This window comes from Maribacter sp. IgM3_T14_3 (assembly GCF_049603095.1).
Classification (GTDB): domain Bacteria; phylum Bacteroidota; class Bacteroidia; order Flavobacteriales; family Flavobacteriaceae; genus Maribacter.
The window spans coordinates 1,872,059-1,987,401 of sequence record NZ_CP187138.1; the positions used below are offsets into that span (position 1 = coordinate 1,872,059).

The following is a 115,343-nucleotide window of genomic DNA, read 5'->3' on the forward strand; positions in this document are numbered from 1 at the left end:
GGTGCTCGATGTAGACCTATTATTGCAAGAGGCTGTTGAGCGTGTAATTAGTAAAGCAGGTGAAGATCCTGAGTTTACAAAAATACTTTTAGATTTTGCCTTAGAAAAAATTGAAGATGATAGAAGTTGGGATATCGCTTTCGACCTTCTTAAAATCGGTAAACTTATTTTCGATGAAAATAATGCCGAACATTTAAAGCACCTAAAAGATATAGAATTAGGCGATTTCTTAAAATTACAAAATCATCTTAAAAAACAAACGACAAGTTTAGAAAAAGAAATCATTGAACTTGCTACCACTGCTCTTAATGTGATGACAGCAACCGGATTGGATTTTAAAGATTTCCCAAGGGAAACTCTACCAAATCATTTCAAAAAAATTGTAGCAGGTACCTTTGTACCAACCCAGATATACAATAATAAACTAGAGGAAAATTTAATTGATGGCAAGATTTTAAAGGCGACTATAAAAGATGCTCCCGCAGATCTAGCCCCTCAACTTCTCCATTATTATCAAGGTATAAAAAAACTTATTTATAGAAGAGGACTGTTCGCCAATATCAATAGAAACATTATCCCCTTTGCGCTATTGAATGCGATTCAAAAAGAGCTGAAGATTATTCAAGAAGAGAAAGACCAATTGTCTATTTCTGAATTCAACACATTAATTGCAAAAGAGATCAAAGATCAACCTGCACCTTTTATTTATGAGCGTTTGGGCGAAAAGTATCGTCATTATTTTATTGATGAATTTCAAGATACTTCGCAAATGCAATGGGAAAACCTTATACCGCTCATTGGTAGTGCCATGGAAGGTGAAGATGAGCTTGGCAACACAGGTTCTCTATTTTTGGTTGGTGATCCCAAACAAGCTATCTATAGATGGCGCGGCGGTAAGGCCGAACAATTTCTTGAACTGGCAACACATCAAACGCACCCGTTTACCATACCTTCCGAACTGGTTACCCTACCTAGAAACTATAGAAGTTACGCCGAGGTCATCAACTTCAACAACAACTTCTTTCAGAGTATAAGTCCGTTTTTAGAGAACGACATTTATCAAGAATTTTTTAAACTGGGCAACACTCAAGAAACTAACCAGAAAATTGGTGGCTATGTCAATATATCTTTCTTAGAAGAAGATACCGACGATGAATATGCGGCAAACACATTGGCAACGATTGAAAATTGCTTAGCGCAAGGGTATTCATATAGTGATATCTGCATAATTATTAGAAAAAAGAAACACGGATTACTACTTGCAGATTTTTTAATGCAGCATAAAATTCCTGTGGTTTCTTCAGATTCACTTTTACTTAGTGAGAGCGACAAAACCATTTTCTTGGTTCAGCTTATTCGATATATGGTTCAGCCTGCAGAATTAGAGATTCAATATGAAATTTTGAATTTTCTGTCGGAGGGTAAAGCTGACAAACACGCCTATATCTATGAAAACTTGGGCAAACTTGATCTACACCTTTTAGAAACTTATGGTTTTGATGCTTCTAAACTTAGGCAAACCTCCGTATTTGATGGCTTGGCCTATGCCATTAAAACCTTCGACCTTATCCCAACTTCAGATGCTCATTTATCTGCTTTTATGGATTTGGTTTTTGATGTAGAGCAAAAATACGGCTCAGACATGCAGTCGTTTCTGGATTATTGGGACAAAAAAGGAAATTCGGCGAGTATAAGTACTCCAGAGAATATTGAGTCGGTGCAGATTATGACCATTCACAAATCTAAAGGTCTGGAGTTTCCTGTGGTTATTTTCCCCTATGCGAATTCAAACGTGTTCGAAGAGATCGATCCAAAATTATGGCTTCCGGTAAATAAAAATGAATTCCTTGGCTTTTCCGAAGTACTTATCAATAAAAAACAAGAGGTTCAAGAATATGGTGAAATAGAATCGCTACTCTATGACATTGACCACCAAAAGCTACAGTTAGATGCATTTAACCTGTTATATGTAGTTCTTACAAGAGCGGTAAATGCACTATTTATTATCAGTGCCAATAATCTGGATAAGAAAGGCGACCATAACCCCAATTACTATTCGGGACTCTTTATTCACTTTTTAAAAAGTATCGGTGCATATCAACAAGATAAACTGTCGTACGACTTTGGTAATTTTGCAATAAATGAATCAAAAAACCATACGAGTACCGATCAATTGACGATACCTTATATATATACCAACAAAAATAGACCCGACTTTAAAATACTTGCTTTGGCAGGTACCCTTTGGGACGAAGGTTTAGATGTGGCTATTAATCAAGGTAACGTTATACATTATATATTAGGTGCTATCTACACAACTAAAGATTTAGACAGAGCTGTACAGATGGCATTACAAAAGGGATTAATTAAAGAGCAGGAAGTAACCACTATTAAGGATATTGTAAAAAAAGTAATCTTTCATAAAGATTTGAGCCAATTTTACCAAAACGATGTTGAAGTACTGAACGAACGCGACCTATTAATAGCAGACGGTAGCGTGCAAAGACCAGATAGGGTGGTACTTAAAAACCAACATGCTACGATCATAGATTATAAAACCGGTGAGCGAAACCCTAAATACCACCATCAAGTAAATACCTATGCCCAAAGTTTTTCGAATATGGGCTACATTATAGACCACAAAATCATTGTGTATATTAACACTGAAATAGAACTAGATTATATATAAAGGAATATGTACGGAAAAATTAAAGAACATTTACAGCAAGAAATTGAGAGTATTAAAAATGACGGACTCTTTAAAGAAGAACGGATTATTGTTTCTCCGCAAGATGCTGTTATTAAAATCAACACCGGGCAAGAGGTTATCAATTTTTGCGCGAATAACTATTTAGGGCTATCATCTCACCCCGATGTTATACAAGCAGCAAAAGATGCTATGGATACGCATGGTTTTGGTATGTCTTCTGTTCGCTTCATTTGTGGAACCCAAGATATTCATAAGACATTAGAAGCAAAGATCGCTCATTTCTACGGTACTGAAGACACCATATTATATGCTGCGGCCTTTGATGCCAATGGCGGAGTGTTCGAACCTTTGTTGAATGCAGAAGATGCCATAATTTCAGATTCATTAAATCATGCCTCTATTATTGATGGTGTGCGCCTATGTAAAGCAATGCGCTACCGTTATGCCAATAGCGACATGCAAGATTTAGAAGCGCAACTTATAAAAGCGAACGAAGACGGTGCACGCTTTAAAATTATAGTAACCGACGGTGTTTTCTCTATGGATGGTATAGTAGCACCTTTAGATAAAATATGTGACTTAGCCGATAAGTACGATGCTTTGGTTATGATCGATGAATGCCACGCCACCGGATTTATAGGTGCTAAAGGAATAGGAACATTAGAGGAAAAAGGGGTAATGGGCAGGATCGACATTATTACAGGTACCTTAGGTAAAGCATTAGGTGGCGCCATGGGTGGTTATACTACAGGTAAAAAAGAAATTATCACCTTACTAAGACAACGCTCTAGACCTTATTTGTTTTCTAATTCATTGGCACCTGCTATTGTTGGCGCATCTATAAAGGTATTTGACATGCTAGAGAACGATACCTCTCTGCGAGATAAATTGCAAGAAAATACTGAATATTTCAAAAAAGGCATCAAAGCAGCGGGTTTTGACATCGTTGAAGGGGACTCTGCAATTGTACCAGTAATGCTATATGATGCAAAATTATCACAGGATATGGCAAATAAGTTACTGGAAAGAGGAATTTATGTCATCGGATTCTTCTATCCTGTAGTACCTAAAGGTAAGGCACGTATACGCGTGCAACTGTCCGCAGCGCATACGATTGAGCATTTAGATAGTGCCATAAAAGCCTTCACTGAAGTGGGCAAAGAACTTAAAATCGTTTAAATGCAGTATTTAATCTATTAAATGCGCTAAAAAAAATAGGAAATTGATTTTGTTAATAATATTTAACAAGTTACATTTGCAGCTAATAAACACTTAAACTTAAAATTTAATACATGAAACATCTTAGCAAATTATTGGCAGTTGCCCTACTTGTAGTAGGTATCAACAGCATACAAGCGCAAGACGAGAATAACCCTTGGCAAGTGCAATTTGGGGTTAATGCCATTGACGTATATCCTACTTCGGATGTAAGTTCTTTCGGTAACGAATTCTTTAATGTGAACGATCACTGGAACATTTTACCTTCTATTTCTTATGTAGGAGTATCTAAATCAATCGGAGATGGTTTCTCTGTTGGTGCTAGAGGTTCTTTAAACAAGATTAGCAAAATAGGAGATACTAGCGTTGACGATCTTTCTCACTATGCTATTGATGGTACAATTAAATATGATTTAATTAAAAAACAAACCGTACTTGATCCTTTCGTAGAGATTGGTGGTGGTTATACTTGGGTTGATGAAATCGGTGCAGGTACAGTTAATGGTGGTCTTGGTTTAAACATTTGGTTTACTGAAAACTTAGGTCTTACATTACAATCTACTTACAAGCATGCTTTCGAAGATTACGGTGTTACTCATTTCCAACACTTAGCTGGTATTTCAGTTAAATTTGGTGGTACTGACACTGATGGTGATGGTATATATGATAAAGATGATGCTTGTCCAGAAGTTGCTGGTCTTGAAGCATTCAACGGTTGTCCGGATTCTGACGGCGATGGTATCGAAGACAGCAAAGATGCTTGTCCTAACGAAGCTGGTTCTAAAGAAATGAACGGATGTCCTGATGCTGACGGTGACGGTGTTGCCGATAAAGATGATGCTTGTCCAAACGAAGCTGGTCTTCCTGCTTTAGCTGGTTGTCCTGATGCTGATGGCGATGGTGTTGCTGATAAAGATGACGCTTGTCCTTCTGAAGCTGGTCCTGCTGAAAACAAAGGTTGTCCTTGGGCTGATAAAGACGGTGACGGTGTACTTGACAAAGATGATCAATGTCCAGATGTTGCTGGCACTGTAGCTAACGCTGGTTGTCCTGAAGTAACTGAAGAAGTTCAAAAGCAATTGAATGATTACGCTAGAACTATCTTATTTGATACTGGTAAATCTTCTATCAAAGCTGAGTCTACTTCTGTAATGGTTGACATTATCACAATCCTTAAAGAATACCCTAACGCTAAGTTTACTGTTGAAGGTCATACTGACAGCGTAGGTAGCGAAAAATTAAACCAAAGTCTTTCTGAGTCAAGAGCTCTTTCTGTAAAAGAATTCTTAGTTGACAAAGGAATCGAAGAGTTTAGATTATCTGCAGTTGGTTATGGTGAGTCTAAGCCTATGGCTACTAACAATACTAGAGCTGGTAGAACTCAAAACAGAAGGGTAGAAATCAACTTAGTAAAATAAGTTTATAAAAACCTAAGTGTTTTAATAACTAAAAGCTCCGCATTATTGCGGAGCTTTTTTATTTTTACACAATGCAGAGCTTTATACAAGATGTAGTACTAGACGTTTTAAAAAATAACCCAGATACTGGTAAAGTAGTATTTATTCTACCCAGTAAAAGAGCGGGTGTATTTCTTAAAAAAATACTTTCACAATCACTAACACAAACCGTACTTGCACCTGAAATCTATAGTATAGAAGATTTCATTGAAAAGGTTTCTAACCTTGTAACCGCAAATACTACCACACAATTATTTGAACTCTATAATGCCTATTTAAAAGTCGGCGATTATGAAAAGGAATCTTTCGATTCTTTTTTAAAATGGGGACAAATACTATTACAAGATTTTAATGAAGTAGACCGTTACTTAGTTGACGCTTCTACCCTATACCAAAACGTTGCCGCCATACAAGAAGTCAACCATTGGTCATTAAATCCTGATAATTCTGAAATGATTGAAAACTACCTTCACTTCTGGAGGTATTTAGAAGACATCTACCATCAATTCAATGGTAGGTTACTAGAACAGGGACTCGGTCATCAGGGACTCATTTACAAAACATCGGTATCGGAATTACCTAACTATCTAAATTCAACCAACAAAAAACATATATTTCTTGGCTTTAATGCCTTGAATACTGCAGAGAGTATTCTAATACAGACTATTCTTGAAAAAACAGATTCATCAATCTACTGGGACATTGACCCCTACTTTTTGCAAGACAACATTCATGACGCCGGTTACTTTATAAGAAACTATCAAAGCACATGGAACGTTTTAAAGGGAAAACCTCTTGTTGGACTCACCAATTACTACAATACCGAAAAACATATTGAAATTATAGGGGTGCCTAAAAACATCTCTCAAGTAAATTATGTAGGCGATTTATTATACAAAATTCAGAATGACTCACCAGATGCGCTACGCAATGCAGCGATTATACTTGGTAATGAAGAATTATTAAATCCGTTATTAAATTCTATTCCCGATAATATACCTGCTACGAATATTACAATGGGTCAAAAACTAGCCTCTACAACACTAGCGAGCTTTTTCACCAACCTTATAGAGTTTCACCAACAAAAGACAGAAAAAGGATGGTTCTACAAGCACTTACTTAATCTTTTGACACATTCGTATGCCGTACTATTATTTGATGCAAATCAAGTCTCTACAGAGCTTTTAATATCAAAAATTAAAACAAATAACTGGTCATACATCACTAATGCACAAATACGTGAACTATTACCAGATAATGGTACCATCACATTACTTTTCGAAGATGTAAAAAATAATCCGAATCGGCTTATTGATAATTTTTTAGCGCTGATTCAGTCGATTCGGGTTATTGAGGTTGTCAAGCAGAATTCTTTATTATTAGAACAGCTATACAAGTTTTTCACCCTATTTAATCAACTGAAAGATTTATGTACCAGTTTTACCTACATCAATAATCTTAAAAGTTTAAAACATCTGTTTTCACAGCTATTAAGCTCAGAAACTTTAGATTTTCAGGGGAATCCTATTGAAGGTATTCAGATTATGGGAATGCTAGAAAGTCGCTTGTTAGATTTTGAAACCATCATTATCACCTCTGTCAACGAAGGTGTTTTGCCATCGGGTAAGTCTAACAATTCATTTATTCCGTACGACCTAAAAATCAAAAACGGATTACCGACCTACAAAGAGAAAGATGCTGTTTATACGTATCACTTCTATCGTTTATTACAACGTGCCAAAAATGTATATATATTGTACAATACCGAACCAGATGCATTGGAAGGCGGAGAACGAAGTCGATTGATTACACAGTTACTGACCGATGACAATAGAACCGATATCAAATCTTTTATTGCCACGCCTACTATACAACCTATTACAAAAACAATCGAACAGGTTGAAAAAACCCCTTCGCTAGTAACTCTTATTCAAGACAAAGCGAGAAAAGGTTTTTCACCTAGTTCACTCAGTAATTACATTAGAAACCCTATCGATTTCTACAAGCAAAATTTATTAAATATCAACGAGGTATTACAAGTAGAAGAAACCTTGGCACCCAATACTTTCGGTACCATTGTTCATGATAGTTTAGAGGGATTGTATACCCCTTTAATTGGTAAACCTCTTACGGCAGATTTACTAAATGGAATTCGAAAAGGAATACCTACCATTGTAGCTCAGAATTTTGAAAAAACTTTCAAAGACGGAAACATCAGTTCTGGTAAAAACTATATTTCTTTTCATGTAATTCTTAAATACATACAAACGTTTATAGATGTAGAGGTTAAAGAACTTGCCGACCATAGTATTACCATTATCGCTTTAGAACAATCGCTCTCGGTACCTTTAGAAGTTGCCGGATTAGATTTTCCCATCATCTTAAAAGGAAAATTAGACCGTGTAGATGAATATGACGGAATTACCCGTATTATAGATTATAAAACCGGGAAAGTAGAACGCCGTAATGTAGAGATTGTAGAATGGGATATTTTAACAGAAGAGTATCAGTTCAGTAAAGCCTTTCAATTGCTTTGTTACGGATTAATGTTTTCTAAAACCCATCCCGCAGAAAACCTATCTATTCAAGCAGGTATCATTTCGCTAAAGAATTTTGCAGCAGGCACGTTGCTATTCGCACAAAAAGAATCTGCCCGAGCAACCACAAAAAACCACATTATAACGAATGAGGTCATTTCTGACTTCGAGCAGATACTTGGTCAGTTAATTACAGAAATATGTAATGCTGACATTCCGTTTACCGAAAAAGAAGTCTAAAATTACTTCTTATCTGGTCTTGTAGGCCTTACCTCAATTTTACTAGGTAAGGTTCTTTCGTTCATTTTCAATAAGTCTAACACCAACTCACCGATATCTTCTGGTTGAATTTTCCATTTATCGGCATCACTCGTGGCGGTATGACCAAAATTTGTAGCCACAGAACCTGGCATGATCGTAGATACTTTTATATCATACTTACGTAAATCTAACATTGCCGCCTGTGTAAAACCTACTACTCCGAATTTAGAGGCATTATACCCTGCCCCGTTTGCGAAGAAGTTGGTACCAGCCAAACTAGCCAAGGTAATGTAATACCCTTTTGACTTCTTTAAAGCTTCTACAGATGCTTTTAGTGAATGAAAAGCCCCGTTTAAGTTGGTATCTATCATTTGATGCCACTCTTCATCTGTCATCTCATCGATAGGTGCAAAATTACCTACTCCGGCATTTGCCAAGACTACATCTACTTGACCCCATTTCTCCAGTATTTTTGCAACGGCAGCTTTTTCATCTGCCATTTTGCCGACATTAGAGACAATACCTAAAACAGCATCATTATTTAATTCTTTTAGCGCCTGGTCAACACTACTCTGTGATCTACCGCTAATAGCCACTCTCATACCCTGCCCTAGCAGTGTTTGTGCTACAGCGAAACCAATACCTTTTGTGCCTCCTGTTATATAGGCTACTTTATTTTTTAAATCTTTCATCGTTCCATTTTTAATAATATCACAAGTTAGCAATTCTCTAAATTTTTTGTTGTCCTATTAGATTAAGAATTAACGGTTATCATTGATTATATTTAACATCAACTTAATACTCAACCATGAACAAAATAATCGTTTGGTCAATTACCGTAGCACTTGCAGGTTTTTTATTCGGATTTGATACCGTAGTAATTTCAGGAGCAAACGAACCTATTAAACAACTTTGGAACACTTCGCCGCTATTTCATGGTACTTTTATTATGAGTATGGCACTTTGGGGTACTGTATTCGGTTCTCTGTTTGGTGGTATACCTACCAAAAACCTAGGTCGTAAAAAGACCTTACTTTGGGTCGGTATTCTATTTTTGGTTTCTGCCGTAGGTTCTGCATTGGCGCAAGATCCGTATTCATTCTCTGCATTTCGTTTTATTGGTGGTGTCGGCGTAGGTATTTCAACTGTTGCCGCCCCTATTTATATTTCTGAGATTACCTCAAAAGAAAATCGTGGTAAACTGGTAGGGCTTTATCAATTTTGGTTGGTATTCGGTATTTTAATCGCCTTTGTCTCTAACTGGCTGTTAAAAGGTTTTGACGGAATAAATGATTGGCGTTGGATGTTGGGCGTAGAAGCCATACCGGCATTAATATATACAGTCATGGTTTTGACCGTACCGGAAAGCCCAAGATGGTTGGCTCTTCATAAAAAGGATGATGACGCTGCCTTGAAAATACTAGAGATCATACACCCAGAAGAAAAGGCTGCACAGCAATTGGCAGAAATAAAAACGGACCTTAAGCATTCTACCAAAAGTGAACGTCTTTTTCAAAAGAAGTATTCGAAAGTGCTTTATCTCGCCTTTTTTATTGCCTTTTTCAATCAACTATCTGGTATTAACTTTGTACTATACTATGCTCCTGAAATATTAGAACAGGCGGGCTTGGGTGGTAAAGAATCGCTATTTAATTCCATAGCCATCGGTGCCGTAAACCTTGTATTTACTTTTATCGGTATACGGTTGTTAGATAAATTAGGAAGACGACAATTGATCATCATTGGATCTATTGGCTATATTATTAGTTTGATTATGGTGGGACTCTGTTTTCAGATGGATTTAGGCTCAACCCTAACCCTTACCTTCATTTGTACATTTGTTGCCTCTCATGCTATTGGGCAAGGTGCCGTAATTTGGGTATTTATCTCAGAAATATTCCCCAACAGTGTTCGTGCCTACGGACAATCTTGGGGTGTTAGTATACATTGGGTATTTGCAGCGATCATTACATTGATTACTCCGTTTTTCTTAGACAGCGCACAAGGTATTTTGAAAGATCAAGTGTGGTATATCTACTATTTCTTCTGTGCTATGATGGTATTGCAGCTTATTTGGGCAATTACCAAAATGCCGGAAACCAAAGGGGTTTCTTTAGAGGAATTAAGCAAGGAGTTGGTGAAGGAGTAAAGAATTATAACCCATTATTACAGTAAAAAGACAGACAACTATTGTTATAGCTTGACTGTCTTTTTCTTGATACTTTTTCAATAAAAATTATTATAATTATTTGTTTTCAAAAACCGTTTCATAATGGTTTACCGATGGAAAAGGTTCGTAATAGTCGTGTAATAATTCTTTCCATTTTATGTAACCTTTAGATTTTCGAAAGCCTATTTCATGACTTTCTACATCTATCCAATCTACTAATAATATGTATTGCCCATCATTCTCAATACATTTACGCAAGGTATGTGAACAATATCCATCAATTGCCTGAATGTATTCACTAGCGAGTGCAAAATCTGCTTCAAACTTACCTTGTAAATTTGGCTTAACATGTAGTATGGCGACTTCAAGTATCATACTTCTTCTAATACTGATGTTCCTTTTGATTTGTCGCCCGATGTCCATCGCCAAGTTTCATAGAGTCTTATTTTTCCATTTTCCATAATTTCGGGTTTTGAAACACAAATACCTGTCATTAATTCACCCTGTATATTGACCTGATGATATCGCATTTCAATGGTACCATCTAAAGCTACCAAACCGATTAAATGACCTTCTACTATTTGTCCGCCACTGTATGTAGAAGTTAAAACAGTTTCTTTTTGTTTGTATTTAAATAACGTCTCCGCAGATGTTTCTCCGTTAACAGAATTAGATACTGGTCTAAATGTTTTATTGTTATAATTCATGGTGAATGTAGTATCAAATTGATGTGTACTTCTTTTCTAATGTAGTATTCATGAGTTGAGGTTTTACTTCTTTTATCTATTCTGTACTATTTTTTCAGGTGCTGTAAAATGAACGTTTAGATTATGGTCATCAATGTTGGTAAAAGAAAAAAAAGCTCATTGTAGTTTTATTCAAATACCTTCAATTTTACCAAAAACATCACCTGGGGTCAAGGCTATTTTCTTTTCACAGATCCAGATAATTTTGCCATCATAGTAACTTTCAAATTCCATGGTAACGGCTTCGTTTCCAATTGCACATAATACATCACCCGATTTTACCCTATCACCGACTTTTACATACCACTTTTCTAAAACCAGAGGCATCTGATTTCCCAAATCTGGAGATATACACACACTTATTTCTCCTTTCTTTAGCTCTGGAGCGACAAAAGCATTAGATTTTAGGTCTTCTTTGTTCATTTCTTCAATAGACCTAAAATGAGGATTAGCTTTAAGATCCTCCCTATACTGGGCGCTTTTCTTATTATACTCAAAAAGCTTAGCTAAATATGCTTCTATTATTTTTATCAAATTGTATATGGTTTACTATTAAGATGAATTTATTTAAGCTAGTTCTTCAGACACAACCTCAACAGTATCACCATTGGCATTTGTTGCCCATATTTGTAATGTGTCATAACCATTTCGTTTTACACTCTCAAATTCTACTTTAGTGCCGTCAATGAGTTCTAAAAACCCATGCTCATCCACATCTTCCCTAAACTCATCTTCATAATCAATACCATTATACGTGCTTATGGTAATTTCAAAAACTTCATTGCCATTACTGCCTTTATACAGATTTTCTACTGGTCTATTGATAATTTGTTCATGCGTAAAAGTATCGCAAAACATAGAGTTGTACCCGTGTTTACAACCATCAAACAACAGTATTTCTTCACCTGAAACTACATCAACTGCATATACTAAAGCAGGTGCAAAATCTGTCTCAACAATAAGATTGCTATAATCCTCATGAAGCGCTCCGTAGAATTTAATTTTGAATTTTCTGTTCACTGTGGCAGTCCTTAGTTCTCTGCGCCATTCATGTGAATGCAAGTCTTTAGGATTGTCAATATGTTCAGTAAAGCCTTTAAGAAATATTGGTCCTAATATTCCGTTGTCCGTGTTTAAGATATCGGACTTATTATTCCCTTTTTTAAACAAATCGAAAATTCCCATTATTTAATTTTTATCTGTATGACTACAGAAGTAAGGGGTATTGCAAAAACACCTTCATCATTTAACAAGAAAATAATATCCTTAGTCTTGCCAATTAACTTACCCTGCTTTATTTCATTATCAATCATAGTAATAGTAATATCTCTTTGATTGGTTATTTTTTTCTTCGTGTATTTTCCATAAAAACCCGCAGATAAAAACAAGTAAATTATAAAGCTTATTGCTATAACAGTAATTCTGTATTCTTTAAACCACTTCTTTTTATCACGACCTAAATTCATTTTTGAATATGATTCAGGCCATTTTTTAAGCCATACATAATCTAGGTAGAAAAGTATAGAAATAAACAATGTAGATGCCGCTGCAAAAAGGATAATATAAAAATCAGAAAAAGGTGCAATCAAAAAGTCAAAGACATCTGCATAATCAAATATATTAATACCGAATTCAGCATACTTTTTATAGTTGAAAATCATACCTATACCAACTGCCAACAGATAACACACTGTAAGTACAGTTTGTATTTCTTTTATAATTAGTTCATATGTATCTTTTATTAAGCCTTCTTTCATTTTCTAAAAATAAGGATTAAGGTTGAGTGAAGTACTTTGACTTGATACATATAATAAAAAAAGCTCAAAGAATCTAATTTTAGCAGGTATGAGCCTATAATATTAGTGTCTCAGATTAAGGAAGAATTTGTTTGTTTTTTATCTTAGTACTTTGTTGTGCGTTCGTTTTTATTTTTCGGTCAATTTCATCCAATTCCTCAATCGTGTGAAATCCGTCATCTCCTTTTTTCGTTAATTTCGTTTTTATTTTTCCAGCAGACCAAAATATAAAATCCAATTTTTTCATTTCGGACAACTTATTGTCTTTAAAAATTTGGTCAAAAAGGCCAATTGTTTCTGGTAAAAGAATTTGATTAATTATTTGCTCGTAGCCATTTTGAATTTTGTCAAGTTGGTCTAAATACTTATCCAATTTAATTTCAAATTCCGATTGATATGGTCTTGACATAGAAAACATTTTCGCAACTTCGCTATCGTAAATCGGCATTATGTCGTCAATTGTATTAAACATCTTTGTTACAAATGAAAACTGCACTGTGTTTTGTCCTTTTCTGTTTGGAAGCGAGTAAAGTCTGCGTAATACTTTTTCAAAGTCAAACTGTTTTTCGTTCCGATTTTGTTCTAATATTTTAAAATACTCTTTTTTAAATTCAGGTGTAAGTCCAGCGTTGTCAATTCGGTAAAAACTCCTAAAAACAAATTGGAATAGATAATTTTCATTAACATTCGATTTCTTAAATTCGATTTTTAGAAAATTATAAACATCGACACTTTCTTGGTCGATATTCTGAATAATTTCAGTCGAATTGTTTTCAATCCAGTCAGTTATTTCTCTTATTTTTTTCATTAAGTTTTCCTAGATTTTGACTTTTAATACGATTTTTTTTAAATTATGTCCAACGACTGAGCTATGAACAGCACGGGAGCAAACTAGCGTTTGCTTTCCGCCACGCACGTAGCGAAATCTTTTGGTTTTGTTTTTTCTTTTTTGTGTCAAAGCGAAATCCCAAAGAATTCGCGACCTCATAAAAACACGCAAACCTTAGCGTTTAAGCCCTAAGCCCGTATTGTTTATAGGTTTATTGTAAGTAGTATTTTATGCGACTAGAAGGTCTTTATTAGCTCTAGTATCTCTTTCTGACCATAAAATATAACTTGCGTTCTTTGATTTTAAAGCATCAAGGAATTCATTTTTAACACGCTTCTCTGAATCATTTATAACAGCAATTGCGCGTACATCTTTTTTTGTCGATTTCTCTCGAACAGGTTTAATATCTTCCCAAGAGAATAGAAAAGTGGATAGTTTCTGTTTGTTGACTGTATTAAATGATTTAATTACGATTTCTTTACTTTTTTGAGCTATTTGAAAATCAAAATTAAATTCTAATCCAGTTGCACCTTTTGAGATGAAATCAGGAGTATATATAATATCTTGGGAGTCAAGATAATTTCTAACGTCTTCTTTGAAAATAGAGGCAACGTTATTTTTCGATAATACGTAAAGGTCATTTACTTCTATTATAGCTTGCAAAAAATTATGTTTGGATTGAGAAAAATTCTCGAAATTTGTTTCTACAATAATTTCATTGTTTACACAAGTTAAACCATAGCTTAGAAGAATAGAGTCTAATAAATCCCTTCTCTTTTTTGAACCTTGGATATGAAGACCTTGTAACTCTAAATTAGCCATTGTTTCTCCATTATCACTCAAAGTTAATTGGTCCCCTTGCTTTCTAGCATATATCTCTATTGAGTCATTAAAAGCCCCCAAAAAAGGAGTGTTAATTACGAACCAATCGGTCGTAGAACCTTGCTGGATAAAAGTTTTTTCTCTTAACCACTTATAATAATCATCTACGTATGTGTTAACCCAATTCACAATATTGCTTGTTGAACGTTAATTAGAGATTTAAGATTTATTAACCTTGCGAAATTAGTTATTAAATCAGACAAGTCTGAAGCATCATTTATTTCTTTGATAGGAAAATCAGTATCCACTAAAGGAATCGCCCAAGCTAGAGGTTTGTAACCCTCCACAAATACGTGCATATGATGGTCCTCTGGTTCAAACCATTTGCCAGCATAAGGTTTTAGATACTCTGGAAGAGTATCCATAATTCCTGTTGGATTCTGATGAGTTCCTTTAAAATCTATTCGCAGAAGGTTAACAAAAGTGTTGCTTTCTAAATGATGAATAGAGGTTTTAAGTATAATTTTTTGGTTAGAAGTCATTTCCACCCAAAAGTTTCTTTCAGAGTCTTGATGCGAGACTAATTCCAGCCGATTCTTTTTGTTTTTTAAGTCAATTATCTGATGAGGGTCAGCTAAGACTTTTTCCAGTTTCATTAAATAATCTGCTTCTTGGTTGGTCAATTTTTTATTTTTTTAATATTACTTACAACGTCTTAGCTAAGCGTAGTGCGGAGGCAAGTAAACTTTTCGTTTCCGTCTGAGCACGAAGCTAAAGCTTATTGTTTTGCTTTTTCTTTTTTTGTTCCAAAGCTAAATCCATAAGATTTAGCGACTTTATAAATATACACAGACCTTTCGGTTTTGCTTTAAAGTCTGCATTACGTTTAGGTTTTGTTGTAAAAAGTGTTTTTTTGTGCTGCTGACGTTCTAATTACGTAACAAAAGCTTTTCTTACTAACTATCATTCGGATAGTGGCAAGCTAGCGTAATGATTGAATGCAACTCTCCACAAATCGGAAAGCCTTTTTTCTTGCCGATTGCGTTTGAGTAAGATGTCGAACTGCGTGCTGTTTAAAATTCCAGCTAACTACTGATTCTCTGAATATATTTAGCCGGCGATCATTATATTTTTAAATACTTCTTTTACAATTAAGAATATTATTTTTTAAAAGCCTTTACTATTTCAGGATAGATAGAAAACAACCCTATAAGTCCAGCTGAAGTAAAAGCGATAGAAGCATATAACGGTTTATCTGTACTAATAAAATATATACCCATAATAACAATTACTAGAGCAATTAACCATGCTCTTTTTTTACTAGTGCTAATCTTTGTTTTCATTTTTTACATTTTTTACAACGTTCTGGCGTCGAGTAGACAAGGGGAATTTCACCCCAAGCCTCTCACAGAACCGTACGTGATAGTCTCCCATCATACGGCTCTTCTGACTTGATACACAAAGATAGCTCATCCTCTTTCAAGTTGGCAGGTTGTGTATTAAACCAGCTCATCCCTTTGCTCCATTTCCATTACAGAAACTTCATCACTACTACGAATGAGTCCGCCACTACATATACTTTTGGTATTCTACCTCTAGGTTGTGCCTATTGTGTATTTCCCTTAGCACGTATATGCAGCTTCCCAAGTTCCATAACTAAGCCCGAATAAAGTTCTTGCCACCTGAATGACGCCAGCCCCACAGAAAATAAATAGGTTACCCCTGTGATTAATGTTCTTTCAAACACTAGTTTTAACTCCGTATCATACTTCGTAGCTTTTGACTGGATGTACCTACTTCTCGACACCTCTTCAGTGGTTCACTTTCGTTCAACTCCTTTATTCATACCTGCCAACCTCGTGGGTTGGATTCTCCTAAACGCTCAGTACCAAGGCTGTTAACCAAAGCACCTTTAGGTGGTTTAGAGCCATCGCCTATACAACGACTCTGATGGATCTACCATCATCTTAATTACAGCATGCAGCACAGTTTATTACCATGACTGCTTCTTGGCACACTAAGAAACGTAGGGCAGGTGATTAGCACTTTCGTTTCGGTTTATTACTTAGCTAAATATAAATATTTTGCTTTTATCTTTTCTACTATAAATGCCAAATTTAAAAATTTGGCGGTCTTCGGAAATATAGACAAACCTTTCGATTAAGTACTTACTAGCTATGTTTTATACACCGTGTTGAACTAATCCTCGTGCCTCGGAAGCTTTTAGTTTGATTATAAAAATACATTATCTTAATGAGTTCATTAAAATCTTAGCATGATGTATTTAAAAAAAGTCAAAGACGATTTTAGAGGTCGCCTTATCAGAAGTCCCCAGATTTAAAGAACTAGCCCTTACTTTAGAAAAGAGTTTTGCCATTAATGGTAAAGCTATCAGTACACTGCGCAACTACCTGCGCTGTCTTGCACACCTGGCCATTTATTACAAATGTAGTCCAGAGGCCCTTAATGAGGAGCAAATAAACGACTATCTCTACCATTGCCAGAACCTGCACAAGACCCCTTCGGAGAGCTTTTTTAAACATACCATCTATGGGCTTCGTGCTGCCTATAAGGTTATGGGGATGGATAAAAAACGCATCAGACTTCCACAGATAAAAAGACAGAAAGACCTTCCTTTGGTACTTAACAAAAAAGAGGTTCGTGAATTATTAAAGGCTCCCAAATACTTAAAACATCGTTTGATATTAGCGATGCTCTACGGCTGTGGTCTGCGCAGCTATGAACTCTGTAATCTCTTACAAGCAGATATAGATTTTGATAGAAAGACTGTGTTTGTGAAAAAACAAAAAGGAAAGGTAGACCGTTATCTTCCCTTGAGTCCCCACCTTGCCCGTGGCCTGAAAACGTATTTCAGGACAGAAAACCCCGTAAAATATGTTTTCAATAGTCAGGTTACCAAAGACGGGGAGGCAGGCCCTCTTACCACAAGGGGCATCCAATGGGTTATCAAGGAATGCCGCTCTAAAGTAAACACCCAAAAGAAATTTACCGCACATACCCTTCGCCATTCCTATGCGACCCACTTACTGGAAGATGGGATGAATATCATGAGTCTAAAGGAACTGCTAGGCCACGCTCATATTGAAACTACCATTGTGTATTTACAGGTGTCCAATATGGGTAGCTCTATGAAGTTTAGTCCACTAGATACTTTATTTACACCCTAGTGCATCCTACATATAAGGTGGCAGATGTGCTGAATTTAGAAGTAGACCATCTGCAGGATATTACTCATAATAGTTGGAACGCGCGAGGGCTGCACGCCATACGTAAATGTCGTACTAAAGCCCTTGGCGGACATTTAGACTGGTGTATGGAGTGTAACAAGCTGCATTTACAATTTAATTCTTGTCGCAACAGGCATTGTCCTACCTGCCAAGGTCATAAGCAGCAAGAGTGGATAGCAGCCAGATCGCAAGAGCTTCTTGCTGTGCCCTATTTTCATGTAGTCTTCACATTACCAGACAGTCTTAATCCTGTGGCACTGCGCAACCCTCAGGTATTGTATAAGATTTTGTTTGATACCGTTTGGGAAACACTCACTGCCTTTGGGAACAATCCCAAGCATCTGGGCGCAAAATTGGGTATGATAGCTGTCTTGCACACCTGGGGACAGAATTTACAATTGCACCCACATTTACATTGCATAGTACCCAAGGGAGGGGTCTCAAAAGCTGGGTTTTGGAAAAAGGGAAAAGGGAAGGATAATTTTCTGTTTTCGGTAAAAGCAATAAGCAAAAAATACCGAGGACTTTTTGTGGCAAAATTACGCAAGGCATTACCAGAATTACCGCAATCCTTATATGATACACTATTCAAAAACGAGTGGGTGGTCTATGCCAAGCCTCCTTTTGGAAGGCCGGAACATGTCATTGAATATTTGGGTAGGTACACGCATAAAATAGCGATTAGCAACCACCGAATATTGAATATCAATAATGAAAAAAGCGAAGTAACTTTTAGCTTAAAAGACTATCGTAAAGGTGGCCAAAAAACAACAATGACCCTCACGAACAAGGAATTTATACGGCGTTTTCAACTCCATATACTCCCTAAAGGATTTACCCGAATACGCCATTATGGGTTTTTGAGTAGTAGTTGGAAAAAGGAGAAACTAACGCTCTTACAACTGCAAGTAGCGGATAAGGATTTATTACATATTGAAACACTTGTAAGACCAGAGAAATCGCTGCACAGGATTTGCCCTAGCTGTAAAAAAGGGGAATTAATCACCCTTTTAACCTTTGATAGCCGTGGCCCACCACAGGATTACCAAAAGACCATAAAACGTAAACTATTGAAATTCAATGTGTAAGAATGGTGCTGAAAAGTGCCCTAGCATACTACTGCCCAAAACGAAGGAAAAACAGGTAAAACCACGCAAATACTCAAAAGGAGTATGGGTTTTACAGCAAAAATTTCTTCATTATGTGGTTTTCTGCAAAAAAGAAAACTGTAGCACCATATAACAATGACCTGCTTCCTTGCCAAGGTCTAGACAAACTTCACGAATTACCCCTTATTTACAATCCCCGGATCAGTCAACAAGTCATATAGCGCTAGCCTATCGGCGCGCCATATGCTTAGTTATTGCCAACAGTTATTTTCTCAACGCTTTTTCAATTCGGTCTTTTGCGTTTAATGGACTTAAATTTAATTTTATCATTTCCGTCGCTATTAATTCCGCTGTAATTCCGCTTCTGTAAATATCTCCAGTTTTTGTTTTTTTATAAAGTTCCAATTGCTCAATATTGTTCTTTAAATCCGAGAAAATTTGTTCGGCAAATTCAGAACTAATTTCATATTCAGTTTTTAACCCGGTCAAAAAGGATTCCGTATAGTAAGTAAATCCGAATTTGTCATTTAAAAACTGAATTTCAAATGGAATTGCAGAAAGCGAGTCAAGAGTATATGATTTAGCCTCATTTATGAATTTAAGTTTGCCTTTCTCAATTTTTTTAAATCCGATTATTTTATAACGATTGGCTGGAATTGGGTTTGTCGTTAGTGGAATTGAATCAATTCTTTCTATCGCAAGGATTTCTTTCTGACCAACTATTTTGTTTTTTAAAATCTTGAATCTTTTTCGGTATTTGGTGGAACATTTGAAATTCGGATTACATTTAAATTCGAAGATTGTATCGTTACTTTTTTTAATTCCAAAAAGTTCATTTCCATTCACAAAATAATATTTGTTGTCAAGCAAGTTTTGAGAGAAAACAGAGTTGCAAATAAATACCAATATTGTTGTTAGTAGGATGTTTTTCATAATTGTTGGCAACGGGAGTTTGCGCAGCAACTCCATTTCGAATAAAAATAAATGATTTGTTTTGATTTATAGGACCCTAAGCGAAGGTTTTATAGCCGGTTCTTTTGTGGTAAACTAAATTTCCAAGAAAAGGAAAGTCGCCCAAAATGGCTGAAATGGCTCCGAATAGGGCAAAAAATATGTCGACAAGCCTTTTGAGCCTGTCCTTCAACACTTTTGGGTCAAGAATGGACACAAGTCTGCTAAGGTTGTAGCATATCATGATCAGGTTTACCTCGGAGAGCACGTTCTGTTTTCCTTTCATCAATGTATGGGTGAAGCCCCATTGTCTTTTGATGGTCCCGAACTGGTGCTCGGTGATCTGTTGCCTGAGCCTATAATATTCCGGATTTTCCTCCACTCTTTTCTGGTTTTCCTCCAAGGCCTCCTGATAAATGGAGCGCTCTATGAAGCGTCCGTTCTTGTTCGTGGTACAAAGGTGCCTTACGGGGCAGACCTTGCAGGCCTGTCGGTTCTTGTAATGCTTGACCTTGTGGCCCGCCTTATTGTAAACGGTTCCATTGGTCACCAATATCTGTCCGTCGGGACAGGTATAGGTATCCATTTCCCTGTCGTATTTAAAATCGACCATGGGATAAAGGCCGTTGTGTTGGGAAGAATGCTCCTTTGGGGATGAGTAAGTTGTTATCCCGTTCTTGGTGCAGATGTCCAGGTGTTTGCCCGTGGTGTACCCTTTATCGGTAAGTGTCCTCATTTTTTCCACGCCCAAAAGTTGCTTTGCATCGAGTGCCATGGGCGAAAGTGCGTGTGTATCGTTTACGGTGCCCGTGTCGTTGTTGACGAAGAGTTTGTATTTTGCATCACACCCTGCCTGCACGTTATAGCCCACATTGATTATGTTGCGGTGCAGTACTACCGATCTGGCATCGGGATCGGTAAGGCTGATCTGTCGTTCCCCACTGGTGCGCAGCTCTTCCCCGATGTTGCGGTATCTTTCCTTCTTCGATTCCTGGTAGGCAATTTTGTCCTGTATTTTTTCGGTATCCGAATCTCCGTCCTCGGCATCAAGTTGTTGTTGGTATTCCAGTATCTTGTTGTCTATGTACTCGATATGGCGGTCGATCTTGTTCTGGTTGAAGTTGTTCTTCAGGGCGTTCTGGGCCCTTATCTTGAAGGAGTCGATGGCAATGGTCTCGCCTTCGATTAGTTCCCAATCCTTGAGCAGCACCACAAAATACCTGAATGCCCCTTTGAAGGCTTTTGGGTTACGCTTTCTGAAATAGGCTATTTTCCTTGCGGACGGCCTTAGTCCCTTCAGGAGCCATATGACCTCGAGGTTTACCTTGCAGGCATGTTCCAATTGGCGGGAGGAGCGCAGTTTGTTCTTGTAGCCGTAGAGATAGAGTTTGAGCATGTCCGAGGAACGATATGGTGGCCTGCCCTCGTTGTTCAGCACGTCCCTGAACCCCAGGTCGCCCATTGGGAGGATATCCACGAACATATCGACGATCCTTGCCCACGAATCGGGACCCAGGCAGGATTCGAAATCCATCATTACGAGTTGGTCCCTGTCAAAACCTGTTATAAAATCCATACCATTAAGATAATCAATATCAATACGTTATGGTATTGGCCGTGCTAAAGGAAATCAACAAAGTTATTAAGAAAGGGTAGGTTTTTGCGCAGTCTGACGGCTGGGCTCGTATGTTTGGTTCTAAGTTTGAAGATAATATATTCTGAATGATAAATTAGTTTAAAGGAAGGGTGATTTCGTGGTTGGGCTAGATACTAAATAGAGATATCGTCGCTTAGGTTTACGCTCTTCCTGAACTGATTTATTAAAGCATTATTTTAGATAATCAATAATAAGCTTAACTAGAAGGGATAATGGCTTTTGGGCTAGATACACTTTAGGGTGATATCGTTTTTTAGAGAGACCTCCCTTCTATAATTTTCTTGGAATCTGAACAGTACCTAGGTCCTTTGGATAGAGATCGAATCAAGTGCGAGCAAAGATGATAAAGAGAATTACAGCTTAAAAACCGAAGAAATGGAAAAGTATTTAAAACAGAGTCTTGGCATCGATGTTTCAAAATTGAACTTGTCATTATCACTAGGTTCCCTAAATGAAAATTTAGTTAAGGAATTCGAGTCCCATCCCGATGTATCCAATGATATAATGGGTTATAAGGTACTCTTGAAATGGCTGAAGGCATCTGTCGATCCCGATGTGGAATTGTTGGTGGTGATGGAAGCCACGGGCGTTTACCATCAAGGTATTGCGCATTTTCTGTACGAGCAGGGCTATAGCGTTTGTGTAATGCAATCCGGTCGTGTAAAGCGCTATGCGCAGAGTTTGGACCAACGTTCCAAAACGGATGCACTCGACAGTAGAATGCTAAGTATGTTAGGTCTGGAAAGGAACATTCGACTATGGCACCCGCCCAGTGAGGAGTTGCAGGAGCTAAAAGGACTGAGCAGGGAACGTAGTTCATTGTTGAACGATAGAACGATGGAGACCAATCGACAAGGAGCTATCGCATCGAGCGTTCATAGTAATGCAAGGGCATTGAAAAGGCACAAGATCAGATTAAAGCTTCTAAACACGCAGATAGCGGCTGTCGAAGAAGATATGCGACTTCTGATCTCTAAAAATGAAGTATTGAAAAGGAAGCTGGATTATTTGATAAGTATACCTGGTATATCGTTTATATCGGCGGCTACGGTGATCGCAGAAACGTTGGGCTTCGAATCTATAGTCAATGCCAAGCAATTGGCGAGCTACGCCGGTTATGATGTGGTATTGAGGGAATCGGGAAACTTCAAGGGAAAGACCAGGATCAGTAAAAAAGGGAACAGCCATATAAGGGCGGTACTGCACATGCCCTCGATGACCTGTGTACGCTGTAACCCAACTTTGAAACAGTTCTACAATAGACTGAAGCCGAACAAGGCAAAGCCGTTGGTGGCACTTGTAGCGGTGCAGAGAAAACTATTGATCTTAATGTACACCTTATGGAAGAACGAAGAAAATTATGATGCTAAATTTGAAATAAAAAAGCAGCAAAAGCATGAAGCTCTTGCTGCGCGGGATAACAGTTTGATAAATCAACCTGTTTCCTAAATTATTAAAGAAAAAACTTGTTTTTCAACACAGTACCTAAGCGTAGTGCGGAGGCAAGGAGACTTTTCGTTTCCGTCAGCGCACGAAGCTAAAGCTTATTGTTTAGTTTTATTTTTTTTGTTCAAAGCTAAATCCATAAGATTTAGCGACATTATAAATATACACAGACCTTTCGGTTTTGCCTTAAAGTCCGCATTACGTTTAGGTTGTGTTAGCAAATGTTTTTTAGGTGTTGAATTATTGAAGAGTTTATTTTGTTACTATATTTTTTATTTTTCTTATGATTAACATATACTTTTCCGTTATTCATTATTCCCCACATCAGAATCCGATTAATTCCTCGAGCTAACGAATCGCAAAATCCTATCTTTTTTTTATTTTTATATAGGCTCACTACAAGGTCGATTTTTCAACTGGTGTTACCTTTTGGGTAAACTCGGTCAACATTCTGATTGAAGTACTATCATTCTTGCCTTTAGGTTGAGTTTGATGTGATAATTCCAGTGGTACTGCATCTTATGCAAGTCCGATCGAGATATTTTAGAATTTATACAGTACTTCTTTTGAGCCATTTTTATAAACCTAAATAATTTTGGTATGAACAAAAAAATGGAACTGGACATCATCAATCTTCACTGTGCTGGAATTGATGTGGGAAGTAGAAGTCACTTTGTCGCCATTGGACAAGACCTCAGTGATGTAAAAGAATTTGGAGTGTATGCAGAAGACCTTCAGGACATCTGTAATTGGCTTTTAGGGAATGGCATCAACTCTGTTGCTATGGAATCTACTGGAAGTTACTGGCAGAACTTATATGCTGAACTCGCTAAAAATGGATTTGACATTATTCTTGCCAATGGAAAATTTACTAAAAATGCCAAAGGCAAAAAAACTGACGTAAAAGATGCACGATGGATACAAAAACTACACGCTCTTGGACTATTGAGTAGTAGCTTTTTACCAGATGAAACTACGGAAATCCTAAGAACCTATTGCAGACAAAGAACAAACTGGTTACAATTAGCTGCCGAAGCTTCCAACAAAATGCAGAAGTACCTAAAACTACTTAATATGCGTTTAGACGTAGTAGTAAAGGATGTATGTGGGCTTACCGGGCTGAAAATTATTGAAGACATCTGCAAAGGAAATTTAGACCCAAATTCTTTAGCGAAACACAGGCACTATAATTGTCGAAAATCAGAAGAAGAAATTGCCAAGGCTCTAAAAGGCAATAACAGACAGGACTTTCTTTTTGGACTCAAACAAGAATTTGAAAGCTACCAATTTTATCAAAAGAAAATAGCAGATTGTGATAAACAAATTGACAGGTTCCTTAAAAAACAAATCAATCTTGACCCGATTAAAAAAAAACTAAAAACCAAAGCAAAACCTTATAAGCGCATAAATAAAAATGCCCCAAAAATTGAGTTAAACCAATTGGCTTTTCAATATTTTGGAGGCATAGACCTAATGCAAATAGAAGGTCTAAGCCACGCAACAGTACTCACTATAATTAGCGAAATTGGTTCTGAAGGATTTAATAAATTCCCTACTGCAAAACATTTCACCTCTTGGATGCGACTTGCACCGAATAATAAAATATCTGGAGGAAAAGTATTAAGTCATCGCACACCAAAAGGAAGTAATCGAATAAAAACAGCACTCAGGCAAGCTGCAAATGCAATCGGAAATCTAAAAGACACTCATTTATCCAATTTCTTTAGAAAAATCGCTTTCAAAAAAGGAAGACAAGTAGCCGTGAGTGCAACCGCTAGAAAACTGGCTGTTATCATTTGGAATATGGTCACAAAAAAACAAGCCTATCAACCACCTACTGACTATTTATTCCTAGATCAAAAAAGAAAAATGGGACTCGTCAAAAGAATTAAAAAACAAATCAATAAATTTGACATAAAACCAGAAGATCTCGATTTTTCAACATCCTGATTTTCAATAACTAAATTTGACGTTAGTCGAGATTAACAATACAAAATTCAAGTCATCCTTGTTAGAATAGTTAAGAACTATATCGTTGTTATCATTTATCGCTTTGTGAAGAAGTATTGGCTTAAACTTTTTGTATGAACCTTTTTCAACATTTAATTCTTTTTTTAGCTCAAATAAGTTCGGATTAATTGATGTCTTAAAATCTCCCAGCTTATGGTAAGATGAAAGGTCTATTTTGTCAATGTTTTTTGTTAAAGAATTTTCTTGTTTATGTGTTTTAATTTGATGAAAAATAAATGAAACAGCTCCTATTAACAACATTAAAAACCAATAGTTTGGGAAAATTCTACGGTCAGAGAGGAACAAAATAATTACGAATATTATTAGCCCATAAAGTATAGAGAGTAAATATTTTTTGTTTGTAAAAAAAGTAAATATCATTGTCGAAGCGAACATAAATCCGACAGCGATAATTTCTACAGTATTCCTTGTTACGTTAATCTCATATCGTAGTTCACTTAAAATAATTTTAGTAATAAATATTATTATAGAAAATACTACAAAGTCACGTATTATTAAACCAATTTTATTCATTTGTCTTTTTCTAAAGTAATTGTAAACCTACCAATTGTAGCAAAATCCTGTAGTAAAAGCATTTTGTTATTTGTTAAATTCAGAATAATAAATTCTTTAGGATTATTACTTAAAGTTAATTTATTGATTTCAGGTTTTAGTTCCCAATTCGCATTGGTTATTTTTCCCGTTCTTTTTGACAGAATCTCTAAGGTATTATCTACTTTAAAGGTATATTTATTGAGCATTTCGTCTGCTTTTTTTATTTCTAATAGAGATGAATTTGGTTTACTAGACTCGTAATTGGTAATAGTCCATGTCCCTTGTAAATTGTCCTTACTAATTTCCGTTCTACAGCTAGAGAGTATTATTAAAAAAATAAAAACTAAGTATTTGTTCTTCATAATTTATTGATGGTTTTAAATATTTGCTAACGATTTAGCTATGAACAGTATGGGAGTAAACTAGCGATTACTTCCAGCCACACACATAGCAAAATCTTTTTGTTTTGTTTTTTCTTTTCCAGTGTTAAAGCAAAATCTAAAAATTTTGCGGACTTTATAAAAATACACAAACCTTTCGATTAAGCCTGAATCCCATATTGTTTATAGCATCGATGAAAAAGCAGCAAGTCGAGTATCTTTAAAGTTCTCTAAAACAATAAGATATGAACACTCAACAAACTGCTTGCCCGAAGTTATACATTGGTATCGATATTCACAAACGAAGTTGGAAAGTACATTGTGCAACAGATCTGTTCGCCGGTAAGTCTTTCAGTATGTCGCCCGACCCAAAGCAATTACATAGTTATGTTTCAAAACATTTCAAGAAGTATGAAGTTACCGTAGCTTATGAAGCTGGTTGTTGCGGTTACCACGCTCATCGTTGTTTTGAGGGTTACGGTTGGCGAAGTCTGGTAGTCAATACAGCAGACATTCATAGAAAGGGCAAAGAGAAACATACCAAGACCGATAAGATAGATGCGCAGTTGATAGCGAGAGAGTTGAAGGATAACCGATTGCAGAGTATCATAGTGCCGGACAGGAAACGTGAAGAACTTCGTAGTCTGTTCAGACGCAGAAATGACCTTGTAAAGGATTTCAGAAGGGTCAAGAGCTATATAAAGATGCAATTGTTGTATTTCGGAATCAGGGAACCTGAAGAGTTCGACAATGACCATTGGAGCCATAAGTACAGAAATTGGTTGGATGATATCATTTTCGAGTACCCAACGGCGAAGGCCACATTAGAGAGTAGAATGCGTTTCTTCCGTTTTGTGGACCAAGAGCTTCGCGATGTGTCCACACAGCTAAGAAGGTACTGTAAAGTGAATTATAAGAAGGATTATCTATTACTGAGAAGTATACCTGGTATCGGAGGTATCGTGGCCTGTGGCATATTATGTGAACTGGGGGATTTAAGACGTTTCAACAACATTAAACATTTGGCAGGTTACGTAGGTCTGGCACCAAGTATGTATCAAAGCGGAAACAGTCAAAGGACAATGGGAATGACCCCACGTGCAAACCGCTTATTGAGAAGTTATTTTGTAGAGGCATCTTGGCAAGCGATACGTGCAGACCCCGTAATGCAGGCCTACTATCGTAAACATCAAGGCAAGAACGTAAAAAGTATCATTGTCAAAGTAGCTAGAAAGCTACTAAGTAGAACCTTGGCGGTAATTAAAACAGAAGTTCCATATACCATTGGGGTCATTGTGGATGAGCCGGTCAAAGTGAACCACGTGCGCCGGATGAAAGTGAGCATAGCAAACTAAGTGCTCAAAATCGATTCCATTGTGGTTAAATTTACTGTTTATTTTTTAGTTTTTTACGCATTGATTCTCCTTTGATATTGATTCTGTGAGCTGTGTGTACCAGTCTATCTAATATCGCATCCGCAATAGTCTGTTCACCTATAATTTCATGCCATGCCTCTACGGGTAGCTGAGAAGCTATTATAGTTGACTTTTTTCCATGTCTGTCTTCTATGATTTCCATAAAGGAGTGTCTATTGATGTTGTCCAAGCCTTTTAAGCCAAAGTCGTCAAGTATGAGCAGGTCTTGCTTTTCTAGTCTGTTTATTTGCTTTACATAAGATCCATCTGCTTTTGATGTTTTGAGCATGGTAAATAGTTTGGTGGTATTGAAGTACATGACCTTATATCCCAAGGAACAAGCTTGGTGGCCTATGGCAGAAGCCATATAACTTTTACCTGCACCAGTACTTCCTGTTATGAGTATGTTTTCTTTCTGCTTTATAAAGTCGCAACTGGCAAAACGGTTTATCTGGTTTTTGTCGATATTACGATCCAGGCCATAATCAATATTCTCCATAACAGCACTATACCTAAAACGAGCGGTTTTAGTCAAGCGTTCTATCTTTCTGTTCTGCCTATCATCCCATTCAGACTGCATTAGATAAGCGATTAGCTCATCATTGGTGTAATCGATGCTCTGTGGTGATAAACTGGTATCAAAGGCTCTGAGCATTCCATGTAGCATTAATTGTTTCATCTGCTCTAACGTTTGTGTATTCATATTTGTGGTTTTAATGTTTCTGTTCTATTTGTAATAATGACCTCCCCTGATGTTGTCATGATCGGGCATGTCGATTTCTTGTTCGATGTTCTCATCTAAAGCGTCCCATCCGTTTTTGAGAATGCGTTCGATGATATTGTAGTTATACGCACCATAGTCCATAGCTCTTTTACAGGCGTTGTCCAATCGAACATTGCCGACTTTTTTCGTTAAGTGAAGTACACCCAAACATGATTTATAGGATTGCTCGGGGTGTTGTTTTTTGTCTAGTATTTTGATGATGTACTCCTTGCAATTTGTTCCGATATGGCCTGCCCATGTAATGAACTTCTCCGAACTCCATTCACTTATAAACTGATGATGCGAAGGCATATGTTCCTTGATGGTCGTATAGGCGTATTTCTTCCTTTCCCTCGGGTGCGCCGCCAAGCGTTCGAGTTTATAGAATATTTCCACTAAGCTATCAGAGTAGATGATTTTAATGCGTTTTCCTATATGTTGGTAGGGCACGCTATAGTAATGTTTATCCTTACTGAAATAGATGTGGCTATTCTTATGTATGGTTCCCTTGGCATAGGATTTGATTTCATACCTTTTCAAGGGCAAAGGCTTTAATTCTTGCTTTTCCACTTCCTTGAACAAGGAATACCGAGAATACTCCCTTCCTCTGAAAGACATCTTGTTATGGCTATCCAAGAGCTCTAGTATGGCCTTGTTGATATTGGGGATACTATGGAATGTTTGATGCCGTAACGGGGCAAATACCCGCGTATAAATGATACGCACGGCATTCTCAACAATAGCTTTATCTCTTGGTTTATATGCTCTGGTTGGTAGTACCGCTGTTTCATAGTACTCAGCAAAGTCGGCAAAGGTATCGTTGACCTTTGGTTCATAACGACTACTCTTGGTAACTGCTGCCCTAAGATTATCGGGTACCAGCGCAGCGGGAACACCACCATAGAACCAAAGTGCATTTTCTATGCTACGTATAAAATCTTCTTTCTTTTGGCTCGCACTAGCTTCAACATAAGTATATTGGCTACTACCAAGTACACATACGAATACTTCCAAGTTTTGCAACTCGCCCGTATCACGGTCTACAATGGTAAGTTTTTTGCCTGTATAATCAATAAATAGTTTATCTCCTGCTTTATGGGTAAGGTGCATCACGGGAGATACTTCTTTGGTCCATTCGTTGTACCAATACTTAAATTGTGATACCTTAAAACCATCGGGATGTTTTACATAGTATTCCTCCCAAAGCAACTGCCTGGTCACACCTGTTTTACGTAACTCCTTATCAAAATAAGGAAAGTATTTCTCAAGGGTCAACAACTGCTGGCTCTTAGGCTTTTGGTCCGATTTGAAGAGCTTATCCAGCTCTTCTAAAGTCATCGCCGATACTTCATAACCGGTAAGCTGATACCGCTTAAAAAAAGAAATATACTTGGTAATGGTATTGCGCGATAGTCCTAGTCTTGAGCTTATCTGACGTTTGCTTACGCCAGCGCTGTAGAGCTTAAAAATCTGTTTTACTTTTCGCATATCTATTTGTTTATTGGCCATCGTCTTTTTAACAAAAAAAGACCTTTGACTTTTTACAAATAGAATCGACTTTTTTAGTGGTTCACTTTCATCCGGCGAAGGTGGCTCACTTTGACCCGGCAAGGGTGGTTCACTTTAATCCGGCGAGAGTGGTATACTATGACCGATTTTTGCATTTTGAAGATAAAGATTTAAAAATCTCGATGCCCTATGGATATTCTGGCTTAATGCTTTTAGAGTCCAAATATTTTGATAAGCAAGTCAATAATGAACGTAATGATTTTGATATTTTTCCTGTAAAAACTGATTTAGTTTCAACTATATCTTGGGAAATGATTAATAATGAGCTGAAAAAAGTAATAAGTAAAATTGTTTCAAAAGGGATTCCAGAGACTAAAAAAATCAATAGAAAAAAGATTAAAGAAATACAAGAAGAGCGTCCTTACTTAGTAAATTATATAGATCCTCAGGATATTGAAATGGCAGGGTATCTTGATAAAAGACAAATAATTGATAAAGCCAAAAAGAAGTTTGATGTAGCTAAGGAAAAAGTCTTAAATAATAGTAACAAGGAAAATTTTACAGATAAGGAATTGAATGATGCAATACAGCTAGCCCAAAACGAACTTGTTTCATATATAAATGACAGAGTAATTATTATAGAGAAACTTAAAAAGTTAGTCAATAAGAGTGAGCAAGTAGAATCTATTATTCACAACTTGTTTATGACTAAATATACCAAGGATGATTATTACAGTATTGGTAAAAATAACTTATGGTTATTAGATGATAGATTTACAACTTACAGTTATGCTGCTAGTGACAAACGCATTCAGGAAGTTCTAACCGATATTAATGAATCATACCAAGATGTCGACATTGTCAATGATAAACCAGACCTTTCATTATTTTTCTCTCATAACCCTAATAATCCAGAGAGACTTAAATCAGTAATTCTTGAAATAAAACCTTTTGATTTTAAATCAAAATCAGATAGAAAAAAATACCACGGAATCACTCAACTTATTGACTATGTAAAAGCATTTAAAGATAAGGAGAAAATTCAAGAAGTATCAGGATACTTAATCACTGATATAGACGAAAAGCTGGCGGACAGATTACTTGGAGACGATTATACACCATTATTTTCAACTGAATCGCCAATTTATCATAGGCACTATGACAAATTGGGTATATCAATATTTGTTATAAGTGCAAAAACATTGATTTATGATGCGGAAGCTCGTAATAAAGTTTTCTTAGACATCATTAGGAAGCAAAATCGCCTTACCAATTTATTAGAAAATTAAAATAAAGACTTAGTTTCAATGATATCGAAAGAGGTAATAGAGCAGTTCAAAACTAACATTAGATTTAAAGAAATTTGCATAAGTCAACTGTCTAGATATTACGAATGGGATTTTGACCAAATAAATGAATTTAAGGACATCATAAACTATGAAGATATGATGTTTATGAAAAATGACAAAGTAGTTTGGTCACTAGAACTCATAGAAAGCTTAAAGGATAAAATGGATTGGGGAAGTTTATGGAAAACAAGTGGATTAGAATTGAACCTTGCATTTTTTAAGCAATATGAAAATTATATGGATTTTACATTTATTCATCATCACAAAAATATAGATTGGTCAAACCAACTTTTAGACACTTATAAAGATAAATGGGATTGGAAAGGACTAAGCCACAAATCTATTGTTACTAGCCCAAGGAATCTAGATAAATATGGTCATTTGTTGGATTGGGATAGATTTTCGGCTAATAATCATCTGACATTGGATGAAGTTATAATTGATCAATATTTAATTAAATGGAACTGGAATAAATTAAGTGCTAACAAAAACCTTAAACTTGAACAAAAAGGAATTAAAAAATATAAAGATCACCTATGTTTTAAAGGTTTAAGCCGAAATGAATCTATGATGCCATTTATTTTAGCTTATCCAAATGATTATGAATGGAATTGGCATTATTTTGTGCAAAATAAAGCTATTGTATTTGGGGATAAATTGATTGAGTTTTTAACTAAAAAATTTATATCAGACCACCCAGCATTCAAAAGACAGTCACAAGACTGGCAAGTAAATACGGCAAAAGGAAGACTTGTATGGGCTGTAATAAGTAACTTTTATTTTGATAGAGAAATTTGGCTTTCAAAATCCTATTGTAGAAATCCTCCTTGGCAACAACTTATCCAAAGAAAACCAGAAATATTGACAATTCAGGAAATTGAAGATCACATAAATTTGGAAGATTTTGACAAAGCCCTTCCCTATAGATTAGTTCAAAAATTATCCAAGGAATACATTAAAAATAACACAAAAAACTTATTAAAATTTAGATGGAGTATTTTTAGATATGGGCTAATAGATAAAGAGTTTGTTGAACAAAATGCGATTGATAAAGATTGGTTTCAACTTGCTTTTAATGAATCATTCGATTGGGATATAGACTTTTTAAGACTTAACCTAGATAAGTTTGAATCAAATTATGGTCTTAGTCAAAACAAGCGGTTATTTGATTTAATATTTAGTGAAGCAACAAAAGAAGATATATATTCATTATTAAGAACATATTAAATTTAAATTTTATCTCTATGCTTAAACCACCTCACAATATTTTGGACAAAACAATAGGAGACAATTATTCAACCCTTCGAATACGATATTAATGACAGGCAACTCTTTACAGATCGCACCTTCTGTAAAGAGTTACTCAAATAACAATATGGATATATTACATATTCATGGATACGGTCATGATTTAGTACACCTTGTCGGCAAGCTTATGATTATTTTTTAGTAACTATTATTTAGTTACAAAAAATTTGTATATTTGAACATGAGTAAAATCGAAAAATTGATTTTAAAGTTCAAGAGTGACCCAAAAGATTTGACTTGGGAAGAACTAATAAAGATCTTAGCGCATTTTGGTTTTACTGAAAACACCAAAAAAGGTAAAACCGGGGGTTCTCGTGTAAAGTTTATAAACGACAATAAGGACATCGTTAATTTGCATAGACCACACCCAGGGAATATTATTAAGCCTTATTTAATAAAACAAATCATTAATAAATTAAAGTCATGGCAGATTATTTAAAACACAAAAATTATTTTGGTTCTGTTGAATTTAGTGCTGAGGATGCTGTTTTATACGGCAAAATTATTGGGATTAATGACTTGGTAACTTTTGAGGCCAATTCAGTTGAAGAACTACAACAAGCCTTTATCGATTCTGTCGATGATTATTTAGAAACATGTATGGAGGTTGGAAAAGAACCGAACAAGTTTTTTAAAGGAGCATTTAATGTTCGAACCTCACGAAGCGTTCACAGGTATTTGGCAGTCATAGCGGAAAAGAAACAAATGAAGCTCAATGAAGTTGTTAATAAAGCTTTTGATTTTTTAATTAAAAATGAAGATGAAGTTCTCAACTAAACTTTAGATTATTGATATTTAAGGACAAAATCGTAAAGTTCAAATAAAGGATTGTATTTACGCGCTACCTAAAATCCCATCGAACATGAATTAATATGAGATGTATAATGAACCGATAAAACACCCTTAATTTGTCCAAAAAAAAATCCACATTACTAGTTTTATTACTAATTCCGCTTCTATTCTTTGGGCAGAAAAAGGATTTTATCGAGGGCATACTTCTTGATTTGAAAACGAAGGAACCTGTCGTATTTGCCACTATCAAACTGCGAGATAACGCCAAGGGTGTAATTTCAAACCTTAATGGGGGATTTAAAATCCCAAAAGAATATCAAACACAAGGGAATTACCTGGAGATTTCAAGCATGGGTTATGAAACTAAGGTCATTGAAACAGCATTACTGAAAGTTGATAGCACTAATATTATTAATATGAGACCTGCGACTTTCCAGTTGAATGAAGTAGTCCTGAAGTCGGGAAGTTTAAAACGTCTAACAGCAAAACAAATTATTAGAAAGGCACTTGATAGAATACCTGAAAATTATCCAATAGATTCTTTTAGTCTAATTGGATATTATCGCGATTACCAAATACAAAAAAATAAATACCTGAATTTTAATGAAGCAATCGTTCAAATTTATGATAAAGGCTTTCAAAGCGATCATTTCAAAGAAACAGAATATAGCTTACTTTCTTATGTGAAAAACGATGACTTCAAGATTGATTCTTTTGCGGCCAAACCATACGATTACATGACGAAAGACAAATTTGTACCCAATGTTTTATTGTTAAGTAGGTACCGTGGAAACGAATTGGTAAATTTATGCATACATAATGCGATAAGAAACTACGATAAACAAGGATATTCATTTATAGGAGTGTTCAATAAGGACTTTATTGGTGCACACCGATTCTCTTCTGTAGAAAACACTTATTATGACGGCGAGCCTGTGTATAAAATAGGGATTAAAAAAAAGTTAAATCCTTTTACTGTAAAGGGTGATATTTATATTGACAAAGATGATTACGCCATTCGTAAGTTAGTCTATTCCCTTTATGGAAAACGTCCTAAGAACAGTCTATATCCAGTTGATTTGGTAGGCACGAAAGACAACAATGAATTGCTTTATGAGGTTTTAGTAGAATATTCAAAAGTCAATGGCCGAATGTATCTTAATTATATTTCATTACATAATAAATTCGTTCTTAGACGTCATCCTGTGTTTAAAATTGAGAATTTATTATTAAACATTGAAGAAGGTATTATAGAAGTTGAGTTAAATTCCGAAGGCGCCAATTATGAAGAGTTAGAGCTTGCTGATTTTGAATTGAAATTTAATGGCCAAGATTTACAAATTGAAAAACTGGTTGATGCCTTTGACAATAAGATAATTTTAAAGCTTAGTTCTGGCAAAGCTCAAATATCATTGAGAAAAAATTTATTTTCAACAGTTAGTGACCCGAAACAACTAAGATTTTTGCTTCGAATTCAAAATTTGCGAGATGAGTATGGTAATACACTCGAAGAACCGAACTATGAAAATTTACATCAATTCAGAGAGTTCTTTACTCAAACAACTATAACACAACCGAATATTAATTCTATTGAAAAAGACTTAATGCAAAAAAGAAAGCCTTTAAATCATGTCGACCAGCCAATTAGTAAATTGAGTAATATGAACGAATACTGGATGAATACACCCTTACAGATAATACGAGAATAACTAAGGTTTTTTAGTCTCAAAGAAGTTCGAATAAACGATGGGTTAGGACACTATGTCGCAATTCGTAAAGTATAAATTAAGGATTCTTAAAACGTGTTGTATTTAAGCAGGAACCAGGTTATAAAAACAAAAAAGGGCTTGGATCTCTCCAAGCCCTTACTCAAGTAGGTATGTTCGTGTTATATGTTTTAGTTCAAAGCTTCTTGGGTAGAAACTTGAGCTTGTGTATGTAATGCTATTTCAGTATTTTGTATGTTGCTATTTTCTATATTATAGTAACTTAATACAGCTATAACGAAACTTGTAAAATATAGTAAACTCTTAGTCTTAGGGTTCATAACAATTTGTGTTTTTATTCTCTAACAAATGTACAAGTGAAAGGCACGAGAAAAACCCACTTGTTGTCAAGTGAGGCTTTTATGATGTCAAAATGATGAAAAGTGTTGAATAGCGTTTTTGTTCATCGGAGTTATATACTTTTTATCGATAGTGCTGTTTTTGTGCTAGTTTTAAAGGGTTGTTAATTCATATTATAAATAAGAAATATCAGATTTGAAAATAGTACATTTAACAGACGAGTAAGGACGCCTTGTCGTAATTTTTAAAGTTCAAATAAAGGATGAAAAAATTGACTATTATAAGGTTTTTGACTATTTCAACAGTTCTATACTTTGTTTTGAACATAATTGTGTATTATCGATGGGAGTATCGAAATAACAAAATTGAAAAGGAATTATTACAAAAATATGATACCAACGGTGACGGTTCATTTTCGATGGAAGAATCTAATCCAGAACTTAATGAGAGCCAAAGAGAATTAAGTAGGGATACCGCTAGGGGACTTGCCCCATTTACACTGATTCCAATATCACTTATATTTGGTCTTATTGTAACGCTGATTTATAATTTTTTGGCAAAAAGTAAAAAAACACTAATGTATTAAAGTTCAAATAAAGGATAGAGAAACGAAACTAATTTACCAATGGAGGAAAATAAGCTAACGGACTTAAGTATAGAGGAATTGCATAAGAAAAGAAAGAACTTACAAGGGGCTATCTTTGTTTTTATCCCCATAATCATCGGGCTTTTATATTTCCAAATACGAAATTATTTAAATGATAATGAGATTGACTGGGCAATGCTAACAATTGTGATATGTACCTTAGGAGGTCCTGTGACTCTTTACCCAGAATTAAAGAAAATAAAGGATGAAATTGCGAATCGTTCCAAGTAAAAGTTCAATAAAACGATAGCTTATTACCTCTAATTAAAGCAAAAACTCACTTCTACAATAATCAATAATTTTTATAAATTTTAGTTCCGTAAAAAGTGAATTACCGGAACTACTAAAAAGAACGACAAATGGAACTGGAAATCAATCTACTTTCATTTCATTCCGTTAGTTCCCTGAATCTGCCGTTTTATAGGACAGTTGTAATTCTAAAAATTAATTTAATTTTACTGATATATTTTTATCAGGTCATTAAATGCAAATTACACCGTCTCCATTTTTATCCAATCACATCAAGCACTATCTTGTTTTGGACATAGAATCTGATATACAGAAAAACTTTAGGCACTTCTCAAATGGTCATAACGGAATTGTTTTCACAATTAAAAAAACAAACTTCAAGGTTTCAAGTACTAATTCCATATTACCTAATAATTATGTTTTTGGGCAAATTTTAAAAAATCAAGATTTTATAATCGAAGGTGATTTGTCCATTGTAATTGTGTTGTTCCAACCTTTTGGGCTCTATAGGTTTACTAGGATACCTTCAAATCAACTCCGGGGCAAAATTGTGGATGCAAGTCTAATTTTCGACAACGAGGTATTTGAATTGAACGAAAGGTTAAGAAGTGAATGCACCATAGATGCAATTGTAGAAAATTTGAATTTATTTTTTTTGAATAGGTTAAATAAGAATGAGGACTCTTTAGCGCCATTTCTTCAAAATACAGTCCAACATGTGCTAATTAAAAAAGGTATAGTGTCAGTAAAGCAACTTAGCCTCTACGCTTGCACAAGCGAAAGAAACTTACAAAGAACTTTTGCTGTTCAAATAGGGATTTCTCCAAAAAAATTTATTCAAATCGTTAAACTTCATTCCTTCTTGGGGCTTATGAGCAGAAAATCAAGCCCCGACCTTTTAACAGGAATCAGTCTTCAGGCAGGCTTCTACGATCAAGCTCATCTAATCAGGGAATTCAAAGAACTTACGGGTCTAACACCATCGGCTTATAAGAACACTGTACCTCTTGCCGTAAATCTCATTACATTTTAATAAATATTTTGTCGGGTTTATACAATTCTTGTTTTTGCCTACACGATATTTTTGTTTATAAATTATATTTTATATGGAGGAAATAAATATCGCTGTCGCACAGTTTCAGCCAAAAGATGGTGACAAAACATATAATCTTTCCGTAATCCGTAAACTAACCGAAAGGGCTAAGGCAAAAGGTGCGGACGTAATTAGTTTTCATGAGATGTCGATTACTGCTTATACATTCACAAAGGATTTAGGCCTTGAAGAGATTATTGGTTTAGCAGAGGAAATACCCAAAGGAAAGAGCACTCAAGAATTGATTAGTATTTCCCAAGAATTCGATATTCCGATTTTAGCCGGTCTTGTGGAAAAGGAGAACGGTAAAATTTTCAACACCTATATCTGCGTTACTAAGGACGGCATAGTAACAAAATATAGAAAACTTCATCCTTTCATAAGCAGACATATGTCCGCAGGACAAGAATATTGCGTTTTTGAACTGCTTGGTTGGAAATGCGGAATCCTTATTTGTTACGATAACAATGTAATCGAAAACGTTAGGGCCACAAGTATTCTAGGTGCGGAACTTATTTTTGCACCTCATGTAACCGGATGCACTCCTTCGGCAATGCCGGGCAGGGGTTATGTAGAAGATAGATTCTGGCAAAACCGACAAACGGACCCCGTTTCCTTGAGGTTGGAATTCGACGGCCCAAAAGGTAGGCGTTGGCTTATGCGCTGGCTTCCTGCCAGAGCCTATGACAATGGGGTCTACTATGCTTTTACCAACCCCATAGGCTATGATGGAGAACATCTTAAAAATGGTAATTCAATGATTATCGATCCTTATGGAGAAATTTTGTCTGAAATAAGGTCTTTTGAGGATAACATAACCATTTCAAAAATCACAAAAGAAAAAATACAGCTATCAGGCGGCTGGAGATACAAAAATGCCAGGAAGCCCGAACTTTATAAGACGATAATCGGAGCAGAACATAAATCGAATACGACACCAGTCTGGATGCAAAAGAAGGTTTAAATTTGTCGACCAATAATCTTTGTTCCGTAAAAAGAACATTTTATGAAACTCTCATATTCGATACTTATCTTTATATTGAAAATATGAAAGTTTAAATAAAGGATGATTAACTAATGAAAATCTATATAACACCAAATACAGTCGGAAGGTATGGAGGATCATTAAATGATAATCTAAGGTATTTAGATAGATTTATTCAATCTGAATTAGATTTAGCTGGATCTCAATCTTCATTCGAAGAATTATGGTTAAGACTAAGCTACCCTCCAATGTATATTTTGCCAGGAATAGTAGGAATGGAAGTTTACTTTAAAAAACATCACGACAGAACTAATTCTATAATTATAACTTGTTAACTTACAGTATTTTAAGGATGCTTTTACAAATGATTAACCGAACTCGAAACTCGATCAAAAATAGCACATTTAGAAGTAAATCTAAGCAATTATTCAATACCAAAAATCACTAATTCATATAATCTTGCCATGTAATCAAAACGTATTTTTCTTTTCCGTTGTCGTTCTTAGTCAAAAACCCATACTCGCATACAAACAGATATACATCTCCTTTTTTGTTCTTCCAATAGTGTGTAAAAAATATTCTACAAAAACATAAACTGCCTTTAAAACAAAACTAATCTGTTGATTCCGCACTTACAATAACCCATTTTTTTAAACTTTCATCAATTTCAGACGAAAGTTCTAGAGTTAGCGAACGAGACATATAAATACCGGCCGCAGAACTTACACTCCCTGCTGCAAGGCAAAGGTTAGCATTTTCCTCTGGATTGAACTCTCCGTTTTCAGCATTGTAAACGAACTTCTGATTAGGCGATTCTGTATCACTTTCAACAAGGCTTAAACTCGCACCTTCAAGAACACCTTCCGACATTTCTACGCAGAAACCAATAAATTCTACTGAGCAAATTTGAAGGGTTTCTTCATTGTATGTAAACTGAACATCACCACCACTTGGTTTACAAGAATGGGTATGCAGTACTTCATTAAATCCATTGCCTCGAGTGTCAATACACCATCCAAGTTGGTCTTGTTCATCTAAATTATCCTCAAGATGAATTAGTGGTGTTGGAGTTTGAATAATTGGGGCTACCGATTCCGTATCCTCAGATTCCATTATGGTAATAGGCTCCTCTTCTTGACTAGAACCACAGCTTGAGATAAAAGTTAGAATAATTACTGCGAACAAACGCATCTCTATTTTAAGGTAAATATTGATTGCTTTTACCTTTTGTATAATTTCTTTCATATGATTAATTTTTGTCAATTATAGTGCTAGGACTACGCTTTAGTCAAATGGTTTAATCAAGGGTTCAAAATAAAGATGAAATAAAATTCAATTAGACCATTAGAGACTTAGTAATATCCAATCATGCGTATATTCTTAATAATTTTCCTTTATATAATGTTATTCTTTTCAATAAGACTTTTTGTGTTTAAAATACCGTAACATACCTCTAAATATGATGGGTAATTTATTATCAATACCCTTTAAATAAGTTTAAAAAATCAAGTGTTTATGATTTTTTCCTAAAAGGCCTTAAACCTTTTTTCATTTATATAGTCTAAAGACTGTTGTTCAAAAACCTAAGGTACATGCGTAAATTCATCATACTACTAATTTTTATCATTTTAGTTCTATTTCTAAGCTACAATTATGTGTTTCAAAATCATAGAGATATTCAAACAGAACAAACTGATTTTAAACTTACTTCAAGAACACTTAAGGCTAGCTTTTTAAATAGTACAGCTCAATCTGAAGCGAAATTTTTAAATAAAACAATAGAAATTTCTGGAAGTATTACAGAATTAAACAAGGAAGACATAACCTTAGATAATTCGGTATTCTGTTCATTCCAAAAAGCCATTGCTAACCCTTCAATAATGCTTAAATCTAGAACGAAAGTTAAAGGAAGGGTAATTGGTTTTGATGATTTATTGGAACAGGTGAAACTGGACCAATGTACAATTATTGAATAATTATGCCACTTGCTATTAAACCTTTTGACCGAAATAAAGTCATAATTTAAATTAAATTAACCATGAAACTACTTCTGCCCATCATTTTTTGCTTTTCAATTTATATGCAAGCACAAGATGATTTATTAAATGAAATAGATACAGATTCCACTGGTACAGCATACGCTTCAGCGGCTTTTAAAGGTCTGAAAATAGTAAATTTTGAATCGACAAAATTAGCAGGTAATAATGAGCTAAAACTCATAGTTTCTCACAGGTTTGGTAGTATTAAAAATGGTATTGACACTTTTTTCGGTCTAGATAATGCGGTAACGCGCTTAAATTTTGTGTATGGCATCACTGATGCTATAAATATTGGTGTATCAAGAAGTTCATTCCTTAAAGTTTATGATGTTACAACCAAGTATAGGCTTGTTAGACAAAAAAAAAGTGGTTCCCCTTTTACAATTGTGGGTTTCAATGCTGTTCTAATAAATACAAGCTTGGAAAAAGAAAATTTTCCTCTTCTTGAATTTATTGACAAACTGGGATATACCATGCAATTTTTAATATCAAGAAAAATTAATCAAGATTTTACCTTAGAATTAGCTCCTACATTTTTTCACGATAATTATGTTGTAATCAATGAGCAAAACAATTCTCAATTTGCACTTGGTTTGGGTGGGCGCCATAAACTTGGCAAACGGTGGTCTATCAACGCTGATTACGGTTTACACCTCAATAGAGCCAGCAATTCACCATTCAAAAACCCATTATCAATAGGTTTTGATTTAGAGACAGGAGGTCACGTATTTCAGCTCCATTTTTCTAATGCACAAGCAATGAATACTAATGGTTTTTTAGGGCAAGCTGACGGAGATTGGTCTATTGGAGACATTTATTTTGGATTTAATCTAAGCAGAACCTTTTAATATAAAAATGAAACTATTTAAAAAATGAAAACTATGAAATTTAAAAAAATTATTTATTTATTTGCTATTTCTGTTTTAATAACTAGTAGCTGCTCAAACAATAGTAATGATGACCTTGTTGAACTGGAAGATTAACAAGAACTAACGGCAATTACCTATAATGGTACTGTTGCAACTATAATAAGCAATAATTGTACAAATTGTCATGGAAGCCCAACAAGAAATGGAGCACCTACATCATATACGACCTACACCCAAGTAAGTAATGATATTAATGATATTATTAGTCGTATTAATGATGTTTCTGATCCTATGCCAACAAGTGGACTCATGTCACAATCATTAAGAGACCAAATACAGCAATGGTTAGATGAAGGATTATTAGAAAACTAAATTTATGATTTTCTCCTAATAGTATATCTTTTTTAATTAAAATGAATCTATATGAAAAAGCTTATATATCTAATTGTATTCTTAAGTTTAAATAGTTTTTCTCAAGACAAATATTTAACAAAAGATGGGCACATAACTTTTGAGGCTTCTATGCCTTCTTTTGAAGAAGTTAAAGGAACTAGTACTACTGTTACAGCAATCCTTAATGCCACTAATGCTGAATTTGCCGCATTAGCTCTTGTTAAAGGTTTTCGTTTTAAAATTGCTTTAATGGAGGAACACTTTAATGAAAACTATGCCGAATCAGATAAGTTCCCTAAAGCCACTTTTAAAGGTAAAATAGACAGCTTTGATATTTATAACTTAAATGCAAATCAAAAATATAATGTTAGCGGGCAATTAAGTTTTCATGGAGAAATAAAGCAGTTTAAAAACCTACCGATTTTAATTTCAATGGAAAATGAAATAATAACAATGAAAGGAACTTTTAATGTAAAAGCCTCCGATTTTGACATCAAAATTCCAGCCATTGTTCGTGAAAAACTAGCAGAAGACATTCTTATCTCTTTTGAGTTTAATCTCGATAAAAAATAAAATAAATATCATGATAAGGAATAAGCAACAATTCAACTCAAAGATTTTTTTATAATCAAAATTTCAAAATCATATTTAGTTTTTTAAGTACCCTGGTTTTATTTTCATGTAATTCAGAATCTCTTGAAAACGACATCACAGTTTATGAAGCAATGGATGATGTTGGATTCCATCTATCTCATAAGTCTATCTCCAGGGGAAACAATCGTACATTATGTAGGTGGTGAATTGGGTTCAAATAGTCTTGAAGATTTTAATTCAATTTTTGATGGAACTGATGGTTTAGAAATTTTTAACGAAGAAACAGAAGTGTATTGTGAAAGCGCGAAAGTTACTTTTAATACTGATAATGAACTTACTTTTGAATATAACAATCTGTCTTTTGATTACAATTACTTTTTTCAAAATGACACTTTAAAACTCAACCTTAATAATCAAATAGTTGATTTGGCTATTGGTGGTAAAGAAGTTTTAACCATATATGGCAGTTTATATCACTTTATTACCGCCAACGAATCAGTTGGAAGTAGTGAGGCATTTCTAAAATTTAACTTTAAAAATCAGTTCTTTTTTAATTCACGTGAAGATCGCTACATACCAATAACGAACCCTCAGTCCATGGGCCCGCAGGATGAAGCAACGTTCTTTAACAAAGCCTATCGTTTAGAAGAACTTGATTAATGTTTATTTATTTGAGATGGACTCTATTTTAGAATAGTCATTCTGGCTTTTTTACACCAACTTAAGGTACAACTACATAAAACATTATGGACTTAATAAAGCAAATAGATACTCTTTAATTAGGTCTAAAAAACAGTGTGTACAGTGCCCCTGTTGTGCCAAGCCCAATTCCACCAAAATTTATTGCAATAGAGCCGTCTCCTTTTAAATCGCCTACATAAGATATAGAACGTGCAAAACGGTCATCTGGACCAAGAACCAAATCAAAACCACCTTCCGTTGCACTAATTTTATCAAATGTTTTTACGGTCTTATCTGCATTTAGATATAGGATATACGCGCTACCTTCATTTTGCTGATTGGCTCCCGTAACTAAATCTGTTATTCCATCACCATCAATATCCCCAGCTGCGCACATCGCATGCCCAAACTGCGCACCAAAAGTACCATTAGGGTTCTCTTCTAAATCAAGTGTTTCCGTAAAACCATTTAATCCTTCAGTAATTTTAAGTTTAGACTCCACATTGAACGTGGTACTATTTAGAGAAAGCATCCAAATCGCTCCTTTGCCACCATCAGAAGTGAAAGCTCCTACTGCCATTTCTAATGTTCCGTCATTATCTATGTCTCCTAGCATAGCTACTTCTCTACCTCCAAATTGATCATTGTCCTCAAGCCCTTCTCCAAAACCACCAGTACCAGATCCGATATTTACAGTGCTTCCAGGCACAACCTGTGAATCATCGTCTAAAAATAATATGTTGATAGCACCACGACTAATTCCACCCAAATCTGAACTAGGTTCACATGCAACCAAATCAATTCTACCATCATTATTGATGTCACCAATACCGGAAAGTCCTTGTGCAATAATGTTTGAGTTTTTTACGAAATTCTTAACTGTACCATCGGTATTTAGATGAATAATGTACAATGCTCTGTTGGTTGAATTTGTAGCTGAAGCTGCAATGTCTGGTATTCCGTCATTATCATAATCACCAATGCCTGCAACTCCATAGCCAAAGAAATTACCTTCAAGCAGTGTTTCATTAAATCCGCCTTCTAGGTTGGATATTTTTTGATTAGATGAAACAGAACCATCACTATTCATAAACAAGATATATACCGCTCCGGCATCAACCTCTCCATCATCATCTGATCGCGCGCCTATAACGTAATCTATTACCCCATCTCCATCCACATCTCCTATTACATCATGATCTCTCCCAAACCTGTCTCCAAATTCCAAATCAGCATCAAGCCCTCCCAAACCATTCTCTATCGTTACAAAGCTTTCTGCTTGATAAAACATTGCATCGTCATCAATTACTTCATCGTCATTAATTTCTTCACCGCTATTAATTACTTGGTCATCATTCATTTCATCAGTACTGTCGTCACTTCTACTGCAACTAAAAAAAGTAAACGCAATTAAAATTATACTTAAATATAAATTCCATTTTTTGAATGTGCTAGATGTCGTTATCATATAAAATTAGTTTATGTTTCATTTTAAGACTTTAAAAAACACAAAAGGTTTAATTTGGTGTTTTAATTAAATGAGAATTATTGAATTACTATAATCTAATAGAAAGAAAAACAAGAGATAATCGAGTAGACGGCTCTCCCCATAATTGAGGAGAGTGCGCCTCTCACACCACCGTACATACGGGTCTCGTATACGGCGGTTAGTAACCCATCTTTCCGATTGCTCTTTACACCAATCAAAACTATTTCCTACTTTATCAAATGGCTACAAATTTTCTAGGGAATCGGTCACCCAATAACGAAAATCAATGCTCCATCTGGCATTTCAGAAAGGATTACTTTCGGTCCTTCCTCACTTGTGAGACCTATGTAGATAAACTACAACTCGTTTCTAGTGAGTACTATGACCTCTGCTGACTTCTCTACTATACCAACTCGTGATTATAGAGACCTCCCCAGGTAAGAACATCTTCTTTCTCCCAATAACTGCCGTATCTACATAACTACCCTTTTGGTACTCTTTAGGGCGTAACAATGATGTGGTTGCTTACCCAAATAATTATGCCTCATATATGGTTCCTGTTCGTCAGTACCGAGATTTGTAGTCCTGCTTTCTTCAGTCCTAGCTTCACAACTAGCAACCTTGCAGCTTACAAATGGTTCAAGGCGTTACCCCTGCCCATAAGGGACTTGCACCCTCTAAATAAATCAACTACTTTTATTAAGTAGCTCAAAGATGCCAATACTGGGCACACACAAAGTATATAATTTATTGCTAGTTTTAGTTTAATTAAGAAAAATAGAACTCAATTATCTTTTAGGTTTTATTAATTAAATTAGCTATTTAAACACGCAACAAACCATATGTGTGCCGAGAGTAACGAACGGCTGAAAATCGTTACGCAACTGTTTATAAGATGGTGGAACCGACCCACTGATGTTGTCTTGCAGGAGAGAGCATCAAACCCCCATAAGGTGCTTTGGTAAAGAGCCAAGGTATTGAGCGTTATGGAAAAGGCTGCGTCAAGAGCGTGGTCAGGTATGGATAAAGGAGATGAATGCAAATGAACCTCTGATGAAGTGTCGAGAAAGTGCAACATCATGTCAAAAGTGTTTGAAGTATGACAAACATTATAAGTTTAGCGGTTACCTGTTTACTGGCTAAGCGGCAGGCGTCATTTAGGAGGCATGACCTTTATTCGGGCTTATTTACGGAACTCGGGAACCTGTACTAAGATGCAAAGTGAAATGCACAATAGCGCAAACTAGAGGCAGAATAGCAATGCTTGGTATAGGGGCGGACTAATCCGTAGTAGTAATGAAAGTTTTGTAATGAAACTGGAGCGAAGGGATTAGCTAATTTAACGTACAATTTGCCAACTTGAAAGAGGATGAGCTATCTTTGAAAGTTAAGTTAGAAGAGCCGTATGATGGGAGACTATCACGTACGGTTCTGTGAGAGGCTCGGGGTGAAATTCCCCTTGTCTACTCGACAATAGCCGTTCTCACTCATTAAAACTTTAGTCTACATAAATTATGCTACATCTGAAATACATTGTTTTACTTTTATTATCAACTTGTTTTAATTGCTGTCAATCTCAAGATCAAAAACTGTTATTAAATACAAAAATTGTAGACTTGAGACCTGCAGATACCACAAGCATTAATTATGAAAAATGGTTGAAAAAAAATGCATATTTAGACAGTTTAGAAATAGGTAAAATCACCTATTTAAGTGATGGCTTACGAGTTAATGGAATGTTATTAAAACCCAAAAAAGCTGGTAAATATCCCTGTATCATATTCAATAGAGGAGGAAATAGAGATTTTGGGGAATTAGATTATGGCACAGCTTTTTGGCTTTCAGCAATTGCTAGAAAAGGTTATGTTATAATAGGTAGCCAATATAGAGGAAATGCTGGTAGTGAAGGCAAAGAAGAGTTTGGTGGTAAAGATATTAATGATGTTTTGGTTTTATGTGATGTATTAAAAGAAATCGAAGGAGCTGATGTTAAAAGAATAGGTATGTATGGTTGGAGCCGTGGCGGCATGATGACTTACATAGCCATAACCAAAACTAATAAAATAAAAACTGCAGTTGTCGGTGGAGCGATTTCTGATGCATTTGAAGGTATTAAAGACAGACCAGGAATGGAAGATGGTGTTTATTCTGAATTAATTCCTGATTATTATGCGAATAGAGAGGAAGAGTTAACAAAACGATCAGCAATAAAATGGGTAGATAAATTTTCAAAGAATGTTCCCATATTACTGCTACACGGAAATTCGGATTGGAGAGTAAAATCAACACAAAGTTTAAACCTAGCACTTGAATTTGAAAAATATAGGATTCCTTACAGACTAAAGATTTTTGAAGGAGGAGATCATGGTATAAGTGAATTTAGAGATGAAGTGGATAAGGACGTTCTTAATTGGTTTGATAGGTATTTGAAAAATGAAGAAAAATTGCCTGATATGACTTTTCATGGAAATTAGAACGAGTGAGAACAATGTATAAAAAACATAGGGCGTTTGTGCTAAACCGAAAGGTCTGTGAATATTAACAAAGTCCGCTAAATATAAAATTTGGCGTTTATAGTAGAAAAGATAAAAGCAAAATATTTATATTTAGCTAAGTAATAAACCGAAATGATAGTGCTTATCACCTGCCCTACGATTTCTTAGTGTGCCAAGAAGCAGTCATGGTAATAAACTGTGCTGCATGCTGTAATTAAGATGATGGTAGATCCATCAGAGTCGTTGTATAGGCGATGGCTCTAAACCACCTAAAGGTGCTTTGGTTAACAGCCTTGGTACTGAGCGTTTAGGAGAATCCAACCCACGAGGTTGGCAGGTATGAATAAAGGAGTTGAACGAAAGTGAACCACTGAAGAGGTGTCGAGAAGTAGGTACATCCAGTCAAAAGCTACGAAGTATGATACGGAGTTAAAACTAGTGTTTGAAAGAACATTAATCACAGGGGTAACCTATTTATTTTCTGTGGGGCTGGCGTCATTCAGGTGGCAAGAACTTTATTCGGGCTTAGTTATGGAACTTGGGAAGCTGCATATACGTGCTAAGGGAAATACACAATAGGCACAACCTAGAGGTAGAATACCAAAAGTATATGTAGTGGCGGACTCATTCGTAGTAGTGATGAAGTTTCTGTAATGGAAATGGAGCAAAGGGATGAGCTGGTTTAATACACAACCTGCCAACTTGAAAGAGGATGAGCTATCTTTGTGTATCAAGTCAGAAGAGCCGTATGATGGGAGACTATCACGTACGGTTCTGTGAGAGGCTTGGGGTGAAATTCCCCTTGTCTACTCGACGCCGAGCCGTTGGGCGTTATGCTAAAACGACAAACGACTTTAACCAAATAGCAAACAATTATGATAACTTGTCATTTAAAATACATTATTGACCCTTACCAAACACCACTATTTGAAGAGTATGGCAAACTTTGGATAGATTTAGTAAAACGTTTAGGTGGACAACATCATGGGTATTTTTTGCCAAGTGAAGGAGCTAATAATGTTGCATATGCCTTATTTTCGTTTCCAAGTTTAGCAGAATATGAAAGTTATAGGAAATCAATATTGACAGACAAGGAGTGTATCGAAGCCTTTAAACTTGCAGAACAATCTAAGTGTATATTAAGTTATGAGCGGACATTTTTAAGACCAGTTTTTAAATAAATAATAAATGCAAAGACCAGAAATTTCAGAATACAAATCTTATTTTCAGTATTATATCGACCTTGTTGATGAAGGTGATTTTTTTGACGTTTTAAACGAAAACACCAAATTCCTAATAGAATACTTCAATAATGTTCCAAAAGAGTTATTAAATCACAGATATGCAGAAGATAAATGGACAGTTAAAGAAGTCTTAATGCACATTATTGACACTGAAAGAGCCTTTGCTTTTAGGGCATTTGTGTGTGCAAGAGGAGATGCGGATACACCATTACACGGTATGGACGAAAATTTGTACGCTGCAAATATTAATGTTACCGACAGAACTATCGAAAGTTTGATTGACGAATTTATAACCGTTAGGAATAATTCAAAATCGTTATTTGAAAATCTTTCAGACAAGCAAAGTATGTTTTTAGGTAACTGTATAACTTACAAAATATCTGCGAGAGCGTTAGGGTACATTATGATAGGACACGTTAAACATCATACAAACATAATTAGCGAAAGGTACTTGCAAAAATAAAAGCACAAACGCCCAACATGGGTTTTGCGTCAGGCGGGCTGAAGTGCACAATTCAAGTTTTGTACTTCTATTGAACTTTAGTAATAATATCGGCTTTTGTGCTTCGAAACCCGCCCGAACGCAAAGCCCAAAAACGTTGTGTGTAATGTAAAAAAGACTTCATGCCTAACTATTTTCAACTTTAAGGAATTTTAATACTTCCATTATTTAACACCTCAGACAGGACAATAGAAGTTGTCGGATTTCCAAATTTACATAATCTATCAATAAGGTTTTCCAAATGAGCATTATCCTTTAAAATTACTTTCATAATAAGACAATCTTTACCTGTTATCATACTGCAATCTACAATTTCAGAAAATTGGTCTATGGTCTTTAAAAATGGCTTGTACCCATTATCATTAAAACCCATGGTGATGTAGGCTGACAAAGAATAACCTATCTCTTTGGGATTAATAATGGTTATGTGTTTTTCAATTACATTTTCTTCTTCAAGTCTTTGAACTCTCTCTGCAACTGCAGATGGTGATAAATTAATTTCTCTTCCTATTTTCGCATATGAAAGTCTTGAGTTATTCTGCAACAATTGAATAATTTTCCAATCGAAATCATCTTTTACCATAATCAACGCTATTTAATGTAAAAATAAGTTATTTCAACTGAAAATTCAAGATAATAGAATTGAATCAACTTCTCTAATTATAGTACAAATTATATCTTCGTCCAAAGATACGTGTACAATAATAATGTCAAATATTAGAAATATGAAAATTCAATTAATAAGAAATGCTACTTTAAAAATAAATTACGCTGGAAAAACTATTCTTGTAGACCCTATGTTTTCGGTAAAAGGAGCATTTGAATCATATGGCGGAATAGAAAGAAATCCAACTGTTAATCTTCCAATTGATGTTAGTGAAATAATTAAAAATGTGGATATAGTTTTGGTGACACACACACACACCGACCATTTTGATGAAACTGCACAAAAAGCACTTCCTAAAGATATTCCTATTTTTTGTCAACCAGCAGATGAGGATAAAATCAAAGCCAATAATTTTATTAATCTAACAGTAATTAAGGACAGTCTTCAATGGAATGGTATTGAAATCTCAAGAACAAGTGGAAAACACGGAAGTGGAGAAATTTTAAATCATATGGGAGAAGTTTCTGGATTTGTTCTTCAATCAAAAACAGAACCAACAGTCTATATAATAGGAGATAGTATTTGGGTAAAGGAAGTAAAAGAATCTTTATTCAAGTATAAACCCGAAATCATAATAACAAACTCAGGTGGTGCATATATTCCAGACTTTGAAGAAACACCAATTTTAATGGATGAGAAAGAAACGATTAAAATAGCTAAAGAAATGCCTAACTCAACAATTATATCTGTTCATATGGAATCCTTAGACCATTGTACGGTAACAAGAAATTCCCTGAGAGAAATGGCAACTAAAGAAAGTATAAATGATAATAGGTTGCTTATTCCAAAAGATGGTGAATTAATCGAATTTACTTGATAATAAAACACTACACACAACAAAGATGTATATAAAAAATAGGCGAAACAGTAGTAAATTCAAGGCTTTTAGCTCGTATCAAACTTTGTGCTTAACCGAAAGTTTCGGCATTTTTAGCCGCTACTGTTCATAGTGTGCCAAGAAGCAGTCATGGTAATAAACTGTGCTGCATGCTGTAATTAAGATGATGGTAGATCCATCAGAGTCGTTGTATAGGCGATGGCTCTAAACCACCTAAAGGTGCTTTGGTTAACAGCCTTGGTACTGAGCGTTTAGGAGAATCCAACCCACGAGGTTGGCAGGTATGAATAAAGGAGTTGAACGAAAGTGAACCACTGAAGAGGTGTCGAGAAGTAGGTACATCCAGTCAAAAGCTACGAAGTATGATACGGAGTTAAAACTAGTGTTTGAAAGAACATTAATCACAGGGGTAACCTATTTATTTTCTGTGGGGCTGGCGTCATTCAGGTGGCAAGAACTTTATTCGGGCTTAGTTATGGAACTTGGGAAGCTGCATATACGTGCTAAGGGAAATACACAATAGGCACAACCTAGAGGTAGAATACCAAAAGTATATGTAGTGGCGGACTCATTCGTAGTAGTGATGAAGTTTCTGTAATGGAAATGGAGCAAAGGGATGAGCTGGTTTAATACACAACCTGCCAACTTGAAAGAGGATGAGCTATCTTTGTGTATCAAGTCAGAAGAGCCGTATGATGGGAGACTATCACGTACGGTTCTGTGAGAGGCTTGGGGTGAAATTCCCCTTGTCTACTCGACTACCCAAACGTTAGCAAAAATGGCTTAAAAAAGATAATATGTTAGATAATATATATGAAAATTTCTCAGATAAGGGTTTAAAACAAGCTTTAGCAGTCTACGGCGGACTCCTTATTTCGGCTATTACTATACCGATTGTAATTTTGGCAGTCGAATATTTTTTAAATGATAAAATTTCTTTCAATAAAGTAATGATTATTTTCCTAGTCATTCTTTTATGGAGTCTCTTTAATATTGAATATTTAAAGAAAAGATTGAAAACGAACGGAAAGCCTGAATAGATTAAAGGAACCAAAAATTAGATGGACTTTTAACGAGAACGGACTTTACTCAGACGCAACTGTTGCGCAGATGGACTTCACTCGGACGGAAAAAATATCAGAACCAATAGTTCGTGCTTACTCATACGTGTCGCCACATTTTGCTAACAATACCTAAACGTAATGCGGACTTTAGGTCAAAACCGAAAGGTCTGTGTATATTTATAATGTCGCTAAATCTTATGGATTTAGCTTTGGACAAGAAAAATAAAACTAAACAATAAGCTTTAGCTTCGTGCGCAGACGGAAACGAAAAGTTTCCTTACTACCGCACTACGCTTAGCTCAACCGTCAGACTGCGCAAAAACCTACCCTTTCTTAATAACTTTGTGTAAGCTTCCCTTGATTAGAACTGCTTAATTGTCTAATATCTCTATAAAGTTATTATTTTTAATTCTCATGGGGCTAGCCCCATGAGAATTTTCTTCTGCATATTTTTTGGGTGACTTTCCTCCAAGGGAATCATGTGGCCTTTTGTGATTGTAATCCTGCATCCATATCTCTGTTTGTTCTCTAACTTGATCTATATGTTCAAAAATGTATTTGTTCAAAACTCCTCTTCTGAAACTTCCGTTAAAACGTTCCACAAATGCATTTTGTGTTGGCTTTCCTGGTTGGATATATTTAAATTCTATCTCTTGCATTTCGCTCCATACTGCTGTTATTTTAGCAACGAACTCTGGGCCATTATCCATTCGAATTCTACGAGGCTTTCCCCTTTTATTTACCAAATGGTTGAGAACCCATACAATTCGGTTACTGGTCAATGAAAAATCTACTTCGATGTGTAATGCCTCCCTATTATAATCATCAATGACATTAAAGGCTCTGAACCGTCTCTTATTCTCAAGTACATCAGTTACAAAATCCATACTCCATGTATGGTTAAGCTCTAAAGGAGCCGCTAAAGGCTCCTTTATACGTGCTGGCAAGCGCTTCTTTGCCTTACGTCGTAAGGGAAGTCCTAAGGTTTTATATACTCGATGCACTCGCTTGTGATTCCAAGGTTTACCTTCATCTCGAAGACGCTCATACGCTTTCCAAAAACCTTCCTCTGAACGTTCCTCAGCTTTTTCTTGCAAGGCTTTTTCGATTTCAGAATCATCTTTGGGTAAAGGAGTATAGTAATAGACACTCTTGCTCATTTTCATCACACGGCATGCCCTACTGATACCGTAATGCGCAAGTTCTTTACTGATAGCTCGTTTACGGTAGGGCTTTAGAACTTTTTTTCAATGATCTCCTTGGCCATCTGGTGGTCCAATGCTAGAGTGGCATACATCTGTTTGAGCTTGCGGTTTTCCTCCTCGAGCTCTTTAATACGTTTGAGTTCTTTACCGCTCATACCAGCATAACGTTCTCGCCATTTATAAAAAGCGGCTGTGCTTACACCATGGTCCCGACTAATCTCGGAAGCGGTTTTGCCATTATCGAATTCTTTTAGAATTTTGGCAATCTGGGTGGGTGAAAATTTACTTGTCTTCATAATTACTGTTTAAAGTTAAAACTATTTTTCTACTTTTAAACAGTTCGGTTTTTGGGGAAGCTTACATTTGTTGATTTCCTTTAGCACGGCCAATACCATAACGTATTGATATTGATTATCTTAATGGTATGGATTTTATAACAGGTTTTGACAGGGACCAACTCGTAATGATGGATTTCGAATCCTGCCTGGGTCCCGATTCGTGGGCAAGGATCGTCGATATGTTCGTGGATATCCTCCCAATGGGCGACCTGGGGTTCAGGGACGTGCTGAACAACGAGGGCAGGCCACCATATCGTTCCTCGGACATGCTCAAACTCTATCTCTACGGCTACAAGAACAAACTGCGCTCCTCCCGCCAATTGGAACATGCCTGCAAGGTAAACCTCGAGGTCATATGGCTCCTGAAGGGACTAAGGCCGTCCGCAAGGAAAATAGCCTATTTCAGAAAGCGTAACCCAAAAGCCTTCAAAGGGGCATTCAGGTATTTTGTGGTGCTGCTCAAGGATTGGGAACTAATCGAAGGCGAGACCATTGCCATCGACTCCTTCAAGATAAGGGCCCAGAACGCCCTGAAGAACAACTTCAACCAGAACAAGATCGACCGCCATATCGAGTACATAGACAACAAGATACTGGAATACCAACAACAACTTGATGCCGAGGACGGAGATTCGGATACCGAAAAAATACAGGACAAAATTGCCTACCAGGAATCGAAGAAGGAAAGATACCGCAACATCGGGGAAGAGCTGCGCACCAGTGGGGAACGACAGATCAGCCTTACCGATCCCGATGCCAGATCGGTAGTACTGCACCGCAACATAATCAATGTGGGCTATAACGTGCAGGCAGGGTGTGATGCAAAATACAAACTCTTCGTCAACAACGACACGGGCACCGTAAACGATACACACGCACTTTCGCCCATGGCACTCGATGCAAAGCAACTTTTGGGCGTGGAAAAAATGAGGACACTTACCGATAAAGGGTACACCACGGGCAAACACCTGGACATCTGCACCAAGAACGGGATAACAACTTACTCATCCCCAAAGGAGCATTCTTCCCAACACAACGGCCTTTATCCCATGGTCGATTTTAAATACGACAGGGAAATGGATACCTATACCTGTCCCGACGGACAGATATTGGTGACCAATGGAACCGTTTACAATAAGGCGGGCCACAAGGTCAAGCATTACAAGAACCGACAGGCCTGCAAGGTCTGCCCCGTAAGGCACCTTTGTACCACGAACAAGAACGGACGCTTCATAGAGCGCTCCATTTATCAGGAGGCCTTGGAGGAAAACCAGAAAAGAGTGGAGGAAAATCCGGAATATTATAGGCTCAGGCAACAGATCACCGAGCACCAGTTCGGGACCATCAAAAGACAATGGGGCTTCACCCATACATTGATGAAAGGAAAACAGAACGTGCTCTCCGAGGTAAACCTGATCATGATATGCTACAACCTTAGCAGACTTGTGTCCATTCTTGACCCAAAAGTGTTGAAGGACAGGCTCAAAAGGCTTGTCGACATATTTTTTGCCCTATTCGGAGCCATTTCAGCCATTTTGGGCGACTTTGCTTTTCTTGGAAATTTAGTTTACCACAAAAGAACCGGCTATAAAACCTTCGCTTAGGGTCCTATAAATCAAAACAAATCATTTATTTTTATTCGAAATGGAGTTGCTGCGCAAACTCCCGTTGGCAATAATTATAAAAACGAATGAAGAAAACCCTTATCATAATGCTTCTGACTACTATTTTACTTAGCAGTTGTAATGAACATTCGAAAAAACAAACTTCGGATAAACAAATCATTGAGAATGAATATTCCGAATTAATTGCATTAGGCTCTTATCCGAACTACTACTACAATTTAGCAAACGAGTTAAATAATGCAGGTAGACCAGAATTAGCAATTGAGGCTTACCAAAACTGTATAAAAACAAGTAATTCCCAGACTTTTGTTGAAGATGCTATGTTTAATCTATCTATGCTTTATTTGGACACTAAACAAGATTCTTTGGCATACCCACTAATGGATTCTTTAATTAATAGAAAATACACTTGGTTAAATTGGTATAAGAATTCGGACAATCCTTATTCAGAACAACCAGAGTACGTTTCTAAATTATCACTGATAGACAGCATAACTCATTTGAAAGATAATCCCAAGAACTGTAATTTTCACTATCAAGATGTTTTCAATTTTATTACTGCTTTTAATAAAAGTAGAAGCAATTGGTCTAACTCACCATCCTATTTTTATAACGATTACTTCTCTAAAGCATCTAAAGCTTTATTTTACTATCAAAAATTTAAAATCCAATCTTCATCTCACCAATTTGCATATCGGATTGAAGATAAAAAAGAATATTTTAAGTCCATTATACCAAACCTAGAACAACTCTATACCCAGGAAAAGACTCTTAGGAATTACTTTAACGAATTTGAAAAACTGTACATTGATGCTGTTTTTCCAGATATTTACTATACGGTTGGTTGTTTTAATGCCGGAGGGACATCAAGTCCTTTTGGATTAATAATCGGAGCAGAAATGCACACCAAAATGAAGGATTCAGATTTATCAAATTTCAATAATTGGGAAAAAAAGGTAGTGCGCGATTTTTCTAATTTGCCATTAATTACAATTCACGAATTAGTTCATATTCAACAAAATAACAATTATAACAATTTGTTAGGTAATGCAATTTATGAAGGAGCAGCTGATTTTATAAGTTCTTTAGTGTGTGGTTCACATATTAACCAATATGTCCACGAATGGGCTAATAAGAACGAGAAAGAAGTTTGGAATGAATTTAAAATGGATATGTACGGAGAAAATACACAAAATTGGATTGGTAATGCAGATAGAGCTAAAGACAAGCCCGCTGATTTGGGCTACTATATAGGCTTCAGAATTTGCGAAAGTTATTATGAAAAACAGACCGATAAAAAGAAAGCTATTAAAGATATAATAACGATTACTGATTGGAATCAATTTTACTTAAAAAGTGGATATATGAACTAAATACTATTGCCAACAAATGTATATAAAAAATAGGCGAAATGGTAATAAATTCAAGGCTTTTGGTTCTTGTCAAACTCTGTGTTTAACCGAAAGTTTAGCGCTTCGAAATCGCCTACTTTTCATATGTGTGCCGAGAAAGCAATGAACGGCTGATATATTTCATTGCGAACTGTTTATAAGATGGTGGAACCGACCCACTGATGTTGTCTTGCAGGAGAGAGCATCAAACCCCCATAAGGTGCTTTGGTAAAGAGCCAAGGTATTGAGCGTTATGGAAAAGGCTGCGTCAAGAGCGTGGTCAGGTATGGATAAAGGAGATGAATGCAAATGAACCTCTGATGAAGTGTCGAGAAAGTGCAACATCATGTCAAAAGTGTTTGAAGTATGACAAACATTATAAGTTTAGCGGTTACCTGTTTACTGGCTAAGCGGCAGGCGTCATTTAGGAGGCATGACCTTTATTCGGGCTTATTTACGGAACTCGGGAACCTGTACTAAGATGCAAAGTGAAATGCACAATAGCGCAAACTAGAGGCAGAATAGCAATGCTTGGTATAGGGGCGGACTAATCCGTAGTAGTAATGAAAGTTTTGTAATGAAACTGGAGCGAAGGGATTAGCTAATTTAACGTACAATTTGCCAACTTGAAAGAGGATGAGCTATCTTTGAAAGTTAAGTTAGAAGAGCCGTATGATGGGAGACTATCACGTACGGTTCTGTGAGAGGCTCGGGGTGAAATTCCCCTTGTCTACTCGACACTAAACGTTAGCTGCAAGTACTCCAAAAAATAAAACTATTGATATTATGGAAAAAAAAGAATTAAAAGATTTGTCAAAAGAGGAGCTTAAACGTAAAGAAAAAAGCTTAAAATCAATAATAATACTCTGTATACCGGTAATTATCGGACTTTTTTATTTTGTACTTAGAGATTATTTTGATGGAAAAGAAATTGACTTTGCAATTCTAACTATAGCAATATGTACCATTGGTGGACCAGCAACAGTATATCCTGAATTGAAAAAAGTTCAAGATGAATTAAAAACAAGAAGTAATTAATCCTAGCATTTACTAGAATACTAAGTATATTTCTACAGTTGAACTTTAATCGGTCGAAAAAAACAAGTTTGCGCGGATGGACTTTGCTCAGACGGAAATGTTACTTTGGACTCTACTCAGACTGAGAGAAAACGGGAGCGGAATCGAAATGTGCTTACTCACACGTGTCGTACCAGCAGCTAACAAAGAACTGAGCTAAACCAAAGTTCAAATAAACGATATTATTATTATTATTATTATTGAGAGAACAAAAGCTGGATTAGAATCTGCAAAATTGAGAGGTAAAGTTTTAGGTAGGCGAAAAGGACTAACTATAAAAGGAGAAGAAAATGCAATTTTATGTGCGTATCATTTCAACGAAGGTATATTAAGCATTCCTAACATATTAAAAAAGGTAGAAGTAAGTAAAGCTACATATTATAAATATCTTGAATTGAAAGGGCTTAAAGGGAAAGTAAAACCTTATAAAAAGACTAACCATCAGGAGTAATATTTATTTGTTTATGTTATAACAATGTATTAACTTAGTTAAAAATTAGAATAATAATGGAAGCTAATATTATAAAGGTTGGAAATTCTAAAGGTATTATTATACCTGCCAAGTTTCTTAAACTTATTGGACTTAGTGACAAGGTGAAAATTGGAGTAGAGGATAACAAGCTTGTTATTGAGGCATCTAAGGAGGGGCTTAGGGCTGATTGGAATAATTTGTTTGAAAAAGCTAACTCCAAAGGTGATTCAGAAATCTTGATTCCTGATGTTTTTGAGGATGAAAATATGAAGGATTGGACATGGTGAAACAATTCGAAGTTTACTGGATTGACCTTAATCCAACAAAGGGGAGCGAAATAAATAAAACCCGCCCTTGTGTAGTTATATCCCCAAAGGAAATGAACCAGAACTTAAACACTTTGATTGTGGCTCCTTTAACATCTACAATTAAAAATTATCCAACTAGGGTATCGGTTATAGTTAACAAGAAAAAAGGAGAGATAGCACTCGACCAAATTAGGTCGATTGACAAAACTAGGCTTGGTAAAAAGCTTACTATTCTTAATAAGGATACTTCTGATAGCATAAAGGCAGTACTCTTAAAAATGTTCAAATAAATGATTAATTAAATAAGGAACATATACCTATGATAGCACACAATTTATTGAAATATTAATAACCATTTGAAAAGAAAAATATGGAATATTTAAATTTTAAACAAAGTGGATTTCAGGTTATAGTATTTACTTTAATATTAATTGTTTCTTTATTGTTCAATGCGATGTACTTTTTGGGTATAATCGATTATAATCTTAAAACGAAGAAGAAAATTGAATTAATTGATTCACCCGTAGAAAGACCATACATAGATTCACCAATAAATGCACCAATGGAAACTGAATTAATAGAGTCACCCAGAGATAGATCTATAGATTCAATAATTAATCCTCTTGATTCTGATTCCATTAAAAAATAAATTATTTAATAGATATATGATTTGTAAACAAACATACTGAGCTAGGACCAAAGTTCAAATAAAGGATTCTAACTTTTGAGCGGAGCAGCTGGCAATAATTTTGAAAAATATAGTATGACCACTAAAAAAATAATGATTTTCACTCTTTTAACCTTTCTATTTACGACAAGTTGTGAAGAAGTCAAAAAACAGGGGACTGAAGAAATCGTAAAACAACAAATTGATATTGAACATGAGAAAGAAGCAATTTTAGAAACATTGAATAATGAAACTAAGGCGGCTTTTCAGCGAGACTATGAAGCTTGGAGCGAGAAATGGGTTCACGACTCGAACATAACGAAAATCTATATTGACTTCCCTGAAAGTACTTTTTCCGAATCAGTTGGTTGGAATGAAATAAGCCAATTCGTAAAGGCTTTTATTGACGATCATCCTGAACCTGAACCTATCCCTAAGTTGTTGGACAAAATAGATGTTCGCCTCTATGGTGAGGGTGCTTGGGTTACCTACGAACAACAGGATTCGCTTCGCGGACGTAAACGAGAGACTAGACTCATGGAAAAAGTAAATGGAGAATGGAAAATTGCAGGTATGCAAACAACTATTTATGGATTCCAAACTAATGAAACCGAATAAAAACTGTTGCCAAGAAACAACTGAGCTAAACCAAAGTTCAAATAAAGGATAATAGTTCAAAATAAAATGGAAACTTTAAAATATAATGATTCAGGAATATGAAAATTTAATAAGGCACATAATCCTATCGGTACTTGGCAATCAAGATACCGCAGATTTTGGTGTCTCTGATGAACGTATACAGAAATGGAAAGAAAATAGGCAGACCGAGGAAAAGAAACATGGTATTCTTGTAGAGAATCGTCTTATTTACTATTCAGAATTCTATGATTTGAAAAATATTATTGTTAAAAAATGGGAGCGTTTTAAGGAAATTCTAGTCGATAAGAAAAAATTCGAAGTACATTTTAATCAAATGATGACCTTCAGAAACACATATTCCCATGGCAGATTTATATTTAGTCATCAGAACAAACTAATTGAAGGAATTCTAGGGGAAACGAAAGCATTACTTGTACAATATCACAATAAGAACGCGGACATGAATGATTATTTCGTAAGGATTCTCAGTATAAGTGATAGTCTCGGTAATTCATGGACACCTGATGATCCTAATCCATCAGGTATGACAACAAAAAGTATTATGCGGGTAGGTGATAAAGTTAATATTAAAATTGAAGCCTTTGACCCCAGAGAAGAAGATATTAAATATCAACTTCAAAGCCCAGATTTCGACTCTTCGAATATTACTGGTGAATTTGAGTTTATCCCAACAAAAGAAATGATTTCAAGGAGATATGGGCTTACTGTTATAGTTTCAACAGTTGAAAAAGAATATAAAAATCAGGACCAGAGAGCAATTCAATATGTGATAATCCCTGAAGTTTAAATCGTAAAGTTCAAATAAAGAATCAATAATATAATGATATAATGGAAACCAATAGCCCTAAAGACGAATATATTGTAAGCCTTAAGTTTTTCATTTCATCCGCCTTAGCAGATATTGATATAGTGCTTTTACAAAATTTGAGTCAAACGGGGGATAAAACGGAAGTCTTTACAGTTCAGCAAATAAGAGACCAATTGAAAGATACAGCACTAAAAATGAGCGAGGTTGCTGATAAATTCAACATCAACAATGAAGCAAGCTTACTTGGTCCATTTGGCTTATGTCCAGAGCACTTATTAACTAAAAAAGAAAAAGAAACTGCAATTAAGAAATACTTATTGAGCCTAAAAAAAGACCCAAATAGAAGTCTATTTAACGAATTAGGTGGTGCTGAAACGTTACTTTAATATTAATCAAAACTCAATTAAAGTCTAAATAAACGATTATTATTCTACTTTTAATCAGTTCGGTTTAACGGGAGGAGGTCACATTTCCGATATGTTTGCAAGAACGGAGATAATCAATTTAAATGCCGCATTTGGCTTGCCCTTTACCCTTGATTCTATACCTAGATTATACTCTTTAATTATATCTTCCTGCAATAATAAAATGAGAAATAAATCGTTGAAATGTAAACATTGTTGTTGATTGATAATATATGAGAAGTCTAATTTTAATCTCGCTGCTTGCAGTAACAATGATTGGCTGTTCCAAACGAGAAGGTATAATTTGGTATGGTAATGTTGATGGTCAGTACGGTGATAAAACAGACCCACTTGCTATTATTTATACCCTTGACGAAAAGAACCTCTTTGGTATCTTCATAGATGAAGAACTGACCTATTTGTTTGAAATTGTATCAGAACAAGGAGTACACGACAGCGACCTAGACGTATATAAATATGAGTTGTACGTGCTTGAATACAAAGGACAAAGAGTTGTGGGACAGGACTATTCGCAGGGTTGGTCAATTTGGATAAGCAAAGACGAAGATGAACACTACGCTTCCCTATCCTCACCTGAAAATGAGGTACTAGATTTCAATATCACTAAACGTAAATTACCATGAAGTCAAAAAGTAAAAAATCTTGATATATTTATTTTTTGTCCCTTTTTTAAAATAATGGTATGATTAATAGATATTACTTGCTACTTCTAATCTCATTATTTACAATATGTAGCTGTAAGAATAAGAATCAAAAAATGTAGCCTTACCCTTTTTTCGTTCAACCTAAAATTCGAAATCATTATCTTTAAGTCTAGATGGCCAAAAAATGAGAAAGGACACTTTCTCGGCAAGTCAGATCAAAATTAAAAGTTCAAATAAAGGATACTTCAATAGTTGCAAAATCTCCAAATTATTGTTAATTTGCATCAATAATATTAATATTGGTTCATTATGGCGGTAATTAGAAAATCTATCACATTTACAGAACAACAGGAGACTTATGTTAAAAGCCTAATCGAACAGGGCTTTTATACCAATGACAGCGAATACGTCAGAGATATAATCAGGAAAGACCAGGAGCGTAGAAAGCGTATAGTAGATTTAAACGAAGCACTTATTGAGGGAATGGAAAGCGGACCATCCGATGCCACTATAGATAGTATTTGGGAAGAAGCCATAAATGAGCACAATGCCGGAGAATAAATATATTATAAGTGTCAAGGCAAGGAACGATATCAAGTCTGTTGCCAAATACACCATAAAGGAGTTTGGGAAAAGTCAATCTTTGAAATATGCGAATGGCCTAAAGGTTATTCTAGAAGAATTAGCAAATAATCCAGAATTAGGCAGGAGATATGTGGCCGTGAAAAACCAAATGCTCCTAAGGTATAGATTCAAATCACATGTAGTTTTTTATTATATAATAAGTGATGGAATTTTCATTGTTAGAGTCCTTGGAGGTAAGATGGACTTTCCAAAACACTTAAAGTAAAGTTCAAATAAAGGATAGCTGATTTTTCATTCTAAAATATCTTTTCGAATAAATCCTTTGAAAAGCCCATCGGAAATTATAAGTAAGCTGTCTTTTATTTCAGGATTATTTAATTTAGTAGCCCGAAGGGGTATTTCAAAACGGCCTTCAATAAATCTACTTTCTTGATCGTAAGTCGTAATCGAAAATAAACCGTTCGAACCATCTTCAATCGCATATTGACTTATTAAAACATCACCGCCTAAAGTGTTGTAGTAAATACCTTCACGGTGGTTTAATGTATAGGGCCCGATGCCATCAAATTTAATTTTGGCAACCATCACACCATTATCAAGGCCGTCACCCACAGCTAAGAAGATTAGAGTGTCATTGGCGGTCAGACCAATTTCGGTAGTTCCTTTCCATGTTTCATTAGCTCTTTGGGCTATGAACGTGTTATCTTGGAAGGAAGGTTCCGTATTTTTATCTTTGTCACAGCCCAAGAATATTACAAATATTAAAAGCGAAAAGAGTTTCGTTTTCATGAAAGCAATTTTAAAATAGATGTCAATCATCCAGAAACGTTGCTTCTCTTTTCAAAAAAACATAGTTTCGAGCGTTAATTATATCAAATTGTATTGAATGGCAAGCCCCTTCTCGTGCTCAATGAAATTTTCGTAAATTCAAAATAAAGTATAAATAAAGGATTATTTAATGTCCTTGGTTACATACTTTTCTATTAATTTTTAACTTGAACTTTATAAAAGATATATATAACATATGTTATATATATCTCGTATTGGAAGGATATATAACATATGTTATATATTTAATTGTTGTGCAACATTTTGACAATCCATCGGCACTATTCCACAATTCAGCATTAAAAGATTTTTAAAACTGCAAAAATATTGGAATTTTGAGCATATTAACCAACCGAACTAGAATAATGAAACTAAAATATTTAGCAATAATCGGACTTGTTTTTTTGATTGTCAATCAAATAATGCTCTTAGGTGGAAATGAATTTATACAAAATCAACAACCGATTGACTATGCCCATTGGCTATTATTAATTGGAGCATTGTTGTGCCTATCCTTAACCTATATCTTTTCAGATAATATTTTTAGCAACTTAGCAACAATTTTGACTTCTTTAGGTATAGTTGCTCTAATCGGACAAGCAACGATAGATTTTTTATGGTGGAGTTACGGAACTGATTTTGAAGGAATGGAAAAACTAACAAGTCAAATAATGGAAAGACCATCAATTCGAATTCCTTTTATGACTATCGGACCAGCGTTATTCTATTTTGGACTAACAACACACGCAGGAAGATTCATAAAAACGCATACGTTGTGGTCAATATTAGTATTTATTGGAGTAATTGGTATTGGATTGGGTGCGTTTGCTTTTGACAGTAGAATGCTTATTGTTGTTAGTCATATTTTATTAACTATAGGCATAGTGGTGCTAATTTTCAAAAAGGACATCGGACTTCAAAAGCAGACGGCATAAGTATTGCGAGAAAAAACGTTGCACAACATTCCCCACATCAGAATCCGATTAATTCCTCGAGCTAACGAATCGCAAAATCCTATCTTTTTTTTATTTTTATATAGGCTCACTACAAGGTCGATTTTTCAACTGGTGTTACCTTTTGGGTAAACTCGGTCAACATTCTGATTGAAGTACTATCATTCTTGCCTTTAGGTTGAGTTTGATGTGATAATTCCAGTGGTACTGCATCTTATGCAAGTCCGATCGAGATATTTTAGAATTTATACAGTACTTCTTTTGAGCCATTTTTATAAACCTAAATAATTTTGGTATGAACAAAAAAATGGAACTGGACATCATCAATCTTCACTGTGCTGGAATTGATGTGGGAAGTAGAAGTCACTTTGTCGCCATTGGACAAGACCTCAGTGATGTAAAAGAATTTGGAGTGTATGCAGAAGACCTTCAGGACATCTGTAATTGGCTTTTAGGGAATGGCATCAACTCTGTTGCTATGGAATCTACTGGAAGTTACTGGCAGAACTTATATGCTGAACTCGCTAAAAATGGATTTGACATTATTCTTGCCAATGGAAAATTTACTAAAAATGCCAAAGGCAAAAAAACTGACGTAAAAGATGCACGATGGATACAAAAACTACACGCTCTTGGACTATTGAGTAGTAGCTTTTTACCAGATGAAACTACGGAAATCCTAAGAACCTATTGCAGACAAAGAACAAACTGGTTACAATTAGCTGCCGAAGCTTCCAACAAAATGCAGAAGTACCTAAAACTACTTAATATGCGTTTAGACGTAGTAGTAAAGGATGTATGTGGGCTTACCGGGCTGAAAATTATTGAAGACATCTGCAAAGGAAATTTAGACCCAAATTCTTTAGCGAAACACAGGCACTATAATTGTCGAAAATCAGAAGAAGAAATTGCCAAGGCTCTAAAAGGCAATAACAGACAGGACTTTCTTTTTGGACTCAAACAAGAATTTGAAAGCTACCAATTTTATCAAAAGAAAATAGCAGATTGTGATAAACAAATTGACAGGTTCCTTAAAAAACAAATCAATCTTGACCCGATTAAAAAAAAACTAAAAACCAAAGCAAAACCTTATAAGCGCATAAATAAAAATGCCCCAAAAATTGAGTTAAACCAATTGGCTTTTCAATATTTTGGAGGCATAGACCTAATGCAAATAGAAGGTCTAAGCCACGCAACAGTACTCACTATAATTAGCGAAATTGGTTCTGAAGGATTTAATAAATTCCCTACTGCAAAACATTTCACCTCTTGGATGCGACTTGCACCGAATAATAAAATATCTGGAGGAAAAGTATTAAGTCATCGCACACCAAAAGGAAGTAATCGAATAAAAACAGCACTCAGGCAAGCTGCAAATGCAATCGGAAATCTAAAAGACACTCATTTATCCAATTTCTTTAGAAAAATCGCTTTCAAAAAAGGAAGACAAGTAGCCGTGAGTGCAACCGCTAGAAAACTGGCTGTTATCATTTGGAATATGGTCACAAAAAAACAAGCCTATCAACCACCTACTGACTATTTATTCCTAGATCAAAAAAGAAAAATGGGACTCGTCAAAAGAATTAAAAAACAAATCAATAAATTTGACATAAAACCAGAAGATCTCGATTTTTCAACATCCTGATTTTCAATAACTAAATTTGACGTTAGTCGAGATGCTATAAACAATACGGGCTTCGGGCTTATTCGCTGGGTTTGTGTATTTTTATGATGTCCGCAAAATCTTTGGGATTTTGCTTTAAACAAGGAAAAGAAAAACAAAACCAAAAGATTTCGCTATGTGCATGGCGGAAAGCAAACGCTAGTTTGCTCCCGTACTGTTCATAGTGTGCCGAGCAAGCAACGAGCGGCAAATTACTCGTTGTGAACTGTAATTAAGATGGTGGAACCGACCCACCAATGTCGTCTTATAGGAGAAGGCGTTAAACCACCTAAAGGTGCTGTTGTTAAGATCAATGGTATTGAGCGTTTAGGAAACGGCTAGTCAAGAACTGGTCAGGTATTGATAAAAGAGATGAACGAAAGTGAACCCCTTTTGAGGTGTCGAGAAGTAGGTACACCCTGTCAAAAGCTACGAAGTATGATACGGAGTTAAAGAGTATAGCGATTACCTATTTATTGGCTATACGGCAGGCGTCATTCAGGGGGCATGAATTTTATCCAGGCTTAGTTACGGAACTCGGGAACCTGACTATAAATGCTAAGGGAAATACACAATAGGATCAACCTAGAGGTAGAATACCAAAGTTATTTTCAGGGACGGACCAACCCGTAGTAGCGTTGAAGTTTCTGTAATGGGAATGGAGCAAAGGGGTTAGGTTATACAGTTGCATTACATTTAACAACTCACTATTCGAGGATGACTTTATGCGATGAAACAAAATCAATACCTATAAGCAAAGCCATGATATGGCAAGCTTACAAGAGAGTGCGAGCCAACAAAGGAAGCGCAGGTATAGACTTGGTCAGTATCGAGCAATTCGAGACTAACCTTTCTGCAAACCTGTACAAGCTTTGGAACCGTATGGCATCGGGAAGCTATTTCCCCCCTCCGGTCAAAGAAGTGGAGATCCCCAAAAAGGACGGGAAAGTCCGAAAACTAGGAATACCTACCGTAAGTGACCGAATAGGGCAAATGGTAGTCAAGATGTTTTTAGAACCTCGTTTAGAGAAAGAATTCAGTCCAAACTCCTTTGGTTACAGACCTAAAAAGAGTGCACATCAAGCACTTGAACAGGTCAGGAAAAACTGCTGGAAAACAGACTGGGTAATCGATCTAGACATTAAAGGTTTCTTTGATAACATCAATCATGACAAACTGATGCTTGCTATAGAGAGACATGTACCCGAAAGATGGGTCAAATTCTATATAGCACGTTGGCTGGCATGCCCAGTAATGACCAAATCTGGAAAACTGCTCGTAAAACAAGGAAAAGGAACTCCGCAGGGTGGTGTTATAAGCCCCTTATTGTCGAATCTCTTTCTACATTACGGTTTTGACAGATGGTTAGAACAGACTGACAGAACAGTAAGTTACACACGTTATGCCGACGATGTTATCGTAAACTGTAAAAGTCAAAAACATGCTGAACGAACACTAAAGGCTATCCAAAACAGAATGCACCGAATAGGTTTGGAGTTACATCCAGAAAAGACCAAAATTGTGTACTGTAAGGACTATCGTAGAAAAGGAAAATACCACAACGTTAAATTTGATTTTCTAGGCTATTCTTTTCAACCTAGAACTTCCAAATCTAAAAAGCGAAGTGGGCTATTTCTAGGCTTCGATTGTAGCATTAGTATAAGTTCGAGAAAACGTATTGCAGCTAAGTTAGCAGAACTTAAAGTGCATAGAATGACCTCTAATAGTATCGTAGGTATTGCCAAAATCCTCAATCCCATGATTAGGGGATGGATCAATTACTACGCGAAATTCAGGAAGTCTATGCTACACGGAGTCTTCAAACTATTAAACAATCGTTTAGTGAAATGGGCAAGAAAAAGGTATAAACGTTATAAGACTAGTATAAAACTTGCATACAAATGGTTCTTTAGAATTCAGGAACAGTTTCCTAATCTATTTTACCATTGGAAAATGGGATATACAAAGTGAAAACGTTAATTTAGATTTGTATAACAAGAGCCGTATGATGGGAGACTATCACGTACGGTTCTGTGAGAGGCTTGGGGTGAAATTCCCCTTGTCTACTCGACCACAAGACCGTTATCAAAGTTCAAATAAAGGATGACTAGTGTAATTTTTGTTTTATTGGCTTTTGTAGTAATCATATTGATTGCTTTTGGTATTAAGAGAAGTGATAGAAAAATTTTCGACATCTTAGCCTATTCAATTATAGGAGTAGGATTGTTAACGGGTTTGTTTTTCTTGTGGTTTATGATGATGTTTGGAAAGGGGTATGGGGTTTGAATTCAAGATGTTTATGGATTTCATTTATAATAGTAAAAGTTCAAATAAAGGATACACTTACATTCAAGCTCAATCGTTGTAAATCAATGTGTTTAACTATATTTAAAACAGCTGTCTAATTACTTAATAGAATATAATAATGAAAAAAATTATCGCTTTAACCTTATTCCTTCTAGTTGTTTTATCGTGTTCAGACTCTAAAGATGGAGACTGGGACGATAATATAAAACTGTCCCAAAAAGAAGTACAATTTTCTTCAACGAATAACAATGTTGAAATATCAACGGAAGGAACTGGATGGTGGATTGACGAAGTTACTATGAATGGTGAGCCATTTGACTTAGATGGAATTGATACAACTAAGGAGAATTTTATTATTGAACAAGCTGAATTCTCTATTGAAAGAAAAAATTCAACGGAGATTTATATTTCAATGCAACAAAATCAATCTACAACTGAGAGGGTATTGCTAATTGGACTTCAAGCTGGTAATTATTTCGATGGAATAAAAGTTACGCAGTCCGGGAATTGAAAAAAGCAATAAAATACAACTCCCTATGAAATGGCATTGTCCAGTACTTAAAAGTTTTTTTAGGATACAAGTTAGCACACCAAGTCGTAATTCGAAAAGATAATTAGAGATTTAATTCCTCCGCCAATTTTAAAAAAAAAGCCGATAACTTTTACCGGCTCAAACTCGCTAATTCAAACTTAAGAACGTATCCACGAATGGCACTGCGAAGTTATTTAGTTCAAATCGGTTCGGATAGAAATTTAGTTATTCAAATTGTTATTAAATTGTATTGTGAAAGTTCAAATAAAGGATCAAATTACTTCAATATTGTTACCTTTCTAAATTCCCCTTTTGAGTTGTTTCCTGTCCAAAGTCCAACTTTATCGGAAACTTGCTTTTCAAGTCGCTTAGCTTTCAAAAGTTCAATATTTGATTTTTTATCATACACCGAAACATTCTGAGAGTCAATTTTCACAGAAATTGAAAACCAATCATCGCCTGATGGAGCGTTGATATATTCTGACTCATATTGCCCCTTAAAATTCTTTCTCAAATAGGACCAAGTGTTTTTTGGTTGACTGATGTACTGAATTGCATTTCCCTTTTTTTCCTTTGATTCGAAATTAAACGGTCTGAAATAAATGGACTCATAAGTGGAGTCATTTTGAATATTAAAGGCAATACCGACAAAACTTTTTCCAGGATTATTTTCTCCCTTAAGTTCCAAGTCAATTGTCCCATTGCTGAACTTTACATTTTTAAGAATTGCCATGCCTCCAAGTGGTTTGGCAATTAATTTCAGGGTATTTTCTGGTTTTTCAGTAATTGAGATTTCTATATTATTTGCAAGTTGTAAATTCTCCTTGTCGAATCGTATTTCCTTATCAGAGCACGAAGTTAACAGCGTCGCTATAAAAATAGCATTGGCAATTAAGATGTTGGTTTTCATGATATTCTTTGATTTATTAATTAGGCACATGCTTCTTATTTAGGGTTAGATAGACTTGAAGTAATAGTTATTGCTCTATCGACAATCCTTTCAAACTCTTGATTTTCGCAATAAATCCCCAATTGAACTTTTGGCGATTATCAGCTGAAAGTAGGAATAGTAATTCATTAGTTCCCTTTCTTAGCTCCAATTCAATTCGCTCGTCTTCAACAAACACTCTTCCTTCTTTTCCTTTTCCGATTGGGGGCTGAAAATTCATTCCCTTATCAAATAGTGTTTTGGAGTTTAATTGAATGACCAAATAATCTGCATAGTCAAAATTTAGGTTGACGGTCTTTGTCGTATCTGATGTTATCGTACATTTTAACGCTACAGTTTTGGTCATATCATCATAAAACCGACTGATATTGATAAGGCCATCTACATCTGCTTCTATAGGTTTGAACTTAGAATCATTAACGAGCAACGAATCTATTTGGCTGATAAAGTTAATAGAGTCCTTAGTAAACATTTCAGACATCTTCCATTTGGTCAAATATTGAGAAGAAAGCAGATTTTCATTTTCTAGTTGTTCGGGAGCTTTAGAGGGTTTTATTTCCTTAATAGAAAAATTGCTAAAATATACTTGGTCAAAATCACTTATTAAACTTATCAGTCCCTTTTCCGCATTGCGTTTTAAATCGGCCACCGTGAAGGTCGGCGTACTCATATCCCCAACGTAAACCTGCATTTTATTATCCCATACTTTGACCTTTATATGAATCCAAGTGCGGTAATCTGAAAAAGCTATTTCTTGATTTATCTTTTCGATAATCAATGCGTTTTTGTTTTGCGGGTCGTATATATATTGGGTTGTAGCATCTGCAAAATCTAGAATTGATTCTTCTGAGAATGAAACCCCTTTGTCGGCTAATGCGTCAATAAGTTTCTTGCTCGCTTTTCCTTTGGTCAAGTCACTCTCAAAGGAAGATGGTAAAGTGGCCACCTGTTCTCTGGGAAATATCGCATTACCCTCGTATTCAGGGTAATTGTACAGTTGCCAAGGTAAACTTCCGCTATAAACCGGAACATATTGCAGAGCATCCTCCTTGTTGCTCATTGGCACCCGTAGATAAAGATATTCGTAGTTTATATCGTCCTGAACCCTAAATCCCAATCCTGGATATTGTCCGTTGACATAAAATTCCAGTTGGAAGTTTTTAATTTTTTGGTTTTTTAAATAAATTTTTTGGCTTGGCTCTAAAAGTATAGCTTGCCTTCCCTTATACTCCAAGATATTAATTTCAGATGCAGAACCATCAACGTTTGCGACGCTCCAATTATCTTCGGTAAAAGGAACTTTTAGCGATTTACCATTATTTTTGTTTTCTTGCGCGTAGCAAAGTTGGACAAAACAGATACTTAGCATTACTAGAAGATGAGCTCTTGATTTCATAATAATTTTGATTTTATTTAATTGACAGGAATCAAATTTAGAATTACGACCTTTCTTTAAGGAGATATTGCTGTTCATCTGTGTTCAAGTTTGTTCAAGCCTTCAAATAGCTAAATAAAATGGAAGAGTATAAAGAACATATTGCCACATGTTTTCGGCTAATTGCAGAAAAGCAATCTAAAGGCTCTATCGCTTCTTGGGATACCAATGATTATAAAAAACTTAGCGAACTCGTAAAGGAAAGCTCAGGGACATTATTGAGTGTTTCTACGCTCAAGCGCATAAGCGGTAAAGTTAATTATAGTTCAAGACCCAATAACACCACATTAGATGCGCTAGCCCAGTTTTTGGAATATCAGGATTGGCGAGCATTTGTTGCCGACCAAGAAGCTATTCAGCCTCGTAAAGAAAAAGTTACAAATTCTGGGGTATGGCCTAAATTCATAACAGCTTTTTCTTTAGTTGCAGCTGCTATAATTGTCGCTTTCTTTTTATTTAGAAATGAAAAGAAAATCCATTACGTTTCAGATGACTTTAGTTTTGAAAGTAGACCCGTTAGTACGGGAATACCCAATTCGGTCGTTTTTGATTACGATGCCAGTTCTGCAGAGGATAACGCTGCGATTGAAATTCAACAGGATTGGGATGAATCCAAGAGAATACAGATTACCAAGTCAGATAGCATTGCCACTAGCATATATTATCGTCCCGGTTTTTTCAAATCAAAACTTGTTGTTGATTCCATTATTGTTAAGGAAAGTGATGTATTCATTACAACCAACGATTGGATTGGAATGATAGAACAAGACCCCCGTCCAATTTATCTAGATGAATCGGATATTTCAGACAAAGGAAAAATTTCAATTACCGCTGAAACCCTCGCTGCTCATAACCTCGACCCTAGGACTTCAAAAGTTATATCAAGTTTTTATCAGGTAAAAGATTTTGGGGATTTGTATACTGATGATTTTGAAATGTCCGCAACAGTAAAAAATGATTTTGAAGGAGGGGTTAGCGCTTGCCGAGCGGCTCAAATTTTCATTCTTTATGATGGTGGGGCTATAGGAATACCCTTGGCAAAAAAAGGATGTGTTTCAGATTTGACCCTAATGACGTTTGATGGTTTCGTTGATGGGAAAAAGAATGATTTATCGGGATTTGGAGTTGATTTTAATGATTTTGTAGAATTGAAATGTATTTCAAAAAGTAATAAACTGGATGTAGTATTAAATGGCAAATCAGTATATCAGATGAATGTTCCTGACTCTCCTCTAAAAATTAAGGGTATTACCATTCACTTTGAAGGCGCTGGTTCGATAAAGGAGGTTATATTTAAAAAGAGCGAAAAAATAATCTATTCAGATAATTTCTTAAATTGAGATTTGGTAATAAGTAAAGTTTAAATAAAGGATGAATCTAACTGAAGTAAAGAAGGGCAAAAGAATTCAATTTGTGAATGATGAGCATAATCATTTTATGGAAGTCTTCCTTGTCATGGACAGAAATATGGAGTTTGAAAATGGTTTTAAAATTAGGCTCAATGGGGAACTAATACATAGCTATTCTGATTTTCAACCTTTTTCAAGAAAGTGTAGGTATTTAATACATGAATTTGAATTAGATGAAAATTAATAGTTTAAATAAAGGATACGTTAGAATAAAAAACGGGAATTAACAGCAATACTGCCCCAGCAATAAAACGAATTTGAACGGGTCGCCTTTAAACCTTTTCCAACTTTTTTAGTCCTACTAAAATAAAAAAATATATAATGCAAATTAATAAGATTCTAATACTTGTTTTAACATTGTTTTTCATCACCTGCAATCCAGCTGATGACACAACTTCCGGTAAAGACGATGAAACAAAGGAAGAACCGACTGAAGGTTCAACATATAATAGTCCCAATATCCTCTTGATCATTGCAGATGATATGGGCTTAGACGCCACACCAAATTTTAATATCGGTGATATAAAACCGTTGATGCCCAACCTTAACAAACTAATGATTGAAGGTCTCACCTTTTCAAATGTATGGTCAAATCCTACTTGTACACCTACTAGGGCTGCAATGATTACAGGTAAATTTGGTTTTCGAACAAACATGACCCAAGTGGGCGATGAACTGTCTACAGCTGAAACTTCGCTCCAAACATATATCGGTCAAAATTCTGACGGAAACTACACGAACGCTGTCATTGGAAAATGGCATTTGTCCAATAATATTGAGCATCCAAAAAATATGGGTGTTGAATATTTCGCGGGATTTATTGGTGGAAGTGTGCCATCTTACACCAATTGGGATTTTGTAGAAAACGAAACGACGACTTCTTCAACAGATTATACCACTACAAAATTTACTGACGTTGCCATTGATTGGATTGCAGATCAAAGTCAACCTTGGTTTTTATGGCTTAGCTACAATGCTCCACACACTCCTTTTCACTTACCTCCGGATAATTTACATAGTCAAGGATTGTTATCTATAGATGAAGCCAGCATAGCTGCCAACCCAATCCCCTATTACATGGCATCACTAGAGGCTATGGATACAGAGATGGGAAGACTTTTAGATGCTATGACAAAAGAGGAAAAGGAAAACACTATTATAATATTTATTGGGGATAATGGAACGCCAAACCAAGTTGCACAAGGGTATGGAGATAGAAGAAACAAAGACACTATCTATCAAGGTGGTGTAAATGTGCCTATGGTTGTTAGTGGAAAAGATGTTAGCCGTAGTAATGAAATCGAAAATGCGCTGATCAATGTTACGGACATATTCGCCACTATTGCAGATATAGCTGGTTCAGGTGTAAATGAAATAAATGATAGTAAAAGTTTTAAAGAATTGTTGAACGGTTCCAATGATTCATCAAGAGAATTCGCCTTTACTGAAATTGGAAGAGATGGCAATAGTGCCGATGTAGCAATACGTAATGAAAGCCATAAGTATCTTATGTTTTCTGACGCTACTGAAGCTTTATATAATTTGCTTTTAGACCCTCTAGAAAGTCAAAATCTTTTAGGTACGACTACGCAAGGCGATACCGATACTTCTGAACTGAATAAACTTAAAGCGGAGTTGATCCGTATTCATCAATAATTATATAGAACAATAAATTTAAAACCATGAAAAATTATATAAGTATATATCTAATGGCATTGCTTGTCTTATCATCTGTTACATCATGCACAGATTCAAGTTCTTCTGATGACGAGGTCATTGAACAGACCGATAATTCCACAAATGATGACTCAATGGAAGGTGATTCCACTACTGATGACAATAATATTTCAACCATTTTAGATTTGTTTGATGGTACAGGTCTATCTTATGAGCTAACAGATGATTCTGTAATTTTCACCACTGCCGATCTACCGGATCATGAAAGTCCGTATTGGGAAGGATCCAATCCACTTTATGCCGAATATGATGGCACCAACGCTGATTTTAATCTGAACCCTAATATGATTGAAGAAAAGAATATCGTTATTACTATTCCATTAAATCCAGCTCCGGCCACTACTAATGAATCCACAAGTCTTGGTCCTATCGGTGTTTCTAGAAACGGCGTAGTTTTCTTTAATCAATATGCGGGTCCGGACAATCAGCCTTTAACATTCGAAGTAAATTCATTTGATCAAGGCGCAGGCCATCCAACGGGTAACAATATGTACCATTATCACATAGAACCGCTTTCATTAACTGACCAGTTTGGTGCAGAGGCCTTTCTAGGATTACTTGCAGATGGTTATCCTGTATATGGCCCTGAAGAAAACGGACTAGAGATAACTAACGATGACTTAGATGAATTTCATGGTCATACAAGTGCAACCGAACATTTTCCTAATGGTATTTATCATTACCATATTACAGATGCAGACCCTTATTTAAATGGAAACGGTTTCTATGGTACACCAGGTAATATAAGTCAGTAAATCATATGCGAATCAAAGCAATCATATTGTGCTTGTTCGTCTGTCTTTTTTCTTGTAATAAAGAAAAGGTGATAGTGGATAAGGCGAATGACGAAATTGAGTTGGTTAATGGAGTACTGTTCTATCAGAATACTCCTTTTAACGGTCTACTTGTTTCAAAATATGATGATTCTACTTTTAAAACGAAATTGGAATATGTTGATGGTAGAAAAGATGGTTACGAAAAGCAATGGTATCCAAATGGTCAACTTTCTCAAACTCGTTGGTATACCGAAGGACTAAAAACTGGAAATCACATAGGTTGGTGGGAAGATGGCCTGCAAAAATTCAGTTACCAGTTTAACGAAAAGGGCGAATATGAAGGTAACAGAAAGGAATGGTACCGTAATGGAAAATTGATTCTTGATTTCAATTATTATAAAGGAAAAGAAATAGGAAGCCAGCGTATGTGGACAGACAGTGGAAAAATCAGAGCTAATTATGTAGTAAAGAACGGAGAACGTTTTGGTCTAATCGGGCTTAAAAAATGTTACAGCGTAAATATAGATTCCAATGATTTGTAGTAGAACTCTTATATTTGCGTTAGTGTTAGCTAGTTTTGTTTCTTGTGTTGATAAGCATAAAAGGAAAGACAGCTTGGCGATTGTTGAAAATAATGAAGTAACGAAATTACCCTATTTCAATTCTGCCATTTTCACCCCTGAATGGGAAAAAGGAACTCATAAGATTCCAGATTTTTCGTTTACCGATCAAAATGGGGAGAATATTACCAATGAAACCTTTGAAGGAAATATTTATGTCGCTGACTTCTTTTTTACGATCTGTCCCGGTATCTGCCCACAACTCACAAAAAATATGGGTATTTTACAAGATGAATATAAAGATGATCCAGAAATAAAACTAATATCACATTCCGTAATGCCCTGGAACGATACTGTGGAAAAACTGGCAGTTTATGCCAAAGAGAATGAAGTAAATTTACCACAATGGCATTTGGTTACTGGAGACAAAGATGCCATTTATGATATTGCCAGAGACGGTTACTTTGCTGATGAAGATTTTACAAAAAACCAAGATGAAGATGGTTTCATACATACTGAAAATTTCATCCTAGTAGATGGTAATGGTTATATCAGAGGTGTTTACAATGGTACTTTACCTCTAGAACTGAAACGGTTAAAACGACATATTGAAATTCTTAAAAATGAAATATGATGCTGTAGATGACCGTAATAGTGCCAAAAAAGCACCTTACTACAAATCATAGTAATTCTTATTGAAGTTCTATTTTCGTTAATTCGAGAACCCTGTAATTTTCGGTAAATTCAGGAAGAATACTAATGGGGTCATACATCATTAATGGAATCAATAAAGTAGGTACTTCAAATTTATGCCTGAGAAATAAAATGTTCATAATGCCGTAATACCGCCGTTTTATAGCACATTTTTTTCAAAGCGGAGAATATTGGACCTGGGTGATCCGGTTCTGGACTTATTTAGTCTTTTCGTTAATTAATTTTTTTCGAGACATTACAAGTTCAAATAAAGGATTGTTTTACCAGATTATAAATCTAAGCTGATACTGAAGTAATTTTTATATTTTTATTGATGTTTGTAATTTAAAGTTTAGGATGATTAAAAAGTTTTTATTTATTTTAATAATTCTTCTGGGACTTCAACTTTCAGGTCAAACCGCTATTTCAGGATATATCGATACGGCAGAAACCCATCTCACTGAAAGAAAAGTTTTCTTAGCAAAAATTTCATTGAAAGATATTCCAGATTATGAGAATGCAATTAAAATTACTAGTTCAACAATTGATGAGGAGGGTTTTTTCGAATTTAAAAGAAGTCTTATTGATAAAAAGGAAGCTGTTTATAGAGTATATGTAAATAGATTTGAAAAAGCTCTGAACGACACACTTCAAGTGGATAAGTTGTTCTTGTTTTCTAAAGAAGATACTTTGGTTTTTAAAAAAACCGATAGCCCTTTTTCCGAATACTCGAATACAAATGATTCGGATACAGAATGGCAGCGTTTAAAGTTTTTTGAGGCTAGATTGAAAAAACCAGAATCTATAAAAGAAGATAGTCTTTCCGATGCTTATTTCTCCAGTTTAAAATCATATACCAAGGACTCCCTTCAGATATTGGTGGTGAAACTAATCAGCATTAGGCAATTGGATAACCAAGATTTACTTGGAAAAGATATTTTAAAGAATAAAGATTATTATATCGAACTCCTTTCCGAGTTGAAAAAAAGCGATATAGAGCGGTCGGATTATCTCTTTTTGGAAAATAAACTTGCTTTCCTCATTACTGAGAAGGCTGAAAGTAAATATCAAAGTAGTATTATAATCATTGTGTTTTTGATTCTAGCGGTCATTGGATTGTTTGCTTTTATTTTAAAAGTGAGAAGTAAAGAATCCCAATCTTCTTTTAATGAAGATGATTTAAGTAAACAGGAAAGGAACATACGGTACTTAATACTTGAAGGCAAAAGTAACAAGGAAATCGCCAATGAGCTTTTCATTAGTCTTAGTACGGTAAAATCCCATATTTCGAATATTTACAGTAAGTTACGTGTTTCAGACCGTCGGGAACTTCTTCAAAAATATCGAAATTAGTACCCGGTACTAGTACTTAAATCGTACCCTTTTCCTTTCTATTCTAGCTGAGCTTAATTTTAAATTGCATGAAATTCTACTGAAGGACTTATGGTTTATTCAGTAAATGGCTATAATTCCAATCTCATGCTTTCAAAGAACTACAAGAAGTGGAACAACCTACTAGGGTGGATGGTTTTCGCCAATGCCTTAATTACATATTTCATAACCGTTGAACCCACCAATAGTTTTTGGGATACCGGTGAAATCATTGCTACCGCTTCCAAATTACAGATTGGTCACCCTCCAGGGGCTCCTTTATTACAGATAATCGGTGCCTTCTTTTCAATGTTTGCCATTGAACCAAATCAGGTAGCGATAGCGGTGAATTCAATATCCGGAATTTCCAGTGCTTTCACTATTTTGTTCATGTTCTGGACCATTACTAATATTACTAGAAAACTGGTTGAAAAGGATGGCCCAATTACCAATAGTAAGTCCATAGCCATATTTGGTAGTGGTTTGGTTGGTTCACTTGCATTCACCTATACCGACAGTTTTTGGTTCAACGCTACGGAAACAGAGGTTTATGCCTTGGCGAGTTTTATCTTGGCCTTGTTACTATGGCTAGGTTTAAAATGGACGAATAACTTAGACGATCCACGTAGCAATAAATGGATAGTCCTGATTTCGTTTATTGTAGGACTAACCTTCGGGGTACAGTTTATGGGCTTTTTAGCTATTCCCTCTATTGGATTACTTTACTATTTTAAAGCTTATAAAAGGACAACGGTCAAAAATTTCATTTTGGCCAATATTGGAGTGGTTGCAATTTTAATGCTAGTCTATAAGTATTCACTTACATATGTCCTCAAATTTTTTGGCTGGGGAGAGCTTTTTTTTATCAATAGTATCGGAATGCCATTTCATTCTGGTTATATCATTATCGGATTCTGTTTTTCTATTAGTTTCTTTTTAGGGTTAAGATATACGAGGAGAAACAACTATCGAAGTTTGAACACGATGATATTGTGTCTGATGTTTCTTTTCCTAGGGTTTTCCTCTTGGCTCATGTTGCCCATTCGCGCAAATGCAAATGTTATTATTAATGAGAACAATCCATCGGATGCTATGTCCTTATTATCCTATTACAACAGGGAACAGTATGGAGGTGTTGACAGTCCCTTTTACGGAATTTATTATTCGGACATGTTCGCTTCACCAGGTGAAAATAGAGATGGTAAACCTCACTATGAAAAGGATTACACCTTGGGCAAATATATAATAGTGAACAGTTATAAAGGTTCATTACAAGGACCTAATTCTAAACACCAAGGATTATTGCCGCGAATGTGGAGTCCCCAGAATGCCGAAAACTATATGCGCTATTTTGGAGCGCTTAATTTTAGGATTACCCGCCCCAGTAAAGAGCTTTCAGAAAAAGTGGGCAAATTGAAAGCAGGATATGAGAATGGAGAAATCGATGCCGACCAGTATATCAGTTTCTTAAAAAGGAACAATGACGTTATTGAAGTAGAAGCTCCTACCGTCTGGGACAATGTAAAATACATGTTCGAGTTTCAGTTCAACTATATGTATTTGCGCTATTTCATGTGGAATTTTGTCGGGAAACAAAATGATGTACAAGGGAGGTATAATGATAATGGCAACTGGCTAAGTGGCATCAACTTTATCGATAGTTGGCGCCTGGGAAGTCAATACAATCTGCCAAGTGACATTATAAATAACCTAGGTAGAAATACCTATTTCTTCTTGCCCCTTCTTTTGGGATTCATTGGAATTGTGTTTCAAATTTCAAAAAACAGAAAACAATTTTGGGTATTATTGGTCTTTTTCTTGTTTACAGGTTTGGCGATTCAATTTTACACCAATCCGGCTATATTCCAACCTAGGGAACGGGACTATTCGCTAGTAGGCTCCTTTTATATTTTTGCTATATGGATAGGCCTTGGGGTCTATGGACTTTTTGATAGTTTCAAAGATTTAATAACTCCTAAAGTTCTTGCGCCAGCCATAACCTTTATTACAATTTTAGCCGTACCCTGTGTAATGGCCTTTCAAAATTGGGATGACCATGACCGCTCCAATCGTTTTACGGCCAATTCAACAGCGAAAGCTTATTTAGATTCAATTCAGGAAAATGTAGGGGCCATCCTTTTTACCATTGGAGATAATGATACGTTCCCGTTATGGAACGCACAGGAAATTGAAGGTTATAGAACGGATGTAAGGGTATTGGTTACCTCCTATTTTGAGACGGACTGGTATGTAGACCAAATGAAGAGAAAAGCGTATGAGAGCGACCCTATACCTTCACAACTGGCACATGATAAATATAAATTAGGAACACGTGATGTTTTGTACCATCAAGGAATAACAGAAAAAAGGTGGCCTATAAAGGATTTTATCAATTGGTTAGATAGCGATCACCCAAGAACTAAATTTAAATATCTTTTTAAACAAAATGGTTCAGACCTAAGCCAATATTCTGAGGAAATGCTCAATACTGTTTACTATCCTACCAATAAAATAAGGGTACCAGTAAACAAACGAAACGTGTTGGAGAATGGCCTTGTAAAGCAAAAAGATAAGGACTTAATCGTTAATTATATTGATATAGACTTACCTAACGCTATTACTAAAAGAAGCATGATGATGCTTGATATCTTGGCCAATAACGAATGGGAACGCCCCTTATATTTTTCAGGAGGCAGTTTTGATGATGCTGAATACCTTTGGATGAAAGACTATCTGCAATTGGATGGCATGGCCTACAAGCTGGTCCCCATAGTAACGGAACGGCCAAATTCCTTTCAACTTGGGCGTATCGACACGGACTTGATGTACGATATCGTCACCAAATGGGAATGGGGAAATTCTGGAGACCCAGATGTTTACTTGGACACACAAACACGTATTCAAAGTGTATCTTTTAGGAGCAACTTGGCGCGTTTGATGGAAGCCTTGATCCAAGAGAATAAAACGGAAAGGGCAAAGGATATTATAGAAATTTCAGTTAAGAACATGCCCGTTGATAACTTTGGATATTATACATTGGTAGAACCCTTTGTAGATGGTTATTACAAAGTAGGTGAGGCGCATAGGGCCCAAGAAATTTTCGAAACTTTGAAGAAAATTTATCAAGAACGCTTGGAATATTATGCATCAACAAGTTTGGATGAACAGTACAGCCACATCAATGATATAATTGCAGATATGGAAGCCTACAGACGTAATATCGATATTGTGATTACTAACGATTCGAAGGAAGTTGCTGAGAAAGAAACATTGATTTTTAATGAATACATTGATAAGTTTCAACATTTCTATAAGGATGCCGATGATGTGGAACTACCTCAAGAAGGAGTTGAAATTAATCCAGATATATGAGATTTAAAGAGGCGTAATTGTTGTTTAGTAATAGGGATAGCATAAAGATTTTAAATAAGTAATTTTAAACTTAATTTGAGTTATATAATAACAGTCTTAAGTGACTAAGATTAATTACGCTATTTCGGTGATTCAATTTTAATTTAAAAGTTCAAATAAAGGATAATACTACTTTTCAATATAATATGCCAAAATTCATATTTTTCATTGTCATTGTGCTTTTATCATTGAACGCATGCGATAGTGATTTATGTGACGATGATAACAATCGGGAACTTTTTGATTCATTCGAAAGTAATCTTAAAATTGACCCCATAAGTTTTTCAATGGCCTCCGAAATTGATACGGTCGGATTTGAAGTTACAATTGGTTTCGATGGGTATACCAATGATTCCGAACCATTTAGATTATGTAGTCCGACAGAATATGAAAATTACTGGACAAGTTTAGGAAATGGCTCTTTTTTGAATTTGTTCAAAAAAGATTTTCAAATGCAACTGTTCCTGTATTTCAATGAAGGGAGATCTTCAGAATTTCAACTAAGACAGGTAAATGGAGAGTATAAATTCTTTGAGCCCTTTTCAGAGATAGAACTGGTAGGAAACTCATTAGAAATTTTACCGACTTTTATTTATAATGGTGTTGAACTAAAAAATGTTGTGAGAATTCAAGCCGCAAATAGCGGTGAACTGCTAGAGGAATTAATCTATCAACGGGAAAATGGAATTCTTCGCTATCGAAACTTTTCAAATAACTATGAGTATGGGCAAATTGGATTGTAGTCTTGGCATCATGTAACAAGTGAAAAATCAGAAACATTGAACGTTTCCAAAGTTCAAATAAACGATGGATAAAAATAGGGATATTTCAAATGGTATAATAATAGCTCCCCCTAATATTAAAGACTATTCACAAAACCTAGTAGATTATTGGATAGAAAAAATTGCATCTATAGCAAATACTTATTCTAAAGAAAAAAAGGTAGGATCCTTTTTTATTGTGCCAAACATAGAAATGAAGGATAAATCAGTTAACTTATTTATTGAATGGAATACAGAAAAAAATATTTCAGAAACATTACTTGGTAATACTATGACAATACAAATAGCAGATATTATCGAGTATGAACAGGATAATATTCCAGATATAGTATTAGACAAAATCAACACATATAAAAAGGGCACCAAATAACCGATGAGGGTTCCTCCAAAAAAGGTAATAGTTGGCGAGCGAGCAGGATAAGTAAGTCATTATATAATCAAAGGACAAGGACAAACCTATGGGATTGTACAATTTAGTGATCGGTTAATGGCTTCAATTAAGTTGCTTAATCATCACTAAATAACATCAAGGATGAATCACTTGCTTTTTATCTTAGCTAGCTAATCTTCCTTAAATAAAGTCCAAATAAACTATAAATTTAAAATTATGAATTACGATGAAAGTATTAATCAGTTGATGTCTAAATATAATATCACAAAAGATATTATTATTGATGTTGAAAAGAATTTGCTTAGAGATTTAGAAGAAAAGGGATTCTTAACAAATTGTAGTGGAGTTCCAAATGGATGTGATTCCTCAAGATGTAGTGCAAATCAAAGTTGTAGAGAGATGCGATATGGAAATTGCTATTGTGTTAACAATTAAGTATTAGATAATATTGAAGTCTAAATAAGCGATGTTACTACCGAAAAATAGAACGACTGAATCCAATTCCACGATTCCAACCTGTGAAATACCACAGTTCCAATAGCAATCCAGCTGAACAATGTTGTGGCACCAACAGATACTTCTGTTTTTAATTTTAACCTTGCTTTCATTCCATTTTTCTTCTAAAATATGCCCCCCACTTATGGGACAAACTTTTTATCAACTATGCAATTTTCTCTTGCTTATATCTGAACAATAATTTGAAAATTATGGGGACAAAAATTAGTAAGATAATTGTTCCAAAAAGGAGTCCGAAAATAATGGTAATGGCCATTGGCGACCAAAGTGCACCGCCACCTGTGCAGAGTGGTATCATACCACAAGATGTGGTAAGTGTAGTAAGCATAATAGGACTGAAACGATCGTTCGTTGCTTTTTTGATGCTTTCCAAGAGCCCTTTTCCCTCGTTCAACTCAGACCCCATTTTGTCAATCAGCACAATAGCGTCATTGATGATTATACCAGCCAAAGAAATTATACCCAAAAAGGCAGTGAAACTAAAAAAGGAACCTGCTCCCAAAAGTCCTGCCGTAACACCTATTAATGAAAGCGGAATAGTCATTAGAATGATGCCTGCTTTCCGAATGGAATTAAACTGAATGACCAACAAGAGAATGATGATAAAGAATGAAAGCGGTAAATTAAGTAGCACTGCCCCCATTGCGTCATTACTTCCTTCGGCATCGCCTCCATATTCAAAAGTGTATCCAGCTTTCCAAGTTTTTGATTCTTCGTTCATCATAGGGCGGATGGCCTTATCCATTATATCACTGGCCAAATATCCGTCTGCCACACTTGCTTGAACAATCAAATTCCGTTTGAGCTTGCGCCTTAATATTTTGGAATATTGCCACGGGATTTCAATTTCTGCTACTTGCGACAATGGGATACTTGTCCCTCTGGACTGCGAAAAAACATTCAGGTTCTTAATATTAGAATAAGCCAGGTTTTCACTTCCTTCACGCTTCATGGCAATAGGGATGCTTTGGTCTTCATCCCGAAACTCACCTACTTCAAAACCATCTAAAGAAGTAAGTAATGAAATTGCCACATCTTGATTGGTAAGCCCAGACCTTGATAATTTATGCTCATCTATTTTCACATATAGCTTTTTGATACGAGAGCCCCAGTCATCCGTGATATTGATGGCTCCTGGTGTTTTGAAGAGCTTGGTTTTGACTCTATCTGCAATTTTGAATAATTCATCCGGGTCATCTCCAGTTATTCTAATTTCAATGGGTGCTTCAGCACCACCAGACCCCACCAATCGGCTTATTTTTATTTCGGCATCAAGCAAATTAGTATCAGCAAAATCTCTTAGTTTATTTATGACTATATCATTGGCAAAATCTGATGTGGTATTGATTAACATATGGGCATAAGATGAGTTGGGCTCTCCCGCAAAATAACCCAAATCATAAGCCTCAGGACCTTTGCCAATATAGGATGACCAATTGATGATTCCTTCATCTAATTTTTCATTAATCAGCAAACTGTCCTTTATAAAATTTTCAAGAAGTCCAACTTTAGAATCAGTTGTTTCAATTTTTGTACCTAATGGATAGTGGATATCTACCACGACCAAATTTCGATCGCTTGGTGGCATAAAAATGCTTGGAATGAATCTAAATCCAACAATTGAAATGAAAAATAGCGCTACGATAGCTAAAAGAGTAAGTACAGGCTTTTTTAATGCCCAATCTAAATACTTGTTATAAGGCACCTTTATATGGTCAAAAATGGTTTTATGCGGCTCTGCAGACTTGTGGACTTTCAATAGCGCAATCCCAAAAAGAGGGATTATGGTAAACGCCATCAACCAAGAAGAAAGCAATGCCATAGTGATCACCAAGAATATATTTCCCATCATATCACCCATTGGACCATCGGCTAAATAGAAAGATAGAAAGGCTGCACAGGTGGTTAAGGATGAAATGAGAAGTGGTGTCATAAATTCTTTGGCTGAATTTACGGCTGCCTCAAATTTTGATTGTCCTTCTTGCAGCTTTTCCAGCAAACCCTCCACCATTACGATGCCATTGTCCACCAATAACCCCAGCGCCATAATGAGGGAAGCGAGTGTTACTTGATTAAGTCCTACGTCAAACAATCCCATCAATAAGAAAGTTAGAATCATGGTACCTGGAACTAAACTGGCAATGATAACACCCGCTCTCCATCCCAGTACAAGTAATATAACCAAAAGAACGATAACGATACTTTGAACCAAATTACCTATGAAAACTTTGATTTTTTTCTGAACTTCTATATCCTGAGAGGCTATGCGCAGTGCAGTGATTCCAAGGGGCAGTTTGGTCTCGTTGTAATTCTTAATAACATCGTCGACATCTTTTCCCAACTCGATCAAATTGGCTCCTTCCTTTACAGTGACGTATAATGCTAAGGACTGATTACCATTTATTCTGACAATAGATTCCTTTGGAGAGACATAGTCTTTATTGATATTGGCCAGATCTCCCAATAGTGCCGTTTCTCCCTGGAATCCGATGGGTATGACTAAATTTTTAATGGATTCGATGGATTGAAAGTTTCCAGATGATTCCAAAATGATGCGTTCATCCCCAAGATTGATTTGCCCAGATGGGATGATGATATTACTTTCTGAAATAATGTTTTTTAGTTGGCCTGCTGTGAGTCCTACTTGAGCCAGTTTTGCATCATTATACTCAATATAAACCCGCTCTTCCACCTCGCCTCCAATGATGACTTTGGCCGCGTCATCAAGGGCTATGAGGTCATCTCTAAGCTTATCCGCATAAGTTTTAAGCTCATTATATTCAAATCCATCCGATTCTAAACCAACAAAAATGCCATACACCACACCTATGTTTTCGTCATCGAGTTTGGGGCCATAAATGCCCTCGGGCAGGTCTTTTTTTATGTTGTCGATTTTTCTTCTTGCCAAATCCCAAATAGACTGTAGCTTACTCTCAGGAACATCTTCCCAGATACTCATTTTTACAATCGAAACACCTGTTCTACTAGTGCTGGATATTGTCTTTACCTCAGGGATTTCTTGTAAAGACTTTTCTACTTTGTCACTTATGAGGGATTCAACACGTTCTGGGCTTGCCCCAGGAAATTGTGTGATGATGGTGGCTACCCGAACGGTAAAAGGTGGCATACTATCTCTTGACAAATTACTGTATTCCAAGAGTCCCATTATTACCACCACCAATAAGGCAAGTAGTGTAATCCGATTGTATTTGAGTGAAAGTCCTGTTAAGTTCATAAATACTAGTTTTCCAAGAGCTTCACTTTTTTCCCATCATATAAGGCTCTAAGCCCAGCCACGGCAACAAGATCACCCTCGCTAAGTCCTTTCTTAATGATATATCCGCCCATTGAAATATCACCTAATTCGATGGCAATCCTTTTTGCAATATAGACCCTATTTTCACCTTCTGGAATGAGTTTGAATACATAGTTGCCATCGGTGCCACTTGCTACTGCTTTTATTGGAGCAATGATTTCATTCTTTGAAGTGCCTTGATAAGAATTCAATATAAAATCAACTTCTGCTGCCATTCCCGGTCTTATTTCATCTGCTGGACTCATTAACCTAAGAATAACTTTATAAGTAGTTGATTTTTCAGAAGCGAAAGCTATTTCTTCTACTGCTGCTTTAAATTCCAGCTCAGGAAAAGAGGGGAATTTGATCGTAGCTTGTTGACCCAATTTGAGTTTATTAATAAAAACTTCAGGAACACTCACTTCCACTTCCGGACGATCTAGCGAACTCACTTTGGCAATGAGCATACCTGCATTTGCGATTTCATTTGCCTCTACTTGAACAGCTGTAATAACTCCGGCCATAGGCGCTACCAAACGGGTATAACCCACTTGATTTCCTGCGGCTTTTAGTTGTTGGTTTGTTGTATTGATTTGTGATTTTGCGGCATCATATTGTGCTTGTGCAGCATCCATCGATGCTTTTACTTGCTGGTATTCACTCAATGCCACACTATTGTTTTCATAAAGTTTTGTAATTCTATCGTAAGTTGATTTTGCGCTGATGAGTTGGGCTTCTGCAGCTTTCGCATTGGCAACAGCTCCTTCGTTTTGCGAGACTGCCTGATTGGACTGAATCTTATAATCCGAAGGATCTATCGTGGCGATGAGCTGCCCTTTTCTAACCTTCTCACCCAATTTAACATTGATGGAAGCCAAGGTGCCCGCTACCTTAAAACTAAGGTTGGTTTCATTTTGAGCAATTGCCACTCCTGAGAAGGTATGGCTTTCTATTCCAGAAGAAAGTTCAACTTTTTCATATTTGATAGCGCGAATTATTTCTTCTGTTTCGGCTGATTTTTCTCCGCAAGAAACGAGGAGAATCAACGAGATTAGTATAAAAGGTAACTTCATATTTACTTGATTTTGAATTCTAAATAGCGTTGGATAAATTCTGCACGTTGTTCATCCGTTGCCAAAAAAGTATAATTGCCAATGGAACGCTGTAGGGCAATAAAATCAATCATAAATTGATAAGCAGCATTGGTCGCATTGAGCTGAGCTCCTAAGAATGAATTTTGTGCATCTACCAAAGTAATGATATCTACTTGCCCAGATTGATATAAATTGGTAACAATTTCGATATTATTTTCTGCTGAAGCTGCGGCACTCTTTGTGAGTCGAATAGTATTGTATGAGGCGTTCACCTTTTCCATATTGGCTCTTACTTGAACTTCGAGCATATTGTTCACATCTTTCTGTTGGTATTGTAGTTGGTACAAACTCACCTTGGCCTTATCCTTCTGAAATTTTCTTGAGCCTCCTGCCAAAAGTGGAATCGAAACATTAAAGCCTGCATTCCAAGTTGGATTATTGTTTATCTCTACTCCTGGAATGGGGAGCGGGTCACCTGGGTTTACTGTCTCAATTGGATAGTCGTAGGCGGCTCCGAAAGCCATAGTAGGCATATAAAACGCACGCTTGTTGGATATTAATAAACGTTCTTGTGCTGCAATAGCTAATTCAATTTGTTGTAACTCGGGTAGATTCTGTTGGGCTTCTTGCACCATAAAATCAGCAAACTGATTGAAGCTTGACTGGTCTTGCATCAGGGTTAAAAATATTTCGTCCAGATCGTCTATAAATTGATTGATACTTTCCGCTGCCTCAATGGTGAATACTTCCCCAATAGGTCGATTCAAACTTTCATTTAATTGATATCCGGCTGATTTAAGTTGTGCATTGGTGGAGTACAACTCTGTTTTAGCCAAGTCTAATTCTGTTTGCCACCTATACACATCACTTGATCCGCTATAGCCCACTTTTTCTTTATCCTTAGCAATGGTCAGATTATGATTGACCGCCTTGATATTATTGTTATACAAATCGGCAACAGCCAACACCTGTAAATAATTAAAATAGCGTTGCGCAACCTCCAGAATAACATCCAGTTCTGATTGCTTTTGGGCTTTTTGTTGGCTTTCGAATAAAAGTTTTTGAATGGCAATATTAGCCATAGCGGGTTCTGACAAAATTAATTGCGAAAAAGAAGCCCCTGCAGTCCAGTTAAAAGTACCCAACCTACCGAACGAGCTATTTACAGAATTTTCATCTAAGAAGTATCCCGTTGATTGCACACCCAGTTGGGGCAAATAATTGCTCCTTGCCAAGCTCACATCTTTAGCACTTATTTGGGTTTGTTTGGCTTCGATTTGGTAACCCAAGTTGTTTTCAATGCCTTCTGCAATAGCGGCTTTCAGATTGAGTACACGCTCCGAATTTGGTTTGTTGATATTCATCAACAGTGCATTGTCCAAAAGACTCCAACTTGGATATTTTCCTATCCTATTGACCGTCTCCATATTGACAACCAATTGATTGCTGAAAGTTTCCATATCGACTGGTAAGTCTTTAAGATTCTTGCCTTCTGCTATTTTCTCAATATTGATAGCAATTCTACGAGGTATCTTACTGAGGTTGTCACTCACGGCAAAAGCCGCATAAGCTCCTTGTTGCAGCATAGGAACATCCAGCAAAGAAAAGGACGTTAACTTTCGTTCTATTAATTGATCAAAAAACACCTTTATTTCTTCCGAAGAATAGGTAGTCAAAGGGGACAAGATATATACTCCGCCCACATCTTTTGGGATTTTGCCTACGGTACTTCTTAATTCAGATTCAAAACTTATCCATTCTATTTCCATATTTGTATCAGAGAGGATGTCATCTTTGCTCAATCCAAAGGCCGAAAAATTTGGAGGAGTCAATATTGCCAATTTCTTAGCACCACAAATTTGTGCTAATGCATTAATTCCTTCCTTTATATTGAATGGCGATTGAATATAGGTGTAATTAGAAATACCGCTACTTATATTGGGCGCAATAAGATTTGTGCTATCCTCGTTTAGCAGTTGAATGGAAGCAATGCTTGGTATTGGATATCCTTTTTGATTGGAAATGGTTTTGCTTGATAAAACACCTACTGCCACCAAAACGTCCACTTGTTTTTTGGCATAAATAGTTGCTATTTCACTGTTGATTATCTCAATATTTCCACTCGTGTAAAATTCAGAGTATTTGACATTATATTGAGAAGAGAGCAAGGCACTTATCTCTGCTTTTATTGCCTGTTCAAATATGTGATTGTCCGCTTGAGCAGCATCCGAGACAATAGCAATATCAATGGTTTGCTGCGCATTGGCTTCGCATACCAACAATAGCACAAAAAGCAAATTAAAGTATAAAATTGAAATATTTAATTTTGGCATTTTCATACTGTAGATTGCTGGAGTTTAGAAGCTGAAATTTGAATTGGAATTATTGATCTTAGGGGCGAAAGAGATTCCAAAACTTAAAAATGGAGAGGCTTGCGGAGTTCTATCGATGATTTCATTACTACTGTCAATGAATTCCAATCTCCTATTTACAGTCATTCCGCCTTCTATATTAATATTTATGGCATCCCTTAACCGTATTTTAATAGCTGGACCTAAGTTAACTCGGCTGTAACCCACTTCGTCAACCGTATTGCTTACAGTTTGAAATTCGCTTGAGCTATTAAATACCCCACCATTTAAACCAGCCCTCAAACCGTAAGAAAATATATTCTTATTCGTTTTAACCATTGCCGATAGCTTATAGGGTAAAACCATATCCAATTCAAACTTTTGTGTTTTATACTTCAACAAACCCATTGGAATCACTAACTGTCGACCCAATCGAGTGGTATAAGCCAGTCCAAAGCCATACTTTAATTTTTCATTTTTTGTATTAACCGCCAGTGCGTTTGCTTGAAACAGCAAGTCGTTTCCACTCAATTTTTCTTCAAAATCAGAAGCCAGGGTTGGAATAAAATTGGCAACAAGTAGCCAGTTAGTGTTCAAGGTTTGAACAAGCCCTAAGTTATAGATAACAGTGTGGTAGTATCGAGTGGATTCTACGTTGACCAGCGGTAGAGAAACCTCTGTATTTGCAGTCAAGTTGGCGTATCCAATTTTGTGGATAAGGATAGTTTTTTTATGTTTTCTAAAAGTCTGCGGTAAAGCTACTTGTGCGCCCCATTCAAAAAACCCAATCTCCCCATCAACATTAGACTCTTCCAAATGCTGTTTGGGATAATAGGCAGATTGTATTTTGATGACATCAAAATCCTGCGCAAGAAGATTGAACCTAGATAGAAGAAGTGCAATTAAAGGCAAAAATTTAGTGACGTTTTGGACTAGCAGCATACGGATGTTTTTGGTTTACTTGCTTAAAAAAATCACGATTTTGTCCACTCCACAGTTTTACTTTGCCATCCAGATTTAACGGTGACCATTAGCTTACTTCCTTTTAATTCTAATACAGCATCAAACCATTTTTTCTTTTTAAGGCTATACAATTTCCCCTCCCATTTATCGCTTACTGATTTGACTTCCTTTAGAACAAGGGTTCCTTTTTTTACATTTGAATTATCAGATGAAATTATTTCACCATTATAAATTCCATTTTCCGATTTGATTTCAATTTTTGCGTTGGCTTGCCCGGTATTCCAAATCCCATTCAATGAGGACTGAGCGTTCATAGAAATTGCTCCAAAAAGAAGCATAAATAATACTGCTGTTACTTTCATGGTGAAATTATTTTCAATATATTCAAAATTATTCCGCAAAAGAGGTTAAGCTCGTTAACAAAAGATAATAAATGAAGCCGCGCAGTTCTTTATTCGCAATTGGAATAGCTCCGGTTGTAAGTTAAAAAAGCGATTTGGTGATGTGGCAACGTAAATTCAAAGCACAATTTCCATAATACCAAACATCTCTTTTGGGGTCCGGCAAGTTAAGCTTTGATGGAAGCGTTGCTCATGATAAAACTTCAAATATTGATTAATCGAAGCTTTGGCCAATGTGATACTTTGATCAATTCCTAATTATCACTGTCCTTTTTCTAACGGGTCTGGGACTAGTTCGTATAACGGTTGTTTTACCAACTGCGGGCCTTGGTCTAATAAACACCGCCCGAGGACGGAAGTATGACGGGTAGTATCCAAGCCTGTAAGGAGATACCCAAACGCTATATCTAGGACCCCAAAACCAGATCACAACAGTCGGCACTCTCATGTAAGCTGGTATGATTATGTAATTACTACCGTAAAGTGCCTCATCCCCAACCACCTTCACATTAACTTCATTATTACTATCTTTTACCACAACAATAGAAGCAACCGTTTTATTCTTGTTTTCAGTAACTGTGGCTTGAACATAAACCGTGCGTGTATCCCCTTCTACTTTTTCCACAACCTTTAAGTAATCTACTTCACCATCTCCATTGAGGTCAAAGTTTGAAATCTTACTTTCAGGATCATTGAGCCGTTTTTCAAAATCTTCAAGATCTGATGATTCCCCAAAAATTTGAGCGACCTCTTCTAAGTTCAGATTTTCTTCAGCCTCTATAATCTCTTCATCACTAAAAGTATTTTCCTCACTCAATTTCATTTCCTGTGAATCAGGCAAATCACTAGCTTTGTTTCATTCAATCTCCTTTTTTCCAAAGCCGCTGGATACGATGATAGCAAGCTTTTCATTTTTAGGTTTAAACTCGGCATTGTACCATTCCCCTTTGTCTATTACAAATAATTTCCCTTTGTAGGTGTTGCCACTCTTAACAATGTCTTTTGCCAGAACTTTGCCTTTTTGTGCATTGGAATTATCGGAATAATGTATGGTTCCTTCATAATTACTATTCACTTTTTTAATGTTAATGATAGTGTTTTCTTTACCCGTGTTCCACAAGCCTTCGATGGACTGCGCATTCAAAGAAATAGCTCCAAAAAGAAGCATAAATAAGACTGCTGTTACTTTCACAGTGAAATTATTTTAAATATTGGTGCGAAGTTATTCCCCAAAGGAGGATATACTCATTAACAAAGGATAATAAATGAGATGGAGGCTATTTTTTCTTTGAAATCCGTTTTCTTATTCTGCTCAAAGAAACAGGTGTAATGCCTAACACATTGGCAATATACTTGTCAGGCACTCGGTTTATTATATTAGGGTAATCTTTTAGATACTGTAGGTATCTCTTTTCTGGGGAAAGAAATACAAAGGAATCTATTCTTTGAAAAGCTTGTTTTAAAATTTGTCGACCAAAAATTCCATTGTCAATTTTTAAAAAGCCAGAATTGGAATTACTTAAATCCTGAAATGTTTTTACATCTGTAAAATACGCTTTCGTTTTCTCTAGAGCTTCAAAAGTAAACTTTGAAGGTTCATTAAATAAAATGGTATGAACATTTCCAAATAGTTGCTTTTCGGCAAATAACTGAAAAGTAATTTCCTCGCCTTTGTCATTTATCAAATAGCTACGAACCAAACCTTTTCTGATGTAAAAAACATTGTTTATTTTATCTCCTTCATTTATTACAAACTCTCCTTTTTCAAATGTCTTTGAACTAAGATTTTTTAATAGTGCATAAAGGTATTTTACGTTCATTAGATTCTTGAGTTTGTTATTTCAAAACCGCCCCAACGGTTCTCAACTATGCGCAGGCAGTGCTTTTTACCACTGAACTTCCCACTAAGAACTGAAATTTAAATTTACCACTTTTCTGTCCTACGAAGCACGATGCCTCTGCTTGTATATAGGTGATGTTGATCGATCGTTTTTATTCTTCTTTTGTCCAATCTTCAATAATTTCTACACTATCTTCATAATACGTAAAGGTCAACTGTTATCAGAAACAGCACCTAAAAATGACTTTTGAGTATTATTAATATCAAAATGAATTATACTATTTACAGTGTCAAGTTCAAATATGCCGTTGATATCATTTCCGACATGTGTTCTTGTAAATTCTCCTTTTAAATCATCTAATTCACTATCTCCCGTAAATTCGAGGGTATCAAAACGAATTGACATATCAGTAATTCCGCTTATTGTCAATGCTTGGAGCCTCCATTTCCCGAGAATACCATGTTGTTCTAAGCTGTCAGACGGATCAATTTTGTCATTTTCTTCGTCTTTTTCACAGCTAATGAAAACTGTTATAATGGATAAAGACAGTACAAGTAAATATTTCAGTTTGCTCATTTGTGTTTATTTATAAAATCCAGTCTAAAGTTAATTTTGAATTTTTAGGACTTTTTACTAAGTACATTATTTTTAGGTTATTCTTTGCTGTTTGTTGGTTTAAATGTCGCACAACGACCTGCTAAACGCAATGACGTTCCGGGTTTTGAATTGTTGTGCACCGAAAGTACATATAAGATTCAAAAGACTGTATGGACGTCGCCAAATCGCTAAGATTCACCCAGAACGCTGAAAGCAAATAAAAACGCCATTGGTCCCGAGGTGTCGGGATTGCGGTTAGTCCCTTTCCCGCTTCGGGACGGCGGTGTTGTGTCGTGGTGACACGAAGTGGCCGCTGAAAGCTGCCGCGCCTACGGGCGCAATTTAGCCCGGCCATGGCCCCTTCTATGATGGTGTCGCGCTCCAATAGGGCAATGTCCCCGAAGAGGGTCGTTTATATATACGCTACAAATACCCAAAATAATCCCTAGCGTACTTTTTGGCAACCTTGCGCTTCATACCCCCTATTCTAAAATATTTTTTCACACTTTAGGGCCGCTATTTAACCAGTCCCAAATCTTACCATAACTTCCTTGCGCGTGGATCCTGTTTCGATTTTATAGCGTTCCGGCAGATAAGCGTTAAATAAAATCGAAATAGGGCGCAGATGCCTTGGCGCACGATAATTTAATCAACCTGACATTAAACACGCAATAGGCCAACCCGGGTTTTACTACCCAATACTTGACTGAAACGTACTTATAAAATGAACCCAAAAACGAATTTGCCGCAAATTTTTGCCATTTTACGCGGGTTTCGGGGGCATTTGACGCAAAATGACATTCTTCAATACAACATGGATTTAATAACTTATTGATTATCAAATACATAATAAACGTAACACCGCGTAAGCGTGTTACCCTCTTGCTATTCCTTTTTCCCCCGCAGGGGAAAAATAAATACCTTTCCCTTCAAGGTAAAGGCTCTTGTTACCAATCGATATAAATCAATCTTTTTTAAGAGTTTAGAAGCCTCATTTTTATGGATTTGATAGCTAAAGTTTTAAAGTTCTGGCAATACATAAAAAAGACAAGGCAACTTTTAAAAGTCGCCTTGTCCAATAAAATCTAATATTTAAAGCCTGAACATGAATTGATAGTTGTATAAATTTCGGATGGCTTCTTCGTTTAAAAGTTCGTCGAAATTCAATCCATTTTCTAAAGCATAGGTTTTCAAATCTTTACCAAATCGTTTTTCAATTTCAGCTTTAGAGGTTGTCAATAATTTTTCTTGTGTTTCAACATCGAGATTATTAAAGTTTAGCTTTACCATGATATGCTTAATAAAAGTTATATAATACCCTCGTCGGCAAAACTGTAGTAGTCCCCATTGGGCATAATTAGAATATGGTCCAAAACCTTTATGTCAAAAAGTTCGGCAGCCTTTTTAATTTTATTAGTAAGTTTCTTATCTGCTTCGCTAGCTTTCAATGTTCCGCTTGGGTGGTTATGCGTTAGAATAACTGCAACGGAAAGAGACTTTAATATGACCGCAAAAAGAATACGGATATCTACCAAAGTTCCTGTTATGCCACCTTTTGAAAGTTGGTAGATGCCTTTTACTTTGTTACTGTTGTTCAGTAAGACAACTTTAAAGGATTCGTGCAGCCAGATTGTATTTTTATCCCAATGCTGAAAAAGAAGATCTGCTGCATCTTTTGAAGAATTTATCTTTTGCCAAAATGGGGAGGTTATCCGCTCCTTATAGCTTATTTATATTTCATTAACTTTGTCTTTCATTACTTATAATTTTAGGATTATGGGTATAAAAAAGAGGGCAGAACTTTTCCGAGAGATGCCCTCTTTGATTTTCAAAAAGTTAGCAGATTAGGCTCCTTGGTTTTCAGTATTAGAACCCAATAACAAAACTTCACTTACTACTATTTCTGTGATGTAGCGTTTATCGCCTTCCTTGGTTTCATAACTGCGGGAAGTCAGTTTGCCATGAATGGCAATTTGTTTGCCCTTGCTTGCATAAGTTTCGATAATCTCGGCAGTTTTGCCCCAAGCAACAATATTGTGCCAGTCGGTGTTTTGCACCTTCTCGCCTTTACCGTTCTTGTAGTTCTCATTTGTCGCCAATGAAAAACGAATCACTTTTTTACCGCTTTCCAAAACGGTCATTTCAGGGTCGTTACCCACATTGCCTATTAATTGCACTTTGTTTCTAATGGTACTCATAATTGAAAAAATTTAGAATTAATACTATAACCTACCCGATTATCGGTCAGTCTTTAAAATCGATTTACTTATTATATCCAGAGCGTTTTTCTCTTTTTTGTTTTTTAACTTTTGTTCCGATTCATTTTTGAGGATTTGATATGATTTCATAGTTTCCGTTTTAGATTTACTTCCCATAGTGCCTTCGCTGTTACCTTTTTTTGTTGCTTAGACTTTTCAATATTCATGCTTGGTAAGGCGTATAAAAAGCACAGCGGCTTTATGCCGCTGTCCAAGTTTGAATGTTGTTATTTTGCTGTCAAAAAAAGGTTAGTGGAGGTACGGGCAGTAGGTCTAAAACCTTGAATTATGAAATTCAGAAACCTCTTGAAGTGGAACAAAATGCAAATAAGTTAAATTCCTTTCAAGCGGACTTAATTACGGGTTTTTACGAAAGGTTAATCGACAAAAAGAATTCTTCAGAAATACAATAATGTATGAAATGGGGAGCTTAAAATCCGTAATTGTGTCCAAGATATTGGAGTGAAGCTTATTTACTAAAATGGAGTTTACGAAATGGAGGGGAATGTGCTGAACGGGAATTTAGCAAATAGAGTAACATGCGCCCTATTGTGTTTTTGAAAAACGTTTATCTATCGGAACACTACAAAAACCCAACAGGAACCAAGCGCAAGGTAAGTTATGGTAAGATTTGGGAAAGGTAATTTAGTTTTATTGCATCATCTGCCTTAGGAACATTAAAACTGTATCTTATTGAAATTTATTAAAGAAATTTACCTTCTTAGTACATCTCTAAATTGGTAGAACAAACGTTCCAACAAACGTAGGTCTTCGGTTATAATATCTGCCTCTCCTTTCATTTCCTGCTTGAAGCTTATGGGTTTGCCATAAGAACTTACTAACTCTTTTGGGATTGACACATCAACTATATAAGTACCTTCTTGGTTAGAAGTTGATGAAATTTGTGTTACGGTACCTTTTATGACACCAAATTCATATTCTGGATAATCGTAGAGTGAAAGGTTCACTTGTTGCCCAGGGCGTATTTTACCTGAATTAGCTCTTGGAGTTTGTAATCTGGCAATAAAAGGAGAATCCTCTTCAGGTAAAATAGTAAAAACTAAATCACCGGAATTAACGGACTGATTGGTATTCCAGTAATTTAGTAAGGAAACCTTACCTTCGATATTTGATTTTAAAACATAGGTTAATTCCCATTCCTTAATCGCTTTTTTGAGTTGATTGTAAGCTTGTAGTACATTTTTCAATAACCGAATTTCTTCCCTAGCCGTATTGAATTCTGTTCCTTTTGAAGTGTTTTCTGCATTACCTAAGGATTCCCTTATTTGCGAAATAGTAATGCTAAGATTCTGATAGTTTTTTTGTGCAGTTAAATACTCCAATTGTTTATTCTCATATTCTTGTGTAGAGATAACTCCTTTTTCAAATAATGATCCGCTACGATCAATGTCTTTCTTTTTAAATTCTAACTCACTTCTACCCAAAATTCGTTGTGCCAGTAAACTTTGCAATCTTCTATTTAACTCTTCCATAGATACTTCATTTGCCTTAGCCTGATTTGAGAAAGGTTCTAAGTCCCTATTAATCAAATATTGGAAATAACTATTTTCAAATTGCGCAAAGTCTGGCTCAATGTCTCCTAAGAATAAAATTGGAAGATCATCAAAAGGAAAAGAGACATTTTCCTTGTCCATTTTGAGGGTGTCCAAGATTGATTTTAAAAAATAAACATCCTCATAATTAGCCGTATTCTCTAAGATTGCTAAGACACTATTTTTACGTACAGATTGATTGTCCACAACATAGATGGTATCTATCATTCCAGAAATACGGGCGTATTCCTTTTGCGGTTGGATTTCTGTAGTAAGAATAGCCTCAGCAGTTATAATATCGGGGTATTTGATGAACCATGATGAAGACAGAACTAAAAGAAGTAAACTTAAAAACAAAAGGCTGCCCCAACGAATCATCCAATGGGGTACTTTGGCCAAAATATCTTTGACCTCTTCACTTCGTAATTCTATGTCATTTAGATTATCAGACATTTTAGTTTCCTAACTCCAGTTGATTCTTGACCAAATTATAGTAAGCACCTTTTAATTTTATTAATTCTTTATGATTGCCAACTTCTGATATTTGACCTTTTTCCAGCACAATAATTTGATCTGCGTTTTTTACGGTGCTAAGACGGTGTGCAATGATTACTACAGTTTTGTTTTGAAAAAAACCTTGTAATTTACCCATAATTGTTTTTTCATTATTAGCATCTAAAGCAGAAGTAGCCTCATCAAAGAAAAGACAATGTGGGTTTTTATAAACGGCACGGGCAATTAAAATTCGTTGTTTTTGACCAACACTTAAACCTACGCCCTCTGTTCCTATTTTAGTATTATAAGACAAGGGCAATTCTTCAATAAAATCACGAATATTTGCAATATCAACAGCTCTGCTTAATTTTTCCTTATCTATAATTTCTTCGCCGATAGCAATATTTTTGGCGATGGTATTACTGAAAATAAATCCCTCTTGCATTACTACGCCACATTTTTCACGCCAACTTCTATGAGATAATTTATTTAAAGGTATATTTCCCACAGTAATACTTCCAGATTGGGGTTCATAGAATTTTAAAAAGGGTAGTCTTTCCACTCCCGCTAGTTCCAACAATGGCAGTTATTTTATTGGCTGGGATAATAAGGTCTAAGTTTTTTAAAACAAGTTGTTCTGTTCCCAAATATCGAAAAGATACATTCTCTAATGCGAAATCAATTTTGGATGGAATACCAACAGCTGAGGTGTTATGTGCTTCTTCATCCTCTTTATTGTGAATCTCTGATAATCTTTCCAGCGATATTTTTGCGTCTTGGGCATCGCGGATAAAAAATACCAATTCGGCAATCGGAGAGTTCAGTTGACCTACAATATAGGATATGGCTAATAACATTCCCAAAGTAATGTCACCATCGATTACCAATTTTGCTGCGACTACAGTAATTAATATATTCTTGAACTCATTAATAAATCAGGAACCAACGTCTTGGTATTGGCTTAAGGATAGACGTTCTATATGAACTTTAAATAACCTTGCTTGAAGATGCTCCCAATCCCATCGGAACTGTTTCTCAGCGTTATGAAGTTTTATTTCCTGCATACCGTTAATGAGCTCTATTACTTTGCTCTGTTCTTGACTAACCTGCGAAAATTCTCTATAATCCAAGGCCCTTCTTTTTTTTAGAAAAATCAGCACCCACGCAAAGTATAATAAACTACCCAATAGAAATATGGTAAAAATCCATATGTTATAGTAAGCTAGTACCAAACCGAAAATTATAAGGTTAATCACTGAGAACATTACATTTAAGGAGGATGAGGTCAAAAGGCGTTCTACACGTTCGTGGTCATTAATTCGTTGTAATATATCACCTGTAAGCCGTGTGTCAAAAAAAGCGATGGGCAGGTTCATCAATTTTATAAAAAAGTCCGAAATCAAGGATATGTTTATACGAGTACTCAAATGTAATAGAATCCAACTTCTAATAACTTCAACAGCGGTCTTACCCAAGAATAAAAATAATTGGGCAGCTAAAATCAGATACACGAAGTCAATATCTTGATTTTTTATACCTACATCTACGATACTTTGTGTTAAAAAGGGAAATATTAATTGAAGTAAACTTCCTGCTACAAGTCCAAAAATTAATTGAAATAAAAATTTTTTATATCTAATTAGATATTTTGAGAGAAACTTAAAATTGAGTTCATCTTTTACATCATCAAATTCACTTTTATAAAATTTTGGTGTAGGTTCCAAAAGTAGTGCAATCCCCTCTTTAGTGGTTGTATTACTGTCATTTCCAATCCAATGATTTAGAAATTTCGTTTTTGAATATTTTAGTAATCCAAATGCAGGGTCTGAAATATAACAGACACCCTTTTTAACTTTATAAAGAACTACAAAGTGTTTTTTATTCCAATGTAAGATACAAGGTAAGGGAATTGAATCTATCTGTTGATAGCTTATTTTACCAGGCAAAGTTTTAATACCAATTTTTTCAGCAGCTATGCTCAAGCCCAATAAAGAAGAACCAGTCCTTTTTGTTTCAGATAATTCGCGTAAATATTGAATTGAAATAGTTTTGCCAAAATGTTTGCTGACAATTTTTAAACATGTAGGCCCGCAATCTTTAGAATCGAGTTGTTTGAAAAATGGAAATTTTTTCAAAAGACTTAATTTGAATTATTTTTGGATAATAATTCCGCAAGTACAAGAGCATTGTAAATATTGACTACTCGCCCTGTTTTAGACAGCTCTTTAAAAGGAATGTTAATTTTGTGGTCAAGGGAGTCATACATTCTTACATTTAAATAATACTCATCACCTGTAGTCATAAGAATCTTTTTCAAATCTGAAGCCTTTAAATTGGGATAGTATGATTTTAAAATGGCAGCTGACTTTGAAACAACAGCTGCTGAAGCAGAAGTCCCACTGCTGTATGTGTATTTTACATCCTTTGAAGAAGAAGTGGTGTAAATTTCTTCTCCAGGAGCGAAAATATCAACCTGAGTTTTTCCATAGTTCGTGGCGGGATGAACAAAAGTGCTGTCCATTTTATAATTAGAACCTGCAACTCTAATAAAATTATTTGAAATTTCTGAATTTGTAGAAAATGAAAAGTCGTTCGGATATTTATAAATTCCTTTAGAATTTAAATCTAATCCATCATTTCCAGAGGACGTAACAATTAGAACATTTTTATTATCGGCGTATTTAATTGCATCATGAATCCAATTCTGATGCATTGAAAAGTATTTTCCAGAACTAATATTGATAATAGCAGCACCATTATCAACAGCATATCTAATAGCTAGGGCTATATCTTTATCATTTTCGTCTCCATATCCTGAAACACAAAGAGGCATGATTTTTATTTTACTCATAGTTTTTTCTAATATTGCTTCATTATAGTTAGAAACAATAATGCCTGCCATTTTAGTACCATGAGTCATTAAATTAAGATTATGATTGACGATGTTATTTCCATAGTCGGTATCATCTATATTGTTTACATCGTCTCCGATTTCTTTTCTATCATTATATTCAGTATTTAAAAGAATATCTAATCTATTTTTAGCCATTAATATATTTTCATCTATATAAGCATCGTCTATATTTTTTTCTTGATAGGATTTAAATAATTCAACAGCCTTTTTAAGGCTTTCATTATTTGGTTTTTTATCGATTAAACTATCTAAATTATCTGATGTAATTTTTGTTTCAGTTAAAAACGATTTAATAGTGCTTTTGCTATGATAAAAAAGACTATCCATTTCTTTAGCTTTTTGAAAAATTTCAATTGCATATTGTTTTCTTAACTCAAAGGCAATTTTAGCTTTTTCATATTGTTGTAAAATATCGGAATTCAAATTAGCACTATCATAATAAGCCTTTAAAATACGGGTGTATTCATAATTCATAAAAACAATATTTTTCCCTTTAGAATTTCCTATAAAGTTCCAACCGTTAACATCATCAGTATACCCATTTTTATCATCATCTAAATTATTTCCTATAACCTCATTTTTATTTTTCCAAATATGAGAACTTAATTCTTCATGATTTATATCTACTGGCATATCGATTAAGGCAACAATTACAGTATCTCCATCTTTATTATTTAGCAAATTTTTAGCTGCTTTCAATAAACTAATTCCAGGAATGGTATCTTCTTGAATACCTCTAATCAACCAATTCTCAATAGCAAAATTTACATTTTTATTATAGTTTTTATCCATAATAACTATGGATTGAGAATTTAAAATTATAGGATTATGCCTATTGCCACAGGCAATAACAAATAATAAAAAACTAACCGCAAAAATCTTTTTCATTCCTTTTTATGTAAAAACGAAAATAACCTGAAATATTTCAGGTTATTTTTGTTGCACTGTTACAAGTTATAATTATTGTTTCCCTTGAGTTCTATTAGTTCTTTGATCCATAGTTCTATCTTCAGTGCCATCACCATCTCCATTGCATCCAGTACCACCAATAATTGAATTTAAATTACTGATTTTTGAAATTGTCATTTTATCTAACTTCAATTTTTTTGTTTGTTTAGTGTTTCTCATGATTTCCAGTTTTAATTATTAATTTAAATTATATAAAATAAATTATTAATGTGTATATACGCAATTTTATTTTTTAACTAATTGTAATTTCAAGACTGGCAGGCAAGAGGTCACCGGTTCGAATCCGGTATTCTCCACTTAGAGCTCCCATTAATGGGAGCTTTTTTTTTGGTTTTGATCTGAGGATAATTTGGTGTAGAGCGTCCCGAAAGCTTTCGGGAAGGTCACCGGTTCGAATCCGGTATTCTCCACTTAAAAGGCTTCCATTTATGGAAGCCTTTTTTATTTCAAACCATCTACCCGCCAGTGGAAGGCGAGCGAGCTCTAACTTTCTAAGATTACCGTATAATTTGAAATGCAGCTTTTCCGCAGTGAGATAGAACTTGGTTTACTTAATACTTCATACTATTTCCCCTAAACTCCATAAGTTTATCGAATAACACACCGTACATTTTTCCCATAGTTATCTAGAACTTTGTTTACTTAATACATTGTACTTGCGACTTAATACTATTTTTTCTCCTAACTCCTAACTCCTAACTCCCAACCCCTTTCCTCATAAATCCCTAAATTGCAAATAGGTGTTCATCAATCAATTAAATTGTTTGCCATCATGATAAATAATGAAATCAATACCATTTGGCTAGACCTCAATGAAGAATTGTATCATTTTATTCTGGGTAAAATTAAAGACGAGCAACAGGCAAAAGACATTCATCAAGAGGTGTTTTTGAAGATACAGACCAAAATTCATCAGCTGCAACATACCTCTAAATTAACCTCGTGGGTATATCAAATTACTAGAAATACGATTAATGACCATTATAGAGGGAAAGCAAAAAATACGGTTGATTTGGTACATGTTGAGATGCCCGAGGAACAGGGTGATGATTTTGATTATTCCAAGTTGACCAACTGTATCAATCAAAAAATAGGCGAGTTGTCTGCCCAGCATAAAGAAGCCATTGTGTTGACCACCTTTCAAGAGTACTCTCAAAAAGAACTTGCCAAGCACTTGAATATCTCATATTCAGGCACAAAATCTAGAGTTCAAAAAGCAAGGGAATTATTGAAAATTCAATTACTATCCTGCCAAAATGTGGCGTCTGACCAAACAGGAAAATTGCTCGATTTTGAAAATAATGAAGAATAGCTACGTCTTTTTCTAATCATCGCCGTCTATCTGGTATACACCTTAAAAAAGATAAAGATGGATGATTTAAAAAAAGTAACCGTACAAATACTAAATGCCTTTACCGAGAATGATAAAGGCGGCAATCCTGCAGGAGTTGTATTGAATGCTGATGCACTATCTCATGAAAACAAATTAGAGATTGCACAAAAAGTAGGGCTTTCGGAAACCGCATTTGTATCCAGCTCCAAAATGGCAGATTTTAAATTAGATTTCTACACACCCACTAAGCAAATAGCACATTGTGGGCATGCCACAATAGCGACTTTCTCGTATTTAAAACAGTTGGGATTATTAAAGAGTAACAGGTCTTCAAAAGAAACTATTGACGGAAACAGAAAAATAGAAATACAGGGCGATTTAGCCTTTATGGAGCAATTAGCGCCAACCTATGTAAACCCGGCTAAAAAAGAAGACGACATTCTAAAATCATTGGGTCTAACCAAAGAAGACCTAGTACCAAATGCCCCGATTAAAGTCGTCAATACGGGCAATTCTTTTTTATTGATTCCTGTTAAAAACGCGAAAATATTAGAGCACATAACTCCAGATTTCGAGGCTATAGAAGGTATAAGCGATATGTTTAATTTAATAGGCTATTATGTTTTTACGACCGATACCGAAACAGCATATGATGTAACGACCCGAATGTTCGCGCCACGCTATGGTATATTGGAAGAAGCGGGCACAGGAATGGCTGCTGGCCCTTTAGCAAGTTATTTGTTTGATGTCTTACAACTAAAGAAAACCACTTTTAAAATTCAGCAAGGCAAATATATGTCACCACCATCGCCAAGTGCTATTACTGTGAAATTAGAGCTGAAGAACAATGAGATTACAAGTTTAATGGCAGGTGGTAAAGGGGTTTTGACAAATCAGGTTGAAATTGATATGTTCTAATTTTGGTATTTTTTTAATGAGATTAAAAAGTAAAAGTTTACTCGTGTATCATAGCCATTTTTGTAATTTAACATAGAAATCTAAACTCCCGATTCTTAAAACATATGATGCAACGCACAGGTTACCTAGGGTTATTTTCTCTCCTAGGTGTATTGATAATGGTCAGTTGTACCAATTCTGAAAAGAAAATAGATACCAATAGAACTTGGTCGACCTATAAAGGCGATGCGGCAAGCTCAAGCTATTCTCCATTGGCAGAAATCAATGTTTCTAATGTAAAGGAACTTCAAAATGTGTGGACATTTCAAACAACAGATGTACCCAAAGGGGCAGATCCAGTTACCAGTCAAAGCAACCCGATTATAATTGATGGTATTATGTATGCCAGTTCGGCAAAGCAAACGGTGTATGCCATTAATGCAAAAACAGGCGAGAAAATTTGGTCTTTCAATCCTTTAGAAAATGGTGATCCCAGTTCTACAAGTAGGGGCGTAACCTATTGGGAAGATGGCGATGATAAACGTATTCTATATTCGGCACGAAATTATTTAATGACGATTGATGCGACTACAGGTAAATTGATAACTACGTTCGGTGAAAATGGAAAAGTGAACCTTAATGTGGGTCTTCGCGATGATCCTAATAAAATATCGGTCTCTCTGACTACTCCTGGTAGTATTTATAAAGATTTGATTATTGTGGGATCTAGATTATCAGATTTTTATGGTTCACCACCAGGTTATATTCGTGCGTACAATGTAAAAACAGGAGCATTGGTATGGACCTTTCATACCATTCCTCATCCAGGTGAACCTGGTTATGAAACCTGGCCGCCAGATGCCTATAAGTATGCCGGTGGTGCCAATTGCTGGGCAGGTATGAGTATAGACAACGAACGCGGAATGGTTTTTTTGGCACTAGGCTCACCAACGTTCGATTATTATGGCGCCGATAGAGAAGGCGCCAATTTGTATGGAAATAGCGTATTGGCATTAGATGCCGCAACGGGTCATTACAAATGGCATTTTCAAACCGTGCATCATGATATTTGGGATTATGATCTTCCCTGTCCGCCAAATTTGGTAACGTTAGAGCAAGACGGAAAAGAAATAGATGCGGTGGCACAGGCAACCAAACACGGATTTATTTTTGTATTAAACCGCGATACGGGCGAACCTATATTTCCTGTTGAGGAGCGAGAAGTGCCAGTGTCTCACCTACCGGGAGAAATTGCCTATAGAACACAACCATTTCCCACAAAACCAAAGCCATTTGTAAAGCAATCTATGACGGTCGATGACCTCAATCATTTTACGCAACAAGATTATGATTCTATTTTAAAGACATTTACATCTATTCGGTATGAGGGGTTGTTCACTCCGCCAGATTTAAAAGGAACATTATCGCTGCCTGGTACAAACGGAGGAGTAAATTGGGGCGGGGCCGCCTTTGATCCAACTTCATCGTATTTGTATTTACGTGGCAACAATTTACCCGAAATACAGACCATTGTAGATGCCAATGCATTTTTCGCGGCAGATAATAGTACTCGATATGAATATGGTCGCTCTGCTTATATGAAATACTGTGCAACATGCCATGGACAGAACTTGGAAGGAGTGCCACCAGTTTTTCCTGCTTTGTCTGCCTTAAAGGGGAGAGTTGAAGAACATGAAACACTATCAAAATTACGCCAAGGCGGCGGACAAATGCCTGCTTTTAAAGGAGTACTTACACCGCGGGAAGAAAGAGGTATCATGGCATTTTTATATGATAAAGAAGAACCCTTAATTGAAGTACCACAAGAAAGTAAAAGCGAAAATGTTCCTGTACGGTATATGAATAGTACCGCCTATAGAACTTGGAGCGACCCTAGTGGAAACCCTGCCTTAAATGCCCCATGGAACACCTTAAACGCACTTAATCTTTCTACGGGAGAGTATGAATGGCAAATACCTTTAGGCGATGATGAAGAGGCACAAGAAAAAGGAGTGCCTAAAAAAGGGTTATCGGCAAGATCTGGACCAATGGTAACTGCTGGTGGTTTGGTATTTATTAGTGGCGCAGCCGATAAAAAGCTCTGGGCTTTTAATAATAAAACAGGTGAGCTGGTTTGGGAAACAGAACTCCCGGCCGCCAATAATGCTAATGTATGTTCGTATGCGGTAGATGGCAAACAGTACATTGCACTCTCTGTGGGCGGCACCAAAGAAAAACCTTCTGGATCGATAATGGCATTTGCCTTGCCAGATAATCGGTAATCTATAAATTGAAAGTAAAGATATAAGCAGCAGAAGCAACCAATTACCCATAGCGCATCTATGTAGTATATTCTAATAGTAAAACCATGAAAGTTCGTATGTTATTTAAGGTCATTGGTTCTATAATCTTAATATTGGTTTTAAATTCTTGTAGCAATGATGACGATAGTAATCTAACCTGTAATGTTGAAGATCCTATAGAAGAATTGGTTTGGTTAAATGAATGGGTTGCTACACTTTCAGAATATGAGTATATAAGAAGTGCGCGTTATTTGGGCGATGATGTTTTCTATAACATTAACTGTAATCCCGTGGTTAGCTATGTTTCTGTTTTATATGATTGCCAGGGGAAAGTAATAGGCTTTACCGGAGATTATAGAGCGCAATTTACCAACGATCAAATTTTATGGTTACCAGAAAATTCGCAATGCAGCTTTCCAATAGATTGATAGAACTTTTGCACTACTCTACACTGAAGACTATTTTACCAACCCCCACTTTTTTAGCACTCCGTACTTAGTACTTAATACATAATACTATTACACAGTTAATTCCTACTTTTTAATACTCTGTACTTAATACTTAATACTTTGTACTCATTACTCATTACTTAATACTGATCTCTCCCCAACTTCAATTTCTCAACCATATTTGTAACAATCTACAGCCGTAAACGTCTTATAGTCAATCAATCAAAAATCACCATCATGAAATCGACTAACAATGTAGGTAGGGTAACCGGACTTTTATTTCTGCTCATATTTATAATGGGTATTCTTATATATCAATTTTTACAAGGACCCATTTTATTTTCAGATGATTTTTTAATCACTGCGGCACCTAATGCCAACAAACTGATTACTTCGGTTTTACTTGGTAGTTTAAGTGGTCTTTTTTCGATAACTATATCAGCATTGTTGTTTCCGGTTTTTAAAAAATACAGTACCACTTTGGCAGTGTTGTATTTGGCTTTTAGCATTCTAGATTTTGTTGCTATAAGTATCGATAATACCAGTGTTTTGGCGATGCTAGAACTAAGCAAAGCATATGTGACTAATGTTGAGGTTAATACAAGTATTCTAGAGACTATGGCACCCATATACTCTCAAAAACATTGGTGGTCGCATTACTTGAGTTTATTGACTTCTTGCTTCTCGGTATTTGTGCTATATTTTGCATTCTACAGAACAAAACTAATACCCAGAGTACTTTCAGTATTTGGTATAGTTGCAGTGCTACTGATGTTTATAGAGATTCTAGCTTCTATTTTAGGCGACGGTATTAGTATGAATATGTTATTGCCTATGGGTGCAATTCAACTGATTTTACCGCTGTGGTTATTGGTGAAAGGTTTGAATACAAAAGGTTTAGAAACTACTTTACAGTAGTAGGCTGAAAGAATAAGATGTAATTATTCTCATCAATTACGCTTTCCCATAATTCTATACTAAAGAAAAATACTACCTTGTTAATCGGTTCTAAAACAACCATTTCTAATGTTGTTTTAGAATGTTACTAAATGGTTTAATATTTAGGGATTAAGTAACTTGTTGCTTTATACCATTGTTACCACCAATATGAAAAAAATAATTTTACTTGCTATCACAATAATAAACTCGGTCGTTCTTTTTAGTCAAAACGACATTAATAATCAATTATCTACTGAACATAAATCGGTTGATGGAACAAAAATAAGTATTGTGCCTCCAAATGGATTTACAACTGCGTCAAATTTCTTAGGCTTTCAACAAACTCAAAGCGGTTCAAGTATAATGGTTTTAGATATTCCTGGTCCTTTCTCAGAGGTTTCTAAGGGTTTAACCAAAGAAGGATTACTTTCTCAAGGTATGACATTAAAAGAAACACATAAATTAACATTGAATAGTTTGCCTGCAGTACTTTTAAAAGCAGAGCAAAACGCTTATGGAAATATTTATACTAAATATATACTTGCATTCGGAACAGAAGAAGAATCAATTCTTATAAATGGTACGTTTCCACAAAATATAGAAGATTTAAATGAAGTTCTTAAAAAGGCTTTATTAAGTACAGTTTATGATTCTAATAAAAAGATAAATCCATTCGACACAGTTGACTTTGAAATATCTACAGATGGAACTGATATTGTTTTTGCAAAAAACATATCTAATTCATTAATATTTAATCGTGATGGAAAAATTCCATCAGAGACAAAAGACAAAGTATCATTAATTATAGTAAAAGCCTTTTCCAACGTAGATATTATGGACAAAAAGCTTTTCGCAATGAATCGTATTAGACAACTACCTATCGTAATTAAAAAAATAATTTCTACTGAACCCATTGAAATAGATGGAATTAATGGTTATGAAATTATTGCTGATGGTAGTGACAAAAAAACTGGAAATAAAGAGAAAGCATATCAGGTTATTCTATTTAGCGACTCACTTTACTACTTGATATTCGGGTCTTCTCAAGCCGATTTTGATAATAATATTGAGTTATTTAAAAAGTTAGCAAAAACATTTAAGCGGAAATAGAATACTGGTGGTAACACAAGTAACCGTTGCACAAGTCATTAATCCTGAGAAAAACAGATTCATATAAGGCGCTCTACGGGGCTTTTTTCTTGTCGCGTTAGAAATGGAAAGCTAATTTTTGATACCTTGGAGAAGCACCTAACGATAAATCAAGGATACTTTTGACCCATGTTGCAAAAGCAAGTGTTCCCATCCCACTTTGCACCAGTTTTTGTTCGAATTTCAGGTACTTCTTAAGGTTGTAGGCGATGGCCGATAGGTGCATTACCTTGTTCGCCTGCTTTACCCCGATGGTATTTATCTTGCGCATGCCCATGAACTGGGTGAGGGTCCCGAAAACCGGTTCTACGGTACTCTGCCGTTTGCCCTTCATGTACCTTCCCTGTGGGCTTTCCACCCTGGTAATATTACGTTGATATTCCTCCCGATAGTAGGTCACCGAGAACTGTTTCTCATTTACTTTGCCCAAGCATGTATCGCGTAGCGGGCAGCCTTTGCAGATTTTACTCGATGCGCGGTAGGCCTTCTTTTTCGTCTTGGTACGATGATCTAGGAACACTTTTTTGAACGGTATTACCTTGTCCTGTGGGCATAGGTAATGGTCGGCCTGTTCTATATAAGTGAACCCATCGGGTCCGCCCTTGTAGGTGCCATGGGGCGGTATGAAACTTTTAAGTCCCCTTTGCTCCAAAAAGGCATAGTTCTCGCCCGAACTGTAGCCGGTGTCCGCAACGCAGTTTTCGAATACCAGGCCCTGTTGCCATAATCTTCTTTGTAAACGTTGTACAATATCCCGTAATTGCTGGTTGTCTTTACCGTCCGCATGGTAGGCCCTGATGTCCGTTATCACATGGTGCGCGGTATCCACGCTCAATTGGCTAAGGTAGTTCAGCTTGCGTGCCTTGCCGGGCTTTACGCTAATTCTGGCATCGGGGTCGGTTGGGCTGTAATGGGTCTTGTTACTGGTATACTTGGCCCCCTTGTTCCCCGCACCGGGCCGTTGGTCCTGGTCCTTCGCCCACTTCTTGTTACGTCCCTTTATCGAGGAGAGCTCCTTGTTGCTTGCCGTGATGCTACGACCTTCCTTGTCTGATTTGTCGTTCTTGGACTTTCTGTGTGGTTCTTCCCTGTCCATGGAACTAAGGGCACGTACCTTTCTTAGGTGTTCGTCAAGTTCATCTTCAGGCACCTTGAGTTCCAAAGTGTCCATACTCGCGTTTGCCTTTACAGGGGCAGAATCTATGGCCTGGGAATGGCCGCTGACCATCCCCTTGTCAACGCACATGGCAAGGACCTTCGTAAAGACTTCCTCAAAAACGGACTCCGGGTACAATTGCCGCGTACGGCTTATCGTGGAATGCCACGGTAGCTCCTCGTCGATATCATAGCCAATGAAATATAGTATATCCAAGCGCATCGAACAGTGCTCGATAAGCTTACGGTCACTGATGATATTCTCCAAGTAGCCTACCAAACACAACTTAAAGAATACCAAAGGGTCGATGCTCTTCTGCCCGCTTTCCCCATAATACGGACGGGTAAGCATGTAAAGGAAACGCAAATCCAAAATGCCTTTTAAACGACGATAGAAATTCGTCTCCGGTACCCGATTACTTAATTGAAAATTATTGAAAAGCTTCTCCTGATATTCCTTTTTTCCCTGCATACCTAAAGTTACGATCCATCTCTCAATCTGCAATGATCATAACCCAGTTTTTTTATAACTTGTGCAACAGGCACACAACATATAAAAAATACGGGCTTAGGTCTTAAACGCTAAGGTCTGTGTATATTTATCAAGTCGCTAATCCCGATAGCTATCGGGAATGGATTTAGCTTTGGACAAGAAAAAATAAATCAAAACAATAAGCTTTAGCTTAGTTCTCAGGCGGAAACGAAAAGTTTCCTTGCCTCCGCGCTAAGCATAGCTCAGGCGTTAGGCAAAATTATAAATCATTGAAATACATTATACTTTTCAGTCTTTTAATAACTTTCGGATGTAAAAATCAGACCGAAAAAAATACTGGAATTAATAACGAAGATTATATAGAGTTCGGAATTGATTTTCTTAACGCAACTGTTCTGCTTCCCAAAACTTATGAAAAACTGACTGCGGACGAACTAAAAACCAAACTTTTAAAACACGTAGAAAATTCTAAACAGGCGGAATTTATAACTCAAAGTTTTGAAACCTTAAAACAATCACCTTTTGGTTTTGCTGTTTTCGCTGATAAAAACAACTATACAGACTACATTTGGGTAAGACAAGGCGAATTTGTGCCCCTTGACAAAGCACTCGCAAATCAATACCTCGGAATGGTAAGTGCTAGAGTGGAACAAGATTGGGGTGGAATCGGAATGGACTATGAACGACTTGAAAATCGATTTCTACAAACGGACAAATCTCAAATAATCAAAATAAAATATAAGACTGAATTGGATAATAGAATTAGCTATCACACGCAATATGTAATCACTTCTAAAATCAAAACATTCGACTTTCTAGTAGTAAGTAATCAAAATATGGACTTGGAAAATCTAATAAAAAGAATCAACGTTCGGTAAAATTACTTTGCCTAATAACTAAGCATATGGCGCGCCGATAGGCTAGCGCTATATGACTTGTTGACTGATCCGGGGTTTGTAAATAAGGGGTAATTCGTGAAGTTTGTCTAGACCTTGGCAAGGAAGCAGGTCATTGTTATATGGTGCTACAGTTTTCTTTTTTGCAGAAAACCACATAATGAAGAAATTTTTGCTGTAAAACCCATACTCCTTTTGAGTATTTGCGTGGTTTTACCTGTTTTTCCTTCGTTTTGGGCAGTAGTATGCTAGGGCACTTTTCAGCACCATTCTTACACATTGAATTTCAATAGTTTACGTTTTATGGTCTTTTGGTAATCCTGTGGTGGGCCACGGCTATCAAAGGTTAAAAGGGTGATTAATTCCCCTTTTTTACAGCTAGGGCAAATCCTGTGCAGCGATTTCTCTGGTCTTACAAGTGTTTCAATATGTAATAAATCCTTATCCGCTACTTGCAGTTGTAAGAGCGTTAGTTTCTCCTTTTTCCAACTACTACTCAAAAACCCATAATGGCGTATTCGGGTAAATCCTTTAGGGAGTATATGGAGTTGAAAACGCCGTATAAATTCCTTGTTCGTGAGGGTCATTGTTGTTTTTTGGCCACCTTTACGATAGTCTTTTAAGCTAAAAGTTACTTCGCTTTTTTCATTATTGATATTCAATATTCGGTGGTTGCTAATCGCTATTTTATGCGTGTACCTACCCAAATATTCAATGACATGTTCCGGCCTTCAAAAAGGAGGCTTGGCATAGACCACCCACTCGTTTTTGAATAGTGTATCATATAAGGATTGCGGTAATTCTGGTAATGCCTTGCGTAATTTTGCCACAAAAAGTCCTCGGTATTTTTTGCTTATTGCTTTTACCGAAAACAGAAAATTATCCTTCCCTTTTCCCTTTTTCCAAAACCCAGCTTTTGAGACCCCTCCCTTGGGTACTATGCAATGTAAATGTGGGTGCAATTGTAAATTCTGTCCCCAGGTGTGCAAGACAGCTATCATACCCAATTTTGCGCCCAGATGCTTGGGATTGTTCCCAAAGGCAGTGAGTGTTTCCCAAACGGTATCAAACAAAATCTTATACAATACCTGAGGGTTGCGCAGTGCCACAGGATTAAGACTGTCTGGTAATGTGAAGACTACATGAAAATAGGGCACAGCAAGAAGCTCTTGCGATCTGGCTGCTATCCACTCTTGCTGCTTATGACCTTGGCAGGTAGGACAATGCCTGTTGCGACAAGAATTAAATTGTAAATGCAGCTTGTTACACTCCATACACCAGTCTAAATGTCCGCCAAGGGCTTTAGTACGACATTTACGTATGGCGTGCAGCCCTCGCGCGTTCCAACTATTATGAGTAATATCCTGCAGATGGTCTACTTCTAAATTCAGCACATCTGCCACCTTATATGTAGGATGCACTAGGGTGTAAATAAAGTATCTAGTGGACTAAACTTCATAGAGCTACCCATATTGGACACCTGTAAATACACAATGGTAGTTTCAATATGAGCGTGGCCTAGCAGTTCCTTTAGACTCATGATATTCATCCCATCTTCCAGTAAGTGGGTCGCATAGGAATGGCGAAGGGTATGTGCGGTAAATTTCTTTTGGGTGTTTACTTTAGAGCGGCATTCCTTGATAACCCATTGGATGCCCCTTGTGGTAAGAGGGCCTGCCTCCCCGTCTTTGGTAACCTGACTATTGAAAACATATTTTACGGGGTTTTCTGTCCTGAAATACGTTTTCAGGCCACGGGCAAGGTGGGGACTCAAGGGAAGATAACGGTCTACCTTTCCTTTTTGTTTTTTCACAAACACAGTCTTTCTATCAAAATCTATATCTGCTTGTAAGAGATTACAGAGTTCATAGCTGCGCAGACCACAGCCGTAGAGCATCGCTAATATCAAACGATGTTTTAAGTATTTGGGAGCCTTTAATAATTCACGAACCTCTTTTTTGTTAAGTACCAAAGGAAGGTCTTTCTGTCTTTTTATCTGTGGAAGTCTGATGCGTTTTTTATCCATCCCCATAACCTTATAGGCAGCACGAAGCCCATAGATGGTATGTTTAAAAAAGCTCTCCGAAGGGGTCTTGTGCAGGTTCTGGCAATGGTAGAGATAGTCGTTTATTTGCTCCTCATTAAGGGCCTCTGGACTACATTTGTAATAAATGGCCAGGTGTGCAAGACAGCGCAGGTAGTTGCGCAGTGTACTGATAGCTTTACCATTAATGGCAAAACTCTTTTCTAAAGTAAGGGCTAGTTCTTTAAATCTGGGGACTTCTGATAAGGCGACCTCTAAAATCGTCTTTGACTTTTTTTAAATACATCATGCTAAGATTTTAATGAACTCATTAAGATAATGTATTTTTATAATCAAACTAAAAGCTTCCGAGGCACGAGGATTAGTTCAACAAGGTATAAAAAACATAGGGCATTTGTGCTATACCGAAAGGTCTGTTAATATTAACAAAGTCCGCTAAATATAAAATTTGGCATTTATAGTAGAAAAGATAAAAGCAAAATATTTATATTTAGCTAAGTAATAAACCGAAACGATAGTGCTTATCAACTGCCCTACGATTTCTTATACTGAACGTTGCCATTAATACCTACCAAACCGTAAAAATTCATCCTTTTTAAAAAAAATGTTCTCTAAATTGTCATATTTCTCGAACTATGGTAACTAAAGTAGTAAAGGGAAGTATTAAAAATGGAAAAACAGAAAACCAAATTTCTTTCAGCTTTAAAAGAAAATCAGGATAAGCTATATAGAGTTTGCTCTATTTATTCAGATGACAATGAAGATTCTAAAGACCTGTTTCAAGAGGTTTTAGTTAATATTTGGAAGTCGATGAGTTCATTTAAAGGTAATTCATCTATTGATACTTGGATGTTTAGGATAGCATTAAATGTTTGTCTTCGTTTCAAATCAAAATACACGAAAAACCAAAACCGATTTATAAGATTAGATAGCATAGCTATTATCAATATCAGTTCTAAAGTAGAAGATGGAAATAATGATGAAAAAATAATAGCTTTAAGAAAGTGTGTTAAAAAATTGAATGATGGAGACAAAGCAATAGTTGCTTTGTACTTGGAGGGAATAGCATACCGAGAAATTTCAGACATACTTGGGTTATCTGAAAATCACATAGCTGTAAAAATCAAGCGGATTAAATCAAAATTATTTAACTGTATAAATGGAATATTATGATAGAAGATGAATTAATTAAAATCTGGCAATCTTCCAGTAATCAAGAGTGCATAAAATTTGAGAAATCAAAATTAATGATAGAATTACAATCAAGTTTAAAGCGTTTAGACAAATGGTGGAACTATATAGAACTTTCAGAAACGGTTTTAGCCATATTTGGGGTTTTATTATCTACTTTTTTATTATTCAAGATTCCATTCATTCTGACAAAAATAGCATTGGCTTTAATGATTATTTGTGCAGTTTATTTAATAATAAAATATCGAGGTGTCAAAAAGTTTCAGCCTAGTGACTTAGAAAATAATTATCTCAATTATCTCAAAAAAAACAGGGAATATCTTCAAGCGCAAAAGAAATTCCTTAAAACATACTTCTATTGGGGAATATTGCCAGTTTACCCAATAATGTTGTTATTCACTATCAGCGTTTGGGAAAAAGTTCCAATACATTTGATTGCCCTTATTAATCTAGCTACAATCGGAATAGGTATTTATGGATATTTCTTAAATAAAAAAAGAGTAAAAAGAGAAATAACCCCAAGAATATCTGGAATTAATGAATTAATAAATCAATTGGAAAAATAGCATATGAAATCCAAATATAGACCCTCGAAAGTTTCAACAAGCTTTTTAGAACAATTGTCAAAAATTTTGCGGTTTTCAACTTCAAAAACAAGAAGAGAAACAATCAAACTAAAGAGAAATCAAATTAGGAATAAAAAGTACTAATGGCAACGTGTATAATTCATTGCTATTACTCGCCTACTTACGAAAGTCCTCGCGGACTTTCTATCTGTGATTTATTTGCTAACTTTAGTCCTTAAAGACGCAACGAAATCATACACTAGACCGTTGTAACACTCCAAATATTCCATGGTATAGTCGTAGACCGTCTTTTTCTTGGCGTCCTTTACATGGTAAAGTTGTTCGCCATTACCTAGCGAGTCCATCACCTTCTATTTTTGAAAGTGTACTTAAGTGTATCGTCGGTAATTTCGGCATGCGACTTTCTGCTGTTCTGGAGAAGCCAATCGTTGAGTTTGCATTTCTCGAAGAAGATCATCTTACCGTTGGGCTTTGAATGCGGAATATTTCCCGAGGCCGTTAGTTTGTAAAGATAGCTCCTTGATATTCCGGTATAGTCACAGGTCTCCTCGAAGGTGAGTACCTCTTTATTGGCCGTTAATAGCCTTTCCAAACGATCAAGTCGTTCAAAGATTAAAATAGTGTCCATTTGTTTCTTTTTAAGATTAATAAATGAACAAAAGCGCTTTTGTTTTCCTTTGTAGAATTCTTTGGATAAAGGTAATTGGAGAGAGGTGCTAAATCTCGTTTATGTAAGGATTTTTATTCACAAAATATTGGTAAACAATTACTTATGTTAAATCAGTACAAATCGAACCAAATAAAATTTGGATAATTTCATTTGGTTTCAAAACGATTCAAATGATACCATTTGATTTTTGTTAAAAAAGGAAGAATTTTGAGTTATCAACAATTGACAATTTAATTATCAAGAAAATAAGGGTACTTAAAAGGCAAAAAGCTAGTCATCTGAAAATAGTTTCATTGTATTGTCCCAAAAAAGGTTCCTTTTATAAAACTTTTAAAGCAATGCGATGAAACAAGCGGACTGGATACATTTTAAGATTATGGAGCGAAAAGGAGTAATGGTTTTAATCTCAATCTATAATTTTAGTGTCTAAATCATCAATAATCTTTTGCAACTCTGTAAGATTTAAAAGATTTTCTTTCTTTTTTTCTTCAGGTTTCTTCAAAGGCTGCAACTTTAATTCTTTTATTTGGGCAACAATCTTTTCAGTTTTCTCGCCCCTTGCCGTCGCAATGTCATTATAGACCGAATATGGTTTTAAACCAAAAATATCAAGTACATCCCCTATTCCAGTATAAGGTTCCTGTTTTATAGCCAAGTTTTTTCTCATATCATACATCCGACCATATAAACTATCGATTTCGCCAATTAGGTCTTCAAATTTTACCAATCTTTCATTCGTAAACTTGTTAGAATCTATCTCATCGTCTAACGCCCTGTAAAGTTTAAGACCTCCTCTATTAGTCATATCCGTGCAAAGCTGGTTGATTAGAATATCAGTTTGCAGCTTTAAATTAGCATAGATTGATTTAGATTCATTATTATCCAATTCTATTAAAATATGTTCTGAATCGACCTTAATTAAGGTCAGATAAGAAATAAAACCTAAGTCTTTTGAATTTTTTAGGTCTTGTGCAATTGCATTTGAAACAAATAATAAGAATATTGGTAGTATTAGAAAGAGCCGCATGGTGGTAGT

109 protein-coding genes, 1 tRNA gene and 2 pseudogenes (1 of these 112 cut by a window edge) are annotated in these 115,343 nt (G+C 35.7%); 66 read left to right on the forward strand and 46 right to left on the reverse strand.

The features are described 5' to 3' along the window. The 4 genes from ACPF9A_RS08415 to ACPF9A_RS08430 all read left to right on the forward strand — a co-directional run. Positions 1 to 2,689 carry the 3' portion of a UvrD-helicase domain-containing protein gene (locus tag ACPF9A_RS08415; RefSeq protein WP_424003472.1) on the forward strand. The gene continues 407 nt to the left of window position 1, outside the view, so 2,689 of the gene's 3,096 nt are visible here — the last part of the coding sequence; its start codon lies beyond the left edge, outside the window; its stop codon occupies positions 2,687 to 2,689. Between the two features lie 6 nt (positions 2,690 to 2,695). Further along, positions 2,696 to 3,889 (forward strand): glycine C-acetyltransferase, encoded by a 1,194-nt coding sequence (gene kbl / locus ACPF9A_RS08420; RefSeq protein WP_424003474.1) that lies wholly within the window; start codon positions 2,696 to 2,698, stop codon positions 3,887 to 3,889. 113 nt (positions 3,890 to 4,002) lie between these two features. After that, entirely contained in the window at positions 4,003 to 5,346 is a 1,344-nt protein-coding gene (locus tag ACPF9A_RS08425) for an OmpA family protein (protein ID WP_424003476.1), read from the forward strand. A 71-nt stretch (positions 5,347 to 5,417) separates the two neighbouring features. Continuing rightward, positions 5,418 to 8,162 carry a PD-(D/E)XK nuclease family protein gene (locus ACPF9A_RS08430; RefSeq protein WP_424003478.1) on the forward strand — a complete coding sequence of 915 codons (2,745 nt, stop codon included), beginning with the start codon at positions 5,418 to 5,420 and terminating at the stop codon, positions 8,160 to 8,162. 2 nt (positions 8,163 to 8,164) lie between these two features. On the opposite strand, the gene ACPF9A_RS08435 is transcribed toward ACPF9A_RS08430, so the two are convergent. After that, positions 8,165 to 8,875, reverse strand: a complete 711-nt coding sequence (locus ACPF9A_RS08435; RefSeq protein WP_424003480.1) for an SDR family oxidoreductase — start codon at positions 8,873 to 8,875, stop codon at positions 8,165 to 8,167. A 116-nt stretch (positions 8,876 to 8,991) separates the two neighbouring features. On the opposite strand from ACPF9A_RS08435, the gene ACPF9A_RS08440 reads away from it, so the two are divergent. Then, entirely contained in the window at positions 8,992 to 10,332 is a 1,341-nt protein-coding gene (locus ACPF9A_RS08440) for a sugar porter family MFS transporter (RefSeq protein WP_424003482.1), read from the forward strand. 96 nt (positions 10,333 to 10,428) lie between these two features. Here ACPF9A_RS08440 and ACPF9A_RS08445 read toward each other — a convergent pair whose 3' ends face one another. The 9 genes from ACPF9A_RS08445 to ACPF9A_RS08485 form a co-directional block, all read right to left on the reverse strand. Beyond that, complete coding sequence (locus ACPF9A_RS08445; RefSeq protein ID WP_424003484.1) at positions 10,429 to 10,728, reverse strand: antibiotic biosynthesis monooxygenase family protein; 300 nt, start codon at positions 10,726 to 10,728, stop codon at positions 10,429 to 10,431. Then, positions 10,725 to 11,060, reverse strand: coding sequence for a n-acetylglutamate synthase (locus ACPF9A_RS08450; protein ID WP_424003486.1), 336 nt, complete (start codon positions 11,058 to 11,060; stop codon positions 10,725 to 10,727). The genes ACPF9A_RS08445 and ACPF9A_RS08450 overlap by 4 nt, the downstream gene beginning before the upstream one ends. 171 nt (positions 11,061 to 11,231) lie before the next feature. Further along, positions 11,232 to 11,633, reverse strand: coding sequence for a biotin/lipoyl-containing protein (locus tag ACPF9A_RS08455; protein WP_424003488.1), 402 nt, complete (start codon positions 11,631 to 11,633; stop codon positions 11,232 to 11,234). A 33-nt stretch (positions 11,634 to 11,666) separates the two neighbouring features. After that, a complete protein-coding gene (locus ACPF9A_RS08460) occupies positions 11,667 to 12,284 on the reverse strand; it encodes a hypothetical protein (protein ID WP_424003490.1) in 618 nt (205 codons plus the stop codon). Next, positions 12,284 to 12,856: a hypothetical protein gene (locus tag ACPF9A_RS08465; protein WP_424003492.1), complete on the reverse strand. Its 573-nt coding sequence runs from the start codon at positions 12,854 to 12,856 to the stop codon at positions 12,284 to 12,286. Before ACPF9A_RS08465 ends, ACPF9A_RS08460 begins: the two co-directional genes overlap by 1 nt. A gap of 115 nt (positions 12,857 to 12,971) precedes the next feature. After that, the gene (locus ACPF9A_RS08470) at positions 12,972 to 13,703 is read right to left on the reverse strand and encodes a hypothetical protein (protein WP_424003494.1); all 732 of its coding nucleotides are present in this window, start codon (positions 13,701 to 13,703) and stop codon (positions 12,972 to 12,974) included. A 249-nt stretch (positions 13,704 to 13,952) separates the two neighbouring features. Further along, positions 13,953 to 14,735 carry a DUF1828 domain-containing protein gene (locus tag ACPF9A_RS08475; RefSeq protein WP_424003496.1) on the reverse strand — a complete coding sequence of 261 codons (783 nt, stop codon included), beginning with the start codon at positions 14,733 to 14,735 and terminating at the stop codon, positions 13,953 to 13,955. After that, positions 14,732 to 15,229, reverse strand: coding sequence for a DUF6978 family protein (locus ACPF9A_RS08480; protein WP_424003498.1), 498 nt, complete (start codon positions 15,227 to 15,229; stop codon positions 14,732 to 14,734). The genes ACPF9A_RS08475 and ACPF9A_RS08480 overlap by 4 nt, the downstream gene beginning before the upstream one ends. A gap of 477 nt (positions 15,230 to 15,706) precedes the next feature. Next, positions 15,707 to 15,889, reverse strand: a complete 183-nt coding sequence (locus tag ACPF9A_RS08485; protein WP_424003500.1) for a hypothetical protein — start codon at positions 15,887 to 15,889, stop codon at positions 15,707 to 15,709. A 1,239-nt stretch (positions 15,890 to 17,128) separates the two neighbouring features. Between ACPF9A_RS08485 and ACPF9A_RS08490 the strand changes: the two genes are divergently transcribed. Beyond that, positions 17,129 to 17,734, forward strand: coding sequence for a tyrosine-type recombinase/integrase (locus ACPF9A_RS08490; RefSeq protein WP_423997595.1), 606 nt, complete (start codon positions 17,129 to 17,131; stop codon positions 17,732 to 17,734). Further along, entirely contained in the window at positions 17,734 to 18,882 is a 1,149-nt protein-coding gene (locus tag ACPF9A_RS08495; RefSeq protein WP_424003502.1) for an IS91 family transposase, read from the forward strand. Before ACPF9A_RS08490 ends, ACPF9A_RS08495 begins: the two co-directional genes overlap by 1 nt. A gap of 285 nt (positions 18,883 to 19,167) precedes the next feature. Here the strand turns inward: ACPF9A_RS08495 and ACPF9A_RS08500 are convergent, their stop codons facing one another. After that, complete coding sequence (locus ACPF9A_RS08500; RefSeq protein WP_424003504.1) at positions 19,168 to 19,836, reverse strand: hypothetical protein; 669 nt, start codon at positions 19,834 to 19,836, stop codon at positions 19,168 to 19,170. A gap of 76 nt (positions 19,837 to 19,912) precedes the next feature. Next, positions 19,913 to 21,430 carry an IS1182 family transposase gene (locus ACPF9A_RS08505; protein ID WP_423997090.1) on the reverse strand — a complete coding sequence of 506 codons (1,518 nt, stop codon included), beginning with the start codon at positions 21,428 to 21,430 and terminating at the stop codon, positions 19,913 to 19,915. 456 nt (positions 21,431 to 21,886) lie between these two features. Between ACPF9A_RS08505 and ACPF9A_RS08510 the strand changes: the two genes are divergently transcribed. Both ACPF9A_RS08510 and ACPF9A_RS08515 read left to right on the forward strand, forming a co-directional pair. After that, positions 21,887 to 22,960: an IS110 family transposase gene (locus ACPF9A_RS08510; RefSeq protein ID WP_423999762.1), complete on the forward strand. Its 1,074-nt coding sequence runs from the start codon at positions 21,887 to 21,889 to the stop codon at positions 22,958 to 22,960. Between the two features lie 597 nt (positions 22,961 to 23,557). Beyond that, entirely contained in the window at positions 23,558 to 24,907 is a 1,350-nt protein-coding gene (locus ACPF9A_RS08515; protein WP_423997572.1) for an IS110 family transposase, read from the forward strand. 3 nt (positions 24,908 to 24,910) lie between these two features. On the opposite strand, the gene ACPF9A_RS08520 is transcribed toward ACPF9A_RS08515, so the two are convergent. Both ACPF9A_RS08520 and ACPF9A_RS08525 read right to left on the reverse strand, forming a co-directional pair. After that, entirely contained in the window at positions 24,911 to 25,501 is a 591-nt protein-coding gene (locus ACPF9A_RS08520; protein ID WP_424003506.1) for a hypothetical protein, read from the reverse strand. Beyond that, positions 25,498 to 25,884, reverse strand: coding sequence for a hypothetical protein (locus ACPF9A_RS08525; protein WP_424003508.1), 387 nt, complete (start codon positions 25,882 to 25,884; stop codon positions 25,498 to 25,500). Before ACPF9A_RS08525 ends, ACPF9A_RS08520 begins: the two co-directional genes overlap by 4 nt. Positions 25,885 to 26,147: 263 nt before the next feature. Here ACPF9A_RS08525 and ACPF9A_RS08530 point away from each other — a divergent pair, with 263 nt between their 5' ends. Further along, the gene (locus tag ACPF9A_RS08530; protein WP_424003510.1) at positions 26,148 to 27,257 is read left to right on the forward strand and encodes an IS110 family transposase; all 1,110 of its coding nucleotides are present in this window, start codon (positions 26,148 to 26,150) and stop codon (positions 27,255 to 27,257) included. Between the two features lie 31 nt (positions 27,258 to 27,288). Here ACPF9A_RS08530 and istB read toward each other — a convergent pair whose 3' ends face one another. Further along, entirely contained in the window at positions 27,289 to 28,020 is a 732-nt protein-coding gene (gene istB, locus ACPF9A_RS08535) for an IS21-like element helper ATPase IstB (protein ID WP_424003512.1), read from the reverse strand. A gap of 24 nt (positions 28,021 to 28,044) precedes the next feature. Beyond that, positions 28,045 to 29,589, reverse strand: a complete 1,545-nt coding sequence (gene istA, locus ACPF9A_RS08540) for an IS21 family transposase (protein ID WP_424003514.1) — start codon at positions 29,587 to 29,589, stop codon at positions 28,045 to 28,047. 80 nt (positions 29,590 to 29,669) lie between these two features. Here istA and ACPF9A_RS08545 point away from each other — a divergent pair, with 80 nt between their 5' ends. The 5 genes from ACPF9A_RS08545 to ACPF9A_RS08565 all read left to right on the forward strand — a co-directional run bounded on the left by ACPF9A_RS08545 (position 29,670) and on the right by ACPF9A_RS08565 (position 34,747). Further along, complete coding sequence (locus tag ACPF9A_RS08545) at positions 29,670 to 30,878, forward strand: hypothetical protein (protein WP_424003516.1); 1,209 nt, start codon at positions 29,670 to 29,672, stop codon at positions 30,876 to 30,878. Between the two features lie 18 nt (positions 30,879 to 30,896). Then, positions 30,897 to 32,165: a hypothetical protein gene (locus ACPF9A_RS08550; RefSeq protein WP_424003518.1), complete on the forward strand. Its 1,269-nt coding sequence runs from the start codon at positions 30,897 to 30,899 to the stop codon at positions 32,163 to 32,165. Positions 32,166 to 32,427: 262 nt separating this feature from the next. Next, positions 32,428 to 32,685 (forward strand): type II toxin-antitoxin system HicA family toxin, encoded by a 258-nt coding sequence (locus ACPF9A_RS08555; protein WP_116772269.1) that lies wholly within the window; start codon positions 32,428 to 32,430, stop codon positions 32,683 to 32,685. Then, positions 32,670 to 33,023, forward strand: a complete 354-nt coding sequence (locus ACPF9A_RS08560) for a type II toxin-antitoxin system HicB family antitoxin (protein WP_424003520.1) — start codon at positions 32,670 to 32,672, stop codon at positions 33,021 to 33,023. The genes ACPF9A_RS08555 and ACPF9A_RS08560 overlap by 16 nt, the downstream gene beginning before the upstream one ends. A 131-nt stretch (positions 33,024 to 33,154) precedes the next feature. After that, on the forward strand, positions 33,155 to 34,747 hold the full coding sequence (locus ACPF9A_RS08565; RefSeq protein ID WP_424003522.1) for a carboxypeptidase-like regulatory domain-containing protein: 1,593 nt from the start codon (positions 33,155 to 33,157) through the stop codon (positions 34,745 to 34,747). Positions 34,748 to 34,935: 188 nt separating this feature from the next. On the opposite strand, the gene ACPF9A_RS08570 is transcribed toward ACPF9A_RS08565, so the two are convergent. After that, the gene (locus tag ACPF9A_RS08570) at positions 34,936 to 35,085 is read right to left on the reverse strand and encodes a hypothetical protein (protein ID WP_424003524.1); all 150 of its coding nucleotides are present in this window, start codon (positions 35,083 to 35,085) and stop codon (positions 34,936 to 34,938) included. 281 nt (positions 35,086 to 35,366) lie between these two features. On the opposite strand from ACPF9A_RS08570, the gene ACPF9A_RS08575 reads away from it, so the two are divergent. The 4 genes from ACPF9A_RS08575 to ACPF9A_RS08590 all read left to right on the forward strand — a co-directional run bounded on the left by ACPF9A_RS08575 (position 35,367) and on the right by ACPF9A_RS08590 (position 38,056). Then, on the forward strand, positions 35,367 to 35,690 hold the full coding sequence (locus ACPF9A_RS08575) for a hypothetical protein (RefSeq protein WP_424003526.1): 324 nt from the start codon (positions 35,367 to 35,369) through the stop codon (positions 35,688 to 35,690). Positions 35,691 to 35,729: 39 nt separating this feature from the next. Further along, complete coding sequence (locus ACPF9A_RS08580; protein ID WP_424003528.1) at positions 35,730 to 35,981, forward strand: hypothetical protein; 252 nt, start codon at positions 35,730 to 35,732, stop codon at positions 35,979 to 35,981. Positions 35,982 to 36,234: 253 nt separating this feature from the next. Beyond that, positions 36,235 to 37,032 carry a DUF6597 domain-containing transcriptional factor gene (locus ACPF9A_RS08585; RefSeq protein ID WP_424003530.1) on the forward strand — a complete coding sequence of 266 codons (798 nt, stop codon included), beginning with the start codon at positions 36,235 to 36,237 and terminating at the stop codon, positions 37,030 to 37,032. Positions 37,033 to 37,105: 73 nt separating this feature from the next. Next, entirely contained in the window at positions 37,106 to 38,056 is a 951-nt protein-coding gene (locus ACPF9A_RS08590; protein ID WP_424003532.1) for a nitrilase family protein, read from the forward strand. Positions 38,057 to 38,689: 633 nt separating this feature from the next. On the opposite strand, the gene ACPF9A_RS08595 is transcribed toward ACPF9A_RS08590, so the two are convergent. Beyond that, positions 38,690 to 39,322, reverse strand: coding sequence for a hypothetical protein (locus ACPF9A_RS08595; protein ID WP_424003534.1), 633 nt, complete (start codon positions 39,320 to 39,322; stop codon positions 38,690 to 38,692). 347 nt (positions 39,323 to 39,669) lie between these two features. Here ACPF9A_RS08595 and ACPF9A_RS08600 point away from each other — a divergent pair, with 347 nt between their 5' ends. The 4 genes from ACPF9A_RS08600 (at position 39,670) to ACPF9A_RS08615 (ending at position 42,632) form a co-directional block, all read left to right on the forward strand. Then, complete coding sequence (locus ACPF9A_RS08600; RefSeq protein ID WP_424003536.1) at positions 39,670 to 40,053, forward strand: OB-fold protein; 384 nt, start codon at positions 39,670 to 39,672, stop codon at positions 40,051 to 40,053. A gap of 104 nt (positions 40,054 to 40,157) precedes the next feature. Continuing rightward, positions 40,158 to 40,964, forward strand: a complete 807-nt coding sequence (locus ACPF9A_RS08605) for a DUF5777 family beta-barrel protein (RefSeq protein ID WP_424003538.1) — start codon at positions 40,158 to 40,160, stop codon at positions 40,962 to 40,964. Positions 40,965 to 41,408: 444 nt separating this feature from the next. Beyond that, positions 41,409 to 41,951 carry a YceI family protein gene (locus ACPF9A_RS08610; RefSeq protein ID WP_424003540.1) on the forward strand — a complete coding sequence of 181 codons (543 nt, stop codon included), beginning with the start codon at positions 41,409 to 41,411 and terminating at the stop codon, positions 41,949 to 41,951. Between the two features lie 123 nt (positions 41,952 to 42,074). After that, complete coding sequence (locus tag ACPF9A_RS08615) at positions 42,075 to 42,632, forward strand: hypothetical protein (RefSeq protein WP_424003542.1); 558 nt, start codon at positions 42,075 to 42,077, stop codon at positions 42,630 to 42,632. Between the two features lie 115 nt (positions 42,633 to 42,747). Here the strand turns inward: ACPF9A_RS08615 and ACPF9A_RS08620 are convergent, their stop codons facing one another. Next, the gene (locus ACPF9A_RS08620; RefSeq protein ID WP_424003544.1) at positions 42,748 to 44,121 is read right to left on the reverse strand and encodes an integrin alpha; all 1,374 of its coding nucleotides are present in this window, start codon (positions 44,119 to 44,121) and stop codon (positions 42,748 to 42,750) included. 1,637 nt (positions 44,122 to 45,758) lie between these two features. Between ACPF9A_RS08620 and ACPF9A_RS08625 the strand changes: the two genes are divergently transcribed. The 3 genes from ACPF9A_RS08625 to ACPF9A_RS08635 all read left to right on the forward strand — a co-directional run bounded on the left by ACPF9A_RS08625 (position 45,759) and on the right by ACPF9A_RS08635 (position 48,344). Beyond that, positions 45,759 to 46,616, forward strand: coding sequence for an alpha/beta hydrolase family protein (locus tag ACPF9A_RS08625; protein ID WP_424003546.1), 858 nt, complete (start codon positions 45,759 to 45,761; stop codon positions 46,614 to 46,616). Between the two features lie 896 nt (positions 46,617 to 47,512). Further along, entirely contained in the window at positions 47,513 to 47,818 is a 306-nt protein-coding gene (locus tag ACPF9A_RS08630) for an NIPSNAP family protein (RefSeq protein WP_424003548.1), read from the forward strand. Between the two features lie 7 nt (positions 47,819 to 47,825). Further along, the gene (locus ACPF9A_RS08635; RefSeq protein ID WP_424003550.1) at positions 47,826 to 48,344 is read left to right on the forward strand and encodes a DinB family protein; all 519 of its coding nucleotides are present in this window, start codon (positions 47,826 to 47,828) and stop codon (positions 48,342 to 48,344) included. 181 nt (positions 48,345 to 48,525) lie between these two features. On the opposite strand, the gene ACPF9A_RS08640 is transcribed toward ACPF9A_RS08635, so the two are convergent. Then, positions 48,526 to 48,966, reverse strand: a complete 441-nt coding sequence (locus ACPF9A_RS08640; RefSeq protein ID WP_424003552.1) for an Lrp/AsnC family transcriptional regulator — start codon at positions 48,964 to 48,966, stop codon at positions 48,526 to 48,528. Between the two features lie 142 nt (positions 48,967 to 49,108). On the opposite strand from ACPF9A_RS08640, the gene ACPF9A_RS08645 reads away from it, so the two are divergent. After that, positions 49,109 to 49,867 carry an MBL fold metallo-hydrolase gene (locus tag ACPF9A_RS08645; RefSeq protein WP_424003554.1) on the forward strand — a complete coding sequence of 253 codons (759 nt, stop codon included), beginning with the start codon at positions 49,109 to 49,111 and terminating at the stop codon, positions 49,865 to 49,867. Between the two features lie 818 nt (positions 49,868 to 50,685). Then, entirely contained in the window at positions 50,686 to 50,928 is a 243-nt protein-coding gene (locus ACPF9A_RS08650; protein ID WP_424003556.1) for a hypothetical protein, read from the forward strand. Between the two features lie 395 nt (positions 50,929 to 51,323). Here ACPF9A_RS08650 and ACPF9A_RS08655 read toward each other — a convergent pair. Then, positions 51,324 to 52,453, reverse strand: a protein-coding gene (locus ACPF9A_RS08655) for an IS3 family transposase (RefSeq protein WP_423998553.1) whose coding sequence is annotated in 2 segments (ribosomal slippage) — positions 51,324 to 52,192 and positions 52,192 to 52,453 — 1,131 coding nt in all. Because the reading frame shifts where the segments join, the coding sequence is not laid out codon by codon here. Between the two features lie 128 nt (positions 52,454 to 52,581). On the opposite strand from ACPF9A_RS08655, the gene ACPF9A_RS08660 reads away from it, so the two are divergent. The 13 genes from ACPF9A_RS08660 to ACPF9A_RS08720 all read left to right on the forward strand — a co-directional run bounded on the left by ACPF9A_RS08660 (position 52,582) and on the right by ACPF9A_RS08720 (position 61,422). Beyond that, positions 52,582 to 54,099, forward strand: a complete 1,518-nt coding sequence (locus ACPF9A_RS08660) for an IS1182 family transposase (protein ID WP_423997098.1) — start codon at positions 52,582 to 52,584, stop codon at positions 54,097 to 54,099. A gap of 86 nt (positions 54,100 to 54,185) precedes the next feature. After that, on the forward strand, positions 54,186 to 55,493 hold the full coding sequence (locus ACPF9A_RS08665; RefSeq protein WP_424003558.1) for a DUF2268 domain-containing putative Zn-dependent protease: 1,308 nt from the start codon (positions 54,186 to 54,188) through the stop codon (positions 55,491 to 55,493). 804 nt (positions 55,494 to 56,297) lie between these two features. Continuing rightward, positions 56,298 to 56,549: a hypothetical protein gene (locus ACPF9A_RS08670; RefSeq protein WP_424003560.1), complete on the forward strand. Its 252-nt coding sequence runs from the start codon at positions 56,298 to 56,300 to the stop codon at positions 56,547 to 56,549. 274 nt (positions 56,550 to 56,823) lie between these two features. After that, the gene (locus tag ACPF9A_RS08675) at positions 56,824 to 57,039 is read left to right on the forward strand and encodes a hypothetical protein (RefSeq protein WP_424003562.1); all 216 of its coding nucleotides are present in this window, start codon (positions 56,824 to 56,826) and stop codon (positions 57,037 to 57,039) included. A gap of 56 nt (positions 57,040 to 57,095) precedes the next feature. Then, positions 57,096 to 57,347: an AbrB/MazE/SpoVT family DNA-binding domain-containing protein gene (locus ACPF9A_RS08680; RefSeq protein ID WP_027066611.1), complete on the forward strand. Its 252-nt coding sequence runs from the start codon at positions 57,096 to 57,098 to the stop codon at positions 57,345 to 57,347. Continuing rightward, a complete protein-coding gene (locus tag ACPF9A_RS08685) occupies positions 57,341 to 57,658 on the forward strand; it encodes a type II toxin-antitoxin system PemK/MazF family toxin (RefSeq protein WP_027066612.1) in 318 nt (105 codons plus the stop codon). Before ACPF9A_RS08680 ends, ACPF9A_RS08685 begins: the two co-directional genes overlap by 7 nt. Positions 57,659 to 57,738: 80 nt before the next feature. Further along, complete coding sequence (locus ACPF9A_RS08690; RefSeq protein ID WP_424003564.1) at positions 57,739 to 58,017, forward strand: hypothetical protein; 279 nt, start codon at positions 57,739 to 57,741, stop codon at positions 58,015 to 58,017. Between the two features lie 75 nt (positions 58,018 to 58,092). Continuing rightward, positions 58,093 to 58,653 (forward strand): hypothetical protein, encoded by a 561-nt coding sequence (locus tag ACPF9A_RS08695; RefSeq protein ID WP_424003566.1) that lies wholly within the window; start codon positions 58,093 to 58,095, stop codon positions 58,651 to 58,653. 85 nt (positions 58,654 to 58,738) lie between these two features. After that, positions 58,739 to 59,482, forward strand: coding sequence for a hypothetical protein (locus ACPF9A_RS08700; protein ID WP_424003568.1), 744 nt, complete (start codon positions 58,739 to 58,741; stop codon positions 59,480 to 59,482). Positions 59,483 to 59,523: 41 nt separating this feature from the next. After that, positions 59,524 to 59,889, forward strand: a complete 366-nt coding sequence (locus ACPF9A_RS08705) for a hypothetical protein (RefSeq protein ID WP_424003570.1) — start codon at positions 59,524 to 59,526, stop codon at positions 59,887 to 59,889. Positions 59,890 to 60,179: 290 nt separating this feature from the next. Continuing rightward, entirely contained in the window at positions 60,180 to 60,551 is a 372-nt protein-coding gene (locus ACPF9A_RS08710) for a hypothetical protein (RefSeq protein ID WP_424003572.1), read from the forward strand. Positions 60,552 to 60,881: 330 nt separating this feature from the next. After that, positions 60,882 to 61,133 (forward strand): type II toxin-antitoxin system ParD family antitoxin, encoded by a 252-nt coding sequence (locus ACPF9A_RS08715; RefSeq protein ID WP_424003574.1) that lies wholly within the window; start codon positions 60,882 to 60,884, stop codon positions 61,131 to 61,133. Further along, a complete protein-coding gene (locus tag ACPF9A_RS08720) occupies positions 61,120 to 61,422 on the forward strand; it encodes a type II toxin-antitoxin system RelE/ParE family toxin (RefSeq protein ID WP_424003576.1) in 303 nt (100 codons plus the stop codon). Before ACPF9A_RS08715 ends, ACPF9A_RS08720 begins: the two co-directional genes overlap by 14 nt. 26 nt (positions 61,423 to 61,448) lie before the next feature. Here the strand turns inward: ACPF9A_RS08720 and ACPF9A_RS08725 are convergent, their stop codons facing one another. Then, the gene (locus ACPF9A_RS08725) at positions 61,449 to 61,946 is read right to left on the reverse strand and encodes a hypothetical protein (RefSeq protein ID WP_424003578.1); all 498 of its coding nucleotides are present in this window, start codon (positions 61,944 to 61,946) and stop codon (positions 61,449 to 61,451) included. A gap of 404 nt (positions 61,947 to 62,350) precedes the next feature. Here ACPF9A_RS08725 and ACPF9A_RS08730 point away from each other — a divergent pair, with 404 nt between their 5' ends. The 4 genes from ACPF9A_RS08730 to ACPF9A_RS08745 all read left to right on the forward strand — a co-directional run bounded on the left by ACPF9A_RS08730 (position 62,351) and on the right by ACPF9A_RS08745 (position 67,419). Beyond that, positions 62,351 to 62,920, forward strand: coding sequence for a hypothetical protein (locus ACPF9A_RS08730; RefSeq protein ID WP_424003580.1), 570 nt, complete (start codon positions 62,351 to 62,353; stop codon positions 62,918 to 62,920). Positions 62,921 to 63,233: 313 nt separating this feature from the next. Further along, positions 63,234 to 64,583, forward strand: a complete 1,350-nt coding sequence (locus tag ACPF9A_RS08735; protein WP_423997572.1) for an IS110 family transposase — start codon at positions 63,234 to 63,236, stop codon at positions 64,581 to 64,583. Positions 64,584 to 65,363: 780 nt separating this feature from the next. After that, a complete protein-coding gene (ltrA, locus tag ACPF9A_RS08740) occupies positions 65,364 to 66,572 on the forward strand; it encodes a group II intron reverse transcriptase/maturase (RefSeq protein ID WP_424003582.1) in 1,209 nt (402 codons plus the stop codon). Positions 66,573 to 67,026: 454 nt separating this feature from the next. Beyond that, positions 67,027 to 67,419, forward strand: a complete 393-nt coding sequence (locus ACPF9A_RS08745; protein ID WP_424003584.1) for a hypothetical protein — start codon at positions 67,027 to 67,029, stop codon at positions 67,417 to 67,419. A gap of 298 nt (positions 67,420 to 67,717) precedes the next feature. Here ACPF9A_RS08745 and ACPF9A_RS08750 read toward each other — a convergent pair whose 3' ends face one another. Together ACPF9A_RS08750 and ACPF9A_RS08755 are read right to left on the reverse strand one after the other, a co-directional pair. Continuing rightward, complete coding sequence (locus ACPF9A_RS08750; protein WP_424003586.1) at positions 67,718 to 68,350, reverse strand: hypothetical protein; 633 nt, start codon at positions 68,348 to 68,350, stop codon at positions 67,718 to 67,720. 67 nt (positions 68,351 to 68,417) lie between these two features. Then, entirely contained in the window at positions 68,418 to 69,863 is a 1,446-nt protein-coding gene (locus ACPF9A_RS08755; RefSeq protein ID WP_424003588.1) for a hypothetical protein, read from the reverse strand. 41 nt (positions 69,864 to 69,904) lie between these two features. Between ACPF9A_RS08755 and ACPF9A_RS08760 the strand changes: the two genes are divergently transcribed. From ACPF9A_RS08760 to ACPF9A_RS08810, 11 genes are all read left to right on the forward strand, one after another. Beyond that, positions 69,905 to 71,164: a hypothetical protein gene (locus ACPF9A_RS08760; protein WP_424003590.1), complete on the forward strand. Its 1,260-nt coding sequence runs from the start codon at positions 69,905 to 69,907 to the stop codon at positions 71,162 to 71,164. A 31-nt stretch (positions 71,165 to 71,195) separates the two neighbouring features. Beyond that, a complete protein-coding gene (locus ACPF9A_RS08765; RefSeq protein WP_424003592.1) occupies positions 71,196 to 71,417 on the forward strand; it encodes a hypothetical protein in 222 nt (73 codons plus the stop codon). A 137-nt stretch (positions 71,418 to 71,554) separates the two neighbouring features. Next, on the forward strand, positions 71,555 to 72,889 hold the full coding sequence (locus ACPF9A_RS08770; protein WP_424003594.1) for a sulfatase-like hydrolase/transferase: 1,335 nt from the start codon (positions 71,555 to 71,557) through the stop codon (positions 72,887 to 72,889). A 26-nt stretch (positions 72,890 to 72,915) separates the two neighbouring features. Further along, positions 72,916 to 73,725 (forward strand): YHYH protein, encoded by an 810-nt coding sequence (locus tag ACPF9A_RS08775; RefSeq protein ID WP_424003596.1) that lies wholly within the window; start codon positions 72,916 to 72,918, stop codon positions 73,723 to 73,725. Positions 73,726 to 73,730: 5 nt separating this feature from the next. Then, positions 73,731 to 74,288, forward strand: a complete 558-nt coding sequence (locus ACPF9A_RS08780; RefSeq protein WP_424003598.1) for a toxin-antitoxin system YwqK family antitoxin — start codon at positions 73,731 to 73,733, stop codon at positions 74,286 to 74,288. Beyond that, positions 74,278 to 74,940: an SCO family protein gene (locus tag ACPF9A_RS08785; protein ID WP_424003600.1), complete on the forward strand. Its 663-nt coding sequence runs from the start codon at positions 74,278 to 74,280 to the stop codon at positions 74,938 to 74,940. The genes ACPF9A_RS08780 and ACPF9A_RS08785 overlap by 11 nt, the downstream gene beginning before the upstream one ends. 416 nt (positions 74,941 to 75,356) lie before the next feature. Then, positions 75,357 to 76,352, forward strand: a complete 996-nt coding sequence (locus ACPF9A_RS08790; RefSeq protein ID WP_424003602.1) for a response regulator transcription factor — start codon at positions 75,357 to 75,359, stop codon at positions 76,350 to 76,352. Between the two features lie 126 nt (positions 76,353 to 76,478). Beyond that, positions 76,479 to 79,742: a DUF2723 domain-containing protein gene (locus ACPF9A_RS08795; protein WP_424003604.1), complete on the forward strand. Its 3,264-nt coding sequence runs from the start codon at positions 76,479 to 76,481 to the stop codon at positions 79,740 to 79,742. Positions 79,743 to 79,927: 185 nt separating this feature from the next. Next, positions 79,928 to 80,524: a hypothetical protein gene (locus tag ACPF9A_RS08800; protein WP_424003606.1), complete on the forward strand. Its 597-nt coding sequence runs from the start codon at positions 79,928 to 79,930 to the stop codon at positions 80,522 to 80,524. 64 nt (positions 80,525 to 80,588) lie between these two features. Then, positions 80,589 to 80,933: a hypothetical protein gene (locus ACPF9A_RS08805; RefSeq protein WP_424003608.1), complete on the forward strand. Its 345-nt coding sequence runs from the start codon at positions 80,589 to 80,591 to the stop codon at positions 80,931 to 80,933. A 237-nt stretch (positions 80,934 to 81,170) separates the two neighbouring features. Continuing rightward, a complete protein-coding gene (locus ACPF9A_RS08810; RefSeq protein ID WP_424003610.1) occupies positions 81,171 to 81,389 on the forward strand; it encodes a hypothetical protein in 219 nt (72 codons plus the stop codon). A gap of 20 nt (positions 81,390 to 81,409) precedes the next feature. Here the strand turns inward: ACPF9A_RS08810 and ACPF9A_RS08815 are convergent, their stop codons facing one another. From ACPF9A_RS08815 to ACPF9A_RS08895, 17 genes and pseudogenes are all read right to left on the reverse strand, one after another. Next, positions 81,410 to 81,562, reverse strand: a complete 153-nt coding sequence (locus ACPF9A_RS08815) for a hypothetical protein (RefSeq protein WP_424003611.1) — start codon at positions 81,560 to 81,562, stop codon at positions 81,410 to 81,412. Between the two features lie 53 nt (positions 81,563 to 81,615). After that, the gene (locus tag ACPF9A_RS08820; protein ID WP_424003613.1) at positions 81,616 to 84,705 is read right to left on the reverse strand and encodes an efflux RND transporter permease subunit; all 3,090 of its coding nucleotides are present in this window, start codon (positions 84,703 to 84,705) and stop codon (positions 81,616 to 81,618) included. A 5-nt stretch (positions 84,706 to 84,710) separates the two neighbouring features. Next, complete coding sequence (locus ACPF9A_RS08825) at positions 84,711 to 85,838, reverse strand: efflux RND transporter periplasmic adaptor subunit (RefSeq protein WP_424003615.1); 1,128 nt, start codon at positions 85,836 to 85,838, stop codon at positions 84,711 to 84,713. 2 nt (positions 85,839 to 85,840) lie between these two features. Beyond that, positions 85,841 to 88,192 (reverse strand): TolC family protein, encoded by a 2,352-nt coding sequence (locus tag ACPF9A_RS08830; RefSeq protein WP_424003617.1) that lies wholly within the window; start codon positions 88,190 to 88,192, stop codon positions 85,841 to 85,843. Between the two features lie 24 nt (positions 88,193 to 88,216). Then, positions 88,217 to 89,152: a DUF6268 family outer membrane beta-barrel protein gene (locus tag ACPF9A_RS08835; protein WP_424003619.1), complete on the reverse strand. Its 936-nt coding sequence runs from the start codon at positions 89,150 to 89,152 to the stop codon at positions 88,217 to 88,219. A gap of 32 nt (positions 89,153 to 89,184) precedes the next feature. Next, complete coding sequence (locus ACPF9A_RS08840) at positions 89,185 to 89,535, reverse strand: hypothetical protein (RefSeq protein WP_424003621.1); 351 nt, start codon at positions 89,533 to 89,535, stop codon at positions 89,185 to 89,187. A gap of 286 nt (positions 89,536 to 89,821) precedes the next feature. Then, positions 89,822 to 90,415, reverse strand: coding sequence for a hypothetical protein (locus ACPF9A_RS08845; protein ID WP_424003623.1), 594 nt, complete (start codon positions 90,413 to 90,415; stop codon positions 89,822 to 89,824). Positions 90,416 to 90,430: 15 nt separating this feature from the next. Further along, entirely contained in the window at positions 90,431 to 90,766 is a 336-nt protein-coding gene (locus ACPF9A_RS08850) for a hypothetical protein (RefSeq protein WP_424003625.1), read from the reverse strand. An 85-nt stretch (positions 90,767 to 90,851) separates the two neighbouring features. After that, on the reverse strand, positions 90,852 to 91,394 hold the full coding sequence (locus ACPF9A_RS08855) for a Crp/Fnr family transcriptional regulator (protein WP_424003627.1): 543 nt from the start codon (positions 91,392 to 91,394) through the stop codon (positions 90,852 to 90,854). Positions 91,395 to 91,625: 231 nt separating this feature from the next. Beyond that, on the reverse strand, positions 91,626 to 91,991 hold the full coding sequence (locus ACPF9A_RS08860) for a hypothetical protein (protein WP_424003629.1): 366 nt from the start codon (positions 91,989 to 91,991) through the stop codon (positions 91,626 to 91,628). 1,113 nt (positions 91,992 to 93,104) lie between these two features. Continuing rightward, the gene (locus ACPF9A_RS08865) at positions 93,105 to 93,302 is read right to left on the reverse strand and encodes a hypothetical protein (protein ID WP_424003631.1); all 198 of its coding nucleotides are present in this window, start codon (positions 93,300 to 93,302) and stop codon (positions 93,105 to 93,107) included. A 17-nt stretch (positions 93,303 to 93,319) separates the two neighbouring features. Continuing rightward, positions 93,320 to 93,742 carry a JAB domain-containing protein gene (locus tag ACPF9A_RS08870; protein WP_424004445.1) on the reverse strand — a complete coding sequence of 141 codons (423 nt, stop codon included), beginning with the start codon at positions 93,740 to 93,742 and terminating at the stop codon, positions 93,320 to 93,322. Between the two features lie 114 nt (positions 93,743 to 93,856). After that, entirely contained in the window at positions 93,857 to 94,210 is a 354-nt protein-coding gene (locus tag ACPF9A_RS08875; RefSeq protein WP_424003633.1) for a single-stranded DNA-binding protein, read from the reverse strand. Positions 94,211 to 94,983: 773 nt separating this feature from the next. Further along, the gene (locus ACPF9A_RS08880) at positions 94,984 to 96,276 is read right to left on the reverse strand and encodes an HlyD family secretion protein (protein ID WP_424003635.1); all 1,293 of its coding nucleotides are present in this window, start codon (positions 96,274 to 96,276) and stop codon (positions 94,984 to 94,986) included. 1 nt (position 96,277) lies between these two features. After that, positions 96,278 to 98,453, reverse strand: a pseudogene (locus tag ACPF9A_RS08885) (peptidase domain-containing ABC transporter). A gap of 5 nt (positions 98,454 to 98,458) precedes the next feature. Continuing rightward, on the reverse strand, positions 98,459 to 100,120 hold the full coding sequence (locus ACPF9A_RS08890) for a S8 family serine peptidase (protein ID WP_424003637.1): 1,662 nt from the start codon (positions 100,118 to 100,120) through the stop codon (positions 98,459 to 98,461). A gap of 72 nt (positions 100,121 to 100,192) precedes the next feature. Further along, positions 100,193 to 100,360, reverse strand: coding sequence for a hypothetical protein (locus ACPF9A_RS08895; protein ID WP_424003639.1), 168 nt, complete (start codon positions 100,358 to 100,360; stop codon positions 100,193 to 100,195). 183 nt (positions 100,361 to 100,543) lie between these two features. Between ACPF9A_RS08895 and ACPF9A_RS08900 the strand changes: the two genes are divergently transcribed. The 7 genes from ACPF9A_RS08900 to ACPF9A_RS08930 all read left to right on the forward strand — a co-directional run bounded on the left by ACPF9A_RS08900 (position 100,544) and on the right by ACPF9A_RS08930 (position 107,232). Further along, positions 100,544 to 100,611 (forward strand) — tRNA-Ser (locus ACPF9A_RS08900). Between the two features lie 362 nt (positions 100,612 to 100,973). Beyond that, the gene (locus ACPF9A_RS08905) at positions 100,974 to 101,513 is read left to right on the forward strand and encodes a sigma-70 family RNA polymerase sigma factor (protein ID WP_424003640.1); all 540 of its coding nucleotides are present in this window, start codon (positions 100,974 to 100,976) and stop codon (positions 101,511 to 101,513) included. Between the two features lie 57 nt (positions 101,514 to 101,570). Beyond that, on the forward strand, positions 101,571 to 102,452 hold the full coding sequence (locus ACPF9A_RS08910) for a PhzF family phenazine biosynthesis protein (RefSeq protein ID WP_424003642.1): 882 nt from the start codon (positions 101,571 to 101,573) through the stop codon (positions 102,450 to 102,452). 104 nt (positions 102,453 to 102,556) lie between these two features. Further along, the gene (locus ACPF9A_RS08915) at positions 102,557 to 104,713 is read left to right on the forward strand and encodes a PQQ-binding-like beta-propeller repeat protein (RefSeq protein WP_424003644.1); all 2,157 of its coding nucleotides are present in this window, start codon (positions 102,557 to 102,559) and stop codon (positions 104,711 to 104,713) included. An 86-nt stretch (positions 104,714 to 104,799) separates the two neighbouring features. Further along, positions 104,800 to 105,162 (forward strand): hypothetical protein, encoded by a 363-nt coding sequence (locus ACPF9A_RS08920; RefSeq protein ID WP_424003646.1) that lies wholly within the window; start codon positions 104,800 to 104,802, stop codon positions 105,160 to 105,162. 258 nt (positions 105,163 to 105,420) lie between these two features. Then, positions 105,421 to 106,101 (forward strand): DUF4386 domain-containing protein, encoded by a 681-nt coding sequence (locus ACPF9A_RS08925; RefSeq protein WP_424003648.1) that lies wholly within the window; start codon positions 105,421 to 105,423, stop codon positions 106,099 to 106,101. Positions 106,102 to 106,290: 189 nt separating this feature from the next. Then, positions 106,291 to 107,232 (forward strand): hypothetical protein, encoded by a 942-nt coding sequence (locus tag ACPF9A_RS08930; RefSeq protein ID WP_424003650.1) that lies wholly within the window; start codon positions 106,291 to 106,293, stop codon positions 107,230 to 107,232. 97 nt (positions 107,233 to 107,329) lie between these two features. Here the strand turns inward: ACPF9A_RS08930 and ACPF9A_RS08935 are convergent, their stop codons facing one another. Then, positions 107,330 to 108,898 (reverse strand): IS1182 family transposase, encoded by a 1,569-nt coding sequence (locus ACPF9A_RS08935; RefSeq protein WP_424003652.1) that lies wholly within the window; start codon positions 108,896 to 108,898, stop codon positions 107,330 to 107,332. 290 nt (positions 108,899 to 109,188) lie between these two features. Between ACPF9A_RS08935 and ACPF9A_RS08940 the strand changes: the two genes are divergently transcribed. Then, positions 109,189 to 109,797, forward strand: a complete 609-nt coding sequence (locus tag ACPF9A_RS08940; protein WP_424003654.1) for a hypothetical protein — start codon at positions 109,189 to 109,191, stop codon at positions 109,795 to 109,797. Positions 109,798 to 110,087: 290 nt separating this feature from the next. Here the strand turns inward: ACPF9A_RS08940 and ACPF9A_RS08945 are convergent. Both ACPF9A_RS08945 and ACPF9A_RS08950 read right to left on the reverse strand, forming a co-directional pair. Further along, positions 110,088 to 111,236, reverse strand: a pseudogene (locus ACPF9A_RS08945) (IS91 family transposase). Further along, on the reverse strand, positions 111,236 to 111,841 hold the full coding sequence (locus tag ACPF9A_RS08950) for a tyrosine-type recombinase/integrase (RefSeq protein WP_423997595.1): 606 nt from the start codon (positions 111,839 to 111,841) through the stop codon (positions 111,236 to 111,238). Before ACPF9A_RS08950 ends, ACPF9A_RS08945 begins: the two are co-directional and overlap by 1 nt. A 687-nt stretch (positions 111,842 to 112,528) precedes the next feature. Here ACPF9A_RS08950 and ACPF9A_RS08955 point away from each other — a divergent pair. Together ACPF9A_RS08955 and ACPF9A_RS08960 are read left to right on the forward strand one after the other, a co-directional pair. Next, on the forward strand, positions 112,529 to 113,032 hold the full coding sequence (locus ACPF9A_RS08955; protein WP_424003656.1) for an RNA polymerase sigma factor: 504 nt from the start codon (positions 112,529 to 112,531) through the stop codon (positions 113,030 to 113,032). Further along, positions 113,029 to 113,616, forward strand: a complete 588-nt coding sequence (locus ACPF9A_RS08960; protein WP_424003658.1) for a hypothetical protein — start codon at positions 113,029 to 113,031, stop codon at positions 113,614 to 113,616. The genes ACPF9A_RS08955 and ACPF9A_RS08960 overlap by 4 nt, the downstream gene beginning before the upstream one ends. A 364-nt stretch (positions 113,617 to 113,980) precedes the next feature. On the opposite strand, the gene ACPF9A_RS08965 is transcribed toward ACPF9A_RS08960, so the two are convergent. Together ACPF9A_RS08965 and ACPF9A_RS08970 are read right to left on the reverse strand one after the other, a co-directional pair. Further along, positions 113,981 to 114,265, reverse strand: coding sequence for a helix-turn-helix transcriptional regulator (locus ACPF9A_RS08965; protein ID WP_274824739.1), 285 nt, complete (start codon positions 114,263 to 114,265; stop codon positions 113,981 to 113,983). A 448-nt stretch (positions 114,266 to 114,713) separates the two neighbouring features. Next, positions 114,714 to 115,334 carry a hypothetical protein gene (locus tag ACPF9A_RS08970; RefSeq protein ID WP_424003660.1) on the reverse strand — a complete coding sequence of 207 codons (621 nt, stop codon included), beginning with the start codon at positions 115,332 to 115,334 and terminating at the stop codon, positions 114,714 to 114,716. Positions 115,335 to 115,343: the final 9 nt, after the last annotated feature.

Coding starts and splice junctions, on each gene's coding strand:
- ACPF9A_RS08725 (WP_424003578.1), bottom strand. CDS start 61,946: ATGAAAACGAAACTCTTTTCGCTTTTAATATTTGTAATATTCTTGGGC.
- ACPF9A_RS08670 (WP_424003560.1), top strand. CDS start 56,298: ATGGAAAAAAAAGAATTAAAAGATTTGTCAAAAGAGGAGCTTAAACGT.
- ACPF9A_RS08960 (WP_424003658.1), top strand. CDS start 113,029: ATGATAGAAGATGAATTAATTAAAATCTGGCAATCTTCCAGTAATCAA.
- ACPF9A_RS08915 (WP_424003644.1), top strand. CDS start 102,557: ATGATGCAACGCACAGGTTACCTAGGGTTATTTTCTCTCCTAGGTGTA.
- ACPF9A_RS08465 (WP_424003492.1), bottom strand. CDS start 12,856: ATGAAAGAAGGCTTAATAAAAGATACATATGAACTAATTATAAAAGAA.
- ACPF9A_RS08430 (WP_424003478.1), top strand. CDS start 5,418: ATGCAGAGCTTTATACAAGATGTAGTACTAGACGTTTTAAAAAATAAC.
- ACPF9A_RS08530 (WP_424003510.1), top strand. CDS start 26,148: ATGAACACTCAACAAACTGCTTGCCCGAAGTTATACATTGGTATCGAT.
- ACPF9A_RS08770 (WP_424003594.1), top strand. CDS start 71,555: ATGCAAATTAATAAGATTCTAATACTTGTTTTAACATTGTTTTTCATC.
- ACPF9A_RS08785 (WP_424003600.1), top strand. CDS start 74,278: ATGATTTGTAGTAGAACTCTTATATTTGCGTTAGTGTTAGCTAGTTTT.
- ACPF9A_RS08555 (WP_116772269.1), top strand. CDS start 32,428: ATGAGTAAAATCGAAAAATTGATTTTAAAGTTCAAGAGTGACCCAAAA.
- ACPF9A_RS08575 (WP_424003526.1), top strand. CDS start 35,367: ATGAAAAAATTGACTATTATAAGGTTTTTGACTATTTCAACAGTTCTA.
- ACPF9A_RS08645 (WP_424003554.1), top strand. CDS start 49,109: ATGAAAATTCAATTAATAAGAAATGCTACTTTAAAAATAAATTACGCT.
- ACPF9A_RS08925 (WP_424003648.1), top strand. CDS start 105,421: ATGAAATCGACTAACAATGTAGGTAGGGTAACCGGACTTTTATTTCTG.
- ACPF9A_RS08650 (WP_424003556.1), top strand. CDS start 50,686: ATGTTAGATAATATATATGAAAATTTCTCAGATAAGGGTTTAAAACAA.
- ACPF9A_RS08705 (WP_424003570.1), top strand. CDS start 59,524: ATGGAAACCAATAGCCCTAAAGACGAATATATTGTAAGCCTTAAGTTT.
- ACPF9A_RS08605 (WP_424003538.1), top strand. CDS start 40,158: ATGCAAGCACAAGATGATTTATTAAATGAAATAGATACAGATTCCACT.
- ACPF9A_RS08825 (WP_424003615.1), bottom strand. CDS start 85,838: ATGAAGTTACCTTTTATACTAATCTCGTTGATTCTCCTCGTTTCTTGC.
- ACPF9A_RS08730 (WP_424003580.1), top strand. CDS start 62,351: ATGAAACTAAAATATTTAGCAATAATCGGACTTGTTTTTTTGATTGTC.
- ACPF9A_RS08570 (WP_424003524.1), bottom strand. CDS start 35,085: ATGAACCCTAAGACTAAGAGTTTACTATATTTTACAAGTTTCGTTATA.
- ACPF9A_RS08690 (WP_424003564.1), top strand. CDS start 57,739: ATGGAATATTTAAATTTTAAACAAAGTGGATTTCAGGTTATAGTATTT.
- ACPF9A_RS08935 (WP_424003652.1), bottom strand. CDS start 108,898: ATGCAGGGAAAAAAGGAATATCAGGAGAAGCTTTTCAATAATTTTCAA.
- istA (WP_424003514.1), bottom strand. CDS start 29,589: ATGGCCAATAAACAAATAGATATGCGAAAAGTAAAACAGATTTTTAAG.
- ACPF9A_RS08715 (WP_424003574.1), top strand. CDS start 60,882: ATGGCGGTAATTAGAAAATCTATCACATTTACAGAACAACAGGAGACT.
- ACPF9A_RS08950 (WP_423997595.1), bottom strand. CDS start 111,841: ATGGATAAAAAACGCATCAGACTTCCACAGATAAAAAGACAGAAAGAC.
- ACPF9A_RS08425 (WP_424003476.1), top strand. CDS start 4,003: ATGAAACATCTTAGCAAATTATTGGCAGTTGCCCTACTTGTAGTAGGT.
- ACPF9A_RS08930 (WP_424003650.1), top strand. CDS start 106,291: ATGAAAAAAATAATTTTACTTGCTATCACAATAATAAACTCGGTCGTT.
- ACPF9A_RS08685 (WP_027066612.1), top strand. CDS start 57,341: ATGGTGAAACAATTCGAAGTTTACTGGATTGACCTTAATCCAACAAAG.
- ACPF9A_RS08970 (WP_424003660.1), bottom strand. CDS start 115,334: ATGCGGCTCTTTCTAATACTACCAATATTCTTATTATTTGTTTCAAAT.
- ACPF9A_RS08680 (WP_027066611.1), top strand. CDS start 57,096: ATGGAAGCTAATATTATAAAGGTTGGAAATTCTAAAGGTATTATTATA.
- ACPF9A_RS08450 (WP_424003486.1), bottom strand. CDS start 11,060: ATGAATTATAACAATAAAACATTTAGACCAGTATCTAATTCTGTTAAC.
- ACPF9A_RS08955 (WP_424003656.1), top strand. CDS start 112,529: ATGGAAAAACAGAAAACCAAATTTCTTTCAGCTTTAAAAGAAAATCAG.
- ACPF9A_RS08855 (WP_424003627.1), bottom strand. CDS start 91,394: ATGAACGTAAAATACCTTTATGCACTATTAAAAAATCTTAGTTCAAAG.
- ACPF9A_RS08840 (WP_424003621.1), bottom strand. CDS start 89,535: ATGAAAGTAACAGCAGTATTATTTATGCTTCTTTTTGGAGCAATTTCT.
- ACPF9A_RS08520 (WP_424003506.1), bottom strand. CDS start 25,501: ATGAATAAAATTGGTTTAATAATACGTGACTTTGTAGTATTTTCTATA.
- ACPF9A_RS08590 (WP_424003532.1), top strand. CDS start 37,106: ATGGAGGAAATAAATATCGCTGTCGCACAGTTTCAGCCAAAAGATGGT.
- ACPF9A_RS08510 (WP_423999762.1), top strand. CDS start 21,887: ATGGAAAAGTATTTAAAACAGAGTCTTGGCATCGATGTTTCAAAATTG.
- ACPF9A_RS08755 (WP_424003588.1), bottom strand. CDS start 69,863: ATGAACAGCAATATCTCCTTAAAGAAAGGTCGTAATTCTAAATTTGAT.
- ACPF9A_RS08490 (WP_423997595.1), top strand. CDS start 17,129: ATGGATAAAAAACGCATCAGACTTCCACAGATAAAAAGACAGAAAGAC.
- ACPF9A_RS08700 (WP_424003568.1), top strand. CDS start 58,739: ATGATTCAGGAATATGAAAATTTAATAAGGCACATAATCCTATCGGTA.
- ACPF9A_RS08805 (WP_424003608.1), top strand. CDS start 80,589: ATGGATAAAAATAGGGATATTTCAAATGGTATAATAATAGCTCCCCCT.
- istB (WP_424003512.1), bottom strand. CDS start 28,020: ATGAATACACAAACGTTAGAGCAGATGAAACAATTAATGCTACATGGA.
- ACPF9A_RS08435 (WP_424003480.1), bottom strand. CDS start 8,875: ATGAAAGATTTAAAAAATAAAGTAGCCTATATAACAGGAGGCACAAAA.
- ACPF9A_RS08835 (WP_424003619.1), bottom strand. CDS start 89,152: ATGCTGCTAGTCCAAAACGTCACTAAATTTTTGCCTTTAATTGCACTT.
- ACPF9A_RS08560 (WP_424003520.1), top strand. CDS start 32,670: ATGGCAGATTATTTAAAACACAAAAATTATTTTGGTTCTGTTGAATTT.
- ACPF9A_RS08445 (WP_424003484.1), bottom strand. CDS start 10,728: ATGATACTTGAAGTCGCCATACTACATGTTAAGCCAAATTTACAAGGT.
- ACPF9A_RS08595 (WP_424003534.1), bottom strand. CDS start 39,322: ATGAAAGAAATTATACAAAAGGTAAAAGCAATCAATATTTACCTTAAA.
- ACPF9A_RS08460 (WP_424003490.1), bottom strand. CDS start 12,284: ATGGGAATTTTCGATTTGTTTAAAAAAGGGAATAATAAGTCCGATATC.
- ACPF9A_RS08580 (WP_424003528.1), top strand. CDS start 35,730: ATGGAGGAAAATAAGCTAACGGACTTAAGTATAGAGGAATTGCATAAG.
- ACPF9A_RS08810 (WP_424003610.1), top strand. CDS start 81,171: ATGAATTACGATGAAAGTATTAATCAGTTGATGTCTAAATATAATATC.
- ACPF9A_RS08905 (WP_424003640.1), top strand. CDS start 100,974: ATGATAAATAATGAAATCAATACCATTTGGCTAGACCTCAATGAAGAA.
- ACPF9A_RS08635 (WP_424003550.1), top strand. CDS start 47,826: ATGCAAAGACCAGAAATTTCAGAATACAAATCTTATTTTCAGTATTAT.
- ACPF9A_RS08830 (WP_424003617.1), bottom strand. CDS start 88,192: ATGCCAAAATTAAATATTTCAATTTTATACTTTAATTTGCTTTTTGTG.
- kbl (WP_424003474.1), top strand. CDS start 2,696: ATGTACGGAAAAATTAAAGAACATTTACAGCAAGAAATTGAGAGTATT.
- ACPF9A_RS08665 (WP_424003558.1), top strand. CDS start 54,186: ATGAAGAAAACCCTTATCATAATGCTTCTGACTACTATTTTACTTAGC.
- ACPF9A_RS08500 (WP_424003504.1), bottom strand. CDS start 19,836: ATGAAAAACATCCTACTAACAACAATATTGGTATTTATTTGCAACTCT.
- ACPF9A_RS08780 (WP_424003598.1), top strand. CDS start 73,731: ATGCGAATCAAAGCAATCATATTGTGCTTGTTCGTCTGTCTTTTTTCT.
- ACPF9A_RS08880 (WP_424003635.1), bottom strand. CDS start 96,276: ATGTCTGATAATCTAAATGACATAGAATTACGAAGTGAAGAGGTCAAA.
- ACPF9A_RS08600 (WP_424003536.1), top strand. CDS start 39,670: ATGCGTAAATTCATCATACTACTAATTTTTATCATTTTAGTTCTATTT.
- ACPF9A_RS08470 (WP_424003494.1), bottom strand. CDS start 13,703: ATGAAAAAAATAAGAGAAATAACTGACTGGATTGAAAACAATTCGACT.
- ACPF9A_RS08525 (WP_424003508.1), bottom strand. CDS start 25,884: ATGAAGAACAAATACTTAGTTTTTATTTTTTTAATAATACTCTCTAGC.
- ACPF9A_RS08775 (WP_424003596.1), top strand. CDS start 72,916: ATGAAAAATTATATAAGTATATATCTAATGGCATTGCTTGTCTTATCA.
- ACPF9A_RS08485 (WP_424003500.1), bottom strand. CDS start 15,889: ATGAAAACAAAGATTAGCACTAGTAAAAAAAGAGCATGGTTAATTGCT.
- ACPF9A_RS08815 (WP_424003611.1), bottom strand. CDS start 81,562: ATGAAAGCAAGGTTAAAATTAAAAACAGAAGTATCTGTTGGTGCCACA.
- ACPF9A_RS08765 (WP_424003592.1), top strand. CDS start 71,196: ATGAATCTAACTGAAGTAAAGAAGGGCAAAAGAATTCAATTTGTGAAT.
- ACPF9A_RS08800 (WP_424003606.1), top strand. CDS start 79,928: ATGCCAAAATTCATATTTTTCATTGTCATTGTGCTTTTATCATTGAAC.
- ACPF9A_RS08640 (WP_424003552.1), bottom strand. CDS start 48,966: ATGGTAAAAGATGATTTCGATTGGAAAATTATTCAATTGTTGCAGAAT.
- ACPF9A_RS08515 (WP_423997572.1), top strand. CDS start 23,558: ATGAACAAAAAAATGGAACTGGACATCATCAATCTTCACTGTGCTGGA.
- ACPF9A_RS08865 (WP_424003631.1), bottom strand. CDS start 93,302: ATGGTAAAGCTAAACTTTAATAATCTCGATGTTGAAACACAAGAAAAA.
- ACPF9A_RS08790 (WP_424003602.1), top strand. CDS start 75,357: ATGATTAAAAAGTTTTTATTTATTTTAATAATTCTTCTGGGACTTCAA.
- ACPF9A_RS08875 (WP_424003633.1), bottom strand. CDS start 94,210: ATGAGTACCATTAGAAACAAAGTGCAATTAATAGGCAATGTGGGTAAC.
- ACPF9A_RS08550 (WP_424003518.1), top strand. CDS start 30,897: ATGATATCGAAAGAGGTAATAGAGCAGTTCAAAACTAACATTAGATTT.
- ACPF9A_RS08505 (WP_423997090.1), bottom strand. CDS start 21,430: ATGGATTTTATAACAGGTTTTGACAGGGACCAACTCGTAATGATGGAT.
- ACPF9A_RS08965 (WP_274824739.1), bottom strand. CDS start 114,265: ATGGACACTATTTTAATCTTTGAACGACTTGATCGTTTGGAAAGGCTA.
- ACPF9A_RS08720 (WP_424003576.1), top strand. CDS start 61,120: ATGCCGGAGAATAAATATATTATAAGTGTCAAGGCAAGGAACGATATC.
- ACPF9A_RS08895 (WP_424003639.1), bottom strand. CDS start 100,360: ATGAGAAACACTAAACAAACAAAAAAATTGAAGTTAGATAAAATGACA.
- ltrA (WP_424003582.1), top strand. CDS start 65,364: ATGATATGGCAAGCTTACAAGAGAGTGCGAGCCAACAAAGGAAGCGCA.
- ACPF9A_RS08760 (WP_424003590.1), top strand. CDS start 69,905: ATGGAAGAGTATAAAGAACATATTGCCACATGTTTTCGGCTAATTGCA.
- ACPF9A_RS08795 (WP_424003604.1), top strand. CDS start 76,479: ATGCTTTCAAAGAACTACAAGAAGTGGAACAACCTACTAGGGTGGATG.
- ACPF9A_RS08910 (WP_424003642.1), top strand. CDS start 101,571: ATGGATGATTTAAAAAAAGTAACCGTACAAATACTAAATGCCTTTACC.
- ACPF9A_RS08660 (WP_423997098.1), top strand. CDS start 52,582: ATGGATTTTATAACAGGTTTTGACAGGGACCAACTCGTAATGATGGAT.
- ACPF9A_RS08890 (WP_424003637.1), bottom strand. CDS start 100,120: ATGAAAAAGATTTTTGCGGTTAGTTTTTTATTATTTGTTATTGCCTGT.
- ACPF9A_RS08735 (WP_423997572.1), top strand. CDS start 63,234: ATGAACAAAAAAATGGAACTGGACATCATCAATCTTCACTGTGCTGGA.
- ACPF9A_RS08920 (WP_424003646.1), top strand. CDS start 104,800: ATGAAAGTTCGTATGTTATTTAAGGTCATTGGTTCTATAATCTTAATA.
- ACPF9A_RS08710 (WP_424003572.1), top strand. CDS start 60,180: ATGATTGGCTGTTCCAAACGAGAAGGTATAATTTGGTATGGTAATGTT.
- ACPF9A_RS08860 (WP_424003629.1), bottom strand. CDS start 91,991: ATGAGCAAACTGAAATATTTACTTGTACTGTCTTTATCCATTATAACA.
- ACPF9A_RS08750 (WP_424003586.1), bottom strand. CDS start 68,350: ATGAAAACCAACATCTTAATTGCCAATGCTATTTTTATAGCGACGCTG.
- ACPF9A_RS08820 (WP_424003613.1), bottom strand. CDS start 84,705: ATGAACTTAACAGGACTTTCACTCAAATACAATCGGATTACACTACTT.
- ACPF9A_RS08610 (WP_424003540.1), top strand. CDS start 41,409: ATGAAAAAGCTTATATATCTAATTGTATTCTTAAGTTTAAATAGTTTT.
- ACPF9A_RS08440 (WP_424003482.1), top strand. CDS start 8,992: ATGAACAAAATAATCGTTTGGTCAATTACCGTAGCACTTGCAGGTTTT.
- ACPF9A_RS08585 (WP_424003530.1), top strand. CDS start 36,235: ATGCAAATTACACCGTCTCCATTTTTATCCAATCACATCAAGCACTAT.
- ACPF9A_RS08630 (WP_424003548.1), top strand. CDS start 47,513: ATGATAACTTGTCATTTAAAATACATTATTGACCCTTACCAAACACCA.
- ACPF9A_RS08745 (WP_424003584.1), top strand. CDS start 67,027: ATGAAAAAAATTATCGCTTTAACCTTATTCCTTCTAGTTGTTTTATCG.
- ACPF9A_RS08620 (WP_424003544.1), bottom strand. CDS start 44,121: ATGATAACGACATCTAGCACATTCAAAAAATGGAATTTATATTTAAGT.